110 protein-coding genes, 2 pseudogenes and 1 other annotated feature (2 of these 113 only partly in view) are annotated in these 115,343 nt (G+C 42.4%); of the genes and pseudogenes, 24 read left to right on the top strand and 88 right to left on the bottom strand.

The window, feature by feature from the left end; translation table 11 throughout:
• Positions 1-1,530, bottom strand: the 5' portion of a protein-coding gene (locus GKZ87_01595; GenBank protein QSI24287.1) for a PRD domain-containing protein. Its footprint begins 1,239 nt before the window's first position; 1,530 of the gene's 2,769 nt are visible here — the first part of the coding sequence; it begins with the start codon at positions 1,528-1,530; its stop codon lies off the left edge, out of view.
• 228 nt (positions 1,531-1,758) lie between these two features.
• Positions 1,759-2,397, bottom strand: coding sequence for a hypothetical protein (locus GKZ87_01590; GenBank protein ID QSI27847.1), 639 nt, complete (start codon positions 2,395-2,397; stop codon positions 1,759-1,761).
• Positions 2,398-2,793: 396 nt separating this feature from the next.
• On the opposite strand from GKZ87_01590, the gene GKZ87_01585 reads away from it, so the two are divergent.
• Positions 2,794-5,493 (top strand): hypothetical protein, encoded by a 2,700-nt coding sequence (locus GKZ87_01585; GenBank protein QSI24286.1) that lies wholly within the window; start codon positions 2,794-2,796, stop codon positions 5,491-5,493.
• Positions 5,486-8,695, top strand: a complete 3,210-nt coding sequence (locus GKZ87_01580) for an AAA family ATPase (protein ID QSI24285.1) — start codon at positions 5,486-5,488, stop codon at positions 8,693-8,695. Before GKZ87_01585 ends, GKZ87_01580 begins: the two co-directional genes overlap by 8 nt.
• Positions 8,696-8,969: 274 nt before the next feature.
• Here the strand turns inward: GKZ87_01580 and GKZ87_01575 are convergent, their stop codons facing one another.
• From GKZ87_01575 to gnd, 14 genes are all read right to left on the bottom strand, one after another.
• The gene (locus GKZ87_01575) at positions 8,970-9,305 is read right to left on the bottom strand and encodes a hypothetical protein (protein QSI24284.1); all 336 of its coding nucleotides are present in this window, start codon (positions 9,303-9,305) and stop codon (positions 8,970-8,972) included.
• Positions 9,306-9,507: 202 nt separating this feature from the next.
• Positions 9,508-9,825: a hypothetical protein gene (locus GKZ87_01570; protein QSI24283.1), complete on the bottom strand. Its 318-nt coding sequence runs from the start codon at positions 9,823-9,825 to the stop codon at positions 9,508-9,510.
• 68 nt (positions 9,826-9,893) lie between these two features.
• The gene (locus GKZ87_01565; protein ID QSI24282.1) at positions 9,894-10,667 is read right to left on the bottom strand and encodes a hypothetical protein; all 774 of its coding nucleotides are present in this window, start codon (positions 10,665-10,667) and stop codon (positions 9,894-9,896) included.
• Positions 10,668-11,127: 460 nt separating this feature from the next.
• Positions 11,128-11,685 (bottom strand): beta-glucosidase, encoded by a 558-nt coding sequence (locus GKZ87_01560; GenBank protein QSI24281.1) that lies wholly within the window; start codon positions 11,683-11,685, stop codon positions 11,128-11,130.
• Positions 11,686-11,859: 174 nt separating this feature from the next.
• Positions 11,860-12,480, bottom strand: coding sequence for a cytidylate kinase-like family protein (locus tag GKZ87_01555; protein ID QSI24280.1), 621 nt, complete (start codon positions 12,478-12,480; stop codon positions 11,860-11,862).
• A 110-nt stretch (positions 12,481-12,590) separates the two neighbouring features.
• A complete protein-coding gene (locus GKZ87_01550) occupies positions 12,591-13,508 on the bottom strand; it encodes a hypothetical protein (GenBank protein ID QSI24279.1) in 918 nt (305 codons plus the stop codon).
• Between the two features lie 11 nt (positions 13,509-13,519).
• The gene (locus GKZ87_01545; GenBank protein ID QSI24278.1) at positions 13,520-14,185 is read right to left on the bottom strand and encodes an HAD-IA family hydrolase; all 666 of its coding nucleotides are present in this window, start codon (positions 14,183-14,185) and stop codon (positions 13,520-13,522) included.
• A complete protein-coding gene (gene eda, locus GKZ87_01540; GenBank protein ID QSI24277.1) occupies positions 14,169-14,819 on the bottom strand; it encodes a bifunctional 4-hydroxy-2-oxoglutarate aldolase/2-dehydro-3-deoxy-phosphogluconate aldolase in 651 nt (216 codons plus the stop codon). Before eda ends, GKZ87_01545 begins: the two co-directional genes overlap by 17 nt.
• Positions 14,820-14,855: 36 nt before the next feature.
• Positions 14,856-15,785, bottom strand: coding sequence for a hydroxyacid dehydrogenase (locus tag GKZ87_01535; protein ID QSI24276.1), 930 nt, complete (start codon positions 15,783-15,785; stop codon positions 14,856-14,858).
• Entirely contained in the window at positions 15,785-16,216 is a 432-nt protein-coding gene (locus GKZ87_01530) for a PTS sugar transporter subunit IIA (GenBank protein QSI24275.1), read from the bottom strand. Before GKZ87_01530 ends, GKZ87_01535 begins: the two co-directional genes overlap by 1 nt.
• Entirely contained in the window at positions 16,216-16,719 is a 504-nt protein-coding gene (locus GKZ87_01525) for a PTS mannose/fructose/sorbose transporter subunit IIB (protein ID QSI24274.1), read from the bottom strand. Before GKZ87_01525 ends, GKZ87_01530 begins: the two co-directional genes overlap by 1 nt.
• 20 nt (positions 16,720-16,739) lie before the next feature.
• Entirely contained in the window at positions 16,740-17,600 is an 861-nt protein-coding gene (locus tag GKZ87_01520) for a PTS system mannose/fructose/sorbose family transporter subunit IID (GenBank protein ID QSI24273.1), read from the bottom strand.
• Between the two features lie 29 nt (positions 17,601-17,629).
• Positions 17,630-18,451 carry a PTS sugar transporter subunit IIC gene (locus tag GKZ87_01515; protein ID QSI24272.1) on the bottom strand — a complete coding sequence of 274 codons (822 nt, stop codon included), beginning with the start codon at positions 18,449-18,451 and terminating at the stop codon, positions 17,630-17,632.
• A 25-nt stretch (positions 18,452-18,476) separates the two neighbouring features.
• Complete coding sequence (gene gnd / locus GKZ87_01510) at positions 18,477-19,370, bottom strand: decarboxylating 6-phosphogluconate dehydrogenase (GenBank protein ID QSI24271.1); 894 nt, start codon at positions 19,368-19,370, stop codon at positions 18,477-18,479.
• 407 nt (positions 19,371-19,777) lie between these two features.
• On the opposite strand from gnd, the gene GKZ87_01505 reads away from it, so the two are divergent.
• Positions 19,778-20,623 carry an SIS domain-containing protein gene (locus tag GKZ87_01505; GenBank protein QSI24270.1) on the top strand — a complete coding sequence of 282 codons (846 nt, stop codon included), beginning with the start codon at positions 19,778-19,780 and terminating at the stop codon, positions 20,621-20,623.
• A gap of 192 nt (positions 20,624-20,815) precedes the next feature.
• Here the strand turns inward: GKZ87_01505 and mnmG are convergent, their stop codons facing one another.
• From mnmG to GKZ87_01465, 8 genes are all read right to left on the bottom strand, one after another.
• Entirely contained in the window at positions 20,816-22,672 is a 1,857-nt protein-coding gene (mnmG, locus tag GKZ87_01500) for a tRNA uridine-5-carboxymethylaminomethyl(34) synthesis enzyme MnmG (GenBank protein ID QSI24269.1), read from the bottom strand.
• A gap of 13 nt (positions 22,673-22,685) precedes the next feature.
• Positions 22,686-23,021 (bottom strand): hypothetical protein, encoded by a 336-nt coding sequence (locus GKZ87_01495; protein QSI27846.1) that lies wholly within the window; start codon positions 23,019-23,021, stop codon positions 22,686-22,688.
• 594 nt (positions 23,022-23,615) lie between these two features.
• A complete protein-coding gene (gene prmC / locus GKZ87_01490) occupies positions 23,616-24,476 on the bottom strand; it encodes a peptide chain release factor N(5)-glutamine methyltransferase (GenBank protein ID QSI24268.1) in 861 nt (286 codons plus the stop codon).
• Positions 24,476-25,549 carry a peptide chain release factor 1 gene (gene prfA / locus GKZ87_01485; protein ID QSI24267.1) on the bottom strand — a complete coding sequence of 358 codons (1,074 nt, stop codon included), beginning with the start codon at positions 25,547-25,549 and terminating at the stop codon, positions 24,476-24,478. The genes prmC and prfA overlap by 1 nt, the downstream gene beginning before the upstream one ends.
• Before the next feature lie 1,310 nt (positions 25,550-26,859).
• A complete protein-coding gene (locus GKZ87_01480; protein QSI24266.1) occupies positions 26,860-27,630 on the bottom strand; it encodes an SIS domain-containing protein in 771 nt (256 codons plus the stop codon).
• Between the two features lie 173 nt (positions 27,631-27,803).
• Complete coding sequence (locus GKZ87_01475; GenBank protein ID QSI24265.1) at positions 27,804-29,129, bottom strand: 6-phospho-alpha-glucosidase; 1,326 nt, start codon at positions 29,127-29,129, stop codon at positions 27,804-27,806.
• 56 nt (positions 29,130-29,185) lie between these two features.
• Positions 29,186-30,760: a PTS alpha-glucoside transporter subunit IIBC gene (locus GKZ87_01470; GenBank protein ID QSI24264.1), complete on the bottom strand. Its 1,575-nt coding sequence runs from the start codon at positions 30,758-30,760 to the stop codon at positions 29,186-29,188.
• 629 nt (positions 30,761-31,389) lie between these two features.
• The gene (locus GKZ87_01465) at positions 31,390-31,716 is read right to left on the bottom strand and encodes a hypothetical protein (protein QSI24263.1); all 327 of its coding nucleotides are present in this window, start codon (positions 31,714-31,716) and stop codon (positions 31,390-31,392) included.
• A 313-nt stretch (positions 31,717-32,029) separates the two neighbouring features.
• Here GKZ87_01465 and GKZ87_01460 point away from each other — a divergent pair, with 313 nt between their 5' ends.
• The gene (locus tag GKZ87_01460) at positions 32,030-32,566 is read left to right on the top strand and encodes a flavodoxin family protein (protein QSI24262.1); all 537 of its coding nucleotides are present in this window, start codon (positions 32,030-32,032) and stop codon (positions 32,564-32,566) included.
• Between the two features lie 513 nt (positions 32,567-33,079).
• On the opposite strand, the gene GKZ87_01455 is transcribed toward GKZ87_01460, so the two are convergent.
• Both GKZ87_01455 and metG read right to left on the bottom strand, forming a co-directional pair.
• Entirely contained in the window at positions 33,080-33,271 is a 192-nt protein-coding gene (locus GKZ87_01455; protein ID QSI24261.1) for a hypothetical protein, read from the bottom strand.
• Positions 33,272-35,245, bottom strand: coding sequence for a methionine--tRNA ligase (gene metG, locus GKZ87_01450; GenBank protein QSI24260.1), 1,974 nt, complete (start codon positions 35,243-35,245; stop codon positions 33,272-33,274). It abuts the gene before it with no gap.
• 34 nt (positions 35,246-35,279) lie between these two features.
• Positions 35,280-35,487: a binding site (T-box leader), on the bottom strand.
• Positions 35,488-35,851: 364 nt separating this feature from the next.
• Between metG and GKZ87_01445 the strand changes: the two genes are divergently transcribed.
• Together GKZ87_01445 and GKZ87_01440 are read left to right on the top strand one after the other, a co-directional pair.
• Positions 35,852-37,102: a hypothetical protein gene (locus GKZ87_01445; protein ID QSI24259.1), complete on the top strand. Its 1,251-nt coding sequence runs from the start codon at positions 35,852-35,854 to the stop codon at positions 37,100-37,102.
• A 13-nt stretch (positions 37,103-37,115) separates the two neighbouring features.
• Positions 37,116-37,355 (top strand): hypothetical protein, encoded by a 240-nt coding sequence (locus GKZ87_01440; protein ID QSI24258.1) that lies wholly within the window; start codon positions 37,116-37,118, stop codon positions 37,353-37,355.
• 190 nt (positions 37,356-37,545) lie between these two features.
• Here the strand turns inward: GKZ87_01440 and GKZ87_01435 are convergent, their stop codons facing one another.
• The 5 genes from GKZ87_01435 to GKZ87_01415 form a co-directional block, all read right to left on the bottom strand.
• On the bottom strand, positions 37,546-38,376 hold the full coding sequence (locus GKZ87_01435; protein ID QSI24257.1) for an aminopeptidase: 831 nt from the start codon (positions 38,374-38,376) through the stop codon (positions 37,546-37,548).
• A gap of 13 nt (positions 38,377-38,389) precedes the next feature.
• A complete protein-coding gene (locus GKZ87_01430; GenBank protein QSI24256.1) occupies positions 38,390-38,710 on the bottom strand; it encodes a nucleotide pyrophosphohydrolase in 321 nt (106 codons plus the stop codon).
• 193 nt (positions 38,711-38,903) lie between these two features.
• The gene (locus GKZ87_01425) at positions 38,904-39,227 is read right to left on the bottom strand and encodes a hypothetical protein (protein QSI24255.1); all 324 of its coding nucleotides are present in this window, start codon (positions 39,225-39,227) and stop codon (positions 38,904-38,906) included.
• Positions 39,228-39,812: 585 nt separating this feature from the next.
• On the bottom strand, positions 39,813-41,327 hold the full coding sequence (locus GKZ87_01420) for a histidinol-phosphatase (protein ID QSI24254.1): 1,515 nt from the start codon (positions 41,325-41,327) through the stop codon (positions 39,813-39,815).
• Positions 41,305-41,616, bottom strand: coding sequence for a hypothetical protein (locus tag GKZ87_01415; protein ID QSI24253.1), 312 nt, complete (start codon positions 41,614-41,616; stop codon positions 41,305-41,307). Before GKZ87_01415 ends, GKZ87_01420 begins: the two co-directional genes overlap by 23 nt.
• Positions 41,617-41,976: 360 nt before the next feature.
• On the opposite strand from GKZ87_01415, the pseudogene GKZ87_01410 reads away from it, so the two are divergent.
• The 4 genes and pseudogenes from GKZ87_01410 to GKZ87_01395 all read left to right on the top strand — a co-directional run bounded on the left by GKZ87_01410 (position 41,977) and on the right by GKZ87_01395 (position 45,620).
• Positions 41,977-42,671: pseudogene (locus GKZ87_01410) on the top strand (VanZ family protein).
• Between the two features lie 52 nt (positions 42,672-42,723).
• Positions 42,724-43,833, top strand: a complete 1,110-nt coding sequence (locus tag GKZ87_01405; GenBank protein ID QSI24252.1) for a diguanylate cyclase — start codon at positions 42,724-42,726, stop codon at positions 43,831-43,833.
• 218 nt (positions 43,834-44,051) lie between these two features.
• Positions 44,052-44,663 carry a hypothetical protein gene (locus GKZ87_01400; GenBank protein QSI24251.1) on the top strand — a complete coding sequence of 204 codons (612 nt, stop codon included), beginning with the start codon at positions 44,052-44,054 and terminating at the stop codon, positions 44,661-44,663.
• A gap of 42 nt (positions 44,664-44,705) precedes the next feature.
• Complete coding sequence (locus GKZ87_01395; protein QSI24250.1) at positions 44,706-45,620, top strand: family 43 glycosylhydrolase; 915 nt, start codon at positions 44,706-44,708, stop codon at positions 45,618-45,620.
• Positions 45,621-45,780: 160 nt separating this feature from the next.
• On the opposite strand, the gene GKZ87_01390 is transcribed toward GKZ87_01395, so the two are convergent.
• The 11 genes from GKZ87_01390 to GKZ87_01340 form a co-directional block, all read right to left on the bottom strand.
• Complete coding sequence (locus tag GKZ87_01390) at positions 45,781-46,740, bottom strand: alpha-ketoacid dehydrogenase subunit beta (GenBank protein QSI24249.1); 960 nt, start codon at positions 46,738-46,740, stop codon at positions 45,781-45,783.
• A 1-nt stretch (position 46,741) separates the two neighbouring features.
• Positions 46,742-47,656 (bottom strand): transketolase, encoded by a 915-nt coding sequence (locus tag GKZ87_01385; GenBank protein ID QSI24248.1) that lies wholly within the window; start codon positions 47,654-47,656, stop codon positions 46,742-46,744.
• 113 nt (positions 47,657-47,769) lie between these two features.
• On the bottom strand, positions 47,770-48,048 hold the full coding sequence (locus GKZ87_01380; protein QSI24247.1) for a PTS ascorbate transporter subunit IIB: 279 nt from the start codon (positions 48,046-48,048) through the stop codon (positions 47,770-47,772).
• Positions 48,049-48,073: 25 nt separating this feature from the next.
• On the bottom strand, positions 48,074-49,498 hold the full coding sequence (locus GKZ87_01375) for a PTS ascorbate transporter subunit IIC (protein ID QSI24246.1): 1,425 nt from the start codon (positions 49,496-49,498) through the stop codon (positions 48,074-48,076).
• A gap of 32 nt (positions 49,499-49,530) precedes the next feature.
• Positions 49,531-49,989 carry a PTS sugar transporter subunit IIA gene (locus GKZ87_01370; protein QSI24245.1) on the bottom strand — a complete coding sequence of 153 codons (459 nt, stop codon included), beginning with the start codon at positions 49,987-49,989 and terminating at the stop codon, positions 49,531-49,533.
• A 120-nt stretch (positions 49,990-50,109) separates the two neighbouring features.
• Positions 50,110-52,143 (bottom strand): PRD domain-containing protein, encoded by a 2,034-nt coding sequence (locus GKZ87_01365; GenBank protein ID QSI24244.1) that lies wholly within the window; start codon positions 52,141-52,143, stop codon positions 50,110-50,112.
• A 27-nt stretch (positions 52,144-52,170) separates the two neighbouring features.
• Entirely contained in the window at positions 52,171-52,842 is a 672-nt protein-coding gene (locus GKZ87_01360; GenBank protein ID QSI24243.1) for a hypothetical protein, read from the bottom strand.
• 302 nt (positions 52,843-53,144) lie between these two features.
• On the bottom strand, positions 53,145-54,014 hold the full coding sequence (gene fba, locus GKZ87_01355) for a class II fructose-1,6-bisphosphate aldolase (protein QSI24242.1): 870 nt from the start codon (positions 54,012-54,014) through the stop codon (positions 53,145-53,147).
• Between the two features lie 516 nt (positions 54,015-54,530).
• The gene (rpoE, locus tag GKZ87_01350) at positions 54,531-54,851 is read right to left on the bottom strand and encodes a DNA-directed RNA polymerase subunit delta (protein ID QSI24241.1); all 321 of its coding nucleotides are present in this window, start codon (positions 54,849-54,851) and stop codon (positions 54,531-54,533) included.
• A 19-nt stretch (positions 54,852-54,870) separates the two neighbouring features.
• Complete coding sequence (locus tag GKZ87_01345; GenBank protein QSI24240.1) at positions 54,871-56,514, bottom strand: arginine--tRNA ligase; 1,644 nt, start codon at positions 56,512-56,514, stop codon at positions 54,871-54,873.
• The gene (locus tag GKZ87_01340; GenBank protein QSI24239.1) at positions 56,511-56,927 is read right to left on the bottom strand and encodes a DUF1934 family protein; all 417 of its coding nucleotides are present in this window, start codon (positions 56,925-56,927) and stop codon (positions 56,511-56,513) included. Before GKZ87_01340 ends, GKZ87_01345 begins: the two co-directional genes overlap by 4 nt.
• A gap of 731 nt (positions 56,928-57,658) precedes the next feature.
• Between GKZ87_01340 and GKZ87_01335 the strand changes: the two genes are divergently transcribed.
• The 3 genes from GKZ87_01335 to GKZ87_01325 all read left to right on the top strand — a co-directional run bounded on the left by GKZ87_01335 (position 57,659) and on the right by GKZ87_01325 (position 62,386).
• Complete coding sequence (locus tag GKZ87_01335; GenBank protein QSI24238.1) at positions 57,659-59,521, top strand: penicillin-binding protein; 1,863 nt, start codon at positions 57,659-57,661, stop codon at positions 59,519-59,521.
• Positions 59,522-59,698: 177 nt separating this feature from the next.
• Positions 59,699-60,943: a hypothetical protein gene (locus tag GKZ87_01330; GenBank protein ID QSI24237.1), complete on the top strand. Its 1,245-nt coding sequence runs from the start codon at positions 59,699-59,701 to the stop codon at positions 60,941-60,943.
• A 261-nt stretch (positions 60,944-61,204) separates the two neighbouring features.
• Entirely contained in the window at positions 61,205-62,386 is a 1,182-nt protein-coding gene (locus tag GKZ87_01325) for a hypothetical protein (GenBank protein QSI24236.1), read from the top strand.
• A gap of 470 nt (positions 62,387-62,856) precedes the next feature.
• On the opposite strand, the gene GKZ87_01320 is transcribed toward GKZ87_01325, so the two are convergent.
• Positions 62,857-63,966 (bottom strand): amidohydrolase family protein, encoded by a 1,110-nt coding sequence (locus GKZ87_01320; GenBank protein QSI24235.1) that lies wholly within the window; start codon positions 63,964-63,966, stop codon positions 62,857-62,859.
• Between the two features lie 289 nt (positions 63,967-64,255).
• Here GKZ87_01320 and GKZ87_01315 point away from each other — a divergent pair, with 289 nt between their 5' ends.
• The gene (locus tag GKZ87_01315) at positions 64,256-64,957 is read left to right on the top strand and encodes a response regulator (GenBank protein ID QSI24234.1); all 702 of its coding nucleotides are present in this window, start codon (positions 64,256-64,258) and stop codon (positions 64,955-64,957) included.
• An 11-nt stretch (positions 64,958-64,968) separates the two neighbouring features.
• Positions 64,969-66,681, top strand: coding sequence for a GHKL domain-containing protein (locus GKZ87_01310; GenBank protein ID QSI24233.1), 1,713 nt, complete (start codon positions 64,969-64,971; stop codon positions 66,679-66,681).
• A 59-nt stretch (positions 66,682-66,740) separates the two neighbouring features.
• On the opposite strand, the gene GKZ87_01305 is transcribed toward GKZ87_01310, so the two are convergent.
• Positions 66,741-67,064 carry a transcriptional regulator gene (locus GKZ87_01305; protein QSI24232.1) on the bottom strand — a complete coding sequence of 108 codons (324 nt, stop codon included), beginning with the start codon at positions 67,062-67,064 and terminating at the stop codon, positions 66,741-66,743.
• A gap of 494 nt (positions 67,065-67,558) precedes the next feature.
• Between GKZ87_01305 and GKZ87_01300 the strand changes: the two genes are divergently transcribed.
• Together GKZ87_01300 and GKZ87_01295 are read left to right on the top strand one after the other, a co-directional pair.
• A complete protein-coding gene (locus tag GKZ87_01300; protein QSI24231.1) occupies positions 67,559-68,413 on the top strand; it encodes a patatin family protein in 855 nt (284 codons plus the stop codon).
• Positions 68,414-68,471: 58 nt separating this feature from the next.
• Positions 68,472-69,827, top strand: coding sequence for a DUF3887 domain-containing protein (locus GKZ87_01295; GenBank protein QSI24230.1), 1,356 nt, complete (start codon positions 68,472-68,474; stop codon positions 69,825-69,827).
• 65 nt (positions 69,828-69,892) lie between these two features.
• Here the strand turns inward: GKZ87_01295 and ychF are convergent, their stop codons facing one another.
• The 18 genes and pseudogenes from ychF to GKZ87_01205 all read right to left on the bottom strand — a co-directional run bounded on the left by ychF (position 69,893) and on the right by GKZ87_01205 (position 83,744).
• Positions 69,893-70,996, bottom strand: coding sequence for a redox-regulated ATPase YchF (ychF, locus tag GKZ87_01290; GenBank protein ID QSI24229.1), 1,104 nt, complete (start codon positions 70,994-70,996; stop codon positions 69,893-69,895).
• Positions 70,997-71,076: 80 nt separating this feature from the next.
• Positions 71,077-71,481, bottom strand: coding sequence for an NADH-quinone oxidoreductase (locus GKZ87_01285; protein QSI24228.1), 405 nt, complete (start codon positions 71,479-71,481; stop codon positions 71,077-71,079).
• 5 nt (positions 71,482-71,486) lie between these two features.
• Positions 71,487-71,684, bottom strand: a complete 198-nt coding sequence (locus GKZ87_01280; GenBank protein QSI24227.1) for a helix-turn-helix domain-containing protein — start codon at positions 71,682-71,684, stop codon at positions 71,487-71,489.
• A 189-nt stretch (positions 71,685-71,873) separates the two neighbouring features.
• Complete coding sequence (locus tag GKZ87_01275) at positions 71,874-72,080, bottom strand: DUF951 family protein (protein ID QSI24226.1); 207 nt, start codon at positions 72,078-72,080, stop codon at positions 71,874-71,876.
• Positions 72,081-72,094: 14 nt separating this feature from the next.
• Positions 72,095-72,292: a hypothetical protein gene (locus tag GKZ87_01270; GenBank protein QSI24225.1), complete on the bottom strand. Its 198-nt coding sequence runs from the start codon at positions 72,290-72,292 to the stop codon at positions 72,095-72,097.
• Positions 72,282-73,139 (bottom strand): bifunctional methylenetetrahydrofolate dehydrogenase/methenyltetrahydrofolate cyclohydrolase FolD, encoded by an 858-nt coding sequence (gene folD / locus GKZ87_01265; protein QSI24224.1) that lies wholly within the window; start codon positions 73,137-73,139, stop codon positions 72,282-72,284. The genes GKZ87_01270 and folD overlap by 11 nt, the downstream gene beginning before the upstream one ends.
• Before the next feature lie 11 nt (positions 73,140-73,150).
• Positions 73,151-73,597, bottom strand: coding sequence for a D-tyrosyl-tRNA(Tyr) deacylase (locus tag GKZ87_01260; GenBank protein QSI24223.1), 447 nt, complete (start codon positions 73,595-73,597; stop codon positions 73,151-73,153).
• Between the two features lie 491 nt (positions 73,598-74,088).
• Positions 74,089-75,056 (bottom strand): annotated as a pseudogene (locus tag GKZ87_01255) (transposase).
• 375 nt (positions 75,057-75,431) lie between these two features.
• A complete protein-coding gene (locus GKZ87_01250) occupies positions 75,432-76,049 on the bottom strand; it encodes a histidine phosphatase family protein (protein ID QSI24222.1) in 618 nt (205 codons plus the stop codon).
• Entirely contained in the window at positions 76,049-76,723 is a 675-nt protein-coding gene (locus tag GKZ87_01245) for a class II aldolase/adducin family protein (protein ID QSI24221.1), read from the bottom strand. The genes GKZ87_01250 and GKZ87_01245 overlap by 1 nt, the downstream gene beginning before the upstream one ends.
• A gap of 131 nt (positions 76,724-76,854) precedes the next feature.
• Positions 76,855-77,637, bottom strand: a complete 783-nt coding sequence (rhaD, locus tag GKZ87_01240) for a rhamnulose-1-phosphate aldolase (GenBank protein QSI24220.1) — start codon at positions 77,635-77,637, stop codon at positions 76,855-76,857.
• Between the two features lie 16 nt (positions 77,638-77,653).
• Positions 77,654-78,982, bottom strand: a complete 1,329-nt coding sequence (gene rpoN / locus GKZ87_01235) for an RNA polymerase factor sigma-54 (GenBank protein QSI24219.1) — start codon at positions 78,980-78,982, stop codon at positions 77,654-77,656.
• 47 nt (positions 78,983-79,029) lie between these two features.
• Entirely contained in the window at positions 79,030-80,073 is a 1,044-nt protein-coding gene (locus tag GKZ87_01230; GenBank protein ID QSI24218.1) for a zinc-binding dehydrogenase, read from the bottom strand.
• 20 nt (positions 80,074-80,093) lie between these two features.
• A complete protein-coding gene (gene dhaL, locus GKZ87_01225; protein ID QSI24217.1) occupies positions 80,094-80,741 on the bottom strand; it encodes a dihydroxyacetone kinase subunit L in 648 nt (215 codons plus the stop codon).
• Positions 80,726-81,730, bottom strand: coding sequence for a dihydroxyacetone kinase subunit DhaK (dhaK, locus tag GKZ87_01220; protein ID QSI24216.1), 1,005 nt, complete (start codon positions 81,728-81,730; stop codon positions 80,726-80,728). Before dhaK ends, dhaL begins: the two co-directional genes overlap by 16 nt.
• On the bottom strand, positions 81,727-81,945 hold the full coding sequence (locus GKZ87_01215; protein QSI24215.1) for a hypothetical protein: 219 nt from the start codon (positions 81,943-81,945) through the stop codon (positions 81,727-81,729). Before GKZ87_01215 ends, dhaK begins: the two co-directional genes overlap by 4 nt.
• Before the next feature lie 136 nt (positions 81,946-82,081).
• Entirely contained in the window at positions 82,082-83,428 is a 1,347-nt protein-coding gene (locus tag GKZ87_01210; protein QSI24214.1) for a PTS galactitol transporter subunit IIC, read from the bottom strand.
• Positions 83,429-83,453: 25 nt separating this feature from the next.
• Complete coding sequence (locus tag GKZ87_01205) at positions 83,454-83,744, bottom strand: PTS galactitol transporter subunit IIB (protein QSI24213.1); 291 nt, start codon at positions 83,742-83,744, stop codon at positions 83,454-83,456.
• A 658-nt stretch (positions 83,745-84,402) separates the two neighbouring features.
• On the opposite strand from GKZ87_01205, the gene GKZ87_01200 reads away from it, so the two are divergent.
• Both GKZ87_01200 and GKZ87_01195 read left to right on the top strand, forming a co-directional pair.
• Positions 84,403-84,879: a PTS sugar transporter subunit IIA gene (locus tag GKZ87_01200; GenBank protein QSI24212.1), complete on the top strand. Its 477-nt coding sequence runs from the start codon at positions 84,403-84,405 to the stop codon at positions 84,877-84,879.
• A 265-nt stretch (positions 84,880-85,144) separates the two neighbouring features.
• Positions 85,145-87,961 (top strand): PRD domain-containing protein, encoded by a 2,817-nt coding sequence (locus GKZ87_01195; GenBank protein ID QSI24211.1) that lies wholly within the window; start codon positions 85,145-85,147, stop codon positions 87,959-87,961.
• 340 nt (positions 87,962-88,301) lie between these two features.
• Here the strand turns inward: GKZ87_01195 and atpC are convergent, their stop codons facing one another.
• From atpC to GKZ87_01130, 13 genes are all read right to left on the bottom strand, one after another.
• Positions 88,302-88,694, bottom strand: a complete 393-nt coding sequence (gene atpC / locus GKZ87_01190) for an ATP synthase F1 subunit epsilon (protein ID QSI24210.1) — start codon at positions 88,692-88,694, stop codon at positions 88,302-88,304.
• A gap of 2 nt (positions 88,695-88,696) precedes the next feature.
• Positions 88,697-90,097 (bottom strand): F0F1 ATP synthase subunit beta, encoded by a 1,401-nt coding sequence (gene atpD / locus GKZ87_01185; GenBank protein ID QSI24209.1) that lies wholly within the window; start codon positions 90,095-90,097, stop codon positions 88,697-88,699.
• A gap of 11 nt (positions 90,098-90,108) precedes the next feature.
• On the bottom strand, positions 90,109-90,948 hold the full coding sequence (gene atpG, locus GKZ87_01180; GenBank protein QSI24208.1) for an ATP synthase F1 subunit gamma: 840 nt from the start codon (positions 90,946-90,948) through the stop codon (positions 90,109-90,111).
• A gap of 3 nt (positions 90,949-90,951) precedes the next feature.
• Complete coding sequence (locus GKZ87_01175; GenBank protein ID QSI27845.1) at positions 90,952-92,472, bottom strand: F0F1 ATP synthase subunit alpha; 1,521 nt, start codon at positions 92,470-92,472, stop codon at positions 90,952-90,954.
• Between the two features lie 12 nt (positions 92,473-92,484).
• On the bottom strand, positions 92,485-93,036 hold the full coding sequence (gene atpH / locus GKZ87_01170; protein QSI24207.1) for an ATP synthase F1 subunit delta: 552 nt from the start codon (positions 93,034-93,036) through the stop codon (positions 92,485-92,487).
• Positions 93,024-93,542 (bottom strand): F0F1 ATP synthase subunit B, encoded by a 519-nt coding sequence (atpF, locus tag GKZ87_01165; GenBank protein QSI24206.1) that lies wholly within the window; start codon positions 93,540-93,542, stop codon positions 93,024-93,026. The genes atpH and atpF overlap by 13 nt, the downstream gene beginning before the upstream one ends.
• Before the next feature lie 45 nt (positions 93,543-93,587).
• Complete coding sequence (gene atpE / locus GKZ87_01160; protein QSI24205.1) at positions 93,588-93,833, bottom strand: ATP synthase F0 subunit C; 246 nt, start codon at positions 93,831-93,833, stop codon at positions 93,588-93,590.
• A 93-nt stretch (positions 93,834-93,926) separates the two neighbouring features.
• Entirely contained in the window at positions 93,927-94,634 is a 708-nt protein-coding gene (gene atpB / locus GKZ87_01155; protein ID QSI24204.1) for a F0F1 ATP synthase subunit A, read from the bottom strand.
• Entirely contained in the window at positions 94,634-94,984 is a 351-nt protein-coding gene (locus GKZ87_01150; GenBank protein ID QSI27844.1) for a hypothetical protein, read from the bottom strand. The genes atpB and GKZ87_01150 overlap by 1 nt, the downstream gene beginning before the upstream one ends.
• 16 nt (positions 94,985-95,000) lie before the next feature.
• Positions 95,001-95,192, bottom strand: coding sequence for a hypothetical protein (locus tag GKZ87_01145; GenBank protein QSI24203.1), 192 nt, complete (start codon positions 95,190-95,192; stop codon positions 95,001-95,003).
• Positions 95,193-95,194: 2 nt separating this feature from the next.
• Positions 95,195-95,815 (bottom strand): uracil phosphoribosyltransferase, encoded by a 621-nt coding sequence (locus GKZ87_01140; protein ID QSI24202.1) that lies wholly within the window; start codon positions 95,813-95,815, stop codon positions 95,195-95,197.
• 618 nt (positions 95,816-96,433) lie between these two features.
• A complete protein-coding gene (locus GKZ87_01135; protein ID QSI24201.1) occupies positions 96,434-97,111 on the bottom strand; it encodes a hypothetical protein in 678 nt (225 codons plus the stop codon).
• Between the two features lie 352 nt (positions 97,112-97,463).
• Positions 97,464-98,183 carry a hypothetical protein gene (locus GKZ87_01130; protein ID QSI24200.1) on the bottom strand — a complete coding sequence of 240 codons (720 nt, stop codon included), beginning with the start codon at positions 98,181-98,183 and terminating at the stop codon, positions 97,464-97,466.
• A 347-nt stretch (positions 98,184-98,530) separates the two neighbouring features.
• On the opposite strand from GKZ87_01130, the gene GKZ87_01125 reads away from it, so the two are divergent.
• The 3 genes from GKZ87_01125 (at position 98,531) to GKZ87_01115 (ending at position 100,644) form a co-directional block, all read left to right on the top strand.
• On the top strand, positions 98,531-99,121 hold the full coding sequence (locus tag GKZ87_01125) for a matrixin family metalloprotease (protein ID QSI24199.1): 591 nt from the start codon (positions 98,531-98,533) through the stop codon (positions 99,119-99,121).
• Between the two features lie 21 nt (positions 99,122-99,142).
• A complete protein-coding gene (locus GKZ87_01120) occupies positions 99,143-99,883 on the top strand; it encodes a hypothetical protein (protein ID QSI24198.1) in 741 nt (246 codons plus the stop codon).
• 65 nt (positions 99,884-99,948) lie between these two features.
• Positions 99,949-100,644 carry a hypothetical protein gene (locus tag GKZ87_01115; GenBank protein ID QSI24197.1) on the top strand — a complete coding sequence of 232 codons (696 nt, stop codon included), beginning with the start codon at positions 99,949-99,951 and terminating at the stop codon, positions 100,642-100,644.
• A 173-nt stretch (positions 100,645-100,817) separates the two neighbouring features.
• Here GKZ87_01115 and GKZ87_01110 read toward each other — a convergent pair whose 3' ends face one another.
• The 7 genes from GKZ87_01110 to GKZ87_01080 all read right to left on the bottom strand — a co-directional run bounded on the left by GKZ87_01110 (position 100,818) and on the right by GKZ87_01080 (position 107,153).
• On the bottom strand, positions 100,818-102,491 hold the full coding sequence (locus GKZ87_01110) for an AAA family ATPase (protein QSI24196.1): 1,674 nt from the start codon (positions 102,489-102,491) through the stop codon (positions 100,818-100,820).
• Between the two features lie 148 nt (positions 102,492-102,639).
• The gene (locus GKZ87_01105; protein ID QSI24195.1) at positions 102,640-103,323 is read right to left on the bottom strand and encodes an HAD-IA family hydrolase; all 684 of its coding nucleotides are present in this window, start codon (positions 103,321-103,323) and stop codon (positions 102,640-102,642) included.
• Positions 103,324-103,498: 175 nt separating this feature from the next.
• A complete protein-coding gene (locus GKZ87_01100) occupies positions 103,499-104,770 on the bottom strand; it encodes a sugar-phosphate kinase (GenBank protein QSI24194.1) in 1,272 nt (423 codons plus the stop codon).
• A gap of 50 nt (positions 104,771-104,820) precedes the next feature.
• Positions 104,821-105,264, bottom strand: a complete 444-nt coding sequence (locus tag GKZ87_01095; protein QSI24193.1) for a hypothetical protein — start codon at positions 105,262-105,264, stop codon at positions 104,821-104,823.
• A gap of 5 nt (positions 105,265-105,269) precedes the next feature.
• Positions 105,270-106,358 (bottom strand): PTS fructose transporter subunit IIA, encoded by a 1,089-nt coding sequence (locus GKZ87_01090; GenBank protein ID QSI24192.1) that lies wholly within the window; start codon positions 106,356-106,358, stop codon positions 105,270-105,272.
• Positions 106,359-106,380: 22 nt separating this feature from the next.
• Complete coding sequence (locus GKZ87_01085) at positions 106,381-106,695, bottom strand: PTS fructose transporter subunit IIBC (protein ID QSI24191.1); 315 nt, start codon at positions 106,693-106,695, stop codon at positions 106,381-106,383.
• A 14-nt stretch (positions 106,696-106,709) separates the two neighbouring features.
• Positions 106,710-107,153 carry a PTS sugar transporter subunit IIA gene (locus GKZ87_01080; GenBank protein QSI24190.1) on the bottom strand — a complete coding sequence of 148 codons (444 nt, stop codon included), beginning with the start codon at positions 107,151-107,153 and terminating at the stop codon, positions 106,710-106,712.
• A gap of 280 nt (positions 107,154-107,433) precedes the next feature.
• Here GKZ87_01080 and GKZ87_01075 point away from each other — a divergent pair, with 280 nt between their 5' ends.
• Positions 107,434-109,377, top strand: coding sequence for a PRD domain-containing protein (locus GKZ87_01075; protein ID QSI24189.1), 1,944 nt, complete (start codon positions 107,434-107,436; stop codon positions 109,375-109,377).
• A gap of 79 nt (positions 109,378-109,456) precedes the next feature.
• Here GKZ87_01075 and GKZ87_01070 read toward each other — a convergent pair whose 3' ends face one another.
• Together GKZ87_01070 and GKZ87_01065 are read right to left on the bottom strand one after the other, a co-directional pair.
• Positions 109,457-110,287: a hypothetical protein gene (locus GKZ87_01070; protein QSI24188.1), complete on the bottom strand. Its 831-nt coding sequence runs from the start codon at positions 110,285-110,287 to the stop codon at positions 109,457-109,459.
• Positions 110,288-110,447: 160 nt separating this feature from the next.
• Positions 110,448-111,692, bottom strand: coding sequence for a cation:proton antiporter (locus GKZ87_01065; protein ID QSI24187.1), 1,245 nt, complete (start codon positions 111,690-111,692; stop codon positions 110,448-110,450).
• A 105-nt stretch (positions 111,693-111,797) separates the two neighbouring features.
• Between GKZ87_01065 and GKZ87_01060 the strand changes: the two genes are divergently transcribed.
• Positions 111,798-112,685, top strand: coding sequence for a LysR family transcriptional regulator (locus tag GKZ87_01060; GenBank protein QSI24186.1), 888 nt, complete (start codon positions 111,798-111,800; stop codon positions 112,683-112,685).
• 112 nt (positions 112,686-112,797) lie between these two features.
• Here the strand turns inward: GKZ87_01060 and GKZ87_01055 are convergent, their stop codons facing one another.
• The 4 genes in view from GKZ87_01055 to GKZ87_01040 are tightly spaced (at most 48 nt apart) and all read right to left on the bottom strand, a layout consistent with a single transcriptional unit that may run on beyond the window.
• The gene (locus GKZ87_01055) at positions 112,798-114,027 is read right to left on the bottom strand and encodes an aminotransferase class I/II-fold pyridoxal phosphate-dependent enzyme (GenBank protein QSI24185.1); all 1,230 of its coding nucleotides are present in this window, start codon (positions 114,025-114,027) and stop codon (positions 112,798-112,800) included.
• Positions 114,028-114,075: 48 nt separating this feature from the next.
• The gene (locus GKZ87_01050; protein QSI24184.1) at positions 114,076-114,450 is read right to left on the bottom strand and encodes a transporter; all 375 of its coding nucleotides are present in this window, start codon (positions 114,448-114,450) and stop codon (positions 114,076-114,078) included.
• A 14-nt stretch (positions 114,451-114,464) separates the two neighbouring features.
• Positions 114,465-115,193 (bottom strand): DUF5131 family protein, encoded by a 729-nt coding sequence (locus tag GKZ87_01045; protein ID QSI24183.1) that lies wholly within the window; start codon positions 115,191-115,193, stop codon positions 114,465-114,467.
• A gap of 4 nt (positions 115,194-115,197) precedes the next feature.
• A protein-coding gene (locus GKZ87_01040) for a hypothetical protein (GenBank protein QSI24182.1) crosses the window boundary here: on the bottom strand, positions 115,198-115,343 show its final stretch. Its footprint extends 187 nt past the window's final position; 146 of the gene's 333 nt are visible here — the last part of the coding sequence; its start codon lies off the right edge, out of view; its stop codon occupies positions 115,198-115,200.

Raw genomic sequence — 115,343 nt, 5'->3', positions numbered from 1 at the left:
ATGCTCCTTGCGTTTATTTTCCAGCAGTGCGGAAATATGCAGGGCCATTGCAGTATACACCTTTTTGGAAATTGGGTAACCAAGCCTTTGCTGGGCGAGCTGCAATGCGACCTCCACTGCATGATACACATGAATCGGAACGATTTTATACAGCATCGCTTCACTTCCCGACTCTTCAATCTGATTGCTCAATGTCTTTATGTAGGTTTCTATATAGGTACGCATATGGTGATTGATTTTTGTATTATCGTACCCCTTTGCCTCATAATCCTGAAAACGGCGGTTCATTTCCTCATAGATGTTCAAAAATTCTCCATCATAGCGCTCCAGCTTTGTCTCCTGATCATACACAAATACATCCTGATCATGCATGGTCAGGAAATCATCCACTTCCTTCTGTTTGCCGGAATTCAAAAGTCCATGGTAAATATGCTCCTGCAGCAGAGACAGCGTAATGCGAATTACTTCATCCTGTCGTGAGATATGCTCTAAAAAACCATTTGCACAAAGCAGACGAATATCCGCTTTCAGCTGACCGATATTTCCTTTACAGTCATAGGAAAGCAGGGCACGCATGACCTTCGCCTTTACATGGATTGGTATTTTTACCTGATTGTATTCCTGCCTGAAAAATTTTTCAATCAGCTCGTAACGTTCTTCAATCGAGCGATCCTCCAGAGAAGGCATGGTTATTGTCATTGGTATTCTGCGCAGGAAGGTCTGCAGCAAACTGGATTCCAGATTTTCCGTTGTTGCGGCTATGATGAGCACCCTTGCATCCTTGCTTGTCTCATTGGCTCCCAGCTTACGGTATTCTCCCTTATCCAGCAGCATGAACAGCATTTCCTGTCCCTCCGGAGGCAGGCGATGAATTTCATCGAGAAACAGAACTCCATTCTGTGCTTTTTCCACAAGTCCCTCATTTTCCCGCTCCGCTCCGGTATAAGCACCCTTGACATAACCAAACAGCTGTCCCAGCAAAAGCTGCGGATTGTCCGCATATTCGGCACAGTTAAATATGACAAACGGTGCTGTCTTATTCAATACGCCATGATCCTTTGCATACTGGTACATGATTTCCGCAAACATTGTCTTACCGGCTCCTGTCGGGCCTACCAGTAAGGTATGCAGACCAAACGGTGGATAGATCATCGCAGCCTTCGCTTTGTTTATCATCGTCTTTAGACTTTTATCGCTTCCAATCAGCTTGTCAAAATCATTTTCTGTATCCTGCCTGTGCCCCTGCAGAAAATCCTGCAGGGATGGTACAGTGCAGGTGTCCAGCGGATGTGCCAGCAATTCCTCCATTCGTTCCCTATCAAAATAATAGACAGGCCGCCCGGTAATTTTGATGACTGCATCCTCCTGAAAAAGCTGATTCAGTTCTTTACTTACATTTGCCCGATCCATCCCCATGAATTCGGATAGCTGCTGTGCACTGACCCCCTCATAGCCTTCCTGTATAGAAGAAAAACTGATGTCTGCACAGATTTGCTTCAATGTGTCTGCTACCCTGGATTTTCTCCGCATGCTTTCACCTCTTATTTCTGATACGTGTTCAATGCGATTATAAGTTATATGTATTTGAATGTCAAAATGTCTGTGTGAATTTCCTTAATTTTACATTACATAGGTACATTACAGAAGGAGCTATAATTTCCTTGCATACCATTTGAAATCCCGATATCATGGAGATACATAGAGCTAATTATAATATAAATAAAAAACCATGTGCGGTAAGTCGCATATGGTTCTATCTTACTCCTTCCTATCCTCTTTTGGCAATAGATATTGTACCCGTACGGATTTCTTTGCCTCCTGCCCCTGTGCATCCTTCACACGAAGCTGATAGATCACTGTTTTTGCTTCTGTTGGTAGCTCCATATCCCAGCCTGTAATCGAAGTACTTATATCATTTCCAGATGAATCAACAGCCGTTACACCGGCATATTCAATTACCTCCTGCATAGTGGAATCCGTCTCAATCACAAACTGAAAATCCTCATGCGCTGCCTTCATGAGCGGCTTTGCATTCTCTACAACCTTTATAGCAAAGGTAACACGCTCTTTATGTAACGAAGCAGATGCCTGATAGGTACCCGGCGTTGTCATATCAACTGCCGATAAATCAAGCTTCACAGCTTTCAAAGCATCCGTATCCGCATTCACATAGGTTTCCGCCTTCTGGCTCAGCTTACTATTAAGCTCCAGCACAAAGGTTTCCTTTTTCGCGGTTATCGCATTGATTGGCGCACTATCCTCAACCTGAGATACATATGTCTCCGCCTTTACAAACCGCTGCTTCAAAAGACCGGCCGCAAGAACGATCACAATGATGAGGATCCCCGCCGCAAGCACTGCCTTTTCTTCTTTTTTGAATTGAAAATATTTCTTCATTTCATCACCTGTCCCAACTATTCGACGCTTGTATTTTACCATATCATACCTTTTATTAAAATGCCTAAAAATACAATTTCAGCCTTTATTTATCAGCTTTTTCACCATTTGGTCTGAGAAGGTAGGTTTACGGGATGTAGCATTTGTATCCTGCAGGCAATGTCCTTCCCGCAACCATTTCATTTGTAATTTTCCCAGTCTCCTATTATAATCATACTACTTGTACATCAGCTTCCAACACCTAATAAATGACCACCTGTATATATGCAGGGTGATCCTTTCCCATATTTATACAGACAGATTTTCGTCGATGTTCTGCAGGCAATATGGTATGATTATACCAGATTCCATATAATGAATATAAAGTATCAAAAGTATATACACGGGAGGTATCATATGACATTCTTACAAGAACTAAAACCGGGAACAACCTTGCTTGCCCCTTCCTATCTGCATGCTTCCATACGTGAAGAGCTGTTAAAAACACGCAGCGGTATGCTTGGTCTGAAGCTGAACACCCTGCAGGGATGGCTGCAGCAGCAAACAGCTTCAACGGTACTGCCTAAGCATACGGCCCTATATCTGTATAAGGAACGTATACAAACGATCCTTCCAGATTTAAAAATTTATCAGGATGTGGCAGATTCTCCAGTCTTTCTAAACGAATGCAGAGGATTTCTGGATTCGCTGTGCTTCTGGAAGATACCTCTGCACGAGCTGCCGCAAAGCAGTGAGGCACAAAAAGAGCTATTTACAATTCTCACACAGCTTTCTGATATTGCAGTACCCTCTACTCAGATGCATGCAGCACTCAAAAACATCCGGAAGCATGCTTTAAAGGAGCTTTACATTCTGGACGTCTGCCATACCCTGGAGGAGGAACAGCTCATACAGCAGCTTGTTCAACAGGGGGCACACCGTATAAAGCCTGCAACATATGAACCAACAGTTTCCTTTTTTCATGCAGTCAACAAGCGGCAGGAAATTGAAGCCTGCGCCCAGTACATCATCGACCATGATCTGGATGCGGACACACTGCATATCACTCTGGCTAATACATCCTATAAACCAATACTTGCACAGATATTTCAGCGTTATCATATCCCCTACACCCTCCTGCAGGATTCCCGCTCCAGCATCATTCCGCACCGTTTTTCCGCTCTTTTTTCCTATTATTTAAAACCGGACACAGATTCCCTGCGCAATGTCCTGGACTGTGGAGTTTTCCACATAGAGCAGCTGCAAAAGCTGAAGGATTATCTCGATGTATTCTCCTGTGATATCAAGGAACCCTTTGACCACCTGCAAGGCATTACAGAGCAGGGACATATTCTGGATACAGTTGAGCTTACAAAGCTGCAGAAGCTGGAGGAGGATGCAGAACAGGTACGCAGACAGGTAAAGGAGCTAACAGATCCGCTAACACAGCCGGATTCCCTGCCTGCGCTGATACAAACCGTTTCTACCTACGTAAGAGAATCCATCGCACAGGATGGTTCGGATACCAATATTCTTCTGCACATTGAAACAATGCTGAAGGAACTCTATCCTTATATAAATAAGAAAGAGGATATCACCTTCTTTCTGTACTTTCTCGATGATATCTCACAAAGCAGTGCACCAAGCCAGCGAAAGGGTGTTATCGTATCCGATTTGCGGCAAGCTCCCTTCTGCAGAGAGCACCAGTTTCTTCTTGGCTGTACACAAAAGGACTATCCTGCTTTTCAAACGAAAAAAGGGATTTTTGACGAAAATTATCATGCATTTATCAGCACGTATCCTACCATGGAACAGCGCTACCAGTTTTATCTGGAACAGATATCTGCACAGCTGTATGCCGCCCCTCATATTTACGTTTCCTATCCGCTAGGAACCTATGAGGGAAAAGGAATGGAGGCTGCACTGGAAATAGAGGAATTTGTAAGAAAGCTGCTGCATGATCCAAAAGCAAAATCCAGCCCCTATCCGCTGTATGGAAGCTATGAACCAGTTTCTACCAACATAACGCTGTCACCTGCTATGGCAGAAGCTTTGTTTGTGAGAGACGGCAATATTCACGGCTCCATATCTGCTCTGGAACGTTACGTAAAGTGTCCCTTCTCCTATTTTCTGCGCTATGGCCTGTCCCTGCGCGAACCGATGAAGGTCGGTTTCCCTGACTCCTATGCCGGTACGCTGTCCCATTATCTTCTGGAAACATTTACCGAGGAATACGGCAAGGAATATACAAGGGTTGCAGAGGAAAAAATTGAGGAAATCCTCATGAAGGAGATTACGGTTATGCAGGATGTATTTCCTTCTCTGGAGAAAAAGCTGGAAAATGTCGCACAGCGTATTCTGACATCTATGACACAGACATTATCACTCTTAGATGAATATGAGCAGCATTCCCTGCTGTCCCCTTATCAAAGCGAAAAGGAATTTCATTATCAGATACCGTTAAACGAGAAGGTTAATCTGGCATTAAAGGGCTATATCGACCGCATTGATACATCCGATGAATTTCTGTGTATTCTCGATTACAAAAGCTCTGCTAAGACGCTATCCCAGACCAATGTATTCGCAGCCCTGCAATTACAGCTGCTGACCTATGCCATCGTCTGTAGTAAAGAGTTTCAAAAACGTGTTTTGGGCGCCTTCTATGTATCATTAAAAAATGAAAATATTCCGTATACCGCAGGAAAGCTGTCCCGGCGCAAGCCGGTAACCCATATGCCTTCCAGCAAGGAGGAATATGAGGAGGTACGCTATAAGTCACACCGCTTAAACGGATGGGTAATGGATCATGAAATTCAGGCACTGGATGACAATGGCACGCATATCGTTGGTGTCACACAAAATAAGGAAGGTGCTGTAAAGGCCCGCAAGCTGTATGAGCTTTCCAGCATAGAACGCTATTTTACACAGATGTATCAGCTCATCGGTAACAGGATACTGAACGGTGACATTCGCTGTATGCCGATGGAAGAAGCCTGCATGTTTTGCAGCTATTACGAAATATGCCGCTTTAAAGGCATATATGCAGAAAAAACACAGCTGGTAGAGGTAGAGGATGATATCTACCAGCAAGCGAAAGGAAGTGATGAGGATGCCTGAATGGAATCCCATGCAGTTAAAGGCAATTCAGACAAAGGAGCGCAATATCCTGGTTTCCGCATCCGCCGGTAGTGGAAAGACAACGGTACTGATTGCCCGCCTCATGGATCTGGTTATGAAGGATCATGTTTCCATTGACTCCATTCTTGCCATGACCTTTACGGAGGCTGCTGCCAATGAAATGAAAAAGCGTCTTGCTACTGAGCTGCAAAGTGCTATGCTTACCGCACAGACAGAGGATGAAAAGGCATATATCACACGCCAGCTGACGAGTATTCAAACAGCACATATATCAACGATTCACTCCTTCTGTCTTTCCATTATTCAGGAATATTATTATATTCTTGGACTGGACCCCCAGCGTATCAAAAGCATTATGGATAATGGAACCATGGTTCTGTTTCAGCAGCAGGCACTGGAGGAAGCCTTCGCAAAACAATACCAGCTGCAGGATCCCGTCTTTTTACAGCTGTGTCAAATGTTTTCGGCCAGAGCGGAGAACGATGATGCACTACGCTCTATGATTATGAATCTGGCTGTATTAGCTTCCAGCAAATCCAATCCAAACGAGTGGCTGGATTCTCTGGCAGAGAATTACCGTGATAAGAAGCTGCTGGAGGAGTTGCCAAAGGAAGTCTATGAAAATTTCTTTGAATATCTCCATGTGGAAGCATCACGCTATGAGGAAACACTTACCCGAATAGATGAGCTATACCGTCTGAAATATGACGATCAGGTAAAAAAGCATGCCATTGTGGAACAGAAGCTATTGGCTGTAAAGGATTTGAAGGATGCATTGCAGCAGCAGGATTATCAGGCATACCGCACTGCCTTTCTCGCCATCGTACATGCCGTAGTACCGCCCAGTCCGGATAAAGAGGACAAGGAATATGCGCGTCTGCGCAAAGGTCTGCTGGGATTGGAGGATGCACAGCTGGATATCCTGTTCAGTGAGGATGAATTTATGCGGGATATCCGCTATCTGTATCCGTATGTGAAAAAGCTGGTGGAAATGTGCCAGGATTACCGCAGTGTCTATGCCCGTACAAAGGAGGAGCATAAGGTCATAGATTTTGATGATATGGAGCATTTCGCTCTGGAGATACTACAGGCAAAGGGCGGTCAGGTTGCCGATCTATACCGTGATAAATTTGTGGAAATCATGGTTGATGAATTTCAGGACAGCAACGATGTGCAAAATCAGCTTGTTATGCTGATCTGCAGAAAGAATAATGTATTTCGTGTCGGTGATATCAAGCAGTCTATATATGGCTTCCGCCATGCCAAGCCAGCCTTGATGAAAGGACTGATTGATCATCGCGGTGTTTATGATGAGGTCATTTATCTGTCCAACAATTACCGTTCCAAGAAAATGATTGTAGATTTCAATAATGATTTATTTAAGCAGCTGATGAACATCGACGGTTTTTCCTGCAGCTATGCGAAGGAGGACGATGTGGAAACTGGTGTTCCTGCCCAGCTGGAAGGAAATGTTCCAATCTGCTTCCATGCAGTATTCCATAATGAAATCAAGGAGGCAGAAGGACTGATCGTTTCTAAAAATGAGCTGAAGGCCAGCTATATCGCCAATCAGATTCTGGAAATCAGGGAACGGGAACAGCGGAAATGGAAGGACTTTGTCGTTCTTGTGCGCGGAAACGCCCGTAAGGATGATATGAAGAAGATATTTGATGAATTAAACATCCCATATTTTATTGATATAAAATACGGCTTCTATCAATCAAATGCCGTACAGGTGATTTTATCCGCAATGAAATGTATTCTTCATCCGCACGACGACATCAGCTTTACCGCAACTCTTCTTTCGCCACTGTTTCAGAAATCAACCATGGATCTGGCAGAAGCAAAGCTGCAGAAGGAAAAAGGACAGTCTTATTACTCCTGGTATTGTGAGCATCCGTTTCCAGGCTTTGAACAATTACAGGAATTCGTTCACCAAGGCAATAAGCTCCGTATCAGTGAGCTGATAAACCAGCTGTATGAGCTGAAGGATTACTACCGGCTCCATACGACAATTCAGGAAAAAACCAACCTGGATCTGTTGTTTGAAAAGGCTGTTCAATTTGAAGACCAGTACGCCACAGGCTTATCCTCATTCCTTTCCCAAATCGAACAGATCAAGGACGCACAGACAGCCGAAGCAATTCCCATCGGCAGTGAGGCAGATGTTGTTCGTGTTATGAGCATTCATCAGTCTAAAGGTCTTCAGTTTCCGGTAGTGTTCCTGTGGTCTACAGATAAACAAACGCCGATTGAATTTAAGGACTTCTGTATCAGTGATTCCGAGCTTGGTCTTGCTATGAAGGCGATGGATTTACCAAAGCGATACGTTCGAACTACAGTTGCGAGAATTGCCATGGAGCATAAGAAAGACAAGGAAGAGCTGGAGGAAGAAATGCGGATTCTGTATGTGGCTACGACGCGTGCACAGACACAGATGCATATTGTGGATTGTATTCTGGATCTGGATACCTACCGCCATCCGCTGAGTATGTCAGGTGTCTACAACCGCAATGGCTACACCTCATGGATTCTGCAGACCTTCCTCTGTAACCCAAGCCCGCTTTTCACAATCAAGGAAGTGCACCGTTTATGGCAGAGTGAGGTACAGAGTGTGGAAAAAGCTGCATATCATCCTTTTAAGGTATATGAAAAGCCTTCCGGCACCATCGAGCTGGTAACTGCATCCGCACAGGAAACACGGGAATTGCCAGCCTTCACATTTGATGAAGCTACACAGGGAAGTATATATGGTACTATGATGCATAAAATGATTGAAAGACTCGCTACACCCCCTTGGAATCGTGATGATATTATAACTACCGCAGCTGATTTGAGCATGGATTTAAAGAAATGGGATATACAGACTCTTTTACAGCTGGGAAAGGATTCTGATTATTTGCAGGCATGCACAGGGAATGTACATCATGAAATGCCGTTCATGGTAAAGGATGAAGCGCAGATATTACACGGATACATGGATTTTGTGAGCTTTCAGGAAGAGAGCATCACGATCATAGATTTTAAAACAGACTCTTTAAACGACGATCAGGAATTCCGAAAGCGCTATAAGGGGCAACTGGCGATGTATAAAAAAGCAATGCAGATTTTATATCCAGACCATTCCGTTCAAACATATATTTATTCTCTGCATCTGCATAAAATGATTTTTATAAAATAGAAAATAGTCGAAATAATCAGAAATGATGAAATACTAACAGCATAAAAAGAATCCTACAACAAATAATTCAAAATAAACTACCTCATTGCTTGCAGCGAGGTAGTTTATTTATAAAAAGACTTTATATAATCTATAACTTGTTCAATAGTAAGCATTCAAAAAGCAAAGGACAGAATCCATGCCTGCAAACTGTACAGGTTCATGCTTCTGTCTTTTTTGTTATTTTGTGCATTTATGTGCAGAAAGATCATTTTAGGTATTATAAATTTGCCTTCTAATCATCACGCTTTATACATTCCATGCAAACATGATGCTTTTTCGTCCTGCTGTCATATGTGATACCTGCAAGCAGTATCTGTTCACAGTCCTTCACCTTCTGCAAATAGTTTTTTTCATGTATCTGTTTCAGTGCGGCCTGCGGTGAACTGTCTTTTTTTAATTCCAATATAATTGCCGGATCGCCTTCACGCTGCGGATGAAATATGAAGTCCGCATACCCTTTTCCTGTTTTTTCTTCACGTTCAATGCGATACGTATCTCTGGCATTCAGGTATACCAATGTTACTACACAGGAAAGACTGTCCTCATTGTTATATTGTAATAATGGTATTTCTACATCATGTGTTTCCTCTCATATTTGTTCCATGGCTGAGGTATTCATTTCCAGAGTTGCATCCAGCATTTCATCACTGCGAATTGCCATACGGTACACATATCCCATATTTTTCTTTTGCAGAGCCTGGGCAAACTTCAGCATAAGCTCTTTATTGGGTATACGTAAATAACCATGACACCATAGGCGGGCTTATAGCCTAGTACGTGAGAAATCCATACACCACCATTGCACTCAGTATGTCTGAACGGGTACGAAGCTGCATCCGTTCCGCTCCGTAGTATTCCTGAAACCGTATTCTTACCGCATTTCCAGCTACCATCTCTACGACATCATCACGCACTGCTTCCACATTATTGCTGATATACCAGCTGGTTTCATCCATCAACCCTGTTGCTGTCCAATAACTCTGACATAACCCATCGGACAAGGCATTGCTTACAGATCTGGGATTGTATATACTGTTTCCATAGTAATCACGATATCCATCACACCATGGGTGGGCAGCGCCTACCATTCTTTAATGCCATCGCCTGTACTTCAAGGCTTCCTTCAAAATGTACTTTGAAATTTAACATACCACCGCTATACCTCCGGTTCAACTGCAATAAACAGCTTGTCACGTTCAGCAACACCATAATTTTCCGTAAAGAAATCATACATTGTCCAATTATAATAAAAACGCTCTGCCGGATAAATTCCATAGCCATCCTGATTATGATCCGTTGTATCATAGGAATCTGCCACAATCAGCACGTCATCCTGTGTAGTTTCTGTTCCCATGGTATCGTAACCGATGATAACCTGCCAATGTCCGCCCCAGTCATTCCATGCTACCATAACAGGTATGCCTTTTTTCAGATAATCCTGAATCATGGAAAGACTGATTTTTTCATATTCACTTTCTTTGTAATCATACGTAGAATGAATTTTGAATCCGCCAACTCCTTCAAAAATCTGTATCATGGATTTCAGTGAGGTTGCTTCACTTTTCAGCTTATTGGTACGAAATTGCGCAAGCGTTTCCTCATTATACTCACCAAGCTTTCCATAGTATTGCAATACCATAAGCGCAGAATCTACACCGCAGCTCCATTCACTTGTCTGTTGAATCGTTTTGAATTTAGGAAGCAGTGTTAAGGTACTAGTTGATTTCATATTATAGAAATCAGGATGCTTAAAATATGGAGATTCCTTTTGATCACCATCACGCTCTACGCTATCCGCTCCGTCTTCTTTCGATAAATCAACTGCGTGTGTTATTTTCATTTCATCGCTGTAGTTTTCCTTCTGTTCTTCTTTCACACTGCAGCCAAAAAGCAGCAATACTGCCAGGCTTAACATAATTGTTTTTTTCATACCTTCTCATCCTTTCCGAGAAAAGGTACCTGCATATGCAAACATGCATATTGATCCTGTTATATCCGCTTACTGTTATATTTTCAATAAAATGTACGAGATATCTTGAGTCTATACGACAAATTCTGCCTTTACTACTCTTATTGATCTTACAAGCACCTATACTCATAAAACTGGCTTTTAACCAACAACAAGACTTTACAGTCACTATAATCGGCATTTGACCTGGCTGTCCGTATGGCCTTTTTTCTAGGGTCAAATGAATGCATACCGCATTCCATGCAATTAGGGTGGTGTAGCATAAAGGTTCTCAAGACATCCCTCCATTTCTTCTATGAGCGGAATTATAGCGGAAAGACTTCTCACTTACAATACTATATATAGGTATTCGCATATTTACAAACAGGTTTCACAAAATGTTTTCCATGTAAAAACAAAACAGCACTTTTTCAGCGCTGTCCTATAATATAAGCTCCTGCTGTACTCCGGCAGAACGTTTTGTTACATATTTTTTCAAAGCCTCCATGATGGAATAGATTATATTCTCCAGCACCCCCAGATCCATACTCTGTACAATTAACTGCAGCAGATAGTCTTCCTTTCCCGTATCGAGGTCATTATCAAACATCAGCAGCAGCATAGCCAGGATGTAATTTTCCTTTAGATACTCCTCATTTTCCAAATCCGGATCAACTGCCTGTAATATCATTGAGCGATTATCGCAATGCTCCATCCAGTCGCAGAATTCTCTGGATAATTCAATTTTTCCCTTGCGGTAATATAGACAGTCACCCTCCTGCCACAAAACAAAGCGGCTTGTAAAATCCTGAATCCTGTCAGTAAGCGGAAGACGCCAATCCTCATAGGGATCCAGCATACCGTTGTTATCCAGATCCTTAAAAGCAAAACCATCCTGTTCTATGATCTGTATTCCCAGATTGGGATCATAGCTCAGTGTTTTACCACCTTTATTTTCTATACATTCATGATTATGTTTGTGAGTCAATTTCCATTGCATAACAGAAACCTCCTTGTGTCTTTCTACCTGTAGTATAGCAACCCTGACGACGTATGTTGTCAAGCAATCTTGTGAAATTGTGGGTTTCGCTGTTCTTCACGAAATCTTCATAAATCACACAGAAAAAGAACATACAGTCCTTTCTACTATATGTTCTTTTTTTCAAATGATTCCTTATAATGCTTTTTTCTGTGCCAGCAGCTTGATGATTTCCACAGTACCGTCTATTCCAAAGGTAGAGGAATTGATGCTGATATCGTAATTTTCTGCACGCCCCCATTTACGGTCAGTGTAGTATTCATAGTAATTTGCTCTGCGCTTATCTATTTTCTTGATGCTTCCTTCAATATCACGCTCATCCACCTCATAGGAGTGAACTGCACGGCTTTTACGATCCTCCATATCCGCATGAATATATACATTCAATACATCCTTGCGATCACGCAGTACATAATCCGCACAGCGGCCGACAATTACACAAGGGCCGTCGTTTGCGACACCCTTGATAACCTCCTCCTGTACAAGATATAACCGGTCATTCAATGATAATTCTGTAATAGTTGATAACGGGCCGCCTAATGAATAACCCAAGGCACCCAGGAGTCGGAAACCCTTGCTTGTACGGGCATCGTCCTCTTCAAAAAGCTCTTTATCCATACCGCTTTCCTTGGCCGCAATCTCAATGAGCTCCTTGTCATAGAACGGTATTCCCAGCTGCTCGGCAATTTTCTTACCGATCTCACGTCCTCCACTTCCAAACTGTCTGCTGATGGTGATAATGGTCTTATTTTCCATAAAAATCGACCTCCTTGTTGTTACTTTTATTATACTATGTTACCTTCACAACATCAATGAATTGAAGGCCATTTTCTGAAAACACCACAAGCCGCAGTTTATTTTTTCAGTTATACATCGAAGCATTGCCGGATTAGCTCATGCAGAGCATCAGCTGTAGACATGATGTGCTCAATGGCTTGGTCATTCTTATCGTCACGTAGTATGACCGCGCTATTTTGAAATTCCCCTCTGGTCAACAGGATATCACCATATGGATCCATAGCCTTTCGTTTTTCATGCCATTCCATATCCGCTGATATACTGATTTCGTCCCTGCTGAAGCATTGCAGTCTTCCGGTATTTCCTATTGCATCCAGATAAACACGCTTTATGCTTTTACCGTTAAGATACGCATCCAGCATCTTTAATCCATACTCTGATCGCGTACCCTCATCAATCAAAGCGAAAGCGACATGCTCCTTTTCCTGTTCAGATAATTCGGATGCCAGGGCGAACAGTGTAATCAGACTGGAGGAATTGCGTACCATAGTATTTCCTGCAGCCATACCGCCCCGCATTTGCCGCACTATATAAAAACCGCTTAAACATACTAGCACCAGGACAGCTCCCCAGATACTCATAAAGCCATAGCGCTGCAGATTTGGTAATACGCCGCTGTATAAAAGAAACACGATCACAAGTATACACAGTAAGAACAGCAGCGTATGAAGAAGGAAATTCCCCTGCGTCCAGTTGGAAGCAAAAGCTTTTCGCTCCCTGGGAAAAAGCTGAAGCAGCGGTGTATCGTAATAAGTCACAAAAACAATCTCTGCATGGTTAAAATCACCTGCATACAGATTATACGTATGCATTGCTTCCCGCTTCATAATGGAAGCAGCAACACAGGTGATATCCACAGTGAAGCCAGCCTCCTCCAGCTGTTTCTGTGCAGCACGAAGAAAGGCTGTTTTCTGTTTCTCTGTATTTCGCTTTTTTAAAATAACACCATACCGCAGTATCAAGTCCTGAATGGTTTCCTTCTCCATCGCATGTCACCTCATTTATCCAGCTGCTTTAGCATGTCTCTTACGACTGACAGATTTTTTGCATATTGATAATGCGGGCATGTCTGCTCCACATCAGAAAAGCTGAGATCCGGAATCAGAACGGTGAATATACCCGCTGTAGCTGCAGCCTGCGCTCCGGTAAGTGAATCCTCAAAGGCGATTGCCTCCTGTGCTGAGCAATTTGCCTGCTTCAAAACATGAAGGTACAAATCCGGATATGGCTTCAGCTTCTCTACATCATCCGCAAATACCGGTATATCCAGATAAGAAAGCAATTCCAAATGTCCCAGTATCGCAACAGAACGTTTTTTCAGAGATGAAGTCGCCAGTCCTGTCTGATAACCGTATTCCTTCGCAGCCTGCAAAGCATCCAGCGCATAGGGCATAGCATGAAGGCTACCATCCTGCAGGCATTGATAAATATACTGTTCACGAGCCTTTCGAATGTTAGCTATCACAGCTTCCTCATGGCATACCTGCATCAGATATGCTCCGGTTTCATGAAAGCTTTTTCCAACCCAGCTTCGAACCACCGGTTCCGGAACAGCGATATGCAGTTTTTTCAAAGCATACAGCCATCCCTCCATATAGACCCGCTCCGTATCCACGAGCAAACCGTCCATATCAAATATTAGAAGCCTAGTTTTCGTGTTCATATGCATGAACGATGCTCACCAGCTTTTGCGCCTCCGCATACACAGCCTCAAAATCACCTGATGCCGCTCCTTTAGTCAGACTGCTTCCGGTTCCTACAGCGACTGCACCATGATCCAGCCATTCTCTCAGATTATCTGCGTTGACACCTCCGGTCGGCATGAAATCCGCCTGCGGGAGAGGCCCTTTTAATGCTTTGATTGCTTTTGGCCCGAAGGTATCTCCTGGAAACAGCTTAATTACCTCCGCTCCATAACGCAGACATTCCAGCGCGTCCTTCACGGTTGACGCTCCTGGAAAGCAGGGAATACGGTAGCTGTTACACAGCTTCATGATTTCAGTATCCAGATGCGGACAAACCACAAACTGCGCTCCCGCCGATATCGCCATACGTGCAGCTACGATATCCAGACAGGTTCCTGCTCCGATGATAATATCCTCACAGGATGCATAGCTACTCTGCAGATGCGCAATAATCTGTTCTGCCTGTGGTATTGTATATGTGATTTCCATGAAATGTATTCCTCCACGATACAGCGCATCTACAATTTTTGTGACCTCCTCCTCATTCTGTCCGCGAATGACGGCCACCAGCTTTTGCTTTTTCAATTCTGCCAGTAATGATGTTTTATCCATAAGCTCCTCCTTATCTGTTTCTATACATTATCCCGTTTACTGCTCAAGTGATTGAATCAGATTATCCACTGCCATCGTACTCATCGCATTGATAGCTCCCTGAGAGGAAGCAGCGGTATGGGAGCTGACAATCACATTCGGTAGTGTCAAAAGCAAAGAGCTCTCTAAAGGCTCCTGTTCAAATACATCCAGACCCAGACCATAGATTTTGTTCTCCTTTAAGAGGACATACAGATCATCCTCATCGATCAAACCGCCTCTTGCCGTATTGACGATAATCAAATTATTCTTCGCTTGTGCCAGATTATCCTTGTTCAGGATATGTCTTGTTTCTGCTGTTAATGGAAGATGCAAAGATATGAAATCACACTCCCGTATGATGGTGTCCACATCACTAAACGTTACATGATGTTCCTGTAAAAATGCATCATCACGTACAATATCATAGCCGTATATCTTCATATCAAATCCACTGGCACGCTTAACAACGCCTTTTCCTATAGCACCCAGACCAAGCACACCAATGGTTTTCCCATAAATATCCAGTGCCTCTTTCTTTGACCAGTCATTATGGTGACAGCCGCTGTCGATTTCCACAACACGGCGGGCAACGCACATCATCAGTGTCATGGCATAATCCGCTACAGCATTGGCATTCGCATTGACTGTCCGGCTTACTGTAATGCCCTTTTCTTTCGCATATGCACAGGCGATATTATCAACTCCAACACCGTACTTTGCGATTGCCTTTAATTTTACCGCATGTCTTAATACCGCCTCATTTACCGGATCCACACCGACAATCAGACCATCCATATCCCGCAATGCTTCCTGCATTTGCTGTTCGGTAAGAATAGTGCCATATGGATTGAAAACCGGTTCAATGCCATGTGCTCTCAATCTGGCAATCAATTCCTCCTTATTGTATTTCCCGAAGGAACGCGGTGTAATGAGCACCTTCTTCATCAGTAATCACCATCGCTTTCCTCATCCTGTACTGTAACAGGCTCACAGATGCCGTCTCTGCCTGCCTTTGACGCTATCTGCACAAGCTCCTCCAGTGTTGAGGATGCACGCAATGACACACTTTCCAACAGCATCGACAAATTCATTCCTGCCAGTATGCGCACTGCAATATCCTCGTGCTTCAACTGCATAGATGCATAACAGGATGCATTAAAGGGGGAAGCACCATACAGATCGACAAAGACAAGTACACCATCCCCGCTGTTTACGGAACGTATAGTCTTCATAAGCTTCGCACGGAAGTCTTCAAAATCTTCCCCCGCCTGTAAAGAGACAGCCTGCAGCTGTTCACAGTCTCCCATAATAAGCTTCATGCTGTCCAGCATCCCCTCCGCCATTTTTCCATGGCTGACAAGCAAGATCCCTACCATCAGGAATGCTCCTCAAACAGCTTTGCGGCTTCCTTCAGGGATACCCTGCGTGAGGATGGGATTGCCTGAAAATAGATATCTATATCATATTCGCTCTGCAATTCCTGCAGAAGCTTTAATTGTTCTTTATTGATTGCGACTTCCTTAATGATAGAAGTCAACCCCGGCTTTTGCGGAATACCGCCGAGGTTCAGCTCTCTGACAGGCACACCGCCCCGTATGATCTCCGCCATGACCTCAATGCTTTTGGTAAGCAGGATGACATGATAGTCATCATAAGCACGATCCTTCCAGTAACGCACTGCCCCATCCTCTTTTAAAACTCTTACCTTTAATCCGGTACGTGAGCCTGCCTGAAGAATGATATTTTTTGTGAACGGATCATGTGCCGCCGCATTATCCGCAACAAAGATTGCGGTTGCGCCTGCGGATTTTGACAGACCCGTCATAACCTGTCCGTGAATCAGTCTTGCGTCAACTCTTGCCAGAACTACCTTTCCCATAATGGTTCCTCCTTATCGAATTACAGAATGCCAATACCAGCTAAGATACCGAGAACTACGGTTAAGCCGATCAATGCTTTCGTGACGTTCAGTCCCTTCTTTGTGAAATAGAAATATACACAGCCTACAGTCAGAAGCGGCAGGATTCCAGGCATGACGCTATCGAGGATCTCCTGTATTACGAATTTCTTACCGGACAAAGTGAATGCCAGAGTAGATGATACCTTGACATAATTTGCCGCCAGAATTCCCATCATAAATAACCCCAGAATTGATAGTGCTTCAATGATGATCTGCATTCTTGTACCAACCACCTCATTGGCAGCCGTCCGTCCCAGCTTAAAGCCAAGCTGAGCAAAATAATAGCCGATGATGAGCTGATACAGGGAAAACATTATGAATGGAAACAGGGCACCGATGGCATTTCCCTGCTGTGCCCATGGCAGTGCGATCGCAATGAAGATATACTGAATGGTACCGGAATCAATGGAATCTCCAATACCTGCAAGGGCTCCCATCAAACCGGCCTTCGTATTATAAATCAAATCATCGTCAATCGTGACAGGAGTTTCCATGTACACCTCCTGTGCACGGGCTGCCTCCAGGGAAGCCATAATGCCGGTAATCGTTCCGCCTCCCCAGGATATCTGCGTATTAAAGAACAGCAAATGACGCTGATATGCCTCGGCTAAATCCTTCTTATCCTTGTACAGCTTTTTCAAAATCGGCATGAGCGCCCACATCAGTGACGGCGCTATATATTTATCAAAGGAATGCGGAATTTCATTTGCGAAATAAAATCGCAGCCATGCTAGACCGACATCCTTTTTTGTGATTTTCTCTGGTTCCAGATTTACGCTTTTCTGCAGCATTTCACTCATAACTGTATCCACCTTTCCATGTTTTCATATCAATAATCATCCTCTTCCTCATCCTCTGCCGCCGCAATTCCGGTAGCTGAGAACATGCTGACAGCCTCGGTTTTGGAAAGTACAAAGATAAAGGCGATGATGGTACCGATGATTGCATACGTAATCATTGTAATATTCAGACTCTTTAATACAACCGCCACAAAGTATGCGAGCAGGAAGAAGGCAATGTAATTCTTCTTTCCGATAACATAGATGGTAACGGCGATACCGATGGATGCCAGACCACCGCCGATGACCTCCAGAATATGGAAGATAATGCTGCCGGATGTGGATTGTACGATATCTGCGATTACCGGTGCACCATAGTAAAGAGATACAAACATGAATGGTACAAAGATGAGGAAGGCTACGAGAATCGGAATCAGAATGATGGATACCGTTAACATTTTATCATTGGCGCTCTTTGCGTATTTATCCGTAAATTTCTGCATGACAAAGGTGTTGACGAAAAAGCGAAACTGATAGAGATAGGATCCCAGAAGTCCTACAGGTACAGCAACAGCGATAGCTGCTTCCGGCTTCATGTCCCCAAGCAATGCAACCGGTACGGCGATAGCTGCAGCGATGGCCGGTTCTGAAGGCATCTGCCCTCCCGGTGAAAAGACGCCCATATAAATCAACTGAATGGCTGCGGTGATAATCATAGCTTCGCCAACACGGCCAAATACGATACCGACGATCAGACCAGTCATCATCGGGGTAAAGCGAAGTGTCGTTGTGGCTCCACCCAGGAATGAACGTGACATGACCAGACCGATCCAGATGGAAATTACTACTGCCTGTACAATCGTGATTTGCATTTTTCTGCCTCCTTGAATGTGTACATCATTGTGCGGTTTTATGACCGCCAAATCCCTTTCGCAGGGATGCGACTACCTTTCCGGTAAAGGTATCCTCATACATTGAGCGATACCGCATCATCAGTGCAGCTGCTATGACGGGCACAGCAACCTGACAACGCATTGCCTCCTCCACAGTCCACTGACCTTCACCGGATGCATACATAACACCCTTTACAGCTTCCAGATTCACATCATCCTGAAATGCCTCCTCTGCCAGCTCCATCAGCCAGCTGCGAATAACAGAGCCATGGTTCCACAGCTTAGCCACCTGTGCATTGTCATAAGGAAACGGGCCGTGCTGTAAAAGCTCAAAGCCTTCACCAATCGCCTCCATCATTCCATATTCTATGCCATTGTGCACCATTTTCAGATAATGTCCGCTGCCTGCTTCCCCGGTATACAGATAGCCCTGTTCCTGTGCTATGCATTGAAACAGCTTCTCAATCGTGTGAAAATGCTCCTCTTCACCTCCGATCATAAGGTTAGCACCCTGTCGTGCCCCCAGAACACCCCCTGAGGTTCCTGCATCATAGAAATGTATGTTTTTCTTTTTCAGAAATTCATAATTCCTGATGGAATCCTGATAAAACGAATTTCCCCCATCTATGACAAAATCCCCATGTGAGAGAACTTCGGATAGCCGCTTTATCATATCCTCTGTTGCAGCTCCGGCAGGTAGCATCAGCCAGATAATACGCGGGGCATGCAGTGCAGCTATCAGCTTCTGCAGGCTGTCTTTGACACAGATTCCTGCTTCTGCCGCTCTTGCTCTTGCGGCCTGCGAAACATCATAGCCATATACCTGAATCCCCTTGGAATGCATATTACAGGCTAGATTACTCCCCATCCTTCCAAGTCCAATGAAACCAGTTTCCATTTCTTCATCTCCTTCTTTGGTGAAGCTCTGACATGTCCGATAGCGCTTACACCATCTATTATAAAAATAATTTCCAATAAGTCAATAATATTTTGCAAATAATTTCCATTTTATGAAATGTTTATATACTGGCTAGATACTTGTAATCATTTTAATTCCAGCCTGAAGAGCATGCTGTTTAGCCTATTATATTCATGTTTATTACATATTATGTTAAAAATGAACTACATTTTATTTATCATTGCGTGAAAAAGAAAGTATTCTATAAATAAATATAGAGGAATTGTATTTTCATTCTATCAGTTTTAAATTAAAATTAATTTCCAAACTATGAAAATATTTTCCAATAAGCTATTCTTATCTATACATTTTCTGTTATAATATAACTAATAAAGCGGGGTGGCGTTATGAGTATGGAATTTGCAGGACGGGTAAAGGGACATTATTACGGTTTGAGTAAAACAGAAAAAAAAATTGCAGATTATCTGCTGGAACATGCGGCAGCTGCCAGACACTATTCCATTCAGGAGCTGGCTGGGGATATTGACGTTTCCATGTCTGCGATTTCCAGATTCACAAAAAAAATCGGATACAGCAATTATCAGGAAATGCGTTTGCAGCTAAGTGAGCCCTTCGATCATCAAAGCGAATCATTTTTTGCTACCCTTGATGAACATGGTACAACGATGAATATCGCAAAGGCTACCTTTCAAAGTGGAATCACTTCGCTTTCCTCAACGATGGCGATTCTGAATCAGGAATCTCTCGACAAGGCGATTCAGCTTCTCAGCAACGCTGAAACATGCGGACTGTTTGGTATGGGAGCATCCTCTGTCATCGTTCATAGTGCATACCAGCGCTTTCTGCGTACCTCTTTAAACTGTCAGTTCTCTCTGGATTATCATATGCAGCTTATGGTTGCCGGACGTCTCAGCGAACGGGATTGCGCATTGATCGTATCACATACCGGAAGAAACAAGGATGTACTCCGTATTGTCGATGTTCTGAAAGAAAATCATGTACCCATCATCGCCATCACCAGCAATGCCGCATCCCCATTGGCACGAAAAAGCGACATTTTCCTCTTTTCAATTTCAGAAGAAACCAAATTCCGGCCGGAGGCTATTTCCTCCAGTGTATCACAGCTCATGCTGATGGATACGCTGTTCACTCTGTATGCAATCAAAGTGGATAATGATCCGGAATATTTCAACCGGATTCGGAAAATCGTCAACACAACAAGAATGCCATAATCACCTTTGGATGTTCAGGAAATCTTTTATCTGCTGGCATTGTCTTATGAACGTAAAAAACAGCAGCTACGAAAAGGCTTTTATCTTGTCATAATAGGCCTCTTTATAGCTGCTGTTTTCTTTTCGTACTACATATCATAATCTATTTGCTAAGTAAAAACACAGGCTTTCTATCGTGTTTAGTTTTTAACTTTATGAGCGTTTCTGCTGTTCCATAAATACTGCAAGCACAGCAATATCAGCCGGATTTACACCGGAAATACGAGAAGCCTGTCCCATCGTCAGAGGCTGTATCTTATTCAGCTTCTGTCTTGCCTCCAGGGACAGATTCACAACCTGATCATAATCGAAATGCTCTGGCAGGCGCACCTGATCCATTGCACGCAGATGCTGGGCATCCCGTTTTGCTTTTTTGATATATCCCTCATAGCGTATTTCAATTTCCACCAGCTTTGCAATAGCAGTATCAATCCTACGACCCAGGTACGGCTGAAGCAGGTCTATCGTTACACCAGGTCGTTTTAAAAGCTCTGCGGCACTGATGCCTTCCTTTAACACATCCAGTGATAGCGTCTGCAACAGCTCATTCACAGTGGACTTCGGTGTAAAGCGGACACTGTCCAGGTAGGATATTGTTTCCTCAATATCCTTCATTTTATTCTCAAAGCGCGCAAAGCGCTCATCACTCAGTAAGCCAATCTCATGCCCGTATCTGCTAAGTCTCGCATCCGCATTATCATGGCGCAGCAGCAGACGGTATTCCGCACGGGAAGTAAGAAGACGATAAGGCTCTTTTGTTCCCTTTGTCACCAGGTCATCGATCATAACGCCAATATATGCCTCATCACGATGCAATATCAGCGGTTCCTTTTGATCCAGCTTACGTACGGCATTGATACCGGCAATCAGTCCCTGTGCTGCAGCCTCCTCATATCCGCTGGTTCCGTTGATCTGTCCTGCAGTATACAGATTTTCAATGATTTTATTTTCCAGTGTCGGCTTGCACTGCAGTGGATCGATGGCATCGTATTCTATTGCATAGGCATATTTCTCTATCACACAGTTTTCCAGTCCCGGCAAGGAATGCAGCATTTCCTCCTGGACATCATGTGGCATGGAGGTGGAAAAGCCCTGTACATAGGTTGTATCCAGTGACTCACTTTCCGGCTCCAGAAAAATCTGATGACGCTCTTTATCCGCAAACCGAACCAGCTTATCCTCAATACTTGGACAGTAGCGTGGACCAACCCCCTTTACCAGTCCGGAATACATGGCAGAGCGTTCCAGATTACGGTTTATGATGTCATGCGTCTTAGCTGTTGTATAGGTTAGATAACAGACAGCCTGTTTATCAAACGGCCGTATCTCTTTGGTATCCTGCGAAAAGCAGATAAACGCATCCGTTCCCGGCTGTATAGCTGTTTTAGTAAAATCAATAGATGATGTCAGTACACGCGCGGGTGTACCGGTTTTCAGGCGGAAGGTTTGAATACCCAGCTCACGCAGGCTCTGTGATAAATTTTCAGTAGTCGGTTCATCCTCCGGCCCGCTCAGGGTTGAAGTATGCCCTACCAGAATAGAGCTGCTCATAAAGGTTCCCGTCGTCACAATCAGGGCACGGCAATTCACTACCACGCCATCCTTTTGGCGAATACCGGTAACCCTACCATCCTCTGCTAGCACCTGTTCCACACACATCTCACGTACCTCCAGATGCGGTTGCTGTAAAACCTTCTGCTGCATATACTGCTTGTATGCCAGTTTATCCGATTGTACACGGAGACACTGAACACCCGGCCCCTTTGTCGTATTCAGCATTTTAAACTGCAAAGCCGTCGCATCGGCAGCTTTTCCCATTTCACCGCCAAGTGCGTCTATTTCTCTGACGACGATCCCCTTTGCAGGACCGCCGACACTCGGATTGCATGGCATAGACGCAATCATGTCGATATGCATAGAGTAGAGAATTGTCGTTTTCTTCAAACGTGCACAGGCCAGCGCAGCCTCCACCCCTGCATGACCTCCACCAATTACGATAACATCAACCATAATACTTCCTTTCCTAGTGTCCCTTATAACCGCATTTTGAGCAGGTATTCCCTGACCCCATCATGGCACCGCAGTGCGGACAGATATTTTCCTTTTTTCGAATTTCCTTATCCAGTTCTCTTACAAATTCCTGCTGTATTCTCTTTCTTCTCAGATTCAAACGACATAGAAAAACGGCAGTCAATATCATAAGAATACATACAAGCAGGCTGATACAACTCATCCAAAACGGATATGCTTCCATGTATGTATAGCATGCAAATATACCGAACAACAGTGCTATAAGAACACAGAGCGCAAATGACAGCCAGCGCTGCTTCAAACTGAGACGTGAATAGTTATGCTTCATGGTTATTCCTTCCTTCATTCCTAATGCATCCCATAGCCTATAATTCATGAGTACCTGATCCCGATTCTGTCCTCATTCGGGTTATATTATAAAATATTTTCAGGCGGTTGAACAGGAATTTTTTCATTATTTAAAATTGTAATCCTTATGTTTTGAGTGAAAGCGCTCCATGTAAACATTCCTTACTATATATTGTGCTGCTTCCTTTTCATTCACTGATTTTCATATTGCATATTGTCATAATTATCGGATTCTGTAAAAGAGAAGATAGTCGAAGTATCCCGTGCACAAGCAGCATCCAATATTGTTATGCCTTCACAATATCATATAATACAAGAGCTTTTTAGTATGACTGAAAGCATCATCATGCACATTGAAAGGATTGGTATTCCTTAAGGATGCACACACATGTAGAATCAGGTGCCCGAGAAAAGAATTCAGGATATAAATTACATGGAGACTGCCTTTTACTTTAACACCCGTCTCTTCCATTTGTTTAAAAGGAATACACGACACCGTTTTTTATCGAAAACACTGCATTTCAGGTGAGCAGCAAACACATTTACAATCATAAAAGGTACCCGTGTGAGTACCTCAGTTATCTATATGCAGATATACAAACAGCATGCGGTTCTTACCGCTCATATCCTTTAAGACCTCGATGCGTGCATCCGGAAAATATTTTTTTACTTCCGCACACAGAGCTTCCTTCTGGTTATATCCCATTTCAAACGCCATCATAGAGCGATCCTTCAAAACCCTAGCGGCATGTTCAAAAATAATGCGATAGAATTTCAGACCATCTTCTCCGCCAAACAACGCCACATGCGGCTCAAAGTCAACAACACTATGCTCCATTTCCTCCTCACGTGGTATGTAGGGAGGATTGCTGATGAGAATGTCCACCTTCAGATTTCGGTCAATCAACGGCTGCAGCATATCTCCTACCATGAAATTCACAATCGCTTCATTATCGTCTGCGTTCTTTTTCGCAACAGCAACAGCCTGTTCACTAATATCAGTAGCCATCATATGCAGATTCGGCTCCTCCTTTTTCAGTGAAACAGCGATTGCACCACTCCCGGTTCCTATATCAACAGCCGTTACATTCTCCTGCGTGGAAAAATGCTCATCATAGGCAGTCAAAATATTGGCAACCAGTTCTTCTGTTTCCGGTCGTGGAATCAATACATCCTGATTCACAGTAAAGCGATAGCCGTAAAACCACTCAAAGCCAAGCACATGTCCCAAGGGTACTCCCGTAAGCAAACGTTGGATGCCTGCTTCATAGGCAGTTTCCAACTCTGCATCCATTTCCTCGTCGAATTCCATGTACAGATTATGTGCTTCCTTATTCGTCAGTTCCAGTAAATACAGTAAGGCTGACTGTTCACCATAGCCTGCTTCCTCCATTCGCTTCTGGGCATTCTTCAGTACCGTATGATATGTACTCATTATTTTTCCCCTGCCAGCTTTGCCTGCTGATCGGCACTCAGCAGCGCATCCAGCAGATCCTGCATTCTGCCTTCCATGATACGATCCAGCTGATTAACCGTATAGCCGATGCGGTGATCCGTTACACGGTTCTGCGGATAGTTGTAAGTACGGATTTTTTCAGCACGATCTCCGGTACCGATTTTGCTGCGGCGTTCTACTCCCTGTTCTTCTTCCAGCTTACGCTGATGCTCCTCGTATACACGGGAACGGATTGTCATTAAGGCAGTGGCGCGGTTTTCATGCTGGGAACGGCCATCCTGACACTTAACAACGATGCCTGTAGGCTTATGCACGATACGCACTGCGGAATCGGTTTTATTGATATGCTGTCCACCAGCACCGCTGGCACGCATGGTTTCCACTTCCAAATCGTTCATATCAATATCGAAATCCTCGGCTTCAATTTCCGGAGTTACCAGAACTGTTGCAGTTGAGGTATGAATACGACCCTGGCTCTCTGTCTTTGGAACGCGCTGTACACGGTGACTGCCGGATTCAAATTTCAGCTTTCCATAGACACCGTCACCCTTTACCATAAAGGATACCAGTGAAAAACCGCCGGCCTCACAGTCATCCATTTCCACAATTTCAATCTTCCAGCCCTGGCTTTCCGCAAATTTGCTGTACATACGGTACAGGTCACCAGCGAAGATATTTCCTTCATCTCCACCGGCTGCCCCACGAATTTCTACGATGGCATTATGAGAATCGTTTGGATCCTTTGGAATCAAAAGAATTTCCAGCTTTCCGAGATATTCTTCAATCTTCGGCTCGAGCTCCTCAATTTCCATCTTCGCCATTTCCTTGATTTCTTTATCTTCCTCCATCAGAAGTGCTTTGGCATCCTCTAATGCATTCACACTGTTTTTATATTCCGTGTAGGTCTCTACCACCTGTGTCAGATCAGCCTGCTCCCGGCCAAGCTTTGCCAGCATTTTGCTGTCTGTTACGATTTCGGGTGACATCATCATTTCATTGATTTCATGATAACGGTTTACCATTCCTTCGAGTCGTTCTATCATTACACTCATACTATACCTCCTACGAGTTCTTTCTACTCAGTATGCCTGAAAAGCGCATAAATATCCTTATATACTATATCATTGAACAGGAAAATTGCAAAGAGTAAAATACACGAATCCATATACTGCATCAGCATTTTTATGAGATTCGAGAAGATATCGGAAACAAGGAAAAGAAATAGCAAGCCCTTTTCACAAATTGACTATGATAAGATGATTGACGATATTCGTTTTCATCAATTATACTGTTCCTGCAGTGCATATGTTACATTCATAAAACATGCATATCATATAAAATATTTAAAATTTGACAATCACACATAGAGCCTGCATGCTCTTCATTTTAAATGTAAAAGCTGTGGCAGAACACGCCATCCCGCTGTATCTCTTACTCACAGCTTTCATTATTCTGTCAGATTCACATCATACAATATCATTCATGTCTCTCCCGGATTCTTCATTCCTCACTTGGCAGAATCCTGATATCTCAGAACGTGACATTTATTATGCTCACACACAATATAAAGCATTCTGACATCAGCTGTTACTCGCTATTTTGGAAGACAGTCATGGCACAGAGTCGCATCCTTGATTATAATTTCGATATAGATCATGTCATTTGGTGGTACGAAGATCATGAAATAAAAGAATTTGTTTATGTATATAACTCGATCTTAGCTTTTATGAAGAAGCTTATTCGTCATATCCCTGACGAGCTGTCAAAATGATTTGCTATAGTGGGAGTTATGCAACGAAGGAAAAAGGTGACAAAGATGATTGAAAAAATGGTATCCTATAAATATTCAGGTTTAGTTAAAGAAAATATGCATATCGTCAACATGTAATTGCTACTTCCCGCATTGACCCTCTTTGTGTAAATGCGGTCATGAAATGCAGTTTGTTACAGCTTTTTCCCTAGCGGTTAGGTGAAACAGATAAATGAAACGTGGAGCTTTCTATGACTGGAGATCGATCTGTGATCCATATGGTGTGGTTATGTAATACCTATGGATATTGATATTGCTTATGAAGTCGTGCGCAAAAAGATGGATAAAGGAAAAAGCGTATTATACGGGTATTGTATAAACTGTGAACATATCATGTATCTAGAAGGTGGTTTAGACAAACTGGAGAAATAAATTTTCTATCACCAATATCTCAGTATCACCTATAAGGGATTTTGTGTTTTCTTTCTATTTTTTCTTTCTTCTTTATATGCTATTTATACATATACAGCTGTATATAGCTAATATTCATAGACTATGCAAGTTCCTTCAATAAAAACTTTCCTATCAAAAGAAAAAAACCGCTAACTGCGGTTATCGAATACCATCCTGCTTCTGTTTATATTGGGAATAGCGCAGAAACAGCAGCTCTGCCAGTACAAAATACAAATTTGCTGCCTCGTGTAAAATATGATTGCCAATCATCACCTGTGAGGTTGTAATATAAATACTTTTTGTACACTTATGTGCCAGCTCATTGTTTTTTAGCCGTGTCATGGATATTGTCGCGATGCTTCGAAGGCGCAGCTGCGATGCAAACTCATTGATCAGCTCCCCTTCTCCACGCAGTGAAATCAAAATAACAACATCATCACGCTTTAAAAAGGGCAGAACCATTTCCGTTTCCTTTTCACCCGAAAGGACATAGACAAATTCCCCGCAATACAGAAACATACGCTGCAGCTCTCTTGCCACAGAGTCCTGCAAAGCTCCTGTGCCATATACAAAAATACGTCCAGAGCGATATAGCATTTCACAAATATCTGTAAAATCACGCTCCCGAAGCTCGTCAATGGCATACTTGCTCGTATCGCACACGTGTTCAATCAGATGCTCATCAACCACCATATCATCATCCGGGCGGTTCTCCCAACTCAGATACACCTTCAGTTCACTGTATCCCTTCAGCGACAGCTTTTGGGCAAAGCGCAAAATCGTGGTTTTGGAAACATGACAGCGCTGTGCAAGCTCAATGATAGACAGATTCTGGCATTCCTTTCGATTTGCCTGTATGTAGTCCCAAATGTACAAATCATTAGAAGACAGTTCCTTATAATGCTGATTCACAAGCTCTGCAAGTTTCATGATCCTTCACCTCATTCTCTACGATTATATCATGAATTTAATCATACGCCAGCAAATCTGAAAAAGATCACGGTATTCTTATACACAGTACAAGAAAACACCCGTATTCGTATGCGTATACAACCACGGGTGTTCTTCTATATATCTATAACATAAGTGATTCTTTTGTATCCTTATTTTAATTCCGGCCAGTAATCCTTATTTGCTTCGATTAGATCATCCAGAATCGCCTTTGCGACACTTGCGCTAGGTACCATGCGGCTCAGCGTCAATGCCTGCCACAGCTTCTGATAGCTCTGTTCCGCCCATGCTTCTACGACCAGCTTTTCCACAGCGACCTGCTGCTCCATCAATCCCTTCTGGAACCGTGGAATATCACCAATGCATAATGCCTGCGGGCCCTCGCTTCCCACCAGACAAGGTACTTCAACCATTGCTGTCGGATCAAAGTTTTGTACAGCACCGTTATTTTCCACAATCAGCAGCATCTTTTCCTTTGTATTATATGCCAGGGCACATGCCAGATCGACAATATAGGATGCATGCTCGTCGATATGAAGATCAGCTCCCTTACTGCTCTGTGCCTCTGCAATCTTGCGGCATTCTCCAAATACGAATTTTTCACGGCCATCCATTACCTGGTTGGCACGGGTATAAACAGGGTCGGTATGCTCTACCACATAATCCGGGTAGAAGTAATATTTCAAATAGGTATTAGGCAAAGTATTCAGATCCAGCGCGTAGACATCTCTTGCCTTACGGAAGGTATCTGTCCAGCTGTCATCCGTATGCTGATACATTTGTGCTTCCACACAGTATCCCTTTTCTTTGATATGCTCCTTTAATGCAGGCATCAGATCATTTCCCGCATGATCCTTAATGCTTGTCCACCAGCCAAAATGGTTGAGTCCGTAATAGGAGATATCCATATCCTTTCTGGAATTCAGATGCAGGATTTCCGCCATATGGCGTTCAATTCCGATTGGCATATCACAGATATTCAGAATACGGGAGTTTGGACGCAGCTTTCTTGTCGCCTCTGCTACGATTGCGGCAGGATTGGAGTAGTTCAGCATCCAGGCCTGTGGTGAATATTTCTCCATGTAATCCACCAGCTCCAGCATTGCGCCAATGGAACGCATACCGTATGCAATTCCTCCCGGGCCGCAGGTTTCCTGTCCAACAACATTGTATTTCATCGGAATTTTTTCATCCAGCTCACGCATTGCATATTTCCCTGCACGAATATGCGCCATGACGAAGTCAACATCACAAAAGGCTGTTTCCGGATCAGTTGTCGCCAGAAAGCTAATTTCCGGATTTCGCTCGCGAATTAAAACCTCACATGCGTCCGCAACAATTTTCTGACGCTGTGCATCATTATCATAAAATTTGATAGAGCGAAGCGGAAAGCGTTCAAGGTGACTCAGCAGCATCAAAACAATACCAGGCGTATAGGTGCTTCCTCCTCCTGCTATCAGTATTGAAAATTTCTTCATATCAGTATCCTCCTTATCAGCCGTTGGTAAAGGCTGTTGTTATTAAATTTTGCTCGTTATTCTCTTCCAAGCAGAAGCTCTGCCTGCTCTCTTACCTTAGGAACATCCAGACCGATGATAACCTGAATGGATGTACCGTTTTTCACGAGTCCGATAGCCCCGTATTTTTTAAATTCTTCCAGACTCTGAACTGCTTTTTCATTCTTTACAAGCAGACGCAGACGTGTCGCACAGTTGCTGATTTCCAGAATGTTTTCTCCACCGCCCAGTGCAGATAGTATGCCGTTTACATCAAAGCGGTCACTTCCGGTACTCTTTTTCTCATCCTTCAATGCCTTATATTCATCCTTTGTTAACAGCTTGGCATCTTCATCCACGGCTTCTCTTCCCGGCGTAGCGTAATTGAATTTCAGGATCATAAATTTAAATACAAAATAGTAAATCGCGGTAAAGGCAACACCGATGACAAGCATCCAGACATACATCATTTCATGATTTTTAAACAATGGTATCAAATTCAGGAATATGATGTTGGGAATACCCTGACCGAAGTTACCAATGACGCCAAACAGCAGCATAACGACCGCAAGCAGTGCCGACAGTACAGAATAAACAACATAGAGCACAGGGGCAACAAACAGGAAGGTAAATTCCAGCGGCTCAGTAATACCGGTCATCATCGCAGTCAGACAGGCAGGCACCATTAGAGCAACTACCATTTTCCTTTTTTCCGGACGCGCTGTTTTATAGAAGGCAAGGGCAACACCGATGACACCGAAGATTTTCGCAAGCTCACCATTGGAGAAGCCTCCCAGCGGATACAGCTCAATTAACGGTTTGGATGAATTGACGAAATCCGGCAGGTGCTGCGCCCAGTAGGATATCGTACCACCATCCACGATGACGTTATCAAACAGAACCGGCGCATAGATAAAGTGATGGACACCAAATGGCAGCAGCAGCTTCTGTAACAGATTATATGTAAACAGACCCGTAGCACCGCTCGCTTTGAAGAAGCCCTGCAGACCCAATCGAGCGGACTGCACATGCGGCCAAACAAGCGCTATCAGAATTGCGACCGGAATCATGACGAAGAAACCAATCATGACAACAAAGGCAGACCCTTTGAATACACCAAGATAATCCGGCAGCTCCAAGTCATAGAACTTATTGTGCAGATATATTGCGATACCGGCAATCAAAATCGCTCCGATCATTCCGGTATCCAGCGTTTTGATACCGGCAATCATGGCAAGACCGCTAGTACCGCCTACCTCTGCGGCAAAATCAAAGCCCAGAGAAGATCCGAACTGGTTTAGAAATTCACTGACAAAGTAGTTAAACGTGATATAGATTACAAAGGTTTCCATGCAAGCTCTGGCATTCTGCTTTTTTGCAAGCGCAATCGGCAGAGAAACTGCGAACAGGACCGGCAGCTGATTGAATACCGTATTTGCGCCGGCACTAATCATCGCCCAGAATTTGTACCATATGGATTCCGGATTCGCCAGATCCCCCATGATCTGCGGATTCATACAGGTCGTCGCAAGGCCGACCATGATACCGGCAAAGGCAAACAGCAGTACCGGTGTAAACATGGCCCCTCCAAATTTTTGAATCTTCTGTTTCATAACATCCTCCAATTCTCCCAATTACATGTAAAGGTTTTCATTAACACCGCTATTGTAACGTAAAAGCCTTACCAATCACAAGCAATCCGGGCAGTTTCGTCCCAAGGTCGCAGAACTAGGAATTTTTCCCTTTTTACAGGAAATTTCCCAGAGAAAGTCAGTTTAGCTAACGTTTGTGGGAGACATATACCGCAACTCGTAGTTACATCATTTCACATATCACACAAAGCATATGAAAAGCCGCAGATTTTCTCTGCGGTTTTTCATGATATCCTTATGTATTCCGTAAATGATTATCTGCTTTTTGGAAATACATGGCGCATTGCCTTGTATCCAACACCTACCAGAAAGGCAGTGGCAAGCAGAACAGACATTGTTTTTTGAGTCATGCGGTCAGCCTCCTTTTGTTACTAACAGTATATCGTATAAATCTTATCGATACCATACGAATTCCTTACTCTATCCTTACACTTTTGTCATGGTTTTTCTTAACATTTACAAAAGAAGCACTTCCTTGTGTCTGCATTCTGCTGTTTGGAAGCTGAAACTGCTTATAAGCATCGTGTACAAGACCGTTTTATGCATACAGTAGTACCCCTGAATCATAACATTCATATCCGTTACCTTTTTCAGACCGTCTGATAACACATAAGCTCTTTTGTATCCGTATAATATATGATTTCTTTTCCTAAAGCTCTTGCGAAATCAATTTCACCCTGTGTGCTGCTGCCTATATAATGGTTGATATCGACGACTAGAATAGCATCGGATATACGTATTCTTTCTTTATGCATCCTGCCAAGCAGTTCTTTTTCCTCTCTTGTATATCCTGTATGATTTGAATCTGTCGGGTATACAATACTTAACATAAAATTTCCCCTCAGCGTCATTTTCTCTGTGATTTTCATTATCTCGTCCTTAAACTTTAGGCTTCCGCACACTGTGATAATTTTCATAACTTTCTCCTCATTGAATGCTTATTATCTCATCTTTGATAAGCGTTCATATTAAATTTCATCTTTTCTACAAAAAACAATTTATTGCATTTCTTCTAGTTCAACAAGTCTATTTCATATAGTAACAGAGGTACTTCTCAGCATATTTTTTAATAACGACTGCGACTGTATATACATGTAACATCCTATATCATTTTTCTCATTTTGTAAACTACAGCCATAATCAGCGCTTTAGATTTTGAATATTGTCCCTTGATTTACAATATCTGTATGTAATGATATTATATAAGAAAGAGGAAAAGGAGAATAGCAAATGAACATACTCATAATCAATGGAAGTCCGCATGTGAAAGGCACTTCTGCACTGCTAATGGAGGAATTTATACGGGGAGCACAGGAAAAGGGACATACAATCCATGTATTTCATGCAGCTAGGGAAGAAATTCATCCATGTATTGCCTGTGATTCCTGTCGTACAGCAAACAATGGCTGCGTGTTTAAGGACGGAATGGAAAAGCTAAATCCGATGCTTGCGGATGCAGAACTGGTTGTGTTTGTGACACCATTGTATTATTTTGGAATGAGCGCACAGATCAAAGCGGTATTTGACCGCTTCTATGCGAACAACAGTACATTACGGGAACAGCAGAAAAAAACCATTGTGTTAGCTACATGTGGCGATACGGAGGACTGGACATTTGATGCATTAAAGCATCACTTTGAGGATGCTTTCCGCTATATGCAGTGGACATGCATTGGTAGTGTGTACGCATTGGGAATGTATGTTAGAGAGGATATAGAGCACTCCGTTTATCCAAAAGAAGCGTACGAGCTGGGGCGCAGCTTATAAGTGACGAAAAGAGGAGATATGAATTCCTCTTTTTATTTACTTTATCACGCTATTCTACTATCATTTTAAATTACGAAAATAATATTCGATGCAGGAGGTATTTTTATCAACACATTAACACATCATACATTTTCATAAAACAAATGAACATTATCCAAAATTCCATTCCTGTTATTTTTATGATATCTTCCGGTTTGTCAATAAAGGGATAGATGAAGAAAGCTAGATGCAACCAGCTTTTCTACAAAGAATGGTGGATTTCAAAAGACAATTTAATGTAATTTGTGGGTTTTCGTTAATGTAATTTGTGGTAAATCATTAAAGTGATTTGTGCTTTTTCATTGATGTAGTTTGCGGTTTCTCATTAAAGAACTCTGTGCTTCGTTAATATATTAAATGGTCAATACTATATAAATACAGCAGCTATCTCCTTCCTTCGCGCTCATTCTTATCTCACAACAAAAAAGACTCCATCTCTCTTATCAACAAAAAATGGAATCTTTTTATTATCCTCTACTTTTCTTCCTGCTTTCGATATGCTTTCGCAAATAATACCAGACGTAAACCTCCAACAATCAGCAATGCCCCGCCTATAACAGATAACACAATCTGATCACTGACAATACCATAATAGATAAAGAAACAGGAAATCTGACATACGAATATCGATGTCAGTAAAGCAGGCAATACCGTTTTTGTTTGCAATTAGCTCACCTTCGTTCCGTTCGGCAAATCCTTAACAATTGTTACAATATCCAGATCATCCTGATTGCTTGCACATAGAATCATACCCTGACTCTCTACACCGCGCAGCTTGACCGGCTTCAGATTGGTCACAACGATGACCTTCTTTCCAACAACATCCTCTGGTGTGAAATTAGCGGCAATACCACTAACAATCTGACGGGTTTCCTCCCCCAGATCAATCTGTTCCACCAGAAGTCTGTCTGCTTTTGGATGCTTTTCGGCAGAGAGTATCGTCCCAACCTTCAGCTCCACCTTTGTGAAATCCTCAATTCCGATCTGTTCAACAGCCGTATCTTCTTTTTTAGCTTCCTTCTTTGCTTCCTTCGCAGCCGCTTTTTCTTCCTTCTTGCGGTCTGCCTCCAGTGTTTCCATAAATTCCTTTGCATCAATTCGTGCAAACAGAATTTCCGGCTTTCCTTCCACTGTATGTCCGCATTCCAGCATACCAAATTCCTTCAAACTGTCCGCATCACGCTCGGATGTACTCAGCTCCTCGAGAATTTTTTCTGCAGTTTCCGGCATATAGCTGCTCAGCAGTACGGCAGAGATACGGATACATTCCAGCAGGTTATACAACACAGTTGCCAGACGATCCTTCTTCGCCTCATCCTTGCCAAGCACCCATGGCGTCGTTTCATCAATATACTTATTGCAGCGCTTCAGCAATGTAAAGATTTCATCAATCGCTTCCCCGACATGCAATGTTTCCATTTTCTTCTCCACACGCTTTGGTGTATCCAGTGCAAGAGCAATTAGCTCCTTATCGATATCCTCCTGCTCCAGCGGATTGGAAATCACGCCGTTAAAGTATTTATTCTGCATGGAAATGGTACGGTTAACCAGATTTCCCAAAACGTTGGCTAAATCAGAATTGATACGCTCTACGACCAGATCCCATGTGATTGTTCCATCCTGTGCAAACGGCATTTCATGCAGTACAAAATAGCGCACGGCATCCACGCCAAAATAATGTACCAGCTCATCTGCGTAGATCGCATTCCCTTTGGATTTGGACATTTTTCCATCTCCAACTAGCAGCCATGGATGACCAAATACCTGCTTAGGCAGCGGCTCACCGAGTGCCATCAGCATAATTGGCCAGTAAATCGTATGGAAGCGCAGAATATCCTTACCGATGATATGTACATCGGCAGGCCAGTATTTCTTATACAGCTCTCCATGATTTCCATCAGCGTCAAAGCCCAGAGATGTGATATAGTTGCTTAACGCATCGATCCATACATAAACAACATGTCCCGGATCAAAATCTACAGGAATTCCCCACTTGAAGGAGGTACGGGATACACACAGATCCTGCAGACCCGGCTTCAGGAAGTTGTTGATCATTTCGTTCTTTCTCGATTCCGGCTGTATAAATTCCGGATGATCCTCAATATGCTTGATCAGACGCGGTGCATATTTCTGTAAATTGAAGAAGTAAGCTTCCTCGCTTGCTTTTTCCACAGGCCGCCCGCAATCCGGACATTTTCCGTCAACTAACTGACTTTCCGTCCAGAAGGATTCACATGGCGTACAATATAAGCCCTCATAGGTGCTCTTGTAAATATCGCCCTGCTCATACAGCTTCTTAAAGATTTTCTGTACCTGCTTTTCGTGATAATCATCCGTCGTACGAATAAAATAATCATACGATGTGTTCATCATATCAAAATTTTTGCGCACAATTCCGGCAACTTTGTCGACGAACTCCTTCGGTGTGACTCCGGCTTCCTTTGCCTTTTCCTCGATTTTCTGTCCATGCTCATCCGTACCTGTCTGGAAAAATACATCATAGCCCTGCTGGCGCTTATATCTTGCGATTGCGTCCGTCAGTATGATTTCATACGTATTTCCAATGTGTGGTCTACCGGATGTATAGGTAATCGCGGTTGTGATGTAGTATGGTTTTTTGTTGTTACATTCCTTACACATAATCATATCCTCCTTATATAAGAAAAAGCCCCCGCCAAAGGACGAAAGCTTCGTGTTACCACCTTTATTCATGCACGCATACGCGCACACCTCATTTGCCGTTAACGCCGACCTGCGGTTTTCCCTAATTATTCAGAAAAACGGTTCCAGGGCCATGTTCACTTGTTCTTCATGAGAATTTACACCAGCCATTCTCTCTCTCTGCCTTGGATACAAGCTACTCTTCCTGTCATTACCTTTGTAGTATCATTATATAGAATTCTTCCCGCAAAGACAAGAAAAAATACAGAAACTTACCAAAATCTTGAATATAAGAGTTATGGATTGTAAATAATCAAATGATAGAAATTTCAGCAGACATTATGTATCCTTTTTATATATCGTAGGCTTAATCACTAAAGTGTCATGCTTTCTTTTGTAGATCATATACCTGCTTTCGTCTTTGTACAACGTATACTATTTCATAAGCATTGGATACAAAACATCTTTTGATGATATAAATCTGAAGGATACCGTCCTATCTATAAGGAAGGCTTATATCATCACCAGGGTATACGTTACGCAAACGGTGTGCTATTATATAAAAAGGAAAAAGAAGGTGTCTTCATGAAAAAAGTCGGACTGGCTCTGCTTTGTCTGCTTCTCGCCTGTGGAGTAAACGCAATGATACTGTTTAGCGTCTGGAATCAGTTTCAGCCAAAAGCAATTATCGGAAGCAGCATACAGACTACAAAAACGGATTTAAAGGAAATTACAACAGAATGGTTTCATGATTTTTTTAAGCAATATGAAGGTATTACGGTCCCCTTTGCATATCGTATCAAAGATAAACGTATAAAATCTATTGAAGTATTAAACAAAGACGGCTACGTACAGTTGGATTATGAGTATCAACCGGTAAGTACAAATATTTATATTGTCGCTTATTACAACGCAACACTGCAGGAGAACGGCTGGTATCTGTCTCAGCTCGTTTTGAAAATTGATAAAACAGCCCATGGATACAAAATAAGTGATAAAATGTCCCCGGTTCAATATCAGATTAAAGTGGATCATACACTCCGTGAACCTCATACAATACAGTATGCAATGGCTGATGAAAAGGAAACCTATGTTTTTCATGACAGCAAGCTGTACGTTACCTATGATAAAGGTACAACACTTCTGGAGGTTCCCGTTCCCTATAAGGATATTGCAGGCACCAATAATGAATTGTATAATGAGCTCTTACCGGCACATGGCTATATCGTCACCAAAGCCTTTACCGCATTTATCTGTTACGACGATGACGGCAGCTATATGTTATACAGCAAAGATGCAGGCAAGAACTGGAACAAAAGCAGAATACTTCCAACCAGCTATCGTGGAGAAACTCTTTATCTGTCAAAAACAGAGAATAGCTGTTATATAACAATAGCAACTGACCGCTCCCTTGGTCATGAATATTACAGTACCTATAAGAGCACTGATTTGAAAACATGGAGCTATCTGGATGGTGAAGCATTCCAGGAAAAGAAAAATGTAAGCTTTGTATCTGATGGCACTGCCTATATTGGCGCGGGTACCGATCAGAATCAAAATCCGCTGGTATATTATACAAATGATGATGGTAAAACCTATACAACACTAACATTGCCCGGCTATGAAACAGAGTATGTAAATAACAAAATCAAACCATTTATCCTTATGGAATACGCATACCGCAAAAAGGGTAAAACCTATATAGTTGTCGGACAGGGGAATGATGGTGATTATATGAGAAACAATATTCGTTATAAAGGACTTTATGAATCCGATGACGGAATCACCTTCCGCTTTAAGAAGGAAATTGATGATTCCCCTAAGCTGGCAGGATAAGGAGGAAAGGTTTATGAAATCGTATATCAGATATGGCAGTATCATTCTCATGCTTCTTGCACTTATCGTGTTTGGCTATCAAATGACCTGTAGTGCAGTACTGTTAATCTATTACAGGGATTATAAAACAGCCGTGTATTTTATTATAAAGGGAAGTCTTGCGGCTCTTTTCTTCCTTCTTCTGTTTTATCAAAAGGAACTGAATACGCTGTACCTAAAACATAAAGCAGCTACATCAGGCTCTCTGCGATAAACGTTCACATACAATAAAAAGCTCTCTACAACGGTACTGTCTGATAGAGAGCTTTTTACATGTAAAATAATTTCTTGCCGCTGAAAGACTTCCACTACCAATCTTCTTCAGCCTTGTGTGTATCTTTGCTGTTAAATGATTAAGAAAAATATCTGTTTCACAGCGTTGTATTCTCTGTGTTCTTACGCATTTAGGAAGCAAATGCATTGCTTACCTTAATAACAAAGCGAAGATACCGGTATACCTCATCATAGCTGTTCTTCTGTATGCGTACCATACAATCAGACATACGGGTAACGCCATCCATACGGGAAACAAAATCTGCATTGCGTTCCTGATGAAAGGTGATGTCCACAGTATATGGTTTTTTTATCACTGCAGGCGATTGCACGCATAATGCTTCCATGGATGAAACTGCGCGCTCATAGCGTTCCTCCAGCATCTGCCAGCTGCAGGAAAGAGCACACTGTGAGGAAATTGCCTTTTTGGTTTCTACATAAGCAAACGGCATATGCAATTCTTCCTTTAACTGCTCCTTTAGAAGATCATCCCCGCTGACCAGCACGACAGGAACACCATATTCCCAGGCAAGACGGGCATTGATTCCACTTTCTCCAAGCTCCTCACCATTAACGGAAATGCTTCTAACAAGTGATCCCCAAATAGTATGCGCCATAACGCCATGTGTGTTACTACGGCAGTGATAGCCAATAAAACATACACCGTCAAAAGAGCCGTCCAACCCCTCCATCATACCATATTCCTTATATGCTCCATTGCTTACCACCAGGCAGGCACGCGGATCCAGCCGGGATGCGCTCAAATTATCCATAGTGCCGTGACCGTCATTCACCACAATCTCCTCTGCCCCTGCTGTAAACAGCTTGTCAATCAGCAGATTCACCTCCGCAATCATGTGGGTGCGATATTCCTCATATTCGCTGCCGTTTTTTGCAGTATGCGCAAATGCTCCATTTCCCCATATTCCTTCGATATCCGCAGATATATACAGTTTTTTCATAGCTGCCTCCTGCTTATTCATATGCATCGTATTTTGCGGCGTTTCCTCTGGCTTTTTCTACAGGATACTTCTTTTCATTCTTTTCCATTTTATCCAGTATGATTTGTTCCATATCCACATGCAGCTTATCTGCCAGCTGCATACTGTAAATCATCACATCGGCAAGCTCCTCACATACCGCGATATGATTATACTTCTCCGCTTCCCATTGAAAGCATTCCAGCAGCTCCCCTGCCTCTATACAGATAGACTTCGCCAGATTATCCGGGGTATGAAACTGATCCCAATCCCGATCCTCTACAAACTTTCTTACTCTTTTTATTGCTGCTTCCATAGTATACCTCTTTTCTTTTATCCTCGTTATCGATCAACAATGCCATAGCCGCATGTGACCAATTTCGTGGACTTTACAGCGCTATTGTATCATAGATCCTGTCAGACGTGTATTCCCGCATCTACCAGTAACCAATATATGTCATTTCACCGTATGACTTCATATATCTTCGAAGCTCCGTGCACCTTTTTTTTCATAAAGGATTTTTATGAATACCCTTCACAAAGCTGCCAATCAGAGCTATTAAGAGCATCAGATACAGAAGCATAACAAAGGCCATAAGGAACATACATTCCAGCTGCCTGTCATATCCCTTTGTTGTTATGATCCAGATAAGAACAACTGCCAATACTATATGATTTAATCTGCCCCAAATAAGATAGCGTTTCTCATATCTCTTCTGCTTTTTAAACCAAGAAAGCAGACCTATTGTTAGTATCACAATAATTGCCAAGCCATTCATCAAGATTGTTAGTATGCTATCGTTGCGTAACATTTCATCAAGGTATGTATTCATAAGATATCCCTTTCCAGCGGTATGTAGATGTGGTTCCACTAGCATACGTGCTTATGTATGTATATGCTATTTAAATTGTATATTTATTCCGTATCTTCAGTTCACAATACAGGTAAGTGTCCGTATTCAACAATATTATTTATAGCATACATTATGCATCGGGTAAATAGTGGAAACCTTAAACCTTCTTAATTTGAATGTATTGCATGGGAATTTAGCTTTTTCATGCAAACTGAACAAACAGCCTGATGTATAATCAAGATGTGCCGCTATATGTGACTTGGGGTTTATGTGTTACAGTTCAGATAATTCCCCCCTATATTTATGAAGTCTGTTGTTTTGAATGCGCATGCCGGATAAGAAATCAGCAGCCTTCCTTTGAATGGATATGATACAATACATATTCAATTTTACACAAAGAAACAGCATTTTGGATGCATAGAAAAGGTGAAGTGAAGGAATAGTCCTTCTTTAACAGATTTACAGTAATGCAAATGAAAGAAACAAACAAAACACGAAGACCATTCCACAAGCAAAGTAAAAAAAGACAGAACACTCTCTAAGAGCTCTGTCTTTTCTACCTTCTTACATACGTGCATGCAGCATCATATCGATTAAGCCTTCTGCTTCTTTTGGACAATTACACCTTCCTATGCGTGTAATTCCTTCCATATTATAGAAGCCGCTTCCTGCACTGACGAGCAGCTTGCGGTCAGTAGCCAGCTTCAGCAGACTTGCCATTTCCTTCTTTGTATGCATCGGATGGAATACCTCTATTCCCTGTACGCCTAATTGCAATGCCTCATGCAGCAGCTCCGGCTCCTGCACCAGCAGTTTTCCCGGATGGGCAAGTACAGAAATACCGCCTGTCAGTTCAATTACATCCAATACATCCTTAAGATATGGATATTTCACCGGAACATAGCAAGGCTTACCATAGGCGAAATAATCTTTATTTAAAGCACGCCAGCCAAATTCATCCCTGCGATACGGCTTCAAAATTGCACAATCCTCAAATTCCGGACGATTTAACACATGCTTGGCGATCAACTCACCGCTCAAACGCTGAAACCGATTGCTTTTCAATAGGCGTTCTTCGTCAATATTGCGTCCTAGTAAGGATTCAAATCTGCGAACCCTATCAATACTTGCACGCTTCTCATTTACAAGACTTTCATTTTCAATATGTGCAAATAATTCACTGCTATACTGAATGAAATAGCCTAACACACGTACCCTGCGGCCATGTAAATCACAGTTGATTTCAATACCCGGAATATACGTAACCCCATACAGCTCGCTCATTCTTACCGCGATGCTGTTCGCCTTTGCGCAATCCAGATCCGTTATGGAAATCGTCTGTATTCTGTTACGCTTTGCATACTGGAAAATCTCCTCAACGTTATATTGTCCACGGTCAGAAAAGTTGGAATGAATATGCAGATCCATGGTATTCATTATCATATCCGGCTGCTCCGCAGGCTTTGGCTGTGGCTTTACATTCTCCGGTACTGCTTCTTTTTGTTTTACAGGAGCTGCTTTTTCAAGTGCAACAACGCGTGTTCCCAGAATCACATCAATCAGTGAACGATGACGGCTGTCAGCCAATGTAAACAATCCGTTTAAGCCCCAGTAAAGCATGACGCCAAACGCATTTGTAAAGTACATCAGTATAATAAACGGAATATCAAAGCCTGCCAATTCTCTCAGTAACAGCTGTTGGCGGCTGGCTTTTCTTCCGCTTTTCTTAACTACCTTGAAACCAAACATCCGCATACCGACGCTTTGACCTCCGGTCTGCCTGTATATATAGCTGTTAAGAAATAAGATTGATATGACAAGCAGAACCCCAATAAATATACTGATGAGTTTGATACCGGATATACTGATGATATTTCCCAGTACAGCCAGTAAAATAATATTCCATAAGGCAATCGGGCATAGCATAATGCTAACATCCATACAGAATGCAAGCAGCCGATTCTTACTGTCCTGTGCAGTTAAAGGGCGAATACCGTCCACAGCCAGCTGATATGTTTTTCGCTTTCCCGGTGTTTTCCTCATTTTTTCCATGCTTTCACCTGTTTTCCTTCTCTTCATATGTTAAAATCCCTGCCTTCACACAGAGCCAGCCAAGCAATCCCGATAATACAAAGGATACGCTCAGTATATAAATAAATTTGATATCAATCGTTCTTCCCTGCAAAAAGCGCAGACTGCTGCCAACAGCCGCTGCCACCGACAGCAACGGTATCAGCATATATTTTTTCAGACTCACGGCATCCAGCTGATATTGCGTCTGACATGTTGGACAAGTCAAATGCACATAGCCTTTTATCACATGCAGCTTGATGGGACTGCCGCATTTCACACATGTAAATATCTTCATTCTGTTTAACCTCACAAGGATATTATACTACAGAATCCACATTTGTATATGGTATTTCCTTTCTTAAGAAAAAGTTAAATATTGGCGTTTTCCGTACATTATCCAGTGTTGCATGCATATCGTTTACTGCGGTATGTCCGTTACAGTATATGGCAACCGTATTGTTTTTAGTAGAAAATGGCCTGAAGTTTTTAATCTGCTTCATCACCAACAGGGAATATGCAGTCGCAGGTATTATGGAAGCAGTTCCTTGAATTAGCTGGAATAATCTTCTGCAATCCTAAGAAAATATTAAGGGTTAGCCTCTTGTGTAAAAAGGCAATCTCCTTTATCATATATACACATGAAGGGAGTTTTGGTATGTTATTCAAATATAAGAAAGAGCTGTCCTATATCAGTCTTGGCATTTGTACCTGTGCAATGCTTCTCTATATTTATCTCACCATAGAAAACTTTCTGAATTTTTCAGGGATCGTGCTGTTTTCTGTAATTATATGTGCATCGCTCATCATCTCCGTGCTCCTTCAAAATCGTACTTGTAATCATGAGAAGCAGACAAGAAATTTGCGTCTGATGTGGTCTGTCCTGTTCTTATTTTATATATTTCAAATGATCTATATGCTGTTCTTTGCCAGTGAGTTCGCAAGAGATTATGTCGATCTGCGCTCCAGTCGTATGCGAATGCTTTGCGTATGCAGTGGGAATATGGTACGAATCTTAAACCGTTCGCTACAATCCGTCAAATGATGCTGATTTTTGAAATCCCCGGTATCAGTAATCAGATTGCCATCATGAATCTTTTTGGAAATTTTATTGCATTCATGCCATTTCCTTTCTTCCTGCTGCTTCTCACCAAGTGGGCAAAATGTCCGCTGAGGCTACTATTTTCTATGGCAGTGCTGATTGTGATGGTAGAGGTCACTCAGTTTTTCACATTGAGTGGTACGATGGATATCGATGATTTTATCCTAAACTTCGCAGGTGTCCTGCTTTCCTACACTCTCATCCGGTTTACACCTCTTTACAGATATTTACAGTATCTCATACAAAAATAACTTCTTTTCATCCCCTGATTGCTGTATTATATATATAGGAAAAGGTGATTGGATGGAGTTTTTTTTACAAATGGGTGTCGTTGCGGAAATCATTGCTATGAATATGTATATTGCGGATCGACATTCCCGAAGACGCTATGCACTCTGGAAAATTTTGCTTATCATCCTCTTATTTACATGTGTGATGATGGCCTTTTTTTACATGCTGCTGCGACAGCTTCCAAGCTACGGCAACGGAAACGGACTGTTCACACTGGCTGGATTTTTATATTTGCTGCCTCTGCATTATCTGTATGAGGACAGCATGAAGCATAATATATTTGTAATCTGCTTTGCATGGACGTATACGCTGCTTGTATTTACAATTTCAGTACAGACAGGCTACCTTCTGGAGCCTTATATGAGCCGGTTTACAGCTACCTTTTTGATACAGTCACTGCTGTTTTCCATAACAGCTTTTCCTGTTCTGCGGTTTATGAAGGATACCTATATGATTCTTTTGGATTGTGCAGATATGCATATACAGTCATATTTATATAAAGCGACATATCTGTGGTTCATCACGATATTATGCATAAATGTTGCTTTTATTTTCCCCGGGATTGCATTGCTTCAAATCCTGACGTTTATCGTTATCGCCTGTAACCTTTTGTTTAGCTTTCGTCTGATCAGAGAGGTTCTGTTGAATGGACAGGTTATTGGGAATTTGAAAACGATTGCCTCTATAGATACGTTGACCGGATTAAAAAACAGGGCAGCCCTGTACCGTGATTATGAAGAATTTTATGCCAGGCTAGACAGGTTTCATGTATTGTTTCTGGACTTAGATCATTTTAAGCAGATCAACGACAGCTATGGACATGCTAATGGAGATCAATATCTGTGTACCTTTTCCGGATTGCTGAGAGAGATATGCAATAAGCATGATGCGCAGGCGTACCGTATTTCTGGTGATGAGTTTATCATCCTGTCAAAAAAGGAATCTCCTTCCGATATTTTAAAGAAGCTGACCTCCCTAACGTTTCGTTTTGGGGCAATCAGCTTTCTCGGTGTCAGCTATGGCAGTGCATCCTATCCTCAGGATATGGGGAATCTTGATAAGCTGATTAGCATCGCAGATCAACGAATGTATGAGAGTAAGAATAGAAAAAAGGCAGTCTGACAGACTGTTTATAGGCTTCTTATAAAAGGATGAAAGCTACAGATTAGCTTACAAGCCAAATGGCATGGTCTAAGCTGCCTAAAGCAAATAAGAATCGAAAAGAAAAGCGTGTTTATATTACAGACAGTATGGTTTCTAGACAGAAACGACAGACGCGGGTACAATCATAGGATGCCCTTTGTTTGCTTCTCATAGCTGGTTAATTTTCATACTGTCCTATGGAAAAGGAGGTTATCATGATAGAGGCTAAGGACAAAAGAGTAAGAAGAACAAAAAAACTGCTGTATCATGAGCTGGCTATTCTGATGAAGGAAAAGAGTATCGATGAAATAACGGTAACAGAGCTAACAAAGCAATGCCACATGAACAGAAGTACATTTTATCTTCATTACAGCGATATCCATGAGATGGTAAGAAAAGCAGAAGATAGCATTATTGGAAGAATGGAGGTTATTTTCAACCGGGAAGACTATCAAACAATCCTGTCCGATCCACTTCCACTGTTCATTTCTGCGCTTGAGCTTGTACAGGAGCATGCAGATATTATGTGCGCATTGCTTGGTTCGAATGGAGATATGGGTTTTTACAGGCGTTTGAAACAGCAGATATATGCGAGATGCCTTGAAAGCTGGCTGCTCACTTACCATCCGCATGAAACTGAAAAATACTGGGCATGCTATTCCTTTATGATTGGAGGCTGTGTTTCCATGGCCATCAGCTGGATCAGTGAGGATTTACTTTCAGATACTCCCAAGGAATTAGCTGAGAAAATGATTACCTATTGCCGTGCAATTATACGCAGCAGCGATATCAAGCTATCTGATTCTTAAATTAGCTATTCCATAAGATATAATAAACAGGTGAGGAAATATATGAAAAATAAAACACTTTGGACAGATACAAACGGTTCTGCCATTCAGGCACATGGCGGTATGATACTGCAGCACGAAGGCATGTATTACTGGTATGGAGAAAATAAAGATACGGAAACGATTAACAGACATGTGGATTTCATTGGAATTTCCTGTTATTCATCGTCTGATTTAGAGCACTGGGACAATGAAGGCATCGTTCTTGCGCCAATGTCACAGGATCCCGGGCATATGCTGCATACCACAAAGATATGTGAGCGGCCAAGAGTTTTGTACAATAAGCACACAAAACAATTCATAATGTACACGCACGCAGATACAAGTGATTATTTTTATGCCGGTGTCAATGTGGCTGTTTCATCATCCCCAACGGGGCCGTTTCAATATTTGAAAAGCTTTCAGCCAAACCGGCAGGACAGCAGAGACATGACATTGTTTCAGGATTCGGAAGGAAGTGCCTGGCTGATTCACAGTGCAAATTATAATAAAACTATCAATTTTTCCAGATTGGATAATGATTATCTGAATGTTACAGGATCGTACTTCAGTATATTTCAGGATCAGGAGCGCGAAGCTCCATGCATTATGCATTACCGGAACTGCTATTATATGGTTACCTCCGGATGCACAGGCTGGGAACCTAATCCTTCCCTGTATGGTATCAGCACACATTTGATTGGGCCATGGAAGCTGATTGATAATCCATGTACCGGCCCATCCTATCGTACAACCTTTGACGGTCAGGGAACCTGCATCTTTTTTGTAAATGATCAACCTTATATACTGCTTGATCACTGGCATCCGGATGATCTGAGAAGCTCCACCTACAGTATACTTCCCATTCATATAACGGCTGATGGTGCGATGGAAATTGAGTGGCAGGAGGAATTTAACAGCCCGCTTTTGGTTGTATAAGCAGACCTACTGTGTACAGATTCGGGTAGTTAATCTCTCTGCAAACAGCAGAACAAAGACTTCCTTATTATAAAATACCTGTACAGTAAAATTCACGACTTTATATGAAAAAGAGCATAGAAATGAAAATATGCTCTTTTCGTTATATATTACGATTTCCTTATTTTAAGACACCCTGTACTGTTTCATACAAATCATCCGCAGTCAAATGGAATTCCTTCTGTAAGAACTCCGGTGTTCCTACCTGTCCAAACCGTTCACAGACACCATGTCTTTTGAACTTCACGCAGATATTATGTTCTGCCAGAACCTCTGCAACAGCACTACCCAGTCCACCGATAACGGAATGATTTTCAAAGGATACAACCGCCTTTTTACCGGCAGCCTCTCTGATAATCAATTCCTCATCCAGCGGCTTGATACAAAACATATCGATAACCTCTGCAGAAATTCCTTCCTGTTCCAGTCTCTCTGCACAATCCAGCGCATCACTCACCAGCTGACCTGCGGAAATAATGAGAACATCGCTTCCTTCTCTGACGATGTTTCCTTTTCCCATTTCAAAGGTAGAGCCTTTTTCATATACATTACGCACATCCTTACGGTTGGCACGGAAATAATGAACGCCTTCCATCTTGGCGAATTCCCTTATGATCCAGTCAAGCTGCACTTCATCCGCTGCATCACATACAACAGCCTGGGGAATTGCACGCATTAAGGCAACATCCTCCCACGTTGTATGCGTACCACCGTTTGGCCCTGCGGCAAACCCAGGATCAGAGCCGTAAATATTCATTGTATTTCCTGCATAAGCACCGGACAGGAACACCTGATCATAGATTCTTCTGGATGCGAATGGCCCAAACGTATGTAAATACGGCTTGAAGCCTGTTACGGATAAGCCCGCTGCTACTCCGGTCATATTCGCTTCAGAAATACCGCACTGAATGAAACGATCCGGATTGCTCTTTTGAATTTTTGTAAACCCACTGGCACCGCCAAGATCAGCCTCCATAGCGACAACTAAATCATCACTTTTCATCATATCCTGCAACGTTTCCACGACTACCATACGCAGCTCTTTGCCTTTTTTGCTGCGATCCTTGCTAAGAGTAAACATCCTACTGTCCCTCCTTTTCAATAAACTGTTTTAATTCCTGAATTGCCTTATGCGTTTCACTGATAACCTCATCGTTGTTAAACTTAACAGAGTGATTGGAAACCATCTTTTCAAAATAAGGAACACCCTGTCCTTTGATTGTATCCAATACGATGCAGACTGCCTGATCCTCTACTGCTTTTGCACGATCAATAGCTGCATCAATCGCTTCGATGTCATCTCCCTTAACAACCTGAACATCAAAGCCAAATGCCTTCATTTTATCTGGAATACTGAACGGATTCATGACATCCTTTGTAAAGCCGTCAAGCTGACGCTTATTATCATCAATCACTACGATGCAGTTATTCAGCTTATAATTTGCCACGTACTGGAATGCTTCCCAGCATTGTCCTTCATTCAGCTCTCCATCACCGACGATCATATATACATAGCGATTGGAGCCTTTCATTTTTAAACCTGTCGCAATACCGGCAGCAGCACTTGTTCCCTGCCCCAAAGAACCGGTAGTCATATCTACCCCGGGTGTTTTTAACCGATCTGGATGACTTGGCAGCCGTGTACCGCCGTCATTTAAGGTCATCAGCCATTCTTTATCAAAGAACCCCTTCTCTGCCAACGCACAGTACCAGGCAGGCCCGGCATGTCCTTTGGATAAAACAACCATGTCACGGTCTTCCATCTGTGGCTGCTTCGGATCTACATGAAGCTGTTTGCCATACAATACACTCATCAGTTCAACGATGGAAAGGGAACCTCCCAGATGTCCATAGCCTCTGTGTTCCAGCATTTCCAGTATATCTATTCTTAATTGTGCAGCGAATACCTGCAGCTCGTTCAGTTGTGATGTTTCCAATGATACTACCTCCTTTTTACTATCAGCAGAAGTGTTACTGCTTTCTTTCAGATTACACAATCATATAAAGCTGTGTAGATTCCGGCATTTTCTATGCCTCTTTCTGCTGTTTTCCGTTAAAAATTTGTAAAGAAAAAGAAGGATGGAAGAAACAGCCTTCTTTTTCTGTTTTCTTAAAGACCGAATGCTTCTTTCAGCTTAGTTTCGATTTCATTCATGTCCATAAGCTGATTTAAGATGATCTTGTTTTTATAGTTTGTCATCTGAGGAGCAAGGTCAGCTCCTACCACAAACAGATCAGCACTGTTTTCAGTGATTTCACCAAGTGCAGTGTGCTCTACTCTGACACCGGATACTCCCAGCTTTTTCAGAGCCTTCTCGACGTTCATGCTGACGATCATGCTGCTTCCAAGACCCTGTCCGCAGCAACACATAATGCTTCTGATTTCCATAAGTTAATTTCCTTCTTCCCAAAGCTTATTCAGCTTTTTTTGCTTTCTTAGGTGCAACATAATTGTACACGATAGGAATCAGGAATACAACCACACAGACACCTAACAGGCCAGCACCCTGGATAAACTGTGCGATATTACCGAAGACGATTCCCATCCATGAGAAGTCTGCATCGGAGAATGTAGTATTAGCAAAGTTCAATGCTCCCATAACCGGCATACAGATTGCAGGCAGGAAGGTAATCAGTAATCCGTGCATGAAGCTTCCGAATACACAACCCTTTAAACCACCCTCAGCATTTGCGAATACACCAGCAGTTGCTCCACAGAAGAAGTGAGGAATAACACCAGGCAGAATCAGCGCAACGCTCATGATGTTTGCATCGATGAAGCCAAGTACAAACAGACCTACGATACCTCCAAGGAAGGATACCAGGAAGCCAATCAGTACAGCGTTTGGTGCATATGGGAATACAACCGGACAGTCAATAGCAGGTACAGCACCTGGAACCAGCTTTTCAGCGATACCACGGAATGCAGGAACGATTTCACCAACGATCAGACGAACACCGCTCAGGATGATGTAAACACCACCGGCGAAGCTCAGACCGCTTGTAATTGCCCATACAGCCCAGTGTGTCTTTGTTTCAGCCCCAACGTTCAACAGACCAGCCAGGTTTGGATATGTTTTAACAATTTCAGCAGCATCAGCGCTCAGAATACCTTTTCCAACTGCAACTGCAGTTACGATCAGGAAGAATACAACCATTGTAAGACCAATAGCGACTGTTGTATCACGCAGGAATGTCAGACGCTGTGGGAAGTTAACCTCTTCAGTTGATTTCCCTTTTCCTTTGAACAGCTTCCCACACTGTGCAGCAAACCAGTAACCGGCACCACCGAAGTGTCCGAAACCAAGCTCATCCGTCTTTGTAATCTTACGCATTGTCGGCTGACAATATGCAGGAGACAGTGCCATGATGAAGCCAAGCAGCAAGCCGCCGCCCAGCCACAGCTGGAAGCCTTCAAGACCACCAACGTTAAGAATAACGGCAAGCATACATGCCATGTAAAGAGTGTGATGACCTGTTAAGAAAATGTAATGCATTCTTGAGAAACGAGCCATTACGATATTGAAGATCATACCCAGACACATAATATATGCAGTATCTGTAGCAAAATCCTTCAAAGCCAGAGAAACGATTGCCTCGTTGTTTGGAACAACTCCCTGCATACTGAATGCATAGTTGAACAAATCACCGAAAGCGTTCAATGAACCTGTCTGCAGGAAGCTTGATCCGGCAGTTAATACGAGGAAGCCGACGATTGTTTTTACGGTTCCCTTGATAATATCTTCGATTGGCTTACGCTGAAGCGCAAGACCCAGCAAAGACATCAGACCTACAAGAATTGCAGGTGTGGACAGTATGTTGATAATAAAGTCTAACATATGTGTAAATCCTCCCTTTCAATTAGTTAACGCTATTTTTCACATGCATTGGAAATAAACAGGTCGAATATTTCCTTAGGGCATGTTGCGTCCAGAATTTTCTGAACCTTCTTCTCATCGGAGAAGATGTTGGATACAGCCTGAATCCCTTCCATATGGGACTCGCTGTCTTTGGCAACCAGAGTTACCAGTACACGGACATCATATCCGTCCGGCTTGAATTTCACCGGTTCCTTCAGCACGGTCACAGCCATCTGCGTGTCATTGACACCGGATTGATTGCTGGCGTGAATCAGTGCCAGGTTTTCACAGAGTACATAGTATGGCCCAAGCTTCTCTGTGATTTCGTAGATGGCATCTTCATATGCCGTTGTGCAGTAATTCTGCTCAATCAGTGGTTCACAAGCAATGTGAACAGCTTCTTTCCAGTCCTGTACCCGATCTCTCAGGTAACAGTTTTTTTCCTGTAACAGTTTTTCCATAGATGTCATAACCCTACCTCTTTACGTTTTCATTATCTTTTTTTTTGATTAGAAATACAAGACCAATTCTTTTCCCGTTTTTGTGCAAAATGTTAGATATTGTGCAATTTGTAATCGCTTAATCGTGAATTAGCCCTCGTTTTCCTGTGTATGTGAGCGGATATAGCCCTGAATATCCTCACTGCTGTCCAGTGCGGTAAGCTGCTCAATACTCTTCTTTTTCGAGAATATATTGAGTACATCATTCAGGATACGGATATGCTTTGTCTGATCCTCCGCACATAACACGATGATGATACGGGCCTGCTTTCCATTCAGAAAGGTGACCGGATGTTTAAAGGTGCACAAAGCCACATCCAGCTGCTTTACACCTTTTTCGATTGCGGCATGTGCGAGAACAAGACCATCTGCCAGAAACATCATCAGTCCCCGGTTCTTCTGATCCGCGACAATCGCCTCAACATATTCTTGCGTAATGGAATCTTCCATAAGCAGCGGTTTACAGGACAAGCGCAGTGCTTCCTCCCAGTCGCATGCATCTCTGCAAATCTGAATATGGGACGGCTTGAGATAATAGACCAGATTCTGTCCAAAATTACGGTGCGGTACCGTACGAATCTGAATACTGGAATAGTAGTCCTGCAAATCCTTCTCAAACTCATTCAGTTTAGAAGACGGGATATAGCTGGTTGCCAGACGTACAATCTCCTGAATCTGCAGATTTGCCTGCGGTTCCGTATACATGCAGTTACGTAAAATCGTAACCCTGTCCTGATCGGTCAGAATCGGATGCACGACAATGAGCTTCTTTTCCTTTGGCAATACAACCGTGGAAATCACTACATCAAAATCATGGTCTTCCTCATACTGACTCAATGGCAGATTCACGATTTCCGTCGCCTGCGGAACCAGAGAAGCCACCTCATTGCGCAGCATATTTCCTGTACCAATGCCATTTGGACAGATAATGAGAATACGAAGATTGCGCTTCTGTGTCTGATTGGTCGTCAGAAATGCCCCAAAATGCAGGGTGATATAGGCAACCTCGGCATCAGAAATCAGACAGCCCAGCTTCTTCTCCAGATACTCACAGGATTTCTTCGTAATTTCATAAAGCTCCTCATATTCTGTTTTTATACTGTTCAGCATCGGATTTCCCAGCTGAATACCATAGCGGTAACGATACAATGAGGTCTTCAAATGTGCATTAATCGCATCCACCAGCTCCTCCTCCTGATCGAAGAAAATACAGGTCAGACGTTCAAATTCATGCACCAGATTTTTGGATATCTCATATGTTTCATCCTGCTCCTTCATGACATTGACAGGTATCGTCTGAAGGCGGGAGCCAAGCAGATGCAGTGTCACATAGATTTTCTCCCCGTTTTCCAGATCCGGGAAATATTGTGAAACAAGCTGATACTCCCTTGTTTCCACAATCTCCTCCTCATCCATATCCGAGAATGTCAGCTCATCGCTTCGTTTATCAATGGTTGACATAAAAACAGCCAGTGTGGGAAGCACTCCGCTCACATACTCTGCGTGCAGCTCACTTTCGATTTTTTTGAGCTTAACCAGTATCTCACGAATGCGCTGCTCATTTTCCGCTAGCACAACCTGGCGGTCGTAATATTCCCACAGAGATGGAAACAGCATAAAGAAAATAGCACGCTTTTTAATGGTATCCCCGGCAATGCGATACCCGCTTTTGATATCATACGTCAGCTCAAGATTGTAATTTTCCAGGAAGCGAATAACATTTTTAAGGTCATTGATCACCGTATTTCGGCTGACCTGGCATACCTCCATGAAATTCTCGATATACAGGGGATGAGAACGGATAATAATTGCACATATCTCGATCCGGCTTCGTTCCTCCGGCGTAAATACATGATAATTATCACTTCCCTGGTCGCTTAATGCCTCCTGTATCCTTCGGGACTGATCACTGCTGACAAAAATACCCTTACCGCGTTCCTGTACAAGCGGATCAATGTCCTGATCCTCCAGCCATTCATTGATTTTTGTAATGTCATAATAAACACTTCGTCTTGAAATCTGCATTTCATCCGCAAGATCCTGTATTTTCAGATATCCTCCGGCATACATCAGCCTCTTTAAAATTTCCTGACAGCGTTTGTCAAGATTCCATAGTATATTCATGCAATTCCTCCCGCGTCTTAAACGAAATCATGCTTTGTTTAACAGCTGCTTTACTTTTTTATGATATGGCGTACCTTTTAGATTCCCTCGGGCTTTGTTCAGATACAGCTCCATCTGTCGGCGGTTTTTCATATAGGAATACTGCAGGCCAAGCAAATATTGTAAAATACCGATTTGTACCTGCTGATCCTGTTTCTGATCCTTTTTGATTTTCTCTGTCTCTTTTTTTTCAAGAAGTGCCTCCACCTCCGCAATATCCTCACTTTTTTTCTCTATCATAATACGATACAGCATTTGATTGTATGCCAGCTCTTCCTCTCCTGCACTCTTTTCTATGTGCGTAAGCAGCTGTTTACATACCTCGTTATTTTCCCTATCCAGAAAATAGAAGAAGGTTTGACTGGCAATCTGATAGGCCTGTGCATCACTCAGCTTACCATCAAGCAGCCTTCTGGTCTGCTCTTCAATTTTACGATTATTTCCCTGTGCCAGATAGACACGAAGCGTATTCCAGTCACGGTCAAATTCTTTGAAGAACAACTGAAAGGCCTTACTGTTCAACATGGATAAAACCTTGTCATATTGTCCGCGATGCAGCTGCTTCAGCACTCTGTTCCATAACAGACTGCGAATAATAAAGGGAACGGCAACCGCTATCATGATGACAGTCAGTAAGACGAGAAGCATAAATTTGTTCATACAATCACTCCCATGGTATCAGAAACAGTTGTTTCTTATTATAAAATAACAAGCATGTCCTTTAAAATCAAATCCAATTCTTTTCACATCTTTTGACACAATCTGTACAAAAATATCCGCATTGTTTTTATAGTTTAGTTAAATACTGTCATATTCCTATAAAATCCACTGTTATGCATATAATGAAAGAAAAAAGGAGCATGCATTGAATAGCATACCCCAATTCATAATTTCATATCATACATGGAACAATTATGATATCTGTTTGAAAAACGGCAGAATATCTGCCGTCCTATGTTTCATTATTCAGCTTTACCGTAAGAACCGAATTCCTTCATCATGGATGTAACCTTATCTTTGATTGCATCGCATCCAGGCTTCAGCAGCTTACGAGGATCATATCCTTTACCTTCCAGGTCTTTTCCAGCTTCTACATATTTACGTGTAGCATCTGCGAATACCAGCTGCAGCTCAGTATTAACGTTGATTTTGGAAACACCTAAAGAGATAGCCTTAGCAATCTGATCAGCAGGGATTCCGGATCCACCATGCAGTACCAGCGGTTTTCCGTTTGTAACGTCCTGAATTTCTCCCAGACGCTCAAAGTTCAGGCCAGCCCAGTCAGCAGGGTATTTACCGTGGATGTTACCAATTCCGGCAGCCAGGAAGTCTACTCCCAGCTCAGCGATTGTCTTACATTCCTGAGGATCAGCAAGCTCACCCATGGATGCAACACCATCTTCTTCACCACCGATTCCACCAACTTCACATTCGATGGATAATCCTTTTGAATGAGCAAGCTCAATCATTTCTTTGGATTTTGCCAGGTTTTCTTCGAATGCATAGTGAGAACCGTCAAACATTACAGATGTAAAGCCTGCTTCGATACAAGCCTTTGCGCCTTCATAGCTACCGTGATCCAGGTGCAGAGCAACCGGAACTGTGATTCCCAGGCTGTCGTGAACTTCTTTAACCATAGCTACTACAGTTTTGAATCCACACATGTATTTTGCAGCACCTTCAGATACTCCCAGCATAACTGGAGATTTTGCTTCTTCTGCTGCCAGTAAAATCATCTTTGTCCATTCAAGGTTGTTAATGTTGAAAGCACCAACTGCGTAATGACCTTCATGTGCTTTATTCAGCATTTCTGTTGCGGATACTAATGCCATAATCAAATTCCTCCTTTTAGTCTCTTAACACTATTATTCTACTGCATTTTTCCCCTTTTGAAAAGGTTTAGAACACATATTTTCAAAAAAGGGCATATTTGTTGTTCCAATACACAGTCAACGCGGATTTATGGGATATGTATTCAGAATCAGGGAAAGCGTATGGGATTATAATACAACTATAGCAGTGCATTCGTTATATGTTTTTATTGCTCCCTGTTTCCTTAAAGCTGTGAATGATACTTCTGCGTGGTTATGCTTTATACCAGATGTCTGCTGCTCATTCGCGCTAAGTAAAAAGTTATACAGCTGTTATCCTCTATGTATAGCAGCATCCTTCAAACAGTCTTTTTTAAGAGGATGATGGTATGCAATATTTCTATTTATCAAACAGGACAGCTTCTTCGTATTACCTTATAAAAGCAGATCGCGTTCTTTCACCGTTATCGCCTGTGATGCTTACTTTTCGCATTTTGCATAGCATATTTGACGAAAAGAAAAGGGATGATATCCCTGTTAGAATTCTTCATCCCCTGCTTTTGCAGCTTCCTCTTCTTCATAATCATCATCGGTTTCTTCATCGATAAGAATTTCTTCTGTATCCACGACAACCTCATGGTAGGTGTGGCGTTCTCTGAGATCCCATTTGTTCTCCCCAATGTTCACAAACCGGTCATCCAGTGACAGATCACTGTAGAACTGTGCAATGTTGTCTTCCTCCTGCTGCTTCGTGAATGCCATAACCTGACATACCTCTTCCCACAGCTTCAGGAATACGGTTGCTTTCTTTTTCGTAGACATTAAATCATATGCTACATCGACCATAGACTTTTTCATAATAACTTTTACGTTCCTCCTACATTTTTTCAATGGCGTCAACGCCGATCAGATATAAAGCATTTTTCAATGTGATTTTTGTGGCCTTCAACAGTGCCAGACGCTGGGAAGAAAGCTCCGGCTGCTGAGGATCATTTACCTTACATACATTATAGAAGCTGTGGAAATGCTGAGCCAGCTTCTGAATATAGTTGCAGACCTTATGCGGTGCACGGGAGCGTGCAGCATCACTGACAACATTCGTAAATTCATTGATATACTTCATCAATGCGATTTCCTTTTCATGTGTCAGCAGCTCAAAAGACTGCGCTTCCGCAATTTCGGAAGCCTGCCGCAGAATGGAACAGATACGGGCATGTGCATACTGTGCATAATATACAGGGTTGTCATTGCTTTGTTTTCTCGCCAGACCAAGGTCAAAGTCCAGGTGCGTGTCCACAGCACGCTGCACAAAGAAGTAGCGTACAGCGTCAACGCCCACTTCCTCACAGAGCTCCCGAATGGTGACTGCATTGCCAAGCCGTTTACTCATTTTGACCTCTTCGCCGTTTTCAACAAGACGTACCATCTGTATAATATCGACCTGCAGCTTATCCGGATTATTTCCCAGTGCCTCAATACTTGCCTTCAGCCGGGGAATGTATCCATGATGATCTGCACCAAGCAAATCCACGAGCATATCAAAGCCACGATCCAGCTTATCCTTATGATATGCTATATCCGGTACCAGATATGTATAGGAGCCGTCTTTTTTTCTAAGAACACGATCCTTATCATCCCCGAATTTTGTAGTCGCAAACCAAAGAGCACCATCTTCCTCATAGGTAAGCCCTTTTTCATGCAGTACATCCAGTGCCTTCTCCACCTTACCAGCATCACGAATGCTTTGTTCACTGCTCCATACATCAAAGTGTACACGGAAGTTATCCAAATCACGACGGATTTTATCAAGCTCAAATGCAATTCCTTTTTCTTTAAAGAATTTCAGATTTGCATCATTGTATTCCACATATGCATCCTTATACTCATCTGCTATCGCGATTGCGATATTTTTTACATCCTCACCATGATAACCATCTTCCGGCAAGTCAAAATCCAGTCCAAGATGCTCGCGATATCTGGCCTGCAGACTTTTTCCAAGGTTGACAATCTGATTCCCTGCATCATTTACATAATATTCACGACATACATCATAGCCGCTTGCCTTCATCAGACGGGTTATGCTGTCGCCCCATGCTGCACCTCTGGCATGTCCCAAATGCAGATCTCCTGTCGGATTAGCAGAAACATATTCCACATTTACCTTCAGACCTTCTCCATCATTGTTGTGTCCATAGCTGTCCTGCTCATGCAGAACTCTTGTAATGATTTGTGCAAGGGATGTGTTTTTAATCGTAAAGTTAATAAAGCCCGGCCCTGCTATTTCACAGCGCTCAATATCTGCAGCATCCTTATCCAGCGCCTCGACAACAGCTTCTGCAATTTTACGCGGATTGTTTTTCAGCATTCTGGTTAATTGCATTGCCACATTGGTTGAGTAATCTCCATGGCTTTTATCCTTCGGTATTTCAATAACGATGGATGCCGTATCCAGTTCTGTATCAAATGCTTTTTGCACGGCGTTCTTCAATGCCTGTTTCAAGTTGTTTTCAATCTGATTCATGCCTGTTCCTCCTTTATGATCCAAAGGATACGATATCCGTCAGTGACTTCACCGCCGCTTAGAATATCATATTCAATGGCTATAATATTTTCTTTTTTTATATATTTATGCGTAAAAACTCCAATATCGATCGTTCCAAATTCTGACAGAAGAGATCCTGTTGTCTCTAACTGATGCCGAAACGACAGTCGGGTTATGATTTCACCATCCCTTATGATGCGAAGCTCGTCTTCGCCGGCCTCAACACTGACCTGTGTATCGCTGTGTCCTTCCGTGTAAGAAAGCCGGATACAACCGTCCGTATTAGAAAAAAAAGCCTTTCCTTCAAACATGAGGTTTCGCTCTCCAGTGTAAAGATGTTTCTGTTTTACTACGATATGCTTTTTCATGCTGTCACCACTTATCATGAGCATTATAGCAGAAATTGAATATCGTGCAACCTTTTTTTCACTTTTTCTCTTTAAAATTTTAACTCCCTGTTTCTTTCATAAAACCTTCGATTGTCTGTTTTCCCTTTATAGACATTCATAGTATACTTTTGGAATATACTTGTTATCGTGAAATTATATTATAAAAGTAGAATATCATTTGATACTCCACTTTTATAATAAGGTATTTCCTGTACCATTTCATATCCTGTGAATGAGTATGCCAGCTGTATTCTATTTATCTGATTTTTCATTAGAGAGAGCTTTTGTGAATAGAAAAAGTCTTCCTTATATTATATAGGAGCATATCCGATTTCCATACTTTTGATAAAAACTCTTCCTTATATTATATAGGGACTATCAAAAAGTCTTCCTTATAATATATAGGTCGAATCCGAATACCAGTTATTCAAATATACGGGCATTTATATCGCTATTTCTATTTGATTGATTTTTATTATATTTATTGTATATTCTATTTTTATAATATAAATATCTGTACTTTAAACTGACATAAATTATGTCTTCAAAAATACGATAAACGAATCGGATGCATAAAGATATCAATCAAGCTGCTGTTTCATATGTACCACCATCATTATAATAATAGTTATATATTCCTATTTTATAATATTTTCTCATATGGTAAATCACTTTTATATTTTGTGTTTAAAGCACGCGCAAAAGCTCACACTAATAGCATACGAGGTGTTGTTATGAAAAGAATCCGGAAGCTGGTGTTTGGAATGCTGTTTGTCCTGCTCACGTTGATTATATGCGTCTATGCCTATGCGCTGTTTAACAGACTGCCGCTGGATGAGCAGAGAAAGAACATTACGATTTACGATGTGAACGGCAATGTCATATATGAATCAAATTTTAAGAAAAATATGAAATGGACATCCATTGACGATATTCCCGAGTTTGTTCAAAATGCATTTGTCAGTGTTGAGGATAAGCGCTTTTATTATCATGCCGGCTTTGATCCGGTCAGAATTATCAAGGCGCTGGGAACCAATCTGCTTCACGGTGATATCCGTCAGGGAGGCTCCACCATTACACAGCAATATGCAAAGAATCTGTTTCTGACAAATGAGCAGACACTGTCCAGAAAGGTACAAGAGTTTTTTTATGCAGCCCGTCTGGAAATGCAATACAGCAAGCAGGACATTCTGGAGGGATATCTGAATACGGTCTATTTCGGCCATGGGGTATATGGTGTAAATGCAGCAGCGGAATATTTCTTCGATAAAAAACTCAGTCAGCTCAGTATAGCGGAAACTGCCATGCTGATTGGAATCCCAAACGGCCCGAGTATTTACTCACCATTTTTGCATAAGGACAATGCCATTAAACGAGAGCATCTGATTCTGGGCATTCTTAAGAACAATGAAGTTATTACAGCATCCCAATACGACAAAGCCATGAAAGAGGAGCTGAAGCTATCCACCAATGTGAATATCAGCACGTATGGAATTGATGAATATTACATCGATGCAGTAATACAGGAGCTCAGCAAGCTCAACATTGATTTGAACCGGGAAATTCATGTGCATACGTATTATGATCCAAAGGTGCAGATGCAATTAAGCAATGCTGTCACAAAGCATGTCGATCTTACAAGTGAGCTGGAGGTAGCCGGAATCATTACGCAGCCGTTTACCGGAAATGTCATGGCTATGGTCGGCGGAAAGGATTATACGATTTCTCAATACAACCGTGCCATCTATTCCTCACGCCAGGTCGCCAGCACGATCAAGCCGCTGCTGTATTATTGTGCATTGCAGCAGGGCTTCACACCAGCCACACAGTTCACCTCACAAAAGACCACCTTCCGTATTGCCGACAATGAAGAATATGCGCCATCCAATTACGGCAATGTCTATGCGAATGGAAACATCTCCATGATCAATGCGATTTCCCTCAGTGATAATATTTACGCGGTAAAGACACAGCTCTTTCTTGGCGTGGATACGCTGCATAACGCATTACTGGATTTCAACATCCGTCAGTCCTCTCCAAATCCAAGCGAGGCACTGGGAACCGTCAATATGTCCTTGCTGGAGCTGAGCCGCATATACAACACCTTTGCATCCGAGGGTCTGTATGTTAAGCCTGCCCTGATTTCTCATATCACCAGTGGAAGCGATGTCGTTTACAAACGGGAGGTACAGCCGAAACGGCTGCTGCAGCGTGACGAGACGCTGATCCTGAATCAGATGCTGACCTCCACGTTTGATATTCGCAATAAATCCTACACCTTCCCAAGCATGTATGGACATGAGCCGGATGTAAAGGTCGCTGCTAAATCCGGAACCAGTGACTGGGATTCCCTGGTTATGGGCTTCAACCCGGAATATACCGTAGGCATCTGGAGCGGCTTTGATGATAACCGTGCATTGGAAAAGCAGTATTACACCATCAGCAAGGATATCTTCAAGGACACCCTGAATGGACTGTATAAAAACCGCAAGGGTGTCTGGTATCAGCCAAGCGATGCTATCGTGGAAAAACGTGTTGACCCCATCAGTGGTACAGAGGATTCCAATGGCTCGCTCTACTGGTTCAAAAAGGATTAAAAGGATTTTTTTCAAAAAAATTATCAGGAAGCCCTGTAGTTGTTGAAACCGTGATGAATAGGAGACTATTTGCATGTAATCACAGCAGCTGTCCGCCTTTATTTTGAGAATTTTACAGAAAATGGGTTTGCAAAAAGGATTTTTCTCTGTTAGAATGCAAAACTGTGAGGTGACAACATGAATTTTATTGAAAAAAATACGAAAAAAGTGGCGCTGATTCTGTGCCTGGCAACAGGTGGAACTGCAGTCACAACTGTATATGCTGCCACGAATGCGGACGGATGGCATGGAACCGGAGCGGATCGCATTTACAAAGAGGAAGGTGCTGTCAAGACCAGCTCATGGCTGTTCGACGAAAGCGGCAGCTTCTACCTGGATGCAAACGGACATCCGATAACAAGCGAATGGAAGACCATCAACGGCTCTGTGTATTACTTCGATGCCGAAGGACACCGTGTGAACGGAAAACAGGTTATTGACGGACATGAATATCAGTTCCAGAAATCCGGCGTACTGCTGACTGGCTGGAATCAGACCAAAACATCCTATTACAGCGAATTTGGTGAAAAGCTGAATGGCTTACAGACAATCGAAAAAGTCCAGTATCTGTTTGATCAGGACGGAAACATTGTCAAGGGATGGCAGACGGTTGACGGAAAGAAGCTGTACTTCAAAGAGGACGGCTCTCTTGCGACAGCAAAGACAGAGATTGACGGGAAGTCCTATAACTTCGCCAGTGACGGCTCTTTACAGAGTGGCTGGGTGAAGAAAGACGGAGAAAAATATTATTACGACAAGTATGGCTTTATGACAAAGGGCTGGAAAACCATTGACGGAAAGAAATATTATTTCAACCGCAAGGGTCAGGCAGCTACCAGTACGAAATACGCAGGCTACAAGTTTGACAAAAACGGTGTAGCTAAGAAAATCAAAGAGAAGAAAAAAGAAGAAGCAACAGAAAGCAATGAAAATGTACAAAGCACACGTGCAGCAGGAAACAGCTCCGCACAGAGTGCAGGCAGCTCATCATCCTCTGCGGCAAATCTGAATCCGGCAGGCTCCGGCAGCAACTCCAGCGCAGCAGGTATCGCGGCTTCCATGGTCGGCTCTCCCTATGTTTGGGGCGGTTCCTCTCCGGCAGGCTTTGACTGTTCCGGATTAACGTCCTACGCATATGCACAGGCAGGCATCAGCATTCCCAGAACTGCAGGCGGACAGGCAGGTGTTGGTTCACCGGTATCCTACGGCAATATGCAGCCAGGCGATCTGATTGTATGGAGCGGCGGAGCTCACGTATCTATTTACGTGGGTGGCGGACAGATGGTGCATGCGACAAACCCAAGTACAGGAGTTATCACATCTTCTGTAAGCTACTGGAGCAATAACAGCGGGCAGAGCATTACAGCAATCCGCAGACCGTAAAAAGACTATTACATCAACAAAAGGGGCTACGGCTCCTTTTTTGCATATTGGACGCTGAACGGACGGAAAACGGAAGAAATACAAAAATATTTCATAAAATTTTTAAAATTTTCTAAAAATGGGTTTCAGCCTATAAACAAAGCTTTAAAAGGGAATCGCAACAGGGTTTGAAAGTGACAAAAACGTAAGTTTTCAAAAATTAGGGGTTGCAAATAAAAAAACGCTTTGTTACAATGAGGGCGTTGATGTCGAGGTGATAACATGAATTTTATCGAAAAAAACACAAAGAAAGTTGCTTTAGTTCTGTGTCTGGCTACAGCTGGAACTGCAGTAACTACGGTATATGCGGCACAAAATTCTGATGGCTGGCACGGAAGTGGCACGAACAGAGTCTACAAAATGGAAGGCCAGGTAAAAACTAGCTCATGGGTATTTGATGAAGCTGGAAGCTACTACCTGAACAGCGAAGGTCATCCGATTACAAGCTCCTGGAAGGAAATCAACGGTTCCACCTACTACTTTGATGCAGAAGGTCACCGTGTGAATGGAAAACAGGTTATCGACGGTCATGAATACACATTCCAGAAATCTGGAGTATTGCTGACTGGATGGAACGAAGTAAAGGATACATATTACAACGAATTTGGAGTAGCTGTTACTGGTGTACAGAAGATCGATAACAAAACTTACAACTTCGGCGATGATGGGAAACTGGTTACTGGATGGACTAAAGTGGACGGAAAGAAAGTTTACTTTACAAAAGATGGTTCTCTGGCTACCGGTGAAGTTAGCATCGATGGGAAAAAGTACAACTTCAACGATGACGGTACGATTACAACCGGATGGGTGAAGAAAGACGGAGAAAAATACTATTACACGAAATACGGCTTCATGACAAAAGGCTGGAAGACGATTGACGGTAAAAAGTATTATTTCAACAAAAAAGGTCAGGCTGCAACTAAGACAGAATATGCTGGTTACAAGTTTGACAAAAACGGTGTAGCAAAGAAAATCAAGAAAAAAGAAAAAGCTGATACTACAGACAACGATAGTAAAGCTGTAAGTGAAAGCAATGGTTCCACAAGCTCTAGCAGAAGCAGCGGTTCTCAGAACCTGGGTACTGCAGACGGTGGAATTGCATCTGCTGCATTAGCTCAGCTTGGTGTTGGACAGGACTGTACAGCATTGGCTTCCAATGCACTGGCTGCTCAGGGAATCTATTTCCATGGTTGGCCGGCAGAATACATGTCACTGGGAAGTGTTACAAGCAATCCGCAGCCAGGTGATTTGATTTACTATGATGATGCTGGTGCCGGTGTTCCTCATATCGCTGTGTATGTTGGTAACGGTCAGGCTGTTCATGGTGGATGGAAAGGCGGAACTACCGTAGAAGCATCTGCTTATATCGGAAGTGGCCCTGTATTTATCCGTGTAAACAAATAATTTGTGTAGAAAAAGAAGGCAAATGCCTTCTTTTTTGTATTATATGTCCCATCATAATTCTTAATATTTCTTAAATCCGTATTTTTATTCATTTTAAGCGACTTTTATCAAAATCACCAATTCCAGTATTTAAGCAAACAGAAACACCGCTTAAAACGCATTTATGAGCCTCTACGAATAGGCGATTCCTTGTTGTATGCTTCTATGCCTGGTTTTATACCTTGCAGTACTCACTATAGGGATTAAAAAAAACGCATAAATTCCCCTATCCCAATGACCTTACTAAAAAAACAGGAGGCTCTGACATCCTCCCGCTTCCATGACGTCCGCACTTCCTGTTTATTAAATGATTCATAAGCCTTCCATATTCGTTTATGCTATCAATCGCTTCCTGCTTATTTAGCATATTCGATTTCCTTCTTGTGCATATCAGTTGTCCCATACTCATAATACATATCCACTCCATCGTATTATAAAGCACTTCTGCCGTTGATAATAACCTCCTTTACATTCATATCATGACTCAGAATCACAAGATTGATATTTTTACCAAGTCCGATATCATGCGCATAGGTTTTCATCATTTTTGCAGCATTGGTAGAACACATACGGATACAATCGGAAAGATCATATCCCTCCTCCTTATACAGGTACTGGAATATATCCAGCAGATCACAGCTGCTTCCCAAAAGGATATCATCTCTGTATACTGCACCATTGCGTACCACACTGCCATCCGCAAGCTCGTATCCGTTTGGATAATTAAATCCGGAGTATGGCGTGCCGTCACTGACCGCAATCACACGGCTGCAGCCAAGCAGACGGATAACCCATTTCAACATTTCCCTTTGCATATGAACTCCGTCCATAATAATCTCACACAGACAATTTGATAGAAATACAGCGTCCATCATTCCCGGATGACGATGTGTAAGCTCCGGCATCGTATTTCCAAGATGGGTAATCTGTGTGGCTCCACAGGCAAAGGCTTCCCTCGTCTGATCAAAGTCCGCATTTGTATGCCCCAGGGAAATCTCGATTCCATACAGATGCAGCAGCGATATTGCCTCCATTGCATTTTTCACATCCGGTGCAATCGTCATGATTTTTATATCCTCGTGATATTCTGAAAGAAAATCCTCCAGCTCTCCAAGATGGATCTCCATAAGATTCTCTTTTTTCATAGAGCCGCGGCGATCCGGATTCAGATACGGGCCTTCCAGGTGCACCCCTTCATAGCGCGCTCCCCGATAGTCTCCCTGAAACGCCTTCCGGTATGCATTCAGGATTGTACGAAATTCATCCAGTGATCTGGCAGATATTGTAGGACAGAAAGAAGTTATCCCGCGCTTGGGATATTCCAGAGCCAGTGCATGCAGATTTTCGATATCCGTATTTTCACAGGAATAACCATGAAATCCATGCGTATGGATATCCACCAGTCCAGGTATTGCGATATCACTCACCATATGCGGTGTTTTGTAATCAATCCGTTCCACAAACCCGTCTTCCAGATGCAAGTCTCCGAATACCATGGTACCGTCCTGCATAAATTTTATATTTTCAATGATTCGTTTCATACAAACACCCCTTCTAACCTTAATTGTATTTCATTGGAATCCCTTTTACAAGCAATTACAATCACTTCTTTAGAAAATCTTTTGAAAAGCCGCCATCGTTCCTTAATACTTTTTCTGTATACTGAAACCAGGAGGACGGATTATGAACATACTGGATATAATGATACTGTTTATCGGATTCAGCCTTGCCGGAATTCTCTGTCTGCACACCTTTGATCAGCATGCATTTTATGAAAAAATAAGAAAATAATGCATATGTGTTGTATAATGAAAAAAAAGGAGTTATACCATGAGTTCTGTCATACTAATTGCTGAAGATGAGGCATCCATTGCGGATGCCATAGAGATTTATTTGAAAAGTCAGGGATATCAGACCCTGAAGGCAGCCAACGGAGCCGCCGCATGGGAAATAGTGGAAAGCACTCCTGTAGACTTAGCAATCATTGATGTTATGATGCCGGTTATGGATGGAATCGCTCTAACCATGAAAATCAGAGAGACCTACGATTTTCCCATCATCATATTATCTGCCAAATCCGAGGATATTGATAAAATTACCGGTTTGAATATTGGTGCAGATGATTATGTAACGAAGCCGTTTGTGCCAATGGAGCTGCTTGCCCGTGTTCATGCCCAGCTGCGAAGGCATATGCGTTACCGTCAGCTCCTGGAACAAAAGCAGGAGGTGGAGGACAGTCTGCTTCTGGGTGGCATAGAGCTGCATCGCAAAAGCAAAGAGGTTTTTGTGGATGGGGAGCCCCGGCGGCTGACACCGATTGAATTCCGTATCCTGCAGCTGTTTATGGAGCATCCGGGACAGGTCTTTTCCAGTGATGATATTTATGAGCATGTGTGGAAGGAAGCCGCTGTCAATACGGAAACTGTTATGGTGCATATCCGGAATCTGAGAGAAAAAATTGAAATCAATCCCCGTACGCCCCGCTATATTAAAGTTGTTTGGGGTGTCGGGTATAAGATTGAAAAACAGTAAGAGGGTGCAATATGAAAAAAATACACTGGATGACCATGGTTCTCTGGACAGGAATCGTATCTGCTATTATTGCCATGTTTCTAATCTTTCCGTCTTTAGACGGGAAGGCGGTTGATGATTACCGGGACTACTACAGGACTACACGCAGCTGGAAGGAAACGGATTCCTACGGCAATACGTATATCCGCGAGCCAAACGATGATGAGATTGCTTTGGAATACGTCTATCTTGACGACTATATGGAGCCTGCACTCATGCGTATCACCCTGTTAGTAGGAGCGCTGTTATTTGCATGGTCAATTCTATTGCCGTACAAACGGGCCGTAAAGAGCAGCTTTTACCGCTTTTTCACGCAGAAGCTGCCATATGAAATTACACTTATCGCCGCCCTGCTTGGATTTTTCCTATACAAAAGCAAGGGAGCAGAGCTGGTCTTTCATATGTTCCGGCTTCCGGATAATTTTACAATCGATATCGTATCCGCAGACACCTGGCAGCTCGCTAGCTATTATGTGCTGCAGATTGCTTCGCTTACCGCACTGTTTGTCGTGCTTTCCGGATGCGGCTATGCCCTGCGTTCCATGCTACACAACGGGATAAAGCAATCCCTGCAGCAGCACTCCCTGCTCTTACAAAACTCTGTCCTGCTCAGCAGGCAGGCGAAACGCCTGTATCACTTTATTATCGGCTTTGACATTCACGATGCAAAAGAACGCCGACTGCTTGCTTCTTTGTTCCTGCATGCTATATGCATCATACTTTGCTGTATGTTCTGGGATCATGGGCTTCTTTCCCTGCTTCTGATTGCGGCGTATTGCTGTATCCTGTATTACATACGACACAAGCAAAACAATAAAATGAAAAAAGATTACCTTACTCTGGAAACCATCATTCAGCGGGTAGCCAACGGGAATTTTCAAACAGATATCGAGGAAAGTCTGGGCATGTATGAACCATTGAAAAGCAATCTGCAAAATATCGAAGCCTCCTTTCAGGATGCGGTTGCACAGGAGGTTCGTTCCCAGAATATGCGTACGGAGCTGATAACCAATGTATCGCATGATTTGAAAACGCCGCTGACCTCTATGATCAGCTATATCGATCTGTTGAAAAACGAGGAGCTGCCGCAGGAGGAGCGCTCACGCTATATTGCCATATTGGAAGCCGGCAGTAACCGCCTCAAGCATCTCATTGAGGATTTATTTGAAATCAGTAAAGCCAGTACAGGTAATATTCAGCTGGATACGATGGATGTTGATCTGATTTCCTTAATCAGACAGGTGGAAATGGAATGTGAAGCGTTATTAACGGAGCATGACCTTACCATACGCAATACCTTCTGTGAGGAAAAGCTCATTCTTCCTCTCGATCCGCAGAAAACCTTCCGCATACTGGAAAATCTGCTTGTCAATGCCGGAAAGTATGCCCTTGAGCATACCCGCATCTATATCAATGTTGAAGAGACTAGGGAGGATGTTCTTATTTCTATTAAGAATATTTCTGCCACCGAGCTTGATTTTAACCCTGGCGACATCATGGAACGCTTTCAGCGCGGTGATAAGGCGAGAAATACGGAAGGAAGCGGTTTGGGGCTGGCAATCGCAAAAAGCTTTACTGAGCTTCAAAACGGCCATATGGAAATCAGTTTTGATGCGGATTTGTTCAAGGTACTGCTGTCCTTTCACAAGCCAAAGCATGTTGAAAAGAATGTGATTATACAATAAACCATCAACAGATACAATAAGCCAATGAAAAAGAAACCCGCAGGTTTCTTTTTTTGCTATTATAATTTAATGAATTTTTCAACATCAATAACGAAGATGGTCGCTCCTCCTACCTGCACTTCAACTGGAAAAGATGCATATCTTCCGATATCGTAGGATGCTGTACTTGGCACAACCTCGGTACGACGTCTGCTGTATTCTCCGATAACTTCAATAGCACGTTCAATCTTATCATCATCTGTACCTACAATCAGGGTAGTATTCCCTGCACGCAGGAATCCTCCTGTCGTTGCCAGTCTTGTTACCTGATAATTTTCTTTCGTTAATGCACTGGAAACTGCAGGGCTGTCGTCATTGGACATAATCGCTAAAATTAGTTTCATAAACACGCTCTCCTCTCGTTTTATATATGCTAATTTTATCACTAATGTGGGTTATTTACAAATGGTAAATGAACGAAAAGCAGGTATTTCGTTTGAAACAATTTTCACTACATAAAGTTTAATGAAGAATATATTCCGCAATCCTTTCTATTATGCAAGAGATATTCATCTGAGACAGCACAGCTGATAGTGATATTGCTATGTACTGGATGATGTTTCTTTAATAACCATGTTTTCTATAATCTGCGATGGCATCCCGTGTTTCATAGCTCCTGTATGAATTTGTTTGTTTATAAATACTGGATGAAGCTGTAATCCATACCCTATAACGATTATGTTTATCATGTCTACGTCAGCACTCACGTATTTAAACAATGTCAGAGGCTGATTGAAAGCATAGCCTGCAACAGTTCATAAGACTTGATTTTTCCCGTTCCTGTGAAAGTCACGAAAATCTATGATATAATATACGGGTCGTAAAGGAAGTGAAGAACATGAGCAAGCTTGGACTCGTTCTGGAGGGAGGCGGCATGCGTGGCATATATACTGCCGGTGTGCTGGATTTCTTCATGGAACAGAATGTATATACCGATGGAGTCATCGGAGTAAGTGCCGGTGCGTGTCATGCCTGCAGCTATGTATCAAAGCAGATAGGCAGAGCATACCGTACCAATACTGCCTATTTAAAGGATAAACGCTATATGAGTGTATCCTCGCTGCTGAAAACCGGAGATTTCTTCGGGGCTAAATTTGTCTATGAGGATATCCCAAATACACTAGATCCCTATGATTTTGATACCTTTAACACCGCTCATACCAAGCTGTATGCTGTCGCGAGTAATCTGGAAACAGGGAAAGCGGAGTATCTGCAATGTATCAATATGAAACGCGATGTAATCTATGTACGTGCTTCTGCATCTCTCCCGCTGCTTTCAAGAATTGTTGAGGTTGACGGAAAGAAGCTGCTTGACGGCGGCGCAACAGACAGTATCCCGATTCATAAATTTCAGGAAATGGGCTATACGAAAAATATCGTTGTACTCACACAATGCAAAGAATATCGCAAGGGTAAAAATAATCTTTTACCGATGATCCGTCACAGCTATAAAAAATATCCGAACTTTATCAAGGCACTGGAAACCCGTCATATTAAATATAACCGTACGCTGGATGAGCTTGCCCTGATGGAGAAGGAAGGCAGCGTGTTTATCATCCGTCCAAGCTCTCCGGTAGAAATATCCCGCCTAGAGAAAAATGAGACAAGACTTCGTGAGCTGTATAATCAGGGCTACGAGGATGCTAAAAACTGCTTTGAGGATTTGAAAGCTTTTATCGCAGCTGAAAAATAGACCTTTTGGTCTTTTTTTCTTTATGATTGTGATACAATAAGAAAAAGGGATGATTGAAATGAAGAAGAAATTAAGGATTGCCGTCTGCCTGTTCTGTTGCCTGATGCTGACAGCCTGCAGTGGCAAAGAGGAGAAAAAAGAAGACGCAAAAGAGGCTGTGGAAATTCAGCTGACGGATGAACAAAGCAGGATGGCTACACAGTTTGTAAAGGATTTGACACAGCGCAGGTATGAAAAGCTGTTAAAGGATTATTCCTATGATGAACGGATGAAAGAGACCATTAAGCAGAAAGACTTTCAAAAGCAGCTGGATAGCTATAATGACAGTCTGGGTAAGCTGATGGAGGCAGAAACGCCATATGGACAAAGCTATCAGGGCTCTACAATCATTATGATACCTTGCCGCATGGAGGAACAGAATACGAATATACAGTTGAGCTTGAACGAAAAGAATGAAATACAGGGGCTGTTTTTCAAACCCTACAAGACGCAGAAAAAAAGCGCAAAGACACCCACTGGCGTAAAGGACACAGCGCTGGATTTAAAGATTTCTAATGGTAAAACGCTGGATGGCAGACTGACGACACCGACTGAGGGTGAGAACTTTCCGCTTGTAATCCTGCTTGCTGGCAGCGGCCCGAATGATATGGATGAAACGCTTTATGACAATAAGCCGTTTCAGGATATTGCCTGGGGTCTGGCTAAAAAAGGAATCGCAAGCTACCGTTATGACAAACGCACCTATACCTATCCAGAATCCTTCACATTACAGGATACTGTTGAACAGGAGGTTATCGAAGATGCAATAGCAGCTGTAAAGCAAGGGAAGCTGCAATCACAAATCAACACGAAACAGATTTACATCCTGGGTCACAGTCTCTCCGGTTATCTGATCCCAAGAATTGCATCGCAGACAAAGGATTGTGCCGGCTATATCATGATGGCAGCTCCTGCGCGCCCGCTGGATGAATTGTTTCTTGAACAGGTTACCTATCTTGCCAGCCTTGATGGTACCATTACAGACAAGGAGCAGAAGGTCATTGATCAATACAAACAGGATCAAAAGGATTTAGCAAATATTGATAACCTCAGTGATGCCAAGATGTTTTTTGGTGGTATGTCCAAAGCCTACATGAAGGATCTGCTGTCTTATGATGCTGTAAAACAGGCAGCGGCTATTGAGACTCCTATATTATGTGCACAGGGGCTTCGTGATTACCAGGTGACTGAGGCGGATTACAGCATATGGAAGAAAGCCTTTGAGAACAAGAAAAACTGGAGCTTTACAAGCTATCCGAAGTCTACACACCTCATGATTGACGGCGAGGGAAAGCCTACAAGTGAAGAGTATAAAACGAAGGGTCATGTAAACCAGAAATTCATTGATGATATCGCATCCTTTATTTTAAAATAAGTATATTATAAAAATAGAATATAAAAATTATCGTATATAAAAAGTGCTGAATCAGCACTTTTTTCTTATACGTTAAAGCGGAAATGCAGGACATCTCCATCCTGAACAACATATTCCTTACCTTCCAGACGCAGCTTCCCTGCTTCCTTCACAGCCTGTTCAGTTTCCAGCTTATCGATATCTTCAAACTTATAGCACTCTGCACGAATAAAGCCCTTTTCAAAATCTGTATGAATAACACCGGCACACTGCGGAGCAAGCATGCCTCTATGGAATGTCCATGCACGGCATTCATCCTCTCCGGCTGTCAGGAAGGTGCATAAATCAAGAATACGATATGCAGTTTTGATAACCTTATCCAGGCCGCTCTCCTGAATGCCAAGCTCGTTCAAAAATTCCAGCTTTTCTTCCTTATCCAGCTCGGAAAGCTCCTCCTCAATCTTTGCACAGATAGGTACGACTTCATTATGTTCACTGTCCGCAAGCTCCTTCACCTTTTGGAAATAAGGATTCTCTTTTGGATCTGCAATTTCCTCATCTGACATGTTCGCGATGTAAATCATCGGCTTAATGGTTAAAAGACTAAACGCTTTGATCAGTGCAAGCTCATCCTTATCCAGCTCCACACTTCTTGCAGGCCTTCCTGCCTCCAGTGCTTCCCTGAGCTTTTTCAATACAACAACCTCAGCCATTGCATCCTTATCCTTGTTTGTTACTGCCTTGCGTTCCACCTTGCTCAAACGGTTTTCAATCGTTTGCAGGTCAGCCATGATCAGTTCCAGATTGATAATTTCAATATCACGGATCGGATCTACACTTCCCTCTACATGTGTAATATCCGCATCATCAAAGCAGCGTACAACATGACAGATGGCATCTGTTAAACGGATATTACTCAGAAACTGGTTTCCAAGTCCTTCTCCCTTGCTCGCTCCCTTTACCAGACCTGCAATATCTGTGAATTCAAAGGTTGTATAAATAGTTTTCTTCGGATGGAACAATTCCACCAGACGATCAATTCTATGATCAGGTACCTCTACGACTCCAACGTTTGGCTGAATTGTCGCAAACGGATAATTCGCAGCTTCTACCTGGCTTTTTGTAATGGCGTTAAACAATGTGGATTTACCGACATTCGGCAATCCAACGATTCCTGCTGTTAATGGCATATACTATCCTTCCTCTCGCTTTACCATTTTATCGTTTTTTCGCCCCATATGCAAGTAAATACGGGAGATTACGGTATTTCTTACAGTCTGCTCTTTCGAATCCAGAGTGCTATGGTAATGCTGCCTATCATAAGCAGCGAAATCATATTCAGAAAGGAAAGAGCCTCCCCACGTACCAGATCCAATATGGTAAGAACAAGCAGACTCAGCGCTAAGATGGTAAAGCTATACATCAGTAAACGCATTCTGCCAGCCATTGCCGGTGAAAAATAAGCACCGCTCCATATAGCGGCAACGGAGACATATGCGATATTGATACATACAACAGCAATCAGCGTCTCTCCAAACCCGATATTTTTTTCAATATCATATACATGCATATCGTTAATAAACGCAATTAGCAACAGCATGATGATTGTGAACGTAAAGGATCTAGTCATAATTTTTCCACGAACCTGTTCCTGTCTCTCATCATATTTATCCATATAATTCACTCCTCCCAAAATAAATCATTCAGTGTTTTCTGAAGCTCCCTGCATATCGCAATGCACAGATTGATGCTTGGATTGTAATCGCCTTTTTCAATGGCATTGATCGTCTGTCTTGTCACATTCACCTTCACAGCAAGCTCCTCCTGCGTCAGATCCATAGCAGCCCTGGCTGCCTTCAGCTTTAGATTCTTCGCCATTCCATCACTTCCTCTACACTATTATAGTATGCTTTATTATCTTTTTTATCAATTATATTTTACTAAATATATTAAAAAAAAGACATTATCACGATTTCTATTTTCACTACATCAAAAAAGGAAAGTCTTATGAATGTTATCTAATTAACAGACTCTCCTATATATGCTTATAGTTCTGCTTTTATATGCTTAGTTCTCTCTTGGAGCTTTCTCCACAATTTTTTTCAATTTCTTTTCAAACTGCACTCTGGGAAACAGCACACTGGTACCGCACCCCATACACTTAATGCGGATATCTGCCCCCATGCGAATGATCTTCCAGTTTTTTGATTTATGACAAGGATGTTCCTTTTTCATTTCGACGATATCATTGAGATCATAATCTTTTTCTATCATAAGTACCTCCACATTTATAAGATGAATTCCAAAATCTTAATGACGATATACGTAAGGAAAACCCATAGGGTTATCCCCATGAGTACACATAGAATCTTCTTCAGCGTTTTATTCCAACCCTTATATAAATGATCGAGAAATAAATCCATGATGCTATAGGTTCCATAGGCGATTCCCTCAACCAGAAATTCCCCTAAAATTTCAATCAGCATGATAGTTTTTTCGATAGGCTTCCAGCGTATTTTCCAAAAGCATTGCAATTGTCATTGGTCCAACCCCCTTAGGAACCGGTGTAATCACTGCCGTTTTATCCTTTACATCCTCAAAATCTACATCTCCGCACAGCTTTCCATCCACACGATTGATGCCGACATCAATTACAGCTGCCCCTTCCTTTACCCAGTCGGCTTTTACAAGGCGCGCCTGTCCTACGGATGCAATCAGTATATCTGCAGAAGCACAAATCTGTTCAATATTCTTTGTTCTTGAATGGCAAATCGTTACGGTGGCATTCCGGTTTAAGAGCAGCTGTGCTACCGGTTTACCAACAATATTACTGCGGCCGATCACAACGGCACGTAATCCGCTTAAATCAGAATAACCGCTTATCTCCAGCAGCCGCATAATCCCTTTTGGTGTACAGGGAAGATAGGTATCCTCTTGCAGCATCATCTTCCCTATATTATATGGATGAAAACCATCTACATCCTTTTTTGGGTCAATCGCAAAGAGAATCTTATGCTCATCCATATGCTTAGGCAAGGGTAGCTGTACCAGAATACCATCGACACTGACATCTTCATTCAATCTTTGAATTTCTTCCAGCAGTTCCCCCTCCGTCGTTTCTTCCTTTAAGTGCAGCAGTATATTTTCCATTCCGATTTCCCTGCACGCCTTTTCTTTTCCACTCACATAGGAAAGACTGGCCGTATTGTTTCCTACCAGAATCACGACAAGCTTGGGAATCCGTTTCCCTGCTGTTCTAATTTCATTGATTTGTTCCTTCAAAGAGGCACGGATTTCCTTTGCCACTTCACTTCCATATAACACTGTTCCCATCTGCTTACCTCCTACCAGTCTTCACTATCCAGCATAATCGTAACCGGACCGTCATTCAGCAATTCCACTTTCATATCTGCGCCAAAGATACCGGTTTCCACCTGAATACCATACGTGCGCAATTCCTCATTAAACGCCTCATACATCGGCTGAGCAAATTCACCACGCGCAGCCTTCTCAAAGCCAGGGCGCCTTCCCCGTTTACAGTCTGCGTAAAGTGTAAACTGCGATATGGAAAGAATACTGCCTCCGATATCTGAAAGCCCCTTATTCATCTTACCATTTTCATCCTCAAACACACGCAGCTGAGCGCATTTCCCTGCCATCTTCTTTATTATATCCTGTGTATCTGTAGGTGTAATACCAACCAGCAGCAGGAAGCCCTGCTCAATACTACCTGTTATTTTTCCTTCAACACGCACGCTGGCATGCTGTACTCTTTGTAATACTACCCGCATCCTGTCACCTCACTGTTTCCTAGTATACCGTAACTTTGTAACAAACACAATTCTATTTTCTGAATATTTTTCATTTCTCTGTGACATTCTATACTATACGAATGCTTTGCATTTATTTCTGCTTTTCAGTATTTTTAATTTACATTGTATTTTCATATACACAGGCACCCTACTATAAAGAAAAGCAAGGGGATAAGAATTTATGAACCCAGCAAGCTATCTGATAGCAGAATATTATACTCATTTTTGATAGTTATCGCTGTAAACAGCTGTCTTTCTATACGTTATATATTTTATCATGTATGATACAGCATTGCGTTTATCAGGTTGGTCTTATTGTGATACAGCTTTTTTATCCTTAAGTAAATAAGGATAACGAATGTTTTGTCCAGTAAGTAAAAGCATATAAAAGCAGCAGCAAATGAAACAGTTGCGAATGAAACAAAAAGACTGAATCCCATGATAAGAGGTTCAGCCATGAAATTGTTATGTTATTCTTTAACCTTTAAACAATCCTTTAAGGCATCATACGTATTGCAATCCAGAATTTGGATAACAGCATAATCAATTTGTTGATCCGAGAGCGTATCCACCCATTCATCATCAATCCCAAACTTATGTAATATTTGTGATTTTAACAATGTCCTTTTACCATTTCCAAGCCCCTTCTCAATGCCCTTTTCCATTCCTTGTTGAAAGCCTTTTTCCAATCCTATTTTCCTGGCTTCTGCAGTCTGCTCCCGCAGATTCGCCTGGACTGCTCGCTCAGCAAATTCCACTGATTCCGCCCAGCTGAACAGCTGTCCATCCTCTCTCATTTCATTATATTTTGCCATCGCTACATCCACCATCCTTCTCTTCATCTTTAGTATAGCATCATCCGGATTATATGCAAGCACATAACAAAAGGTCTCAAATTCTGTCAGCTTTTCTATTCCTCCAGCCTCCTTTATGCGCTGCTCGATCATCGGCAGAAACACGATTGCACGGTTCAGTGTACCATGCGGCTCCTCCTGATTGTCCTCATCCCTTACCTTGTAGTGACTATCATTCGTTTGCCATCCTTCGGCTTACAGTTCATGAAGATGATCTGATAGAACGGCTTCAGCTTTGTGTAATCATCCCCCTTCTTCAGCTGTCTTTCCGCCAGGCGGTAGCCATACTGCTGGAAGCGCAGCTGTTCATCCTCCGTGTACCCGGATACCTGCATTTCCAAATTGAAGAAATGACCATCCTCATCCTCCAGCACCACATCCAGGATCGCCCGCTTGCCGAAAAAGGTTTCCGGCAGCAGCTCCGGATTCAGCACCCTCGTCCTTTGTACCTTCAGCTTGTAGATCTCCTCGATGATCCTGCTTCTCAGCATCGCAGAGCCTGCGTCCTCGCCAATCAGCATGTACTTGAAAAAAACATCATTGTGGAAGGGAATCGGATATTCCCTATCCTTCACTTTCGTCATTTACAGTTTCCTCCTTTGTCTTTATATATATCTATACGAAGGAAACTTGCGAAACTCCTAAATTTTTTTGATTTTTTTTAATATTTTTACATTTTTCAGTCGGATAGCGTCCAATACTTCTATGTATCTGCCAGTTTGATCTAAAATATATAGATTTTTCCTATTCCCCCTAAAAGCCTAGTCAGGCTGCTTCATTACGACCTTCTACCCTGCAATATCGAAAGTATCCTTTTCTGTAAGACTGTTAATCCAGGCTATGAAACAAAAAAATCCTATACGTCAGATTGCTGTTCCTGCGAATCTGCCTATAGTATAGGATCTATATTCTATTTGTATAAAGCATACATGAACATCCTAGCGATACTGCTTTACACCTTATAAACCTAATCGCCGTATTCTTTCTGTATCCGTAATATTGATATCGCCAATCATGAATCTGCCATCCTCATAGTTAATAGCTGTAACAGAGCAATTATCAATATATTCCTCCTGTTTCATTCTGTAAGCATATACCGTTTTATCAATGGAACGAATTGCCGCCAATATGGCGATACTATGAGAAACACACAGGATTGTCCCATGCGCATTGTTCTGTGCCTCCACAATTTCATCCAGTGCTTTCCTGACCCGTTTCGTCAAAACCTGTATATTTTCCCCATTAAAGGAACGGTAATCAAAATTTATTCTATGTGCCGGAGAGCCTCCTACGATATGCTCCGGCTGTGCCTCTAACGTTCCGAAATTCATTTCCTTTAAGCCCTTGCACATATGGATATCAAGACCGTGATAGGCATTGATCAGGCAGGCTGTATCATAGGCCCGTTCGCTTGTCGACGTATAAATGGCAAGAAGGTCTGTATTCTTTAATGCCTCCGCCACCTGTTTTCCCTGTGCAATCCCGCGCTGCGTCAAGGGTGTATCCGACCATCCCTGTATATAGCTCCACACATTGGACATGGTTTCTCCATGCCGAACGAAAAGAAGTGTGAGCATTATTGTTTCCCTGCAGAGAATTTTATTTCCTTCGGATACTCCCAGCTTTGCAGCTCCTCCTGTGCAAACGCATCCGGCTCCTTTCCCTGCTGCACAACCAGTGCATTAAAATATAGCTGTGCCAGTTCTTCAATATAGCTCGCCTTCAAATAGGCTTCATATATATTTCTTGAATCAAATGCCACAGTACCATGCTTTTCCAGCAGGAAGCACTCTGCCTCCTGACACGCCTCCACAACAGAATCCGCTAATTCTCCGGTACCTGGGCGTCCATATGGCGCAACCGGAATTCTGGCCCTTGTCAAACCGAAATTCGCCACTTCGTACACAATGGCAGGAATCGGTTTATTCAGTAATGCAAAGGTGGTGCCATACATGGAATGTGTATGAACGATTGCTCTTGCATCCTCTCTTGTCTTATAAATCATGATATGCATGAGTGCCTCACTCGTCGGTCTTAATCCGGTTACATTCTCAATCACATTTGCATCAAGATCCATAACAATCATGTCTTCCGGTGTCAGCCGTTCACGATCTACACTGGTCGGTGTAATGACGATATATCCGCTCTCCTGATCCCTGGCAGAAAAATTCCCGGACTTATGCTTACACAAGCCGTCTCTTTGCGCCTTTTTGGCTATTTCACAGACTTCATTTTTCAAATCATCCAACATAGGACATCCTCCTTTTTATCACGCTGTATCTGTTAAGTGATTCCCGTAAAAGATGGAAACAGATATAGAAAAAGGAAAAGAAGGCGTGAAGTTCTTCTTTTCCCATATTCCTGTATGATCACAGACAGAAATTATGCAAGTCCGAAGTGATCCTTTAATTCCCGCACGTTTTCATTTGTCATTCCATGTATCATATTAGATTTAACAAGAACATAAACATGTGCATTTTTATCAATAGCCTCAATCAGTCCAATAGCATCCGAAATGGAGTTACCGCTTGAGAAAATACCGTGAAACGGCCAAACAACGACTCGCTTATCCTTCATTTTCTCTGCTGTTGCAGGTCCGATTGGACCTTCTCCGCACTTCATCCACGGCAGAACGGCCAGCCCTTCTGGAAACACCAGAGCACACTCGGAATTCATTTTCCACAGAGTCTGCGTAAAGCTTTCCTCATCCAGCTCATGAATCATCGTCATTGCATTCAGATAGGTTGGATGACAGTGCATGACAATCTTGTTATGCGCATCATCCGCAAGTCTTGCCCTATGGCACAGAACATGCGCAGGCAGCTCACTCGTCGGACGACCTCGCCCCTGATCAAGCCCCCATAAAATATCATAACCGTTTTCCTTAAACCGTATAATTCCCAGATCACGCTCATATTTTTTCTTCATCGTGCGAAAGCACGCTCCGGATTTTGTTACAATAAACGACTTTCCTTCCAATCCCGCCGTATCAAAAGCAACCTCTACAGAGGCGAGTACCTGCATATAGCCTTTCAGCTGATTCACTTCCGCATCCGAAAGTAAATAGCTGATGTTACCTGCATGATACTCTCCCCAGCCTGCTTCCCAAAAATACTGGCATGCATCGACGAGCTCTTCAACAAACTCAACATCTAAAATATTCATCTTTTGATTCTCCTTTCTATTCACGGATCATCTTTCGATTTCTGGAGGATGGTATACAGCATTCCTTACGATATAAAGTAACACTTCTTCTGGATACAAGGAAGCCGTCCTCCTCCAGCAGCTGATGTATTTTTTCATCGGAATACGGATGCTTGCGATCCTCAGCCTTTATAATTTCCCTGATTTCGTTTTTAATCGTATCAATGGAAGCCGCAACCTCTCCCTGCTTCTCATAGCATCGCGGTATGAGAAAGCGAAAGGAGAAGGTGCCGTATTCACATTGAAAGAATTTATTGGAAATTGCGCGACTGATAGTGGAAACATGCATATCCTGCTGTTCTGCGATATCAACCAGACGCAACGGCTTCAGATTCCGCTCATCACCTGTCTGAAAATATGCAGTCTGATATTCCACAAGATACGTGATAATTTTCTTTAACATCAGCGCCCTTCTGGAAACACTGTATTGCAGCCATTTGAAATCATGCAGCTTCTGCTTCAAAAAGGCTTTTGCTTCCCCATGGAATGCATTGGATTTATAAAGCTCATAAGTATCCGCATTCATTTTCAATTTATCCTGTATTCCGGAATTCATTTCCAGAACAATTCCATGGTCTTCCTTTTTGATATATACATCAGGAACGAGGAATATTGTCTTTTCACGTACCCGAAAGCCGTTGGCAGGTATTGGATTCAGTGTGCGAATCAGTGCCAGTGCTTCCTTTACCTGTATGATATCCGTATGCTCCAGTCTTGCGATTTTCTTCAAATCACCGTGACTGACAGCCTCAAGATGTGTTTTCACGATCGTCTGTGCCAGCGCTGAATGCGCAAGCTCCTTAAGCTGCAGAAGAATGCACTCCTGATAGTCCTTCGCTGCAAGTCCCTTTGGCTCAACATGCTGCAGTATATTCACATACTCATGCAGGCTGCTCTTTTTTATATTCAGATATTTGCATATATCGTCTTCTGCTTCCACCAGAAAACCTCTGGAATCCAAAGACTCCAAGATTACCGTAAATATTTCTTCATCCTTCTTTGTTTTACAATATGGATATAGCTGCGGCATCACATACGCGCTCAGATCATCCTGATTTTCATCGGCAAGCTCAAATTCCAAAGAATCATCCTGTTTCTTGCGAACCTTTTTATAATCGAAATCTACCTCTCTGGTCTCAATCAGTCCCTCGTTCTGTTCCACATCCGAAAACGGATTTTCCATCAGATTCTTATCAACCAGCGTTTCCAGCTCATGCTGCGAAAGGGATAAAATCTCCATGGAGGGTACCTGTCTGGATGAAAATTTCTGTTTCTGGCTTTGTATGATTTCAAGTTGCTGTTTCATAAGTGAATTATACATCCATACGTTTCAGAATACAATTTATACAGAGCTTATTTGTAGACGATACAGTTTTTGATAACCTTACCGCTGGCATGCTCTACGATTGCCTTTTCCGTATCCTCAATCGTATATTCATTCTGCACAAAATCCTCTGCTTTGATTGCGCCCATTTTCAGCATTTCAAAGGCTGCATTTACATGCTGCGGCGTTGTATGGAATACTCCCTTCATCGTTAGCTGAGAATAGTGAACCAGTGTTGTATCCACCGGTACCTCCAGACCTTTTTTCGTTCCGCCGAAGAACAATACCTCTCCACCAGGACGAGCCATACGCAGAGCAATCTGCCAAACCTCAGGTAAGCCTGCAGCTTCAATGGCAGCATCTACACCACGGGCATCCGGTGTCAAATCCTTAACAGCCTGTGCCTGATCCTTTCCATTCAGTTCTTTAATATTGATGACTTCCTGTGCACCCAGCTTCTTTGCAAGTGCCAGTCGTTCTGCTGTCATATCACAGGCGATGACATGTGCACCACGCAATACGCACATACGAACAAACATCAATCCGATTGGTCCGCAGCCGTTTACACATACATAATCACCAAGATCGAAGTTAGTCATTTCCGTACCGTACAAGGCACAAGCAAGTGGTTCCAGAAGTGCAGCCTGCTTGTAGGACATATCCTCCGGAATCAGGAAGGTATTCAGATTCACAATTCGTTCCGGAATCAGCTGATATTCCGCATAGGCTCCGTTGGTAAACTGGTTCTGAATCAGATCCACACACATGGACTCCTGTCCCTTTTTACAATAGTAGCACTTTCCGCAGGAAGCAGAGTTATGTGCAACAACACGGTCTCCTACCTTAAATTTGGTAACACCTTCACCGATGGCATATACAATACCACTCGCCTCATGTCCCATACCGAATGGCGGTTCATAGCGATAGCCTCTCTTATATGTCTTTACATCCGTACCACACGTCAGTGTCACTTCATTTTTAATAACGATTTCACCCTTGCCTGGTGTCGGAACCTCTGCCTGCTCTACACGGATATCTCCGGGTGCATAAAACTGTATTTTCTTCATTAACATACGATATTACCCTCCTGTATTTATTTTAATTTCTCCAAAATGATAGTTCCCATACTTTCCAGCTGCATAGCCATCGTTACAGCACCGGGATCCAAATGCCCGACACCCTTATCTGTCCGATAGCTTGCTCTGCCCTTAACTGCTTCCATATCTCTTGTGCTTTCAGCGCCCTGTTTAGCACCTTCTATAAAGCTTGTGATAACTTCCTTTTCATCAGCCTGTGCATCCAGCGCTGCCTTATAGGCAAGCAATGCCTGTGATAGAGCATCCAGCATCGTTTTCTGACCCGGCTCTGTCTTTCCACGCTTCATGATTTCCTGAAGCATAGCCTCATACATCTCATACAGAGAATGCACATCCAGATAGTCCTTTCCCGTACAGTATCTGGAAGCTGCCATATATCCACTGCCATACAATGCTCCCGAGGAGCCTCCCACGGCAGAATACATGGTCATACCCACCTTTTTAAACATCGCAGCCAGATCCATGGTTTCCAATTCCTGAGATAAGGCTGTTATTTTTTCAAAGCCCATGTTGATATTCACCCAGTGATCGCCATCCCCTGTCGTGGAATCCAGCTCCGTTACATATTCTCTCTGTCCTGCAATCACCTTTTTGGTCTGTTCAAAATATGCAATAAAATCCTTTGTATCTATTTGAAATCCCATGTTCCGATCTCCTTTAATGCCGGTGTATTACTTGGACTCAGCAGCAGCTCCTTCAGCTCATCATCCAGCTTCAGAATACTGCAGGAGGCCCCCGCCATTTCTATTGCCGTCATATAATTTCCTACATAATACTTTACCGGCTTTAATCCCCTATCCGTTAAAACATCATTCACATCGTTTGCCAGAATGTATAATTCCATCAAAGGTGTAGCCCCTAGTCCATTGATCATGACTGCAACCTCACTGTCACCGTAATCCTTATCTGCCAGGATTTTATCTACAACGATTTCTGCAATTTCCTTTGAGGCTTTCAATGTGGTCTTTTCAATTCCGGCTTCTCCGTGAATTCCCATACCGATCTCCATCTGGTCTTCCGCAATGCTGAAGCCGGGAGTACCGACAGCAGGAATCGTACAGGAGGAAAGAGAAACACCAAAGCTTCTGACATTTTCTATTGTTTTTTCAGCGACACGCTTTACCTCCGACAGCTCAGCTCCCTGTTCTGCTTTCGCACCGGCAATTTTGTGTACGAATACCGTGCCGGCAATACCACGCCGTCCGGTTGCTTCATCACTGTCCGCAACAGCAACATCGTCCTTTACCACAACGTGATCGACTGTGATACCTTCAAACCCTGCCAGCTCCTCTGCAATTTCAAAGTTCATAATATCACCGGCATAATTTTTAATAATCAGCAGTACACCATGTCCCGTATCCGCAAGCTGGATACCCTTTAAAACACGGTCCGGTGAAGGGGAAGCAAATACATTTCCACTCACTGCGGCATCCAGCATCCCATAGCCGACATAGCCGGCATGTGCCGGTTCATGACCGCTGCCGCCTCCGGATACAAGACCTACCTTGTCACTTTTCTTTTTCCGTGCAATGACAACGCCCTCTCTGTCATAAAAGACATCCGGATTTGATATTTCAATCCCTTTCAGCATTTCATCCACTACACAATTTGGATCATTTATTATCTTTTTCATTCCCGACCTCTCCTTGGAGTAAACCATTCATTTTTGATACCGCGCTCGGTATAAACTTTAGGAAGCTCGACCTTATCATTTAATTTTCTCAGCATCGCTGTAGAAAATGCACACAGAACAGCCAATACCCAATTTCTGGTAAACACTGAGAATAGAAGTGCGACAGTCGTCATACAAACACCTATATACCACCAGAATTGTTGAAATCTGCTCATACGCTCACCTCATTTTCTTTGCTTCTTGTCTTATTGTAAAACGGTGTTCCCGTAAAAGCCCTCCGTATGATGAATGAAGCAGCTCATCATACGGTTTTATCATATAAATACAGGCTTTTAGGATAAGTTTACGTGTTTACTGACCGGATTCCAGACGTTCCTTTGCGGCCTTTTCTCTTGCAGGTGCCCATTTCAGGAAATAGAGTACACCCAGTACGACCACACCGACACAGGCAAGAATACCAATCATATTGCCGGATGCCGCTTCATAGATTGCGAAACGAATTTCTGCGATATCGCAGCCCCACCATGTGATATCCGTATTGTAGGTTCCTGCTGTATTTGCAAGACTTGTCAGCAGTGGTCCCATAACAGATGCAGCATAGCTCAGAATTGGACACCAGATCCAGGAAACGATACACATTTTCAGAATATCACCCTTCATTGCAAGGAATAACGGTGCGCATACGCATACATTCATCAGATTTCCAAGAACGAGTGCAGTATTTCCAGGCAATACCAGAGAGAAAATCAAAGCAACAGGAATTGTCAGAATAATTGCGACCCAGATTTCAGAGTTACCTGCTAGGATTGGCCAGTCAAGTCCGATAATCAGCTCACGTCCAGGGAATTTCTTTTTCACCCATTCGCTGGCAGCATCGGAAATCGGTGTCAGTGCTGTCATAAACAGCTTGGATACCATTGGGAATAAAGTCAGTGCTGTACCGGCCTGCACACCAAGCAGCAGTGCACCGGAGCCCTGTCCGGCTGCCAGACCGATAACCGTACCCATGATAAAGCCCAATACATGATTTTCACCGAAAATACCGATTTTGTTACGGATTTCCTGTGCATTCCATGGCTTGGTATTTGGCATAATCTTATCCAGGATATTTGCAATCGGATAGAAGAAGATATTGCTCAGGAACATACAGTGCGGCATACCAACGGATGGAACACCGGTAAGCTCCATAATCTGATACTTGGTGTAATCTGCGTTTTTCAATTCTGCGATAATCTGAACAACCGCAACGATAAAGCCGATGATGACATTGTTGCAAGCACAGGTTACCAGGAAGGCTGTAAATACTTTATTTCCGACATTCCACATATCGACGTTCAGACAGTTTGTCCATCCAAACAGCAGCATGACAACATTGATTGCTATCTGTATCGGGAACATCAGGAATGCATACTGCCATTGCCAGGCAAGTCCCAGCGCAGGCGCCCATCCCATATCAATATACTTTAACGTACTATCTGACCCCTCAACGATAGTTGTAAAAGCAGCCCCAACGGTATCCCCCATATACCCGATCAGCAGGTTGATACCGATAAATGCAACACCTAAGGTCAATGCGGATGAGAACGCCTTGCCCGGTTTCATTCCAACGATGATACCAATAATGAATAACACGATTGGTAAGAATACGGCAGCGCCCAAGTCTAGCAGACCCTGGAATACTGAAGCTAACATTTCCATAATTTTTTTCTCCTCTTCTTTTCTTTTACTTTAATGCCTTAACGATTTCATCAATGCAAGCATCCTTACCCATTCCTGTCAGCAGCGGAATACCGCTGATTACAGGGATATCGTAATTTTGTACCACACCGCGCATCGGGGTGATGGATACATATACATCCGCCGTTTTGATGAAATTATCCAGTGATTTGATATCGACAGCCTCTGCTTTTGCCAGATTGCTGAGTCCGCGTTCTTCCAGCGCCATATTGATTTTTGTAGCGCAGGTAGCTGAAGTAGCGATACCACCTCCACAAGCAACGATAATAGTTTTCATCTTATTCTCCTTTCTAACCTTTGCAGGTTCTTTACGCTTATTTATTAAAGCAAAAATGTTGCCAATTATAGTGAACAGCTCCATTTTTTACCTTTGTTTACGAATTGCCAGGCAGAAAGGATTGTGCAAGCCTTCCTGTATTTTGCGTCCAACAGGCTGTATCCGCCAAAACACTTCCTTATATAGACATACGGCCTCATATAGACAGCAGCTGATTTATATTCCATCGACAAATAACGACAAATATTTTTTTCATATTTCTTTACGTATTTCTATGCTATAATTTTACTTGAGATTTATGACACTGAGACTGTCATATATTCCAAACAAATTAAAAAGAAGATGCACTTACAACCTGTGTTTTATTATTTCATTTACTGCCTGAAGCGTTCAAACCCATGCATGATGCAGCTTGCATGACACTGTATTTTCATTCTTCGAAACTCTGATTGTAACTGTTTTCCATATCTTATGGTATCATAAACCGCCACAGTATGTTATCCGCAGAAAGTGTATTGATCATTGGTTCTATTTGCGGAAATGCACTTGTACAAACAAGGCTTTTTCCTTATAAAAAGCTGAATTGTAACAGAATCTGCGTATGCTTTCATAAATTGGCAAGATTTTTGCTTTTTACTAAAGCGGGAGGTATTCAATTATGGAAAAATACAATATAAAGGATTTATTATTTGAAGATTTGATACAGATGGAGCTTGAAGCTGAGGACTTTGAGGATGCCATCAGAAAAATCGGGGAAGATGCATATCAAAAGGGGTATGTAAAGAAGGGCTTTGCGGAGGCAGTCATCAAAAGAGAAAAGCTATATCCGACAGCCCTTCCGACAGAGGTTATGAAGGTGGCGATTCCCCATCCTATTGAACGAGATACTGTGGAAAAATCAGCCATTATCGTCACAAAGCTGAAAAACCCGGTAGACTTTATTCTGATGGGCTCTGACAATGAAACAGTACCGGTAAATATTACCTTCACATTGGCAGTCAACGGCGCAGAGCATCAGCTTACCATTCTTCAAAAGCTGGTTGATATGTTTTCAGAAAAGGAGTCCATGGAAAAAATCAAGGCTTCCTCAACGCCTAAGGAAATCATCACTGCCCTGGTTGAGCTGCTGTCATAGCTTTACCTAGTCTTTGCATAACTGCCGTAAGGGAACAATCCCTTGTATTCCTTTTCACAGAGGGTTAAGATTTTCCCTATATTACTGAAAATAACCATTGCTTACACCAATGGATCATAAGCGCTTACGTTTCGTACTGTACATGTTTGCCTGTATAAGTACACATATGCTTCATAAGCACCTGGTCTGACTGTGTACGTATAGCATCCAAGTCATATACAAGCCATGTCAGATTACGTATATAAAAAAGAAAAGAGGTGTAGATATGTCTGAGCAGGAATTATACGATTATATCTATTCTGTCATCACAAAAGAATATCTGGAAAACAGGATTCAGAAAAAAGAGGCTTTTGGAATAACCGCAAAGGAAGTCGCTGAACATTTTAACACGTACAGATCAACCGTCAGTACCATTTTAAACGCGGCGGTGAAGGACGGCTTGTTTATCAAAATAGAAACAAGACCGGTCTTATTCATACCCGTTGCTATCTTACAAAGGGAATTACATTTCACTCCAGAAAAACAGGTGTATACAAATGAGGAAATAAAAGAAATCTTTTTCAGAAAGGATCAGGATACATCGGATTCATTCTCTGTCATGATCGGCTTTGACGGCAGTCAGTCCCTGCAAATCAAACAGGCTCAATCTGCGATTCTATATCCGCCAAAGGGATTGCATACGCTGATCACCGGAGAAAGCGGTACAGGAAAAACACTGTTTGCACATACGATGTATGAGTATGGACGTAAAATCAAGGGAGTAAGTGAAAAGGAATATCCCTTTGTGGAGTTCAACTGTGCAGATTATTATCACAATCCGCAGCTGCTCTTATCACAGCTGTTCGGACATATCCGTGGAGCCTTCACCGGAGCTGATCAGGAAACAGAGGGACTTGTGGAAAAAGCAAATCACGGAATTCTGTTTCTGGATGAAATTCACCGGCTTCCTCCAGAAGGACAGGAGCTGCTGTTTTATCTCATGGATACCGGACAGTATCGGAAAATGGGGGAAGCAAACACCATACGAAAAGCTGATATTCTCATCATTGGTGCTACCACAGAAAATCCGAATGATGTACTGCTGAAAACCTTCAAGCGCAGGATTCCGCTCACCATCAATCTACCTCCGCTCAGAGAACGTCCTTTACAGGAAAAATTAAAAATCATGGAGCATCTCTTTTCCAAGGAGGCAATCATAACACAGCGAACCTATATTATCGATGCTGATATCGTTAAGGCTATTACGTTATATGACTTTACAGAAAATATAGGACAGCTTGCTTCTGAAATAAAAATTCTGTGTGCACGTTCCTTCCTGGAAAGTAAAACGAAGGAATTTGGTGAAATTAAGGTACCCTATGTGTTCCTTTCGGACAACATACGGGAGGCCTATAAAAAATACAGGAAAATCGGTTATACATTCACGGATAATTATGAAAATTACAACTACGATCTGGTAATCACGCCATCAAATGAAATCTCAAATGTCAAGGAAAAAGTGCTGAATGAGGAGGCGTATTACAGTCTGATTGAAGAAATACGCAATTATTCCAAGCAGGGTCTGACAAGTGATGAGGTCGCAATCCGTATTTCCTCTGCAGTGTCCTCTTATTATGATGAAATACTTAACAGTATGTATTTCAAAACCATAAATAAGGACGAGCTGTATAAGATTATTGAACCGCGTATCGTTGATTTCTCACTTGAGGTCATGAAGGAAATTCAAAACCGTTTATCTGTCAAAATCACGGAACAGAGCATCCTAGTCCTGGCATTTCATTTAAAGTTTCTCATTGACCGTCTGCGAAAGATAAAGCTTACGGAAACCAGCTCTGTCCCTGCGAAGACCGGGGAAGCAATCGTCGATGATATGATTGATAAAATCGAAAGCAAATTTTCGCTGCGGCTGCCAACTGATGAGAAAAAATTCTTTCAGCTGCTGATAAAAAATATTACAAGTGATATTGTAACCGATAATTCTTCAAAGGCTGCTCTTTATATTCTTGCGCACGGTAATACAGCCTCCAGTATCGCAGAGGTGTGCAACCGGCTGCTGCATACTGATTTTGTAAAAGCCTTCGACATGCCGCTGACACAGGATGTAAATCAGAGCTATCAGCTGTTTGTGGAGGAAATCGAAAGTCTGCAGCTTAAAAAGGGTGTTATGATCCTTGCGGATATGGGCTCCCTACTTGATTTTGGTCATAAGCTGACCAGGGATACCGGGATTCCCACTCACACGATTCCCAATGTATCCACAGCAATCGCATGGGATTTTGCACATATTATGCTTAACCGTAATGAGCATATTGATCTGACCTATAATGAATATCTGATTAAAAACCGTTTTGAACCGGCCTTTGCGACATCGGAAAAGGAGCCTGCCATCATTTCGGCCTGTTCCTCCGGACGGGGTACCAGCATTGCTTTTAAAAACATGATTGAAGAGATTTTGAAGGAAAATTCACTTGGTTATATACATGTTTTTGCTTTGAGTAATGAGGAGCTGCAAAAGAAGCAGGATGCATATCAGGAAATTGCAAACAATTATAACTTAGTTGCCGTGATAGGGAATGTGCATATGGATGTGGATGTCCCGTTCTTTCATATCTCTGAGCTGGTAACGGATGATAAAAAGGAGAATTTTATAAAATTTCTAAATAAGACCGGTGCCGGTGTTCATCCGGTCAAAAACAAAAGGGTCGATCAGAATGCAGAAGAAGCTGCCGGCTTCCTTGCCCAGCATGTCATGTATGTGAATCCGCTAGCTGTACAAAAGGTTTCTACAGAATTTTTAAACAGTCTCTTTACGGATTTGAATTACGATGAAAAAAACAGAGCTTCCACCGGCTTCTCACTCATTATTCATATCGGATTTATGATAGAGCGTATCATTGCGAATAAAACCATCATATTTGACCACAAGATTCCTTATCTGGAAAAGAATAAGGACATTTTCCAGAAAATACGAACGCATATCAAGTCGATTGAGGAAGCCTTTGAAATAGAAATCAGTGATGATGAAATCTGTTATATGATGATTACGCTGTATCCTAACACCTATGATACAGCAGTTGCGTAAATAAAAAGGAACATGAGTTGCATTTCCAGGGAGATAAAACTATTATGAATGGAAAAATTTACTTAATTGAATATACGGTTATCGTGTTTATCATGATGCTTTTCAACCGCTCATCATCTCTTGAAAATATGCTGATCAGCTTACTGATCGTGCTTATTCAAATCGGCTTTGATAAGTTGAGACTGCGCAATAAGAAGTAAAGCGGTATAACGTTTTGTAATACGTATGCCTGTGGTCATGTATCACAGGCTTTTTCATATGCGGTAGCTTTAAGCGTTCTATGAAATAGAAAAAAAGATACCAGAATATAAATCTGATATCCCTGTTATATGTTGAAAGCTTATCCACCATATACCCTGATACGGTTGATTGCCTTTGCCAGTGCCACCTCAGCACGCTTAATGCTGGTACGGTTGTCCAGCTTTTTCAAACGTTCCTCCGCGCGCTGCTTTGCGCGTCTTGCACGCTCAATATCAATTTCCTCACGGCCTTCGATTGCATCCGCAAGAATACGCATCTCATTGTCCGCAAACTGAAGCAGTCCGCCGGCAATCGCATAATCCTTATATTCATTGCCTTCCATAAGAGAACATTTGCATGTTGTCAGCATTGCAACGATTGGCATGTGGTTGGGAAGAATGGTCGTTTCACCTTCCACCGTCCGCACATGCACGCCGCCGACCTCGCCTTCCTTATAAAGACCCAGCGGCGTAATGATCTTGATTTTGATCATACTCAGTGTTCCAGAGCCTTGGCTTTCTCGACAACTTCTTCAATCGTTGAAGCGAACATGAAGGCCTGCTCCGGAAGCTCATCATATTTTCCGGCAAGCAGCTCCTTAAAGCTGCGTACCGTATCCTCACGGGACACATAGCAGCCCTTGATTCCGGAGAATACCTCCGCAACATGGAACGGCTGTGACAGGAAGTTACGGACACGGCGGGCACGATTGACAATGATCTTGTCTTCTTCACTCAGCTCGTCCATACCCAGAATGGCAATGATATCCTGCAGCTCCTTATAGCGCTGCAGAATGGTCTGCACGCCACGGGCTACCTCGTAATGCTCTTCTCCGACAACCAGCGGATCCAGGATACGAGAGCTGGATTCCAATGGATCAACGGCCGGATAAATACCCAGCGCTGCGATATCACGATCCAGCACGGTTTTCGCGTCCAGATGCGTAAAGGCAGTAGCCGGAGCAGGGTCTGTCAAATCATCCGCAGGCACATAGATCGCCTGTACAGATGTGATGGAACCATCCTTTGTCGATGTGATACGCTCCTGCAGCTGTCCCATTTCTGTCGCAAGGGTCGGCTGATATCCAACGGCACTCGGCATACGTCCCAGCAGGGCGCTTACTTCACTACCTGCCTGGGTAAAACGGAAGATATTGTCGATGAACAGCAGCACGTCCTGATGGTCATGATCACGGAAGTATTCCGCCATCGTAAGACCTGTCAGACCAACACGCATTCTGGCACCCGGAGATTCATTCATCTGTCCGTAAACCAGTACGGTCTTATCCAGGACACCGCTGTCCTTCATTTCATGATACATGTCATTTCCTTCACGGGTTCTCTCCCCGACACCGGTAACGACGGACATTCCACCATGTTCCTTGGCGATATTGTGAATCAGCTCCTGGATCAGTACGGTTTTTCCTACTCCCGCACCGCCAAACAAACCAATCTTACCACCCTTGGAATATGGGCAAAGCAGGTCAATGACCTTAATTCCTGTTTCCAGCATTTCTGCGGATGTCTGCTGCTCCTCAAAGCCCGGTGCCTGTCTGTGAATCGGCAGTGTATTATCCGTTCCAACAGGTCCCAGACCATCTATTTCACGTCCGAGGACATTAAACATTCTTCCCAGAATTTCCTTACCAACCGGTACACGGATCGCTGATCCTGTATCAATGGCTTCCATTCCGCGAACCAGACCGTCTGTACCACCCATGGCGATACAGCGGACGCGTTCATCACCGATATGCTGAGCAACTTCGACAATCAGAGATTCACTGTCTTTCAGAGGAATTTCAATAGCGGTCAAAAGCTGTGGCAATTCTCCGTTTTCAAATGCAACATCGACTACCGGGCCAATGACCTGTACGATTTTTCCTGTATTCTTACTCATGGCTGCTCCTTTCATTCCATGGCGTTGACACCGCCGACAATTTCCGTTATTTCCTGGGTAATTGCGGCCTGTCTAGCCTGGTTGAATTGTAATTCAAGAGTTTCCTTCAACTCCTCTGCATTATCTGTAGCACTCTCCATCGCCATACGTCTGCTTGCCTGTTCACTTGTTTTCGTTTCCAGGAAGTAGCTGTACAGCAGAGAACGTACATACATCGGAACCAGGGTGTCCAGAATCCGGTCACCTGCAGGTTCAAAGATGGTTTCTGCAGTTGTCGTCTTTTCACGTTCTTCCTTTTCCACCGGAAGCAGAGTAACCAGCTTCGGCTCAAAGGTCACGGAATTAACAAAATGTGTATATAAAATGCGTATTTGGGATATTTCCTGTTTGCGGTACAGTTCCAATGCATGGTCAGCTACACCGGCCAGCTCACTGTAACAGTCCTCTTCCAGATCCGTTTCCACCTGTGTGACATGGAAATCCTTATTGTGGATCCATCCGGCTCCTCGCGCTCCGATGATAACAAAGTCACCATCATTGCCGATTTCTTGCTGCAGCATACGGAAGATATTGGCATTATAGCCGCCGCATAAGCCCATATCGCTGGTGAAAACGATGGTATACGGCTTTCCCTCCTGCTTCTGCAGATACGGATGTCTGGAATGCTCAATGGAAGACAGGATTTCCTGCACCGTTTCTTTCAGATAATGTGCATATTCCCGGTTTTCTTCCATGTACTGTTTCTGTTTCTTCAGTTTACTGGTGGCAACCAGCTGCATCGCTTTTGTGATCTTCTTTGTTGATTCGACAGAGCGGATGCGCGCCTTGATCTCCAGTTTACCTGCTGCCATACATTATCCTTCTATCATATTCTTAAATTCAGAAGCAAACGCCTGTAAAGCAGCTGTAATCTTTGCATTCAATTCATCATCCAGCGCCTGTTTCTTTGCAATCTCTGCAAGGATATCCGCATGATTGCGTTCCATATATTTCAGCATTTCTTTTTCATACAGCTGAACATCCTCAACCTTAACCGGCTTCAGGAATTTATTCTTTGCCGCAAACAGAGAGAGTACCTGATGGGTTACCGGAAGCGGATCATACTGATTCTGAATCAACAGCTTTGTCAGACGCTCACCATGAGCCAGCGTTTCTGTCGTAGCCGCATCCAAATCACTTCCGAATTTCGCAAAGGCCTGCATTTCACGGAACTGAGCCAGCTCCAGCTTCAAAGAACCGCTCACCTGCTTCATTGCCTTGATCTGTGCCGCACTACCTACACGGGATACGGACAAACCGCTGTCCACGGCAGGACGCACACCACTGTTGAACAGCTCCGTCTGTAGGAAAATCTGTCCATCCGTGATGGAAATAACATTTGTCGGAATATAGGCGGAAATATCTCCGGCCTGCGTTTCAATGATTGGCAGGGCCGTCAGACTTCCCGCACCAAGCTCATCATTCAGCTTCGCCGCACGCTCCAGCAGACGGGAATGCAGATAGAAGACATCTCCCGGATATGCCTCACGTCCCGGTGGACGCTTCAGCAGCAGGGACATGGTACGGTAGGCAACGGCATGCTTACTTAAATCGTCATAAACGATCAGCACATCGTCTCCGTTTTCCATCCATTCCTCACCGATAGCACAGCCTGCATACGGTGCGATATACTGCAGAGGAGCCGGTTCACTCGCCGTGGAGGATACGATCGTCGTATATTCCATAGCACCGTGAGAACGAAGCTTCTCAACAATCTGCGCTACCGTACTGGCCTTCTGACCAATGGCAACATAGATACATTTTACATTGTTTTCCTTCTGGTTGATAATGGTATCAATGGCAATCGCTGTTTTTCCGGTCTGGCGGTCACCGATAATCAGCTCACGCTGTCCGCGGCCGATAGGAATCATGGAGTCGATGATTTTCAATCCGGTCTGGATTGGCTGATGTACACTTTTTCGTGTCATAACACCTGGTGCCACACGCTCAACCGGACGGAATTTATCACTCTTGATTGGTTCTCCTCCGTCGATTGCCTGTCCCAGTGCATTGACAACACGGCCCAGCATACCGTCCCCAACGGGAACCTCAACGATACGTCCGGTACGTTTTACTTCGTCTCCTTCACGGATGTTGGAGTCATCCCCCATCAGAACAGCACCGACGTGCTCCTCCTCCAGGTTCAGTACCATACCATAAACATCTCCAGGGAAACGAAGCAGCTCACCGGCCATTGCATTCTGTAAACCGTAGATCAGGGCAATACCATCACCAACGGTGATAATCGTACCAGTCTCATCGATTTCCAGATCCTCATCATATCTGCGAATCTGATCCTTGATCAGCTTACTTATTTCTTCTGGCTTTAAGCTCACTCGCATTCACCTCTAACTTTCCTGCACAGATTCACTCTGTGCCAGCTGTTTCAGATTATCCATACGGCTTCTGGCTGTATTATCCAGAACCATATCATTGATCTTGATGCGTAAACCCGCAAGCAGATCCGGATCCTCCTGTATTTTTAATTCCACCGTTTTTGAAAGCTTCTTCTCCAGCATGGATTTTAGACGGCTGATTTCCGCATCATCCAGCTTCTTCGCTGAACGGACATATGCCACTTCGATATTATGAACCTCATTGTACTGCTTTACAAATTCTCTCGTAATATCGTGAAAATTCTGAAAACGGCTTTTATCAATCAGCAGCTTTGCGAAGTTCAAAACCATGTGGTCAACCTCACTGCCGAATACAGACGTTAGGGTCTGTTTTTTTTCTTCCTTGTGAATCTTGGGATGTGTCAGCACCCGCATGAAATCAGGATAAGCCTTTAGCTGTTCATCCATCATGCATACATCTGCCTTAAATACATCCAGCTTCTGTTCTTCCTGTGCAAGTGCAAACAGCGCATCACTGTAGCTTTTTGCTGCTATGCCTGCCATGTCTCATCACCTGCATGCTCGATGAAATCATCCACATACTGCTTGTGTGTGCTCTCATCCAGCTCTTTATTTACAATCTGTTTTGCGGCTTCAAACGCCACATCCACAATGGCATCCTTCATTTCCGCGCGCGCCTGTACCTTCTCGCGCTCGATATCCTTTCGTGCTTTTTCCTTCACCGCTTCGGCTTCCCCTCTTGCGGCTGCCAGAATTTCACGTTTTTCCTGAACGGCATTGGCTTTGGCACTTTCCAGTATCTCATGTGCCTCGCCTCTGGCATTTGCCATCTGTTCTTCATACTGACGTTTATACTGCTCGCCTGCTTCTCTGCTTTGCGTTCCTGCATCAATGTCCGCCTGAATGGCAGCCTTGCGTGCATCGAGATAGGCAAGCACCTTATCCCAGAAGAAATGCTTTGCGACTGCAATAATGATCAGCGTAGAAATACAGACCATGATCATATCCATCGGATTCAGCCGCAGATAGGCATTTATATCAAAATCCATACTATGCGAATACCTCCTTTCTTCCTAGCTTCATGATGAATGACATTACCCTTTCATGAAGATTAGAATCAAGGCAACGATCAATGCATAGATACCTGTTGTCTCGGCCAGGGCGATACCAAGCACCATGATGGAACGTACCTTACCTGCAGCATCCGGATTACGTCCAACGCTTTCCGCACCCTTGCTGGCTGCGATACCCTGTCCAATACCAGGCCCTAAACCGGCGATCATAGCAATACCTGCACCTAACAGTGCCATACCCTGTACAAAATATTCATTGAATTCCATAATTTTTTTCCTCCTGTATAAAATACCTATGGCGTTCCGTTATGAACCAACTATTTTTTCATAACTTATTTCACACTATTTTAAAATGGTTTATTATTCTTCCGGGGCAACCTGTTCGCTTAGGAAGAAGCTTGCCAGCGTGAAGAAGATATAGGTCTGTATCAGACCTGAGAAAACATCAAAATACGCATGCAGAAACGGCGTTGCGATATAGCCGAGTACTCCGAATGGGAGAAAGCCCCGCATCATCGTATACACCAGCAGCATAATAATCGAGCCTGCCAAAATGTTTCCAAACAGACGCATGGAAAGCGAAATCGGAAGTGCCAGCTCACCAATCACATTCAATGGTGTAAGCAGCCACATGGGCTCTGTCAGTTCCTTCAGACGCGCTCCCAGTCCGCCCTTTCTGATACCGTTGTACTGAATCGTCAGAAACATCATCAGTGCCAGCGTAACATTAAAGCTCAGATTGGATGTCGGCGGCTGCAGACCGAGAAGTCCCAGCAGATTACTGACAGCCATCATCATCGTCAGTGTACCGAGAAATGGCAGATAATGCTTCGTTTCATGCTTCAGATTATCACCGATAATACTAGTACACAGTCCGGTAATCATTTCCACTACCAGAAGTATTCCCGACGGTGCCTTGCGGACATCGGCTTTTTCAAATTTCTTGCCGGCCCAGATAAAGAATATGGAAAACAGCACACAGAGAATCAGCCAGTTGATAACCGATTGCTGAAATTCGATGTTGTGTCCAAACAGTGTCAGAACGATTCCGTCAAATTTATCGTCCACTACTCATCCTCCTTTCTGTGTTTCCAGCTGTAAATCAGAATACTGCATTTATGCAGCAGCATTCCCACCAGCAGAGCCGCGATATGCGCCCCTGCAATGGCACTGAGAGCAAAGATAAGCGCATATAGCATATACCTTCGCGTATAGGAGCGAAATGCTCGGGATTTGATATCCGCGAGCTCCCCGTCAATACGGCCTACCATGTTCTGAATCATGTTGAAGCCCATAATGCCGGTTAAGGAACCAATCAGAATACCCATGACTCCCTGCTTCCACGCTCCCGGAAACAGGATGATGCAGATCACGCAGCCCGCTGCACAGAGCAGCAGTGTGATAATGCGAATCTCCATTCCCATTTTCCTTGTTTCATTCATGATCATCACCCAGCTTTCGAATCATCAGATACAGACTGGAGATGATGGCATAGGCTAACAGTATCAAAAGGCACCATGGCGAGGTATGAAAGACATCATCCAGCCAGGCTCCGATCCATACTGCTGCGCCACAGGCAAGTGCCATGGTAAACATTAGCCGCATTGCCCGGTATGCTTCCTTCATGACTACTTCGTACCGAAAATACGGTCTCCTGCATCTCCAAGTCCAGGTACGATATACCCTTTTTCATTCAGTTTTTCATCCAGTGCCGCAAGATAAATATCCACTTCCGGATGTGCTTTCTCCACGGCCTTTACACCTTCCGGTGCTCCGACCAGGCATACAAGGCGGATATTTTTCGCCCCCTGCTTTTTCACCATGTCAATAGCAGCAATCGCACTACCTCCGGTTGCCAGCATCGGATCGACGATCATGACGATGGCATCCTTTACTTCCTTGGGATACTTTTCAAAATATGTATGAGGCTCCAGTGTTTCTTCATCACGGTACAGCCCCACATGTGCAATCTTGACGGTAGGGATCAAATCACAGATTCCATTCACCATACCAAGCCCTGCACGAAGAATCGGTACCAGCACGATTTCCTTCGCAAGCTCATAGGTAGTAGTCCTTGCGACAGGCGTATCAATTTCGACTGGCTGAAGCGGGAAATCTCTGGAAATTTCGTAAGCCATCAGGCCGGCGATTTCATCCAGATTCTGGCGGAAATCCTTGGTTCCGGTTTCCTTCTTACGCATCTGTGTCAGCTTGTGCGTAATCAGAGGATGTTGTAAGACTTTCAGCATAATAATCTCCTTACATAATCAATACGGATATAGATTACCATAATCCGTTCCAACAGTAGTCAGACAATTCAAATGAATTGTATAAATTCTGGCCACGTTGCTATTATTATACCATGAACCCCCTGCTTTTTCCCCCTTTTGTGCATTTTTTCACCACCTTTTTCAAGTGCTTTCCTATATATTATGTATGACACAAAAATCTTTATTCTGTTGACTTACAAAGTGCCGGGATTCCTATATAGTATGTGAATGAAACGATTTCTATACTGCTATAAATACTAAATATATCATGTTGGTTATGCTCACAGCGCTTTTCATCATCGGTTAAAAATTCTGTATCCTAGCAGACAAAAGCTGTTTGTAAAAAAGATGCTTTCCATACGCCTATGGGATATAAAAAGCAGCGCGCTGCATATGACTCCTTCTCATTTTCAGACATTGGGAGATATGAGATACAAAAGGGTTGATAAGCATTATTATTTTGTATTTCACGATTTTCATATATCGGTGTCGAGAAAGAATCATGCCAAAGCATTCACTGCTTTTCTTTTTAAGATATCTGAGATAGCCTCTTACATCCGTTGCTTGTTTTCATTTATATAACATATGATTTTACTTTCAATACAGGAAAAAATATATACCGATCCAGTGCAGCAGCGCTCCAGCCAGTACAAACAGATGCCATAGAAAATGCGAGCCTTTATAATGCTTAGAGAATGGAATCATACCGGCAGTATATACAACTCCTCCCAGTAAAATCATGTAAAGCAGCGGCTGGTTATGCTGGTAAAGATCAGGCAGGAAGCATATACCGCTCCATCCGATTAGGAAATACAGCGTATAATGCAGAGCCGGCCATTTGCCAGGACCGTATATCATAATCATAACAATACCGGTGATTGCCAGCAGCCATTGCACAGCAAACAATACCAAAGCCCACCTGCTATCCGCAAAAACAAGACAGATCGGTGCAAAGGTTCCGTTGATTAAAAAATAAATAGAGGTGTAATCAAATCTGCGCCATAATCGTTTTACCTTTGTATCACTTTTAAAAGCATGATATAAACAGCTCATCAGCATCAAAAGAAACATGCTACCGCCAAAAATCAGAGCAGCGATTATTTTCTCACTGCTGTTTGATTTCAGAAGCAGCAAAATCATTCCAACCAATGCCACGACAGCTCCAACACCATGTGTAACCGCATTGCCGACTTCCTCCAGGACACTCAAATGCGGGGGTGTATTGCGCTCCCTGAGCTGTTGCCTTTTCTGATCCTTTGTCATTTTCTCTTTCATTTCATCACCTTATTTTATATATGATTTTATCTCTATATTCATACGATAAGCCGGTCAACCTAATACTAATTTTACTACAGTGTTCATCCGATGAAAAGCACGAGGAGCATTGAAATGGGATAAGATAGACAAATAAAAACAGACTCTGCAATATAGTCTGTTTACATATACTATATAAAATTTAATATAGAAACTTTTTTATAAAATAGGTCATCTCCTGTTTTTATCATGCTGTGCCTTATTCACTGTTCTGTTATAATGTTTTTATGATAGTTTATCTATTTCATCAAAATATTCGCTGACAAACAATTTCTCATTATTAAAAAAATCTGAAAACTTTTTAGAAATAATACTATTCAGGCAAAACTTTAAATATGTTACGCCCACTTTTTAATCTGTTCCACTCTCTAATAAAATTCTCTTTAAATTTTTTTCTTACGCTCATATGCATACCACTTTTAATTGTTAACTCTCCCGTCAACCTGTTAAAATCTCTCACATATCTCATATTGATAAGAATACCTTTTTCTATATATATAAATATCTCATTGCCACAAATACCTAGAAAGTATTTCACATTGCATCGCTTTCGAAAAATATTATCTTCTGTATGTATATCAATATAGTTTCCCTCGGATATTAAAAATACTATATCCTTAAAGTATAGGGGAATAACTTGATTTTTCTTATCCTTAACACCAATGAAGCGATTTGAAAATTCATAGAATTTTTTTATATCATTTAATATTAAAGGTAGATCTTCTTTGAGTTTTTCAATCATTAAAAAACGAAATGCGTTATATTTATAACCAGTTAAAGCTAATTCTATACTTGATGATATGAAAATAATAAGAGGATTATTATATTTTTTTCTGATATATTTTGCTTTCTCAAAACCTGATGTATCATGTGAATCAACTTCAAAAAAATATGCTTCATACTTTACATTTAAATCAAATTCTTCCTTTTTTATCACCTTGATATCACAGCATTCGTAACACGATTCAATTTTCTTTTTTAATATGGATTTATTGTCTAAACTACAACAAAATAAAATCTTAATTGATTTCATACGCCCCTCCCATAGTATTTCTATTATTGTAAATATAACAATATAAGTTTATTTGTCAATGAAATATATCATTAAAAAAATAAAACTTTCTAAAGACTACTAATAAACCTAAGTTTAATAGAAATATGTTTTTTTTTCATATAATTTAAAAACTTATATTCTAAAAATAAAATTAAATAGCATTCTATGTAACCATCCTACGATTCATATAATAAAATGAATTTAAATGACATTAAATTCATTTGAAGGACAGTTTCTATTTACAAACAGGATTATTGAATATATGATTTGAATGAATAGGCGCATATTCAATCAAACTATCACTTTTAGTGAGTAAAGGAGGAAATATGAAAAAAGCACTAATTTATACAACAATATTTTCATTAACTTTAATCTCAATTGCTATTACTGGAAGTCCTATTATGGCAAGAACACCAAATTGGACAAACAATGCTAAATTTTCGAGAGGTGTTGGAAATACCTGTTATTGGATTCACTCATCTGCATCAGCATATACTGGAGATATAGACTATGGTGCAAATAAATGGATGTATACTGGTTGGGATAATCCAATATATATGACAAAAGTAACGTCAAATTATGCAACACATATGGACTTTTATGTCAAAACACCAACTCAAGATGCTGAAATGTATAATAATATATTGGCCTATACCTCTTTTTGGGATGGTAATGGAAAGAGAGTCAATAAAAAAGACAAAGGACCAACATATAATTATTTTTATACTGAAATAAGAATTAATAAAAATAATTTTCCTACAAAATGGAGAAAAAAAGTGATGATACATGAACAAGGACATGCTTTTGGATTAAGTCATTCATCTAATAAATCTAGTATTATGTATCCACAAATTGATGTATCCACAGTTAATACTGTTCAAAAAGTTGATAATGATACAATAAATTATTTGTATTAAATATAATATGAGGAGACTATTATGAAAAAAATTTTAAAACTTTTTATGCTTTTTTCTCTAATTGGTATAGCTGGTTGTAGTAATAAATCTAATGTTAATAATAAAGAGACTGTAGAGTCAATAGTATCACATAAAATAAGTAGCTATATTACAGATAAAATAAAAAGCAATACAGAAAAAGGAAATTTCGAAGCCTCTATGCTTTATGAATATACGCCGGAATTATTATATGCAAAGGCAACGGATATAGCAATTGTAAAAGTGATAAGTATCGCATCTGCAGATATGAATTTCACAAATTTGATACCTACAACTTATGGCACAATGCTGATTAATACAACTTTATCAGGTCATTTAAAAGAAAATAGTACAATAAATTATGCTAGACCAGGAGGTGTAGTTTCCGTTGCTGAATACGAGAAATATGATGAAGAAACTGCTATAATTAAAAGAGAATATTTAAGAAAAAAAGCAGGAATTACCATAGACAAAAATAATACATATTATGAGATTTACCTAAATAATGATATAGAATTGGAAATTGGTAAAACATATCTTGCCTATATGAGGTACCATGATGATTTAAATTCTTATGAAATCCTTGGCTTTGAAAACGGTTTAAGAGAAATCAATTTACCTATACAATCAAGATCAGTAAAAAAGGAGACCCTACTACTAGATGATTTAAAACTTAAAAACAATCATACAAATGCATATGAATCTTTATCTGAATATATAAATAAATACATTCTTGTAAATTAACGTTAAGAATAACCTCTAGATTTATGTACAGCAAATAATAGATAACCCTATAAAAGGAGGTCAGCGTGAAGAAAATACTTATTTCTGTATTCCTTATGCTAGTAAGTGGATGCTCATGGAAAGATAATAAAGCATCTGTAAAGCCTATGGAAGCTGAATATCCTACACACACCTATATCTCAGACGAAATACGGAAGAATAGTGAGATAAATGTATTGATGCGCTGTACTTTATCGCGCAATGAAAAGGAATTGAAAGATGCGGCTACAGATATTGCTATCATAAAAGTCATTAGCATAGATTCCGCAGATATGAAACTTTTCAAAGCAGTGCCAACTACATATGGAAGATTCCTTGTTGATAAAACAATATATGGCACCATAGAAGAAAACAGCGTTTATACTTACGCAAATGAAGGTGGATTTATCCCTATAAATGAATATGAGCAAATTAGAAATCCTGATTTTTATAAGAAAACAACTAAGGAGTTCCGTGAGAAAAGAAAAAACCGCTATTATTATGCAACCTTTGAACCCGCTATGGAGCTAAAGACTGGAAAAACCTACCTTGCTTTTATGAAATACCACAAAAGCAAAAACCTGTATGCATTTCTTGACAGGGGAGAGGGATTAAGGGAAATCAATTTACCTGCTCAGGATACTGTTAAATATGAAGCCTATCGTTTAGACAATCTCAAGGTGCGTAATAATAGAACAGAGGAAATGGAATCTTTAGTAGATGTATGTAACAAAATCAAATAGCTGATACAAAGCAGATAGATTTCACATAGGCATAGGATAAAAAGGCAAGTGTAGGAAATTTCAACACCTGCCTTTTATTACTACATTTGTGTTCTATAAAAGGTCATGAAAGGAGAATGATTACGACATCTATCTAATCGCCATTCTCAACATAAGACTTCTTTCTGCATCAATCAAATCGATGAATCTGCTTTGACAATCACACAGGATTTTTTATAAAAGGCAATTCCATACCCGACGATATCTGTATATCCTTTTTTATTCAAGCCCTCTATATATTTCATAGCTTTGATCTGTTCACAGGCCTTATTAGCGGTATCGTCCAGTTCTTCCATACACTTTGCTATCTTTAGCTCAAAGACGAATCCTCTTTCTTTGTTATATAACGGAAGCACAGCAATATCGTACCTCCCTAAGCCTGATTCCTGATTGGATAATGTTTGATAGTCACTCAACATACCAACCATAACACCGTGATAGAAATTTTCATCATAATCAAAATAGCTGATAGATTTGAACAGGACATTGTTTACTATATCATTTGCCTGTCTTATATCTTCGTTCATTAAAGCCTCCATAAAGGAAGCACCGCTATGCTCTACCTGTTCTTCAAACCATTCATGAAATATAGATACATAAACCCGCTTTATTTCCTTGTTTGGTATCATCAACTGAAATATACGCTTATCTTTATCCATACAGCGTGCAGCCTTTAAATAGCCTGTGTATAACAGAAAGCTGTATACATTGTTGATTTGATCCATTTCCCTGTAGGTTATATCATCCTTTATTGTCTTTTCAATTGTTCCTCCGGATGCCAGAATATCAAATTCATTCCGCATGTTTGGATTGGCTCCTTTTACATAACGGTAAATGATATCATTGCCACTTGTATTCGCCCAGAAAGATTCCGGCTCTTTTCTACTTGAATTGAGTAAACGATCCATATACATCAGGACACTCCAGGGATTATACACATCACAGCCGCCAAACTGATAGCCATCGTACCATTCTTTTATCACAGTCTTGTATTCCCCAGCATTATACGTCTGAAGCAACGTATCTATTTCACCTTTCGTAAAACCAAATCTCTGTCTGGACACTTCATCAAAAATGGAATTCACTTTGAAATTATTGAGACCTGTGAAAAGGCTAAAGCCCGCCTGCGGTGTTGACTCCTTCGCTATTCTCAGACAGCCAGTTAACACCCCTTTTTCCAACGCATCATTTGTTTTTAAAGCCGTGCTGAATACATTTCTAATAAAATTCACCATATCTTCATAATAGCCGTTTAGATAAGCACTCTGTAACGGTACATCGTATTCATCTATCAAAAGGATAACCTTTCTTCGCCAGTGTTTTTCCAAGCAAATGCTCAAAAACCTTAAACCATTCTGTAGCTGTGCCTTGTTTACTGTTCCTGCTTTATACTGCTTTAATAAATTTCTATCTATTTCATCCAAGTATTCACTGGTTAATAGTTCCTTATTCTTACTTATAATCTCACCTAAAATAATTTGAAAATTATTGAGCTGATCCTGAAAGGATATATCCTTCATATCCTTTAATGACAAAAAGATTACTGGATATCGGTTCTGATATGGTACTGCTTCCTCATGTTTTGAAATTTTCAATTCGTTAAACAGATAAGCATTCTCCGTTTGTCTGATAGAAAAGAAGTAATAGAGCATGCTCATATTTAAGGTTTTTCCAAAACGTCGCGGCCGTGCATACAGCGCCACTTTTTCTTTTAACACATCTTCTATAAATAAAGATTTATCCACATAATAATAATCTTTATCTATCAACTCTTTAAAATCTTCTATTCCAATTGGCAGATTCCTCACGCTATCAGCTCCTGTTCCTATATGCCTATTATATCCCGTAAATAAAAGGTTTACAACTGGTTATAATTTTATCTGTGCATACAATATAATTCAATCCCTTACTAGCTGTTAATAACAATTACAAAAAAGACCGAATCTATAAATTCAGTCAATATAAGCATTGTATTCTATCCAGTAATTCGTTCTCATTCTTCACAATATAAGCGGCTATATGCTGTTGATCTCTGCCGCCATATTTATTTAACCAAATTACATCCCAGCCTGCATTAACACCACCAACAACGTCATTTTCATAGGAATCCCCGACGTACAGACCATGATCACTTACCATATGAAAAATTCGTTTGTCCGGTTTGGAACAGCCTACTGCTGATGAAATAATGATATCCTTTTCATCAACCCACCTCTTTAACCCTAGACTTTTTATTTTTCTCAGCTGATGTTCCTTTGGCCCGTTTGTGATCACACTGATTCTCACAGCTCTGCTTTTCAAATAATCCAGTAGCTCTATAATAGTGCTGCTTAATGCAATCTCATACTGACCCTTTTGATAGGCCGTCTGAAAATCCATGGCTTCCTTGTCATTTATTAAAATACCATGGTCCTTTAATGCTAGCTGGATGCGTTTAATATGCATGCATTCAAATGAAATCTCCTTGTTCTGATGCAGGAAAAACATTTCATTACTACGGCTGCGAAAGCTCTTATAAATATCCCGCAGCTTCTCCTGTGCCACTGGGTGAAGCTGATTTAGTGCGTGTTGAAAAGGCGCAAGCTGTTCATACAGGGTATCATCCAGATCAAAGCATATATGGGTTAGTATTTCTTTCATTCTCTATCCTCCCGATTACTGTTAACGTACCTACATGGTGATTGTATCAGATAACACATTTCCGTCAAGGTTTAATTTCTGCTAGTCTCATACTGTATAATCAGTCATTCTCCCTCACACCGTTCCATAAGTATACGGCAAAGAGCCGAATTTCCATTCGACTCCAGTTCACATATTAGTTGATCACCTTGCAGATTCTGCTGGTAACCCCCTTCAGGTTATAGCATTCCACATACTGCTGCAAAGGACGCTTAATGTGATCGATCACAAACCGCTGTCCGTCAATATGATGCTTTGCCAGATTTTCATACAGGATATCAAGCTCCCGTTTTACATCCGCGTCATTGAATGCATAATGACCCGCAATGTCCAGAATATCCAGAGATAACTCCTTATCCTTCAATATTTCATCCACCTGTAGATTGCGCTGCTCTCCAATCATCCATTTTCTCCAGCGCTCTGTTTTGATTGCCTTTACCAGCAGGGTGTTTCTCACATCTGAGGCATTCTCAATCAACCCTTCCTTTTTCAAAATATCCTCTACATCACACAGCTTCAGATAGGCTCTTGTTTCCTCTGTACCATACTGCGGCGCAACATTGCTTGCGGTCACATTTGCCGGTATGTGCTCTAAAAGTGTTACATCATCCAGATAATCCGCATTATGCTCCTTTAACCCTACACCGTATTTCTTAGCCATGGCAGCCAGATTATATGCATTCTGGAAATGATAGGTTCCCACCTGCTCCGTTTTTCTTGTCAGTGTTCCTGTCTGTCCAACAATGAAGGTTGGCATTGGCAGACCCTTTGCCTGTAGCTCTTTTTCCAGCTTTTCAATAAATTCATGATATTTTTCAGTGGATGTCAGTCCTCCGTTTGTTTCCTCTGTACCAACTTCATAACCGATTTCCGGCAAGCCAAGGCGAGTGCGTTCCTTTTCACAATAAGCAATCAAATCTACCGTCCTTTTTAAAACCACATCGAGAGGGATTACCTTTCCGATTTCAAATGGATCCTTCGTCGGGTCTATCATCAGCAGATCAAAACCGTTTTCAATATCCGCAAGGTAGGATTGACGCGCCAGCTTCATTGCCTCCTCCTCACACAGATGCGCATTACGCTCATTATCACGCTGCCATGGACCTCCGTGATCTCTGCATAAATAATACAGACCGTCAAAGCTTACCTGATTTGCAATTTTGCGGATATCATCATGAAACCGCTTCTGATCCCAGCCATTGACATAGCCGCCTCCAAGCTCATCCGCATCAACCTGATTTCTGCTTGCGATAAACATCAAGGGGAAATCATAATCCCTTGCCAACTCAAAGCTAGCCTGCAATAAATTCGATGACATTGGGCCAATCCCGAGAAGTGTGGCGCTCTCTCCTGTATCCTGTAATTTCAATAATCCGTCTACTACTTTTTTGATTGGTAATTTATTCATATTCGTAACTCCTTTTCCTTTCTCATGTATATTGGCTCTATACGATTCATTTATTGATATTCCCTGTACCTGACCATATTCTGAAACCAGTTGTATGCCTCCGGCTGCAGACTGTTTCCCACTATGGTTATTAGCTCCTGTACATTTTCTGTGATTTCCTTTACATATACGATTACAAGGGGCTGCCCTGCATTTGTTTTAGCTCGCATGCTGAACACGGCTGTAAGATACTCTGCATATACCTTCAACTGATTTTTATGCTCACACAACACAAGTTCATCCGCATTCACAAGCGCATGGCAATCCTGTGGCTTTAGCTGCGGTAACAGATGTGTACATTTGCATACCGCTTCCTTTATTTTTATATCCCTTTTAACTATATAATCTGCATTCTTATCCCCAATGCATATAAACTTCCGCTTTGTATCCGCATGGTTGTTTATATACGATTCAGCCCTATTATCATCACTGCCCAATATAACAACGTGAATCATATCGTCTACTTCACAGCTGTTTCATGATCTGCTGGTGATACCGGGGTCTTTTTTTTATCCTTATCCTCAATATTCGGTTTCAGTACCAGCAAAAGCAAAGCCGTCACAATGACACCGATTGCCATATCCAGTGTATACAGCAGTGGCTTGTTTGTTGCGGCGACTACAATCATGCCGCCATGAGGCACATAGCATTCAATCGCATGCATCATTGCCAAGCCCGCACCGACTGCACTTCCCCCCATGATTGCAGGAAGCACATGCTTGATATCCTTAACAGCAAATGGTATCGCTCCCTCTGTGATACCAATCAGTCCCATAAAGGCACTGGTAACACCTAACTGCTTTTCCGCAGTATCATATTTTCTGCGGGATATAAAGGTGGATAATGCCAGTCCCAGAGGTGGAATCGCAACTGCAACGCGGAATGCTCCGTTTGGCCCATACAGCCCCTCTGCCATAAGCGCCATGGTAAATGCAGAAGCAGTTTTATTCACAGGGCCACCCATATCAAACGCTGTCATGAGTCCAATGACGATACCAAGAAGAATAGCACTGCCTCCCTGCATACCACTCAGCATACCGGTCAATGCCTTCATTAGTGCTCCCAGCGGGCCTACCAGAATATAAAGATATGCCAGACAGCAGATCAGTGCTGATACGATAGGGATAATCAATACCGGCATAATGGATTTAATCGTTGGGCCGACCTTCCAGCTTTTGATCCATTTGCATACATACCCTACCAGAATCCCCATAATCATAGCTCCCAGAAAGCCTGTGGAAACATTATTATCACCGACCGGGTTGTTGGCGATATAGCCTACAATCATGCCGGGTGCCAGGGCAGGCTTTCCTGCCAGTGAATAAGCAATGTAGCCTGACAGCATCGGAATCATCATCGCCATACCGGCAGAACCGATGGTATTGATATTTTGCATGAAGGAATTGGTGACCTTCATGCCATCACTGCCTGCTTCCCCGGTTGCAAGTGCAAATGCCAGGAACACACCGCCAATAACGACTGCCGGAAGAAAATAAGACACACCGGTATTAAACGCCTTAACCAAATCTTTTCCTAAATTTTTAAACATAAGCTCTCTCCTCTCTCTTTTTTTATAATTTCTCTGCCTGATCTATAATTACTGCAGGATCTCGTATGACAACGGAGGGGTCGATTTTAATAATTTTTCCTGCTTCTTCCTTTTCCTCAAACCGTTCCTCTCCCTCAATTCCGATGGCAATGGCCAGAATGACAGCATCAGCCTCTGCGATTTCATCCTCATCCAGCTCATTCTCAATTCCCATACCGCCCTGTGTTTCCACCTTGCAAGCATATCCGCGTTTTTTACATTCCTGTTCGATGGCTTCCTGTGCCATATACGTGTGTGCAATACCGATGGTACATGCAGCTACTGCGACAATTTTCATATCCAATATCCTCCTTATTGTTCGTTTTCTAAAAATTGAATACACTCATAAAATGCTTGATCACTTTCTGCCTGCCGAATTTGCTTACGGAAGTCTTCCTTCATCAGATGGCGGCTCAGCATAGCCAGAATCCGCAGATGCTCTTTGTTTCTGCTCGACAGTGGCACACCAATCATAAAAACCAGATCAACCACATCATGATCCCATGTGACAGGATGCTTCAGCCGAAGGCAGGCTACAAATGTCTGTGTGACAGCATCAGATTCCCCATGCGGTATTGCGATACCGAAGCCGACAGCAGTGGAGGCTGTTTCCTCACGCTGCAGTACCGCAGACATATAGCTGTGAGGATCATCAACTCTTCCTGCTTCAAATGCGAGCTGTGATAAATACGCTATGATTTCCTTCTTTGTTTGGAATTGTCTGTCACATACCTTAACAATTTCCTGTTCAAACATTTGACCACTCCTTTCCACGTCCTCATTGTATCGTCACGCAATTTTTTTTAAAATACCAACCGGCTTCCACAACTTGTGGAAATAAAAACACACAGCAAATTGAGCCGTGTGTCTATGAGTAACCAATATCTGGCAGTTTTTTTCTTGCACTGCATGAATTACAGAGGTGTATTTTTTTTTCTACTTTGAACAGAAGCAGATTGCTATTTCTTTTTCTGTAAATTCATTCTATTATGTAGTAGGGAAGTTTCTGTCTTAATGATGCAGGAGGAGAACTCATATGAAAACATCTGCACTTACTAAATTTCTGAAGCTCTTACTCAATGAAACGGATTATCGTAAAACCAGTTATTTCGCAGAAAAGCTCATGGTTTCAAATAAAACGATTTCAAATTATATAGCAGAGCTGCGCTATCACATGAAGGATTACGGACTGGATATCGTTTCCAAGCATGGTGTAGGTATCCGGATGACTGGGGATAAGCACGCAATCAGCCAGCTTCAGAAATCCATGCTACTGGAAACACGGGAAGCCTTAACAAGTGAAAGCAGACGAAAGAAAATCATGGAAAAGCTGTTAATGTATGATGACAGCATTTCTGTTCGTAAGCTGTCAGACGAATTTTGTGTAAGCTCAACCTCAATCGTGAAGGATTTGGAAAAGGTGGAGGCAGAGCTGAAGCATCAGGATATATCTCTTGATCGCAGCAAGTCCGGTACAAGCATCAAAGCAAAGGAACAGCGAATCCGAAGTGCAAAGCGTAAATTTATTTTTGAGGAGCTGATGTCCTCCACGCAGCAGGATCAGATTATGGATCTTGACCTCTGTAGAAAGGTTTTATCCAGATATATAACGGATGATATACAGGATATTGCTAAGAAAATGATTGATATCGCACAGGAAAAGCTGGGCTTTCGTCTTGATACCAACTATTACGCACAGATTTTTATATCCTATTCCATATTCATCCAAAGGATTCAAAAGGGATATGAGATAACAGAAGCCCCTGCCAGACCGGTAGTCACAGAGCTTCATGTATTGAAAACCTATCCGATCACAGAGGAAATCATACAATGGCTGAAGTACTCTCATCATATTACCGTGAATGATTTAGATATACGGTGGGTAAATGCTCGTCTCTCCGGTGTTTATCATGAGGATCAAAGCGCAAAGGCCGGATATTCCCCCATGATCCAGGAAACCGTACATGAACTGATAACCTCAATCGGTGATATATTCAATGCCGATTTTTCATCCGATGAGCTATTAAAAACAGGATTATCCAAGCACTTCATTCCTATGATTGCACGGTTGAAAAACAATATCAAAATTACCCATCCCTTCATCATGCAGATCAAACAGCAGTATACCGCCATGTTTTCCGTTGTATCCCTGGCATCGAGCAGCTTGGAAAAAAAGCTGGGCTTTCCTTTATCGGATGATGAAATCGGATTTATACTGATTCATTTTCAGGCTGCGCTGGAACGCCATAATCTTTCTAAAAAAATAGCCATTGTATATAATTGCGGACAGGCGAATGCGATGCTGATTGAAAATCAGATTAAAATCCATCTGCCTACCTTTGATGTAATAGAGCTTATCAGCGTTCATGATCTGCGGAAAGAATATCTCAGACATTTTGATTTTATAATTTCAACAATGGATTTGGGAATTGACAATATTCCCTCAGTTGTGATTTCCCCGGTTGCCGATAGCAGCGACATCCAGAGAATTGCCCAAACCTATGAAACGCTGATCAGGGATGTCCGGGAATCACGGTTTCAGTATCTGCTTCAGGCGATCAGTGCCGATACGATTCTGGTACATCAGAAATATAAAAATAAAGAAGAAATTTTAGAAAAGGCTAACCGCATCCTGTTGAAGAAGGGATGTGTGGAAAAGGAGTTCTTCGATAGTGTGAAAAACAGAGAAAGGATGTCCTCCACAGAAATCGGTAACGGCATTGCGATACCGCACGGGTCTGATAAATATGTCAGGGAAACTGCTATCGTGCTCATTACCCTGGAGGAGCCCATTCTCTGGCGCGATGGAATGGTAAGTGTGGTCTTATACACAGCGGTTTCTTTTGAACAAAAGGATACGATGAAAAAGCTGTTGAAGGATCTTTATCACCTTATCAGCTCTGAGGATTTTATCGAGCGGATTCAAAAAGCCGCCACGGTTGAGGAAATACTCGGCGTGTTTTATGGCAAGGGCTTATAAATGATATGTATTAGAAAAGCTGTCACCGGTATGTGCAAATCTGCGTGACAGCTCTTTTATATAGGATTTACGGACACGGTTATTTTAATGCGTCCTCAAATGGTTTGATATAGAAATCATCATAGGTTTCATAATATGCCGTATAGGCAATAATTTTTTTTATGTCATCAATCTGATCCGTTATGGTGGCATCAATTGATGTTAAATATCCTTTTTGGTCTACATGGTATATCATCCTTTGATCAATCGTTTCATTTTTTTCCAGTTTACAGCCATTCCTGTTTAAAATATCCTCACCGCGTTCTTCTGCCTCCCTGATGCTTCGCTGCTTTGTTTTTTCCTTGTCTGCCAGCGTAAGCGTGTAGATGGTTTCATCCTTCTTAACATCCTTTGTGATATGGAAGTATTCCTTATCGATATCGCGTACGATTTCTTCAAAGTTTTTCTTTACATATGGATTTTCTTCCTTCCGTATTCCGTCCTCACGCTTTGTCGGCTTATATGTTATGTTTCCTTTTTCTTCCTGGAAGCTCAGCTCCACATAATATCCATTCAAATAGCTCCATGCAAAACCAATTCTATCCTTTGCCTGCGGATCGGCTGCTTCCATCGCATAAAAATGTGTAATACTGCGGTTATTCTCAAAATCATATGCTGTAATGTTTCTTGTTGGTGCTGATTGAATTTCCACCAGCTCACCATCCTGACAATCCAAATCCGTAAAGCCTGCATATTGCGAGTCAATCTGCAGATTTTTTCGGTCTGTGCTCTTTTTACAGGCGGCATTCAGTTCTGCAAACAAAACATCCTGCTCTTTTAAGACTTCCCCTTTTTCTGTGTCAGTTGACTGCTTACTGCAGCCGCTTACAGCCAGACATAGGAGTCCGGCTATACATATTCTTTTGCTCATCCTCATATGTATCGTTTCCTTTCCCTACCTCCATTATAACATTATATGGTTTTAATTCCCTGGGAAATATGAGGTTTTGTTCCTGAATTGATGCTAGGAAAGAAACAACGAATACAGAAAGCAATTATAGGCATGATAGGTTTTGGGATTACTTAAAGCTCTATAGTACTTTGGCATGATGGAAAGTTGTTTTTTCCTTTGTATTCTCAATCGCAATACTTCCGGACAGCTTGAGCGAGAGCTTTGCACAGGCCGGACCAATCATTTCATATAAGACTGCACTAGATAATATGATAAGTGACAGCATCGTACCCTCCGTACTAGGCAGCAGCCGTTGAGCGAGAATTGCAAGACCGATGGATACGCCTGCCTGTGGAATCAGTGCCAGTCCCAGATACTGCCGTACCGCTGTACTGGCATGTGATATCCTGGCACCTGTCCAGGCTCCCGCTGCCTTGCCGATGATGCGGACGAAGAAATACACAATCCCGATTACTCCGCAGGAAACCAGTGCATACAAATCCAGCCGCATACCGGATAATACAAAGAATAAAAGTGTGATTGGTGGTGTAAACCCGTTAACCTGACGAAACAAATCCTTGTTTCCGGATAGATTGATATAAACAGCGCCAAGTACCATACAGGATAGTAAAGGCGATATCGCAAAGCAGCTGCAAATACCTGTCAGAGCCAGTATTACAGCGATGACAAGGACAAGACGGTGGTCACTGGAACGCTTTTCACTAATGATATGATGCAATACCCATGCCAGTACAACGGCAAGCACGATTGCCATTATATTCCATAAAACCGGAAGCAATATAACCGACCATTCCAATGCCTGATCCGCATGCATAAATTCCACCAGGGCGGTACAGACACTGAATGCGATCAAGGCAACAGCATCATCGAGTGCAGTTACCTGCAGTATGGTATCCACAAAGTTTCCCTTTGCATGGTACTGCCGTATGGTCATAATTGTAGAGGCTGGTGCAGTTGCACAGCCGATGGAACCGAGCAGGAGCGAGAAAGACCACGGCAGTCGAAAGCATACGACCATTGCAATCGTAATACAGGCTCCAGCTGTCAGCGCTTCAAAAATAGTTATGGTGATAATTTTTCCACCCTGCTTTAACAGGATATCCTTTCGAAAATATTTACCTACACCAAAGGCGATAAAGGCCAGGGCAATATCCGTCATAAAATCCATTCCTGCAATCACTTCTCTTGGAATCAGATGCAATACACAGGGGCCGATCAGAATACCGGATATGATATAGCCGCTCACATTTGGAAAGCGCAGCTTTTTTGTGACTCTTGTACAGAGAAATCCAGCCAGTAATATGATGGCAATCGACAGGATGATACCTGCATTTCCCTGGTGCTTCAATATTTCAGCTATCATAATAACCCCTCCTCACACCATTGATTATATGTGAAAGTAGTGATAAAATCTAATTATAATTATTTAGCAAAATATCAATATAATTTATTATAAGGAGATGTTACGATGCTGGATACAAAAATTGTTTCTCTATTAACCCTGATTGAAAGTGGCAGCTATACGAAAGCCGCAAAGCAGCTGCATCTGACACAGCCTGCGATCAGTCATCAAATGAAGCTGCTGGAGGATGAATTTCAGATTAAAATCTTTCATAAAAGTAAAAAAAGTCTGATTTTAACGCCGGAGGGTGAGATTTTGGTGAAATATGCCCATCGAATGATGGCGGTTTACAACAATACCCATCAGGCACTTGAGGACGCAAAGAACAACCTGCATCGTTTCAATATCGCCACAACACCGACTGCCGGAGAGTATTATATACCCCAGCTTCTGGCCGCATACTGTCGGGAGCATAGTGATGTGCATATAAATCTGATTACAGATTCCATAAATAATATTTATAATAAACTCAAATTATATGAAGCAGATTTTGCAATCATCGACGGCCGCCTGACATCGGATAAGTATCATTCCATTTTGCTGGATACTGATTATCTCTGTTTGATCGTCGCGCCTGAGCATGCACTGGCAAATCGTAGCAGTGTAGCCATGCGTGAGCTTTTGGATGAAAATTTCATTCTGCGCTCTAAGGAAGCCGGTACCAGAGAGATTTTTGAGAATTATCTGGAATCCCAGCGGGACTCTATCCGCAATTACCGCATACTGATTGAAACGGATTCTCTGGCAACCATAAAGGAGCTTGTTATGAGCAATATGGGAGTTTCCATCATGTCGCATAATGCCTGCAAGGAGGATGAGCAAAAAGGAAGACTGAAAACCATTCCGATTACCAATTCCACGATGATTCGTGAAATCAACCTTGTGTATCCAAAGGATTTCCAGCATGTGGATGTATTACTAGAATTGAAAAAAACCTACAGCAAGCTGCAGTAACGCGTAGTCTGTACAATGTACATGAGGGATGAATAAAACGCAATATATCACATGGTATCCTCACGGTCATAACTGCAAAAAAAAGCAGATCATCTGCTTTTTTCTTTATATTTTATTTTTCATTTGGCAGTGGAAACTGTACGGTAAGCGCACGCACTTCCTTGCGGACTTCCTCACGAACACCGGCATCATCTGCATGCTTCAGCACACGGCTGATCCATAAAGCAACCTGGCGGAATTCATTTTCCTTGAAGCCCCGGGTTGTCATGGCAGCAGTTCCCAGACGGATTCCGCTTGTCACAAACGGCTTTTCTGTTTCATAAGGAATCGTATTCTTATTACAGGTAATACCCGCTTCATCCAGCAGCTTCTCTGCCAGCTTACCACTCATATCAAGAGAGGATTTTACATCTACAAGAATCAGATGGTTATCCGTTCCTCCGCTGACGATGCGAAAGCCTTCCTCTTTTAACGTATTGCTCATAACAGCACAATTCGCAATGACCTGCTTTGCATAATCCTTAAACTCCGGCTGCATCGCTTCCTGCAGACAGACAGCCTTTGCCGCAATGATATGCATCAGCGGGCCGCCCTGCATACCCGGGAATACCTTTTTATCCAGTATTGGGGCATGCTCCTTCTTACAAAGAATCAGACCGCCGCGTGGGCCGCGCAGTGTTTTATGCGTCGTTGTTGTCACAAAATCTGCATAAGGCACAGGACTAGGATGCTCTCCTGCCGCTACAAGACCTGCGATATGTGCCATATCCACCATGAAATATGCGCCTACCTCATCCGCAATCTCACGGAATTTCTGAAAGTCAATCACTCTTGGGTATGCACTTGCTCCCGCTACGATCAGCTTTGGCTTTTCCTGTAATGCCACTTTACGCACTTCTTCATAATCGATTGTTTCCGCATCCCTTGTGACCCCATAATCCACAAAGCGGTAAAGCGTTCCTGAAAAGTTCAGCGGATGTCCGTGTGTCAGATGTCCGCCTGCTGTCAGATTCATCCCCAGCACGGTATCACCCGGCTGTAAAACAGACAGATACACGCCCATATTCGCCTGTGAACCACTGTGCGGTTGCACATTAGCATGCTCTGCGTGAAACAGCTCCTTTGCCCGCTCTCTTGCAATTTCTTCCACTTCATCAACGTGTACACAGCCTCCGTAATACCGCTTTCCCGGATACCCCTCTGCATACTTATTGGTCAGAATACTTCCTGCTGCCTCTAGAACATCCTTTGAAACATAGTTTTCCGATGCAATCAATTCGATATTATACAGCTGACGCTCTGCTTCTTTTTCAATAGCTTCCTGAATTCTCTTATCGTTCATAGCTTACCTCCGTTTGATTCCTCTATTTTACCACATATTTCAATAATGTCATTTCTTTTGTCCTGCGGCATTAAGAAAGTACTTCTTTACAACAAAAATCAGTGCAACTGCCAGAACCCCTACCAGATTTTCCATTGCGCTCTCATGCGATATGATAATCTGACGGGCAACCGCATAAAGCAATACCTCGATAACTGATTCCGGCGTATGCAGAATCAGCATCTTTACAAATTCCACACCGACAACCAGCGTCAGTGCCTTTTCCAGAATCGACTCGAGTTGAAAGCTGTGGTCTATCAGTGATTCCGCACCAAAATATACGGTTGCCAATGTGGATATTCCTATGGCAATCATCAGAAGTACAGCAATGATAAGCTCTACTGCCTTCATCATTTTCACAAGTCTTGTATTTATTTTCTGCATGCATTTCTCCTATCCTATATGATAATCTCAGGATTCAGATTGATATCCGCCTTCTTCGCCTGTAGATGCTGCTGTCTGCGCGGGATATGATAGCGAACATTGTCTTTCACAAAATTAGCTCCTGTCTGTTTGAACCAGAATTTGACACCGGCATTTAGACATTGCCGGCGCAAGTCCAAAATCCACTCATAACGGCATTCACGGGCCTGCGGACCGCTTTCTCCCCCTGCAATAATTTCTTCGATATCGCTGTCCAGCCAGGCACTTAGATCCAGCGGCTCCAATAAAGGCTCACAGGCAAGGAATTTATGCCGGATCGGCGCAGCCTTGTAAATGGGAAGACGGTATGCAGCCCGCTCCATCGTTTCCACCGTACAGGCAATTCCCACATGCTCCCAGCCGTTACCCCAGTCATCGGGAATACAGTCCATAAACCGGTCAATGCGCTTAGTTATCATAAAGAAAAACAAATCATTTCTCTGCCTGATCATATCCCATGCGTCATCACGCCATGCATCCGCTTCCTCTACAAAAAAATCGCTGGTAAAACAGGTATAGACGATTTCATCGGAAGCTATCTTGTATTCACCTTTGCGATTCTTGCGTATAATCTTGTCGAAATCCTTCACACGGGTGACAACACCGGTTTCTTTTCCATGCAATTCATCCATGCGATATACATAGCAATGCGCACAGCCTGCACTTATTTTATGACAGCCGTGCCATGGATTCCAGTTTGCCATATTCTCACCCTTTGCGATATGTATTTATGACGCTGCCATCATCATCGATCTGCCGCAATTCGCCATCCATATAACAATACTGCATGACATCGCCTTTGCGCAACCTGACAGCGAGCATATAGGAATCCGCAGTATCCTGTTGACAGCGAT

It is taken from the genome of Erysipelotrichaceae bacterium 66202529 (assembly GCA_017161075.1).
Taxonomy (GTDB): Bacteria; Bacillota_I; Bacilli_A; order Erysipelotrichales; family Erysipelotrichaceae; genus Clostridium_AQ.
The sequence above is the reverse complement of the archived record's forward strand: the minus strand, read 5'-3'. Positions and strand labels throughout refer to the sequence as shown.

What these genes read in the sequence shown, in the direction of transcription:
- GKZ87_01295 (QSI24230.1), top strand. Translation starts at nt 68,472, where the DNA reads ATGAAGAAGAAATTAAGGATTGCCGTCTGCCTGTTCTGTTGCCTGATG.
- GKZ87_01270 (QSI24225.1), bottom strand. Translation starts at nt 72,292, where the DNA reads ATGCTGATTGAAATTTTAGGGGAATTTCTGGTTGAGGGAATCGCCTAT.
- GKZ87_01340 (QSI24239.1), bottom strand. Translation starts at nt 56,927, where the DNA reads ATGCTCATGATAAGTGGTGACAGCATGAAAAAGCATATCGTAGTAAAA.
- GKZ87_01095 (QSI24193.1), bottom strand. Translation starts at nt 105,264, where the DNA reads ATGATTCACGTTGTTATATTGGGCAGTGATGATAATAGGGCTGAATCG.
- folD (QSI24224.1), bottom strand. Translation starts at nt 73,139, where the DNA reads ATGGGAACAGTGTTATATGGAAGTGAAGTGGCAAAGGAAATCCGTGCC.
- GKZ87_01530 (QSI24275.1), bottom strand. Translation starts at nt 16,216, where the DNA reads ATGGTAGGGATCTTGCTTGTCAGCCATGGAAAAATGGCGGAGGGGATG.
- GKZ87_01345 (QSI24240.1), bottom strand. Translation starts at nt 56,514, where the DNA reads ATGAATCAGATTGAAAACAACTTGAAACAGGCATTGAAGAACGCCGTG.
- GKZ87_01250 (QSI24222.1), bottom strand. Translation starts at nt 76,049, where the DNA reads ATGCTCACACTTCTTTTCGTTCGGCATGGAGAAACCATGTCCAATGTG.
- GKZ87_01205 (QSI24213.1), bottom strand. Translation starts at nt 83,744, where the DNA reads ATGAAAACTATTATCGTTGCTTGTGGAGGTGGTATCGCTACTTCAGCT.
- GKZ87_01285 (QSI24228.1), bottom strand. Translation starts at nt 71,481, where the DNA reads ATGGATAAATATGATGAGAGACAGGAACAGGTTCGTGGAAAAATTATG.
- GKZ87_01400 (QSI24251.1), top strand. Translation starts at nt 44,052, where the DNA reads ATGGAAAAGGAGGTTATCATGATAGAGGCTAAGGACAAAAGAGTAAGA.
- atpF (QSI24206.1), bottom strand. Translation starts at nt 93,542, where the DNA reads ATGGATTTTGATATAAATGCCTATCTGCGGCTGAATCCGATGGATATG.
- GKZ87_01580 (QSI24285.1), top strand. Translation starts at nt 5,486, where the DNA reads ATGCCTGAATGGAATCCCATGCAGTTAAAGGCAATTCAGACAAAGGAG.
- GKZ87_01060 (QSI24186.1), top strand. Translation starts at nt 111,798, where the DNA reads ATGCTGGATACAAAAATTGTTTCTCTATTAACCCTGATTGAAAGTGGC.
- atpC (QSI24210.1), bottom strand. Translation starts at nt 88,694, where the DNA reads ATGATCAAAATCAAGATCATTACGCCGCTGGGTCTTTATAAGGAAGGC.
- GKZ87_01495 (QSI27846.1), bottom strand. Translation starts at nt 23,021, where the DNA reads ATGAAGCATAACTATTCACGTCTCAGTTTGAAGCAGCGCTGGCTGTCA.
- GKZ87_01075 (QSI24189.1), top strand. Translation starts at nt 107,434, where the DNA reads ATGAAAACATCTGCACTTACTAAATTTCTGAAGCTCTTACTCAATGAA.
- GKZ87_01090 (QSI24192.1), bottom strand. Translation starts at nt 106,358, where the DNA reads ATGTTTAAAAATTTAGGAAAAGATTTGGTTAAGGCGTTTAATACCGGT.
- rpoN (QSI24219.1), bottom strand. Translation starts at nt 78,982, where the DNA reads ATGAAACAGCAACTTGAAATCATACAAAGCCAGAAACAGAAATTTTCA.
- GKZ87_01445 (QSI24259.1), top strand. Translation starts at nt 35,852, where the DNA reads ATGAAAAAAGTCGGACTGGCTCTGCTTTGTCTGCTTCTCGCCTGTGGA.
- GKZ87_01370 (QSI24245.1), bottom strand. Translation starts at nt 49,989, where the DNA reads ATGACATCTATGGAAAAACTGTTACAGGAAAAAAACTGTTACCTGAGA.
- GKZ87_01305 (QSI24232.1), bottom strand. Translation starts at nt 67,064, where the DNA reads ATGAAACTAATTTTAGCGATTATGTCCAATGACGACAGCCCTGCAGTT.
- mnmG (QSI24269.1), bottom strand. Translation starts at nt 22,672, where the DNA reads ATGGTTGATGTTATCGTAATTGGTGGAGGTCATGCAGGGGTGGAGGCT.
- dhaK (QSI24216.1), bottom strand. Translation starts at nt 81,730, where the DNA reads ATGAAAAAGATAATAAATGATCCAAATTGTGTAGTGGATGAAATGCTG.
- dhaL (QSI24217.1), bottom strand. Translation starts at nt 80,741, where the DNA reads ATGGGATTTCAAATAGATACAAAGGATTTTATTGCATATTTTGAACAG.
- GKZ87_01420 (QSI24254.1), bottom strand. Translation starts at nt 41,327, where the DNA reads ATGAAGAGAAGGAAAACAGGTGAAAGCATGGAAAAAATGAGGAAAACA.
- GKZ87_01425 (QSI24255.1), bottom strand. Translation starts at nt 39,227, where the DNA reads ATGAATACATACCTTGATGAAATGTTACGCAACGATAGCATACTAACA.
- atpD (QSI24209.1), bottom strand. Translation starts at nt 90,097, where the DNA reads ATGAGTAAGAATACAGGAAAAATCGTACAGGTCATTGGCCCGGTAGTC.
- GKZ87_01435 (QSI24257.1), bottom strand. Translation starts at nt 38,376, where the DNA reads ATGAAAAAACTGTATATATCTGCGGATATCGAAGGAATATGGGGAAAT.
- GKZ87_01070 (QSI24188.1), bottom strand. Translation starts at nt 110,287, where the DNA reads ATGAGCAAAAGAATATGTATAGCCGGACTCCTATGTCTGGCTGTAAGC.
- GKZ87_01135 (QSI24201.1), bottom strand. Translation starts at nt 97,111, where the DNA reads ATGAAAGAGAAAATGACAAAGGATCAGAAAAGGCAACAGCTCAGGGAG.
- GKZ87_01260 (QSI24223.1), bottom strand. Translation starts at nt 73,597, where the DNA reads ATGCGGGTAGTATTACAAAGAGTACAGCATGCCAGCGTGCGTGTTGAA.
- GKZ87_01245 (QSI24221.1), bottom strand. Translation starts at nt 76,723, where the DNA reads ATGTTGGATGATTTGAAAAATGAAGTCTGTGAAATAGCCAAAAAGGCG.
- GKZ87_01130 (QSI24200.1), bottom strand. Translation starts at nt 98,183, where the DNA reads ATGAAATCAATTAAGATTTTATTTTGTTGTAGTTTAGACAATAAATCC.
- GKZ87_01475 (QSI24265.1), bottom strand. Translation starts at nt 29,129, where the DNA reads ATGAAGAAATTTTCAATACTGATAGCAGGAGGAGGAAGCACCTATACG.
- GKZ87_01360 (QSI24243.1), bottom strand. Translation starts at nt 52,842, where the DNA reads ATGAACAAATTTATGCTTCTCGTCTTACTGACTGTCATCATGATAGCG.
- GKZ87_01210 (QSI24214.1), bottom strand. Translation starts at nt 83,428, where the DNA reads ATGGAAATGTTAGCTTCAGTATTCCAGGGTCTGCTAGACTTGGGCGCT.
- GKZ87_01055 (QSI24185.1), bottom strand. Translation starts at nt 114,027, where the DNA reads ATGAACGATAAGAGAATTCAGGAAGCTATTGAAAAAGAAGCAGAGCGT.
- GKZ87_01365 (QSI24244.1), bottom strand. Translation starts at nt 52,143, where the DNA reads ATGAATATACTATGGAATCTTGACAAACGCTGTCAGGAAATTTTAAAG.
- GKZ87_01125 (QSI24199.1), top strand. Translation starts at nt 98,531, where the DNA reads ATGAAAAAAGCACTAATTTATACAACAATATTTTCATTAACTTTAATC.
- GKZ87_01470 (QSI24264.1), bottom strand. Translation starts at nt 30,760, where the DNA reads ATGAAACAGAAGATTCAAAAATTTGGAGGGGCCATGTTTACACCGGTA.
- GKZ87_01415 (QSI24253.1), bottom strand. Translation starts at nt 41,616, where the DNA reads ATGAAGATATTTACATGTGTGAAATGCGGCAGTCCCATCAAGCTGCAT.
- rpoE (QSI24241.1), bottom strand. Translation starts at nt 54,851, where the DNA reads ATGAAAAAGTCTATGGTCGATGTAGCATATGATTTAATGTCTACGAAA.
- fba (QSI24242.1), bottom strand. Translation starts at nt 54,014, where the DNA reads ATGGCATTAGTATCCGCAACAGAAATGCTGAATAAAGCACATGAAGGT.
- atpE (QSI24205.1), bottom strand. Translation starts at nt 93,833, where the DNA reads ATGGAATTCAATGAATATTTTGTACAGGGTATGGCACTGTTAGGTGCA.
- GKZ87_01050 (QSI24184.1), bottom strand. Translation starts at nt 114,450, where the DNA reads ATGCAGAAAATAAATACAAGACTTGTGAAAATGATGAAGGCAGTAGAG.
- GKZ87_01105 (QSI24195.1), bottom strand. Translation starts at nt 103,323, where the DNA reads ATGAAAGAAATACTAACCCATATATGCTTTGATCTGGATGATACCCTG.
- GKZ87_01325 (QSI24236.1), top strand. Translation starts at nt 61,205, where the DNA reads ATGAATTTTATCGAAAAAAACACAAAGAAAGTTGCTTTAGTTCTGTGT.
- GKZ87_01380 (QSI24247.1), bottom strand. Translation starts at nt 48,048, where the DNA reads ATGGAAATCAGAAGCATTATGTGTTGCTGCGGACAGGGTCTTGGAAGC.
- GKZ87_01085 (QSI24191.1), bottom strand. Translation starts at nt 106,695, where the DNA reads ATGAAAATTGTCGCAGTAGCTGCATGTACCATCGGTATTGCACACACG.
- GKZ87_01200 (QSI24212.1), top strand. Translation starts at nt 84,403, where the DNA reads ATGGAAAAATACAATATAAAGGATTTATTATTTGAAGATTTGATACAG.
- GKZ87_01195 (QSI24211.1), top strand. Translation starts at nt 85,145, where the DNA reads ATGTCTGAGCAGGAATTATACGATTATATCTATTCTGTCATCACAAAA.
- GKZ87_01480 (QSI24266.1), bottom strand. Translation starts at nt 27,630, where the DNA reads ATGAAACTTGCAGAGCTTGTGAATCAGCATTATAAGGAACTGTCTTCT.
- GKZ87_01505 (QSI24270.1), top strand. Translation starts at nt 19,778, where the DNA reads ATGAGTATGGAATTTGCAGGACGGGTAAAGGGACATTATTACGGTTTG.
- GKZ87_01275 (QSI24226.1), bottom strand. Translation starts at nt 72,080, where the DNA reads ATGATAGAAAAAGATTATGATCTCAATGATATCGTCGAAATGAAAAAG.
- GKZ87_01395 (QSI24250.1), top strand. Translation starts at nt 44,706, where the DNA reads ATGAAAAATAAAACACTTTGGACAGATACAAACGGTTCTGCCATTCAG.
- atpH (QSI24207.1), bottom strand. Translation starts at nt 93,036, where the DNA reads ATGGCAGGCATAGCAGCAAAAAGCTACAGTGATGCGCTGTTTGCACTT.
- GKZ87_01550 (QSI24279.1), bottom strand. Translation starts at nt 13,508, where the DNA reads ATGGAGAAGGAAACCATTCAGGACTTGATACTGCGGTATGGTGTTATT.
- GKZ87_01120 (QSI24198.1), top strand. Translation starts at nt 99,143, where the DNA reads ATGAAAAAAATTTTAAAACTTTTTATGCTTTTTTCTCTAATTGGTATA.
- ychF (QSI24229.1), bottom strand. Translation starts at nt 70,996, where the DNA reads ATGCCATTAACAGCAGGAATCGTTGGATTGCCGAATGTCGGTAAATCC.
- rhaD (QSI24220.1), bottom strand. Translation starts at nt 77,637, where the DNA reads ATGAATATTTTAGATGTTGAGTTTGTTGAAGAGCTCGTCGATGCATGC.
- GKZ87_01320 (QSI24235.1), bottom strand. Translation starts at nt 63,966, where the DNA reads ATGAAACGAATCATTGAAAATATAAAATTTATGCAGGACGGTACCATG.
- GKZ87_01545 (QSI24278.1), bottom strand. Translation starts at nt 14,185, where the DNA reads ATGAACACGAAAACTAGGCTTCTAATATTTGATATGGACGGTTTGCTC.
- metG (QSI24260.1), bottom strand. Translation starts at nt 35,245, where the DNA reads ATGTGTAAGGAATGTAACAACAAAAAACCATACTACATCACAACCGCG.
- GKZ87_01230 (QSI24218.1), bottom strand. Translation starts at nt 80,073, where the DNA reads ATGTTAATGAAGAAAATACAGTTTTATGCACCCGGAGATATCCGTGTA.
- GKZ87_01150 (QSI27844.1), bottom strand. Translation starts at nt 94,984, where the DNA reads ATGGAGATTCGCATTATCACACTGCTGCTCTGTGCAGCGGGCTGCGTG.
- GKZ87_01300 (QSI24231.1), top strand. Translation starts at nt 67,559, where the DNA reads ATGAGCAAGCTTGGACTCGTTCTGGAGGGAGGCGGCATGCGTGGCATA.
- GKZ87_01465 (QSI24263.1), bottom strand. Translation starts at nt 31,716, where the DNA reads ATGAAAATTATCACAGTGTGCGGAAGCCTAAAGTTTAAGGACGAGATA.
- GKZ87_01570 (QSI24283.1), bottom strand. Translation starts at nt 9,825, where the DNA reads ATGGTAGGCGCTGCCCACCCATGGTGTGATGGATATCGTGATTACTAT.
- GKZ87_01375 (QSI24246.1), bottom strand. Translation starts at nt 49,498, where the DNA reads ATGTTAGACTTTATTATCAACATACTGTCCACACCTGCAATTCTTGTA.
- gnd (QSI24271.1), bottom strand. Translation starts at nt 19,370, where the DNA reads ATGGAAACTGGTTTCATTGGACTTGGAAGGATGGGGAGTAATCTAGCC.
- GKZ87_01585 (QSI24286.1), top strand. Translation starts at nt 2,794, where the DNA reads ATGACATTCTTACAAGAACTAAAACCGGGAACAACCTTGCTTGCCCCT.
- GKZ87_01140 (QSI24202.1), bottom strand. Translation starts at nt 95,815, where the DNA reads ATGCTGAAAGTCTTACAACATCCTCTGATTACGCACAAGCTGACACAG.
- GKZ87_01330 (QSI24237.1), top strand. Translation starts at nt 59,699, where the DNA reads ATGAATTTTATTGAAAAAAATACGAAAAAAGTGGCGCTGATTCTGTGC.
- GKZ87_01335 (QSI24238.1), top strand. Translation starts at nt 57,659, where the DNA reads ATGAAAAGAATCCGGAAGCTGGTGTTTGGAATGCTGTTTGTCCTGCTC.
- GKZ87_01440 (QSI24258.1), top strand. Translation starts at nt 37,116, where the DNA reads ATGAAATCGTATATCAGATATGGCAGTATCATTCTCATGCTTCTTGCA.
- GKZ87_01430 (QSI24256.1), bottom strand. Translation starts at nt 38,710, where the DNA reads ATGGAAGCAGCAATAAAAAGAGTAAGAAAGTTTGTAGAGGATCGGGAT.
- GKZ87_01405 (QSI24252.1), top strand. Translation starts at nt 42,724, where the DNA reads ATGGAGTTTTTTTTACAAATGGGTGTCGTTGCGGAAATCATTGCTATG.
- GKZ87_01555 (QSI24280.1), bottom strand. Translation starts at nt 12,480, where the DNA reads ATGGAAAATAAGACCATTATCACCATCAGCAGACAGTTTGGAAGTGGA.
- GKZ87_01065 (QSI24187.1), bottom strand. Translation starts at nt 111,692, where the DNA reads ATGATAGCTGAAATATTGAAGCACCAGGGAAATGCAGGTATCATCCTG.
- GKZ87_01315 (QSI24234.1), top strand. Translation starts at nt 64,256, where the DNA reads ATGAGTTCTGTCATACTAATTGCTGAAGATGAGGCATCCATTGCGGAT.
- prfA (QSI24267.1), bottom strand. Translation starts at nt 25,549, where the DNA reads ATGAGTGTAATGATAGAACGACTCGAAGGAATGGTAAACCGTTATCAT.
- atpG (QSI24208.1), bottom strand. Translation starts at nt 90,948, where the DNA reads ATGGCAGCAGGTAAACTGGAGATCAAGGCGCGCATCCGCTCTGTCGAA.
- eda (QSI24277.1), bottom strand. Translation starts at nt 14,819, where the DNA reads ATGGATAAAACATCATTACTGGCAGAATTGAAAAAGCAAAAGCTGGTG.
- GKZ87_01535 (QSI24276.1), bottom strand. Translation starts at nt 15,785, where the DNA reads ATGAAGAAGGTGCTCATTACACCGCGTTCCTTCGGGAAATACAATAAG.
- GKZ87_01045 (QSI24183.1), bottom strand. Translation starts at nt 115,193, where the DNA reads ATGGCAAACTGGAATCCATGGCACGGCTGTCATAAAATAAGTGCAGGC.
- GKZ87_01565 (QSI24282.1), bottom strand. Translation starts at nt 10,667, where the DNA reads ATGAAAAAAACAATTATGTTAAGCCTGGCAGTATTGCTGCTTTTTGGC.
- GKZ87_01215 (QSI24215.1), bottom strand. Translation starts at nt 81,945, where the DNA reads ATGAGCAGATTTCAACAATTCTGGTGGTATATAGGTGTTTGTATGACG.
- GKZ87_01390 (QSI24249.1), bottom strand. Translation starts at nt 46,740, where the DNA reads ATGTTTACTCTTAGCAAGGATCGCAGCAAAAAAGGCAAAGAGCTGCGT.
- GKZ87_01310 (QSI24233.1), top strand. Translation starts at nt 64,969, where the DNA reads ATGAAAAAAATACACTGGATGACCATGGTTCTCTGGACAGGAATCGTA.
- GKZ87_01560 (QSI24281.1), bottom strand. Translation starts at nt 11,685, where the DNA reads ATGCAATGGAAATTGACTCACAAACATAATCATGAATGTATAGAAAAT.
- prmC (QSI24268.1), bottom strand. Translation starts at nt 24,476, where the DNA reads ATGAGTACATATCATACGGTACTGAAGAATGCCCAGAAGCGAATGGAG.
- GKZ87_01100 (QSI24194.1), bottom strand. Translation starts at nt 104,770, where the DNA reads ATGAATAAATTACCAATCAAAAAAGTAGTAGACGGATTATTGAAATTA.
- GKZ87_01145 (QSI24203.1), bottom strand. Translation starts at nt 95,192, where the DNA reads ATGAAGGAAGCATACCGGGCAATGCGGCTAATGTTTACCATGGCACTT.
- GKZ87_01080 (QSI24190.1), bottom strand. Translation starts at nt 107,153, where the DNA reads ATGTTTGAACAGGAAATTGTTAAGGTATGTGACAGACAATTCCAAACA.
- GKZ87_01515 (QSI24272.1), bottom strand. Translation starts at nt 18,451, where the DNA reads ATGCAAATCACGATTGTACAGGCAGTAGTAATTTCCATCTGGATCGGT.
- GKZ87_01460 (QSI24262.1), top strand. Translation starts at nt 32,030, where the DNA reads ATGAACATACTCATAATCAATGGAAGTCCGCATGTGAAAGGCACTTCT.
- GKZ87_01525 (QSI24274.1), bottom strand. Translation starts at nt 16,719, where the DNA reads ATGGGAAAGGTAGTTCTGGCAAGAGTTGACGCAAGACTGATTCACGGA.
- GKZ87_01520 (QSI24273.1), bottom strand. Translation starts at nt 17,600, where the DNA reads ATGAGTGAAATGCTGCAGAAAAGCGTAAATCTGGAACCAGAGAAAATC.
- GKZ87_01280 (QSI24227.1), bottom strand. Translation starts at nt 71,684, where the DNA reads ATGGCGAAGAATCTAAAGCTGAAGGCAGCCAGGGCTGCTATGGATCTG.
- GKZ87_01590 (QSI27847.1), bottom strand. Translation starts at nt 2,397, where the DNA reads ATGAAGAAATATTTTCAATTCAAAAAAGAAGAAAAGGCAGTGCTTGCG.